Here is an 89,054-nt window from a genome sequence, read left to right as displayed (position 1 = left end):
TCAGCCCGCTCCCGAGCCTCAACCGGATCCTGCGCCAGCTTCACCCCACCGGCCTTACCCCGGCCACCCGTCTTCACCTGAGCCTTGACCACGACCTGGCCCCCGATCTTCTCGGCGGCGGCCTGTGCTTCTTCCGGATTGCTCGCCACGGCGCCGGGCAGTACCGGCACGCCGTGGGCGGCGAAGAGATCCTTCGCCTGGTACTCGTAGAGGTCCACTACTCCAGTCTCCTGACGACACACGCCACTGTGGTTTTGCAAACCGTGCTGCCGGACGCAGACGACCCTAGCGACCCGGATGGTCGCGGCGGCCCCCGCATCCGGTGAACTCGGTCACCGGCAACCCCCTGAGCTGGGATCTGTGGCGCAGATCGCGCCGTCCTTCACCCAGTCGACGACGTCATCACCGGCGTCGAGGACCGCCACCCGCGTCTCGGGCACGGCAGCGGCCACGGCGTCGGCGAGCGCCCGGCCGGTGCCGGGGGCGGGCACCAGACCGACCAGGCCGGGATCCTCCTGCTCCACGGTGGCGGCCACCGCGGCGGGGGTGTGCAGGACCCCGGCGTGGATCACTTCGGCCCCCGCGTCGCGGAGGGCCCTGGCGACGGCGATGGCCTCCGCGCACGGCCCACCGAGCTCGACGAGGACGATCCGGGCCACCGCACGGCCTCCGGTCACGACCGCGTACCCCGGAGTCTGCCCGCCACGGCGACACCCGCGGACACCAGCAGCGCCGCCACGGCCGCGAGCGCGAGCCAGAACCCGGCTCCGGCGGTGGCACCGTCGATGTACGCACCGCTGAGCGGCAGGGCCGCGGCGTGCAACCCGAGGACCGCGGCCGCGCCCACGAGCATTCCCGCGGCGGGCACCGGGCGGCTGCGCGGGGCGAGGGCGAGCGCGCCGACCACGGTCAGCGCCGTCGCCAGCAGGCCCCACGACGGCGCCCGGAAGTCCGACCACAGCCCTGCCGCGACGTAGTCGGGCGCGGCGACCACGGGCAGGCCGAGAGCGGCGACCGACAGCACGGCGGCCGCGCCCAGCGGCAGCAGCAGGTTGCCCTCGACCGCCCCGGAGCCGGCGGCGCCGCGCTGGGCGCCGTTGATGTCGCCCTCGTCCTCCCGCTCCACGACACCGGTGACCGCCGAGCAGCACGCGGTCACGACGGCCGCGCACAGCGCCAGCCACGTCCAGAGCACACCGGGACCCGCCGACAACGGGCCCTGGACGCTGGCCGCGGTGAGCGCGGTGTCGAGCACGGCCGTTCCGGCCAGCAGCACGCCGACCCAGGCCACCGACAGCACGGGCCGGACCACGACCGCGAGCCTGCGGACGAACATCGCCGCGCCGAGGATGCCGACGAGCACCCCGGCCCACAGCAGGAGGTCGCGGGCGGGGCTCTCGGGGGCGGGCCCGGAGGTGGCCGAGTCCAGCTGCGCGGTGACCGAACCGGCGACGGCGACCCCCGCGGTCAGCACCGCGAGTGCGCCGGTCGCCGCACGCAGGCGGCGCTTGCCCGGCACGGCGGCTCCGCCCGCCTCGTCGTCGGCCTGTTCGGGGGCCGGCCCGGCCAGCCGCGGGGTGCCCGCGACCGCCAGCAGTCCGGCCGCGCCGAGCACGGCCACGACCGGACCGGCACTGAGCTCCGCGACCGGCACCGTGACGCCCGCGACCAGGCTGGGCAACGCGAGGAGGAGCACCGCCACGGCGAGGCCGGCGAGGCAGCCCCTGGCGAAGTCGCCCGCGCCCGAGGTCATGGCGAGCGCCGCCGCCAGTGGGAGCGCGGCGGCGACGAGGAGGTACCCGGTGAGCGCGACGGCGGGTCCTTCGAACGCGTTACGGGCGAGCAGGTAGACGTCCGTCGACACGACGGGCGCCATGAGCAGCCCGAACGCGGCCGCCACCGCGGCCAGGACGGCGACCAGGAGCCACCGACGCCGCCAGCGCTCCGCGGCGCCCGGCTCCTCCTCCGGCCGGTCGGCGTCCGCCCTGCGGTCCCTGGCCCGCACGGCGAGCACACCGGCGGCCACCGCGGCCAGGTGCCCGCCGACGAGCAGCCACAGGCCCGCCGCGGGCGCGTGCTCCACGAGGTCGGACGGCAGGTAGAGCTCGGGCCGCACGGCCGCCGAGGGATCGGTGGCGAACTGGAGGTCCAGCACCGCGCTGCCCGGTGCGAGGGCGGCGAAGCCCGCCAGCACCCCGGCCGACGCGCCGTGCCGCCCGCGCAGCATGAGCACGCCCGCCGCGAGGAGCGGCAGCACCGCCAGCGTCACCAGCAGGGGGCCGCTCGCGAAGCCGGGCCGCCCGCCTTCCACGACGGGCAGAAGGGAGCCCGCGGCCAGGAGCGCGGACGCGAGCGCCGCGACACCGAGAGCGGCGATCAACGTGGCCGGACGCCGGTCGGCGGCCGGGGCGGCGCGGGTGCTCAACGCCGTCCTTCCTCGACGGCTGCCCCGGCCACCGGAGCTGCCGGCGCCCGCCGGGCGGGACCGTTCATCGACTCACCTCACGCCGGTCCGGATTCGATGACCGTGCCGACGCTAGCAACCGCCGCCGGGATGCCGTTCGCCGCCGCACCCCGGGCGGCGGACACCGAAACCAGGGCCGGGAGCACCTCAACCCGACGGAGTACGCCGCGTCCCGGGCCGCCAAACCCGCGGTTGCGCGAATGTAACGCAAGTCACACCGAATGGAGCAATACGCCTCCTACCTTGACTCATTCCGGCTACCGAGGCCGGCACCGGCAGCCCCGTTCGGCCGACACGCGCCCCGGATCTTGCTCGCACTGGTGCCTCTTCGTTACTGTCCCCCGGTCCCCATTACGGTCAGGTCACGAAAGGACATGGCGAGCAAACCTCCCCCAGGTCGGCAAGCCATCGAGCGGTCGCCCCCGAACCGCTCACCGGGATCCCCCGCCCGGCGTCCGAGATCTGGCTCCCCGAGTAACGGAAGGCCCCTGTCTTGGCTCGACACCGCTCCCCCGGCGGCCAAGCTCCTTCCCCGGCACTCGAAGAAGCACTGGACGGTGCGGTTGTTCGTGTCCGGGGATCACATCGGCTCCCCGCGCCTTCGTCGGCCCTCCGCGGCCGCGTCGTCGTCGCGGCGGTCGCCGCCGGTGCCTTCGCAGCAGCCGCCGCCGGTCAGACGTTGCAAGCCGCTGCCACCTCTGGCGAGCGGTCCGATGCGGACCGCGTGACTCCGCTGGCCAACGCACGGGACGCCAGCGCCTCGTTCGGCATGGGTGGTGACGCACGCACGGGCGCCCCCGAGCTGCTGCCCGTCACGCGCACCGCCGACGCGTCGGCCGAGGTGCAGAAGCTCACCGAGAGCGCGGCCGTGACCAAGGCCCGGATCCAGCGCGAGGCGGAAGCCGCTCGCCGCGCCGCCGAGGAAGCCGCCCGGCCCAAGACCGTCACCCCCGCGCAGGGCGTGTTCACCTCCGGCTTCGGTGCCCGGTGGGGAACAACCCACTACGGCATCGACATCGCGAACAGCGTCGGGACACCGATCGTCGCCGCCGCCGACGGAACCGTCATCGAGGCGGGCTCCGCCAGCGGCTTCGGCCTGTGGGTCCGCGTCCAGCTCGACGACGGCACCATCAACGTCTACGGGCACGTCAACAGCTACTCGGTGTCCGTCGGCGACCGCGTCAAGGCCGGCGAGCAGATCGCCGAGATGGGCAACCGCGGCCAGTCCACCGGCCCGCACCTCCACTTCGAGGTCTGGACCTCGGAGGACGGGCAGAAGGTCGACCCCCGCGCCTGGCTGGCCAACCGGGGCGTCTACATCTGACGCCCCGGCGGCACGCCGCTCACCGGCGCCCGCACCGGCCACGGCTCGCCACGCCCGGACACCACCCTCGGGCGGGGACCGCGCGTGGCGGGCCACCCAGGGCGCGCACCAGGGCCACGACGAACCGGCCCACCGACAGCCGCGCCGAGCTCACCGGCAGACGCATGTCGACACCTCCCCATACCTCATTCGAACTTGTGTTCGAACCGAAGAGTAACGCGGGGGTCCGACAAAACAGCGGCCTGCTCGCCGCTTCACCCGAAGGAACTACAGCTTGACCATCGGCACGCTGCCGATGAGCATCAGCCGCACCGTGCCGGACGCGCCGAAGTCGATGGTGGCCGTGGCGCGCGGTCCGCTGCCCTCGGTGGCGACGACGGTGCCCAGCCCGTACTTGTCGTGGCTGACGCGGTCACCGACGTCCAGTTTGAGTGCCACGGTGTTCTTCCAGTCGTCCTTCCAGCCTTTGAACGACGTCGTGCGCATGCCGCCTGCCGCGATCCCGGCCTGCGCGGAGTCGCCGCCGAACCCGGACCGGCGGCCCCAGGTCGTCGCCGCCCTCGGCGAGCCGCCTCCGCCACCCCCGGTGGGCTCCTCGCGGCGCCAGTCGACCAGGTCGGCGGGGATCTCGTCGAGGAAACGCGACGCCGGGTTGGCCATCGGTGACCCCCACGCCGTGCGCATCAGCGCGCGGGACACGTACAGCCGCTCGCGCGCCCGGGTGATCGCCACGTAGGCCAGCCTGCGCTCCTCGGCCAGCTCCTTCGGCTCCCCGAGCGCACGCAGGTGCGGGAAGATGCCGTCCTCCCACCCCGTGCAGAACACGACCGGGTACTCCAGGCCCTTCGCGGTGTGCACGGTCATCAGGGTGACCACGCCGGAGTCCGCCTCGCCGTCCGTGCCGTCCGCGCCGTCCGCGCCGTCGTCGTCCGGCGACGGGATCGAGTCCGCGTCGGCCACCAGCGACACCCGCTCCAGGAACGCGGCGAGCGAACCGGGCTCGGGCGTGCCGGCCGGGTCGGCCGGGTTCGCGTCCTGATCCGCCTCCGCCTCCGCCGCCAGCACGCTCTCGGCGTACTCGGCGAACTCCCGTGCCACGTTGACGAGCTCGTCCAGGTTCTCCAGGCGCGAGGCGTCCTGCGGATCGTCCGACTCCTCCAGCTCGGCGCGGTACCCGGTGCGGTCGAGGACGGCCTCGAGCACCTCCGCCACCGGCACGCCCGAGTCCGCCAGCTCGTGCAGGCCGTCCAGCAGCTCGACGAACGCGGTGATCGCCTTCTGCGAGCGGGGGTTGAGCAGGGACACCCGCCCGGCGACCGCAGCGCGCAGCGCGGCGGCGAACGAGATGCGCTCCCGCTCGGCGTGCGTGGCCACCACCGCCTCGGCGCGGTCGCCGATACCGCGCTTGGGCACGTTGAGGATCCGGCGCAGGCTCACGGTGTCCTCGGGGTTGGCGAGCACCCGCAGGTACGCCAGCGCGTCGCGGACCTCCCGCCGCTCGTAGAAGCGGACCCCGCCGACCACCCGGTACGGCAGGCCGAGGCGGATGAAGATCTCCTCGAAGACCCGCGACTGGTTGTTGGTGCGGTAGAACACCGCCACGTCGGAGTACTTCGCGTCGCCGCGGTCGGCCAGCGCGTCGATCTCCCCCGCCACGAACGCGGCCTCGTCGTGCTCGTTGTCGGCGACGTAGCCCACGATCGGCGTGCCGTTCCCGGAATCGGTCCACAACCGCTTGTCCCGCCGGTTCGGGTTGCGGGAGATCACCGCGTTGGCCGCGGACAGGATCGTCTGCGTGGACCGGTAGTTCTGCTCCAGCAGGATCGTGCGCGCGCTCGGGAAGTCGCGCTCGAACTCCTCGATGTTGCGGATCGTCGCGCCGCGGAACGCGTAGATCGACTGGTCGGCGTCGCCGACGACGCACAGCTCGGCGGGCTCCACCCCGGACTCGGCGACCTCCGTGCCGACCAGCTCCCGCACCAGCGTGTACTGCGCGTGGTTGGTGTCCTGGTACTCGTCGACGAGCACGTGCCGGAACCGCCTGCGGTAGTGCTCGGCGACGTCCGGGAACACCTGGAGCAGCTCGACCGTGCGCATGATCAGGTCGTCGAAGTCCATCGCGTTGGCCTGCGCGAGCCTGCGCTGGTACTCCGCGTACACCTCGGCGGCCCTGCGCTCGTAGTCGTTGGCCGCGCGGCCCGCCGCGGAGTCGGCGTCGAGCAGCTCGTTCTTCAGGTTCGACAGGTGCGCCGCGAGCGCCCGCGCCGGGTACCGCTTGGGATCCAGGTCCAGGTCGCGTGCCACGAGCGTGATGAGCCTGCGCGAGTCGTCGGCGTCGTAGATCGAGAAGTTCGACGACATGCCGAGCGTCTTCGCCTCCCTGCGCAGCAGCCGCACGCACATCGAGTGGAACGTCGACACCCACATGGCGTTGGCCCGGCGGCCCACCAGCTCGCTCACGCGGTCGCGCATCTCGGCGGCCGCCTTGTTGGTGAACGTGATGGCCATGATCTGGCCCGGGTGCACGTCGCGCTCCGCGAGCAGGTAGGCGATGCGCCTGGTGAGCACCCGGGTCTTGCCCGATCCGGCGCCCGCGACCACGAGCAGCGGCGTGCCGCGATGCTCCACCGCCGCACGTTGCGCGGGGTTGAGATCGTCGAGCAGATCGGCGTGCCTGCTGGATTCCGGGGGGAGGTCGAAGAGGGTGCTCATCGTGGGTTCACGCTACCTGGGGACTCCGACGTTGGTGCCGTGGCTTGCCGCGGCGTCCGCACCCGGCGGGCGTGTGCCATAATCGGGGCGTGCGCTACGACAGCTTTCGATTTTTCTACGGGATCCGGACTCCGGCTCCCGTGGTCGCGTAGCGCGCACACCGCCATCACCGCAAGCCCCGGAGTCCACGGACCCGGGGCTTTCGTCGGCTCTGGGGCCGCCACCGGACCCGATACCGACCGGAGGTCCAGATGAACGCTCAGACCCACGAGGCCGGCGAGCAGGGGGAGACCCTGCCGCAGGACATCGACGCGCTGCGCCAGGAGATCGACTGGCTGGACGCCGAGATCCTGCGGCTCGTCAAGCGCAGGGTCGAGGTGTCGAAGGCGATCGGCGCGGCCAGGATGGCCGCGGGTGGCCCGCGCATCGTCTACAACCGGGAGATGGACGTGCTCGCCCGCTACCGCGAGCTCGGGCCCGAGGGACGCCAGCTCGCCATGGCGCTGCTGAACCTGGGCCGGGGCAGGCTCGGCCGCTGAGCGCGACGCGCCGGTGCGGGGCCATCTCAGGGACATCCCCGAGCCGCCGGAGCGCCGCCACGGGCACACTGGTGTCATGGAGACGATCGTCGGGGTGATCGCGGCGGTGATCGCGATCGCGGGTCTGCTGGCGGCCCTCGGCCACGCCGGGTACCTGGCGCTGCTCGGCAGCGCCGCGAACAAGCGGGCGGGCGGTGCACCGGTCGCGGAGTACGTCCGCGGCCGGTGGCCGGTCGCGGGTGGCACGACCGCGGCCGCCCTGCTCGCGCTGCTGTTCACCACGGGCGGTCCCGTGCTGGACATCCTCGGCATCGCGCTCGCGGTCGGGGCGGGCTCGGTGGCCACGAAGGCACTGCGCTCCACCCAGGAGCGCTATCGCAGCGGCGGCTGAACGGCCGATACCACACGCACTCCTGGCCCCTCCCCATTCGGATGCGCCCAGAGGAGTGATATCCCGCCGGACTTGCCGCCCCGGAGACGCGAACGCGGCGTATGCCACCTACTCTGGTCCGGGTGAGGGCTCTCAGGTGCGGTTCGCGCGCGGCAGACCGCCGCGCACGTGCATCGTGCCGTGCAGATGCTCATGACCCCGCTGGGCCAATCGGCTTAAACCGGGCCGGAATGCCGTCAGGTGGCGCTCGGGGAGGGGTCCACCAGGCATGAGCGGCAGGGGCGACCAGACCGAGCGGTTCTCCGCGACACCCGCACGACAGCAGCCACGCCACGGCAGGCACCGCCGTGCGCAGGCGGCGGGCACCTGGACGCCCGCCGTTCCCGCCCAGCAGCGGTTGCACCGGCACACCCACGACGCCGGCCTCCCGACCGACCCGCTCGCGTCGTCGATCAGCGGGTCGCTGCCCGTCTCCCAGCCCGATCCCGCAGCCGGCGCCACCCACGGCGAGCTGCCGCTGCCACCGTCCGGCATGCCGGACCAGCCGACCCAGCCGACCGAACCCGTCGCACCGGCCTGCCCGGAACCCGCCGGGTCCGCGGGGCCCGGGCCCGGCTCCGAGCCACCGGCGGCACCCGCCGCGCTCACCGCGCTCTCGGAGCAGCCGACGGTCCGGCGCACCAAGGTCTCGCTCACCGCCCCGCCCCCCGAGGCGAGGGTCGAGTCCGACGACGACGAGGCCCGCGTGTACGTGGCGCCCCCGGCCGACGGGCTCGGCAACTTCGACCTCGGCTCCGTGCCCGCGTCGGTGACGCCGCCGCGGACGTGGCGCAAGGCGGCGTGGTTCGCCAGCCTCGCCTCCGGCGGGGTGGTGGTCTCGATGCTCGTCGCGGGTTCCATGCTGGTGAGCCAGCCGCACAACGAGGGCAGGGCCATCGAGGGCTGGACCGACCGGCACGGCGGCGCCCCGCTGCTGCCCGGCGAGTACTACGTCGAGGGCACCGCCGACCCGACGAGCGGTCCCGCCACGACGACCGCCACGACCAGCGCCTCCGCGAGCACCGAGTCGGACGAGGCCGGAGCCACCGACGGCTGGTCCTCCGGACCCCCGCAGGGCGGCGTGGCGCCCGCGCCGGGCCGCTCGACCCCGCAGGGCACCAGCACCACGCGCCCCACCCCGCCGCCCACCACGGCCGTGCCGCGGAAGCCGCCGGTCACCCCCGCGCCCACCACGACGGCGAACAAGCGTTACCTCTTCCCCCGGCACAACGCCGAGAAGATGGGCGCCCGCTCCCAGGACTTCCTCAACACCGTCACCGAGGACCCGGCGGCCGCCCACGAGCTGACCACGGGCGAACTGGCCGAGCAGGGGCCCGACGGGCTGCGCCGCAGGTACGCCGCCATCGCGTACTTCGTGGTCAAGCAGGTCTACGTAGACCAGCACGAGGGTTTCACCGTGAACACGGTCGAGGTCACCTGGAAGGACGGCCGGAAGACCGAAGAGACACGGAAACTGTACTTCGGCGACGGCGACAAGATCGAAAGCGATGGCCGGTAGGGGCTTCTCCGCGGCATTCGGACGACCCCGAACAACGCTTTCACCTGCGGATGCACAGGTAATCCGCACATTCCGTTGCACGTGCAGCGCGGCAGGCGGCGGAAAGTTGCTCTAGGTGGGTGACAACGAATGCCGCTCGTCGTATTTCCACGACAGTCCACCGACAACCACTGGTCCGCGTGCGAGCGGACGGGTTACCTATTGCGCAGAGACGAACCCGTCGTCCACAAGACGAACCAGACACGACCGCCCGCGGCCGACACGGCCGCGCCGTCCCCACCGTGAAGACGAGGACCTGCCGTGCACGACCGGCGTGACACCGGACGCGGAATCACCGTTCCCGCCGAGGACGTCGACAACGACGAGCTCCCGGCGGACGAGACGGTCGACGACGAGCACCTGCGTGCCGTCCTTCGCGAGTCGCGGAGATACCTGCCTCCGCCCACGCTGCGGCTCCGGCGCAAGGAGCCGTCGCCGCCCCACGAACCGGAACCCGCCTTCGCCCGGAGAGCCAAGCTGATCGGCCTGATCGTCGCCATCGCCCTGCTCGTCGGGTCGATCGCGGCGGCCGCCCTCCTCGCCGACGACCACGGCCGCGACCGCTCCTTCGACCCGGCCGAGCGGCCGGAGATCACCGGCGTCGCCGCGCTCGGCGGGTTCGTCCTGCCCGCACAGCGCAGGTCCGTACCGCACGTCCGGCCCGCGGCCGTCGGCGACGCCGACCCGGCCGAGCCCGCCACGACTCCCACCGGGCAGCCGGCGGACGGCGACCGCATCGCCCTGCGGGCCGCGCACGGGGAGCCCGCGCAGCCGGCGGCGCACAGCGAGCCCGAGCCGTTCGCCGACGGGATCAGCACCGTGCGGCGGTTCTACGAACTCGTCGCCGAGCGCCCGCGCGAGGCGCTGGCCCTGCTCGACCCCGCGCCGGCAGGCCGGGAGGCCGCCGAGCTCGTCCGCGCCTGGAGCGCCATGGACACCGTCCGGGTCGACGACCTCGCCGAGCATCCGGGCGGAGTGGTCCGCGCCGTGGTGACGATGGTCCCGCCGGATGGCAAGCCGCTGCGGGTCACGCAGCTGCTCACCCTCTCCGAGGGCCCGGACACGCGGATCCGCGCGGCCAGGCTGGTGGCGACGCGGGGCGAGTGACACCCGGGCGCGGCACCGGGGCAACCCGAAGAGTGCCGCCTGCGTGTGCGCAGAGTGAGCACCCTAGCCTTGTTCCGGGGGTCGGTCTCGGCAAGCCGGCGCACCGCTAATCCGCTTGTGCCGCGACGGAGCCCGAAGGAGGTCCCGTGAGCGACGAGGGTCGCCTGGTCGCCGGCCGGTACCGCATCGTGCGGCGGCTGGGTACCGGCGCCATGGGCGCCGTCTGGCAGGCACAGGACGAGGTACTGCACCGCACCGTCGCCATCAAGCAGCTGCTCCTGCAGCCGGGGCTGGACGGGAACGAAGCCGAGGACGCGCGGCAGCGCACCATGCGCGAGGGCCGCATCGCCGCCCGGCTGCATCACCCGAACGCGATCAGCGTCTTCGACGTCGTCACCGACGACAACGGGCAGCCGTGCCTGATCATGGAGTACCTCGAGTCGACGAGTCTCGCGCAGGTGCTGCAGAACCAGGGCACGCTGGACCCGATCGAGGTCGCCCGCATCGGTGCGCAGGTCGCCTCCGCGCTCAAGGAGGCGCACGCCGTCGGCATCGTCCACCGCGACATCAAGCCGGGCAACATCCTGCTGGCGCCCAACGGGCTCGTGAAGATCACCGACTTCGGCATCTCCCGCGCCAAGGACGACGTCACGGTCACCAAGACCGGGATGATCGCCGGCACCCCCGCCTACCTCGCGCCCGAGGTGGCGATCGGCGGCGACCCGGGGCCCGAGTCGGACGTCTTCTCACTCGGCTCCACCCTCTACGCCGCCACCGAGGGGCAGCCGCCGTTCGGCCTGAGCGAGAACACCCTCAGCCTGCTGCACGCCGTCGCCGCCGGGCAGATCAACCCGCCGCGGCAGTCCGGTCCGCTGGCCAGCGTGCTGGCGGTGCTGCTGCATCCCGACGTCCGGCACCGCCCCACCGCCGAACAGAGCGAGCAGCTGCTGGCCGCCGTCGCCAGGGGGGAGACGCCCCTGGGCGGCCCCGTCGAGGACGCCACCCGGTTCGCCCCCGCCGCGGGGCTGGGCGCCGCGGCGGGGGCGGGCGCCGCGCTCGCGGCGGACGACGTGCCCGCCGGCCACTCGGGCACCCTCGACCCGGGCGAGCCGTACTACGGCTCCGCGGGTGAGGACGACTACGAGACCGCCGTCGCCGGCTACCCGCCCGACGACTACGACAGCCGAGGCCCGCACGCCACCCGCGCCGTCCCGGCGGGCGCCTACGCCGACCACGGCGGCTACGAGTCCCCCGACGACTACGCGGACGGCGACTACGACGGCTACGACGGCTACGACGACGAGCCGCCGCCCGAGGAACCCGCGAAGCGCTCCGGCTGGAAGCTGCCCGCCGCCGCGGGCAGCGTCGTCGTGCTGGGCCTGGCCGCGTTCGCGATCTGGCTGTCCAACGGGCACTCGGGCGGCGACGCCGAGGAGGGCGACCCCAACCGGCAGCAGCCGGTGGGCTCGTCGTCGAGCACCCAGCTGACCACCACGACGGTGCCGTCGACCACCTCCGAGGTCGTCGACGAGCCCGTGCGGCCGGTCGACACCGAGGAGTCCAGCTCCTCGCGGTACGTCCCGCCAGCCCAGCCCGAGCCGGAACCCGAGCCGACGCAGGAACCGGAGCCGGAACCCGAGCCGGAGCCGACGAAGACGACGACATCGGAACCGGAGCCGACAACGACCACGCAGCAACAGCCGACGACGTCCGGCACCCCGACGTCGTAAGCGACTTTCCGTCCGGGGTTGATGCCGGTTTGACCGTGGCAGGGGTACAAGAGGTGGCGTGAAGGACGCTGAAGGTGCCGTCGTCGGCGGCCGGTACCGGCTGGACATGCCGATCGGCCGGGGCCACGCCGGAATCGTGTGGATGGCCCTCGACACGCTCCTGCACCGGACCGTCGCGATCAAACGCCTCTACCTCCGGCCCGGGCTGGATCCGGCGAGTGCCGAACGGGCGAGGGAGGCGGCACTGGGCGAGGGCCGCGCCGCGATGCGGGTGACGCATCCGAACGCGATCACCGTGTACGACGTCTTCCGCGACGGCCAGGACGTCTGGCTCGTCATGGAGTACGTGCCCTCCCGCAACATGACCGACTTCCTCGCCGAGCACGGCACGCTGACCCCGGAGCAGGCGGCGTTCCTCGGGCTGCAACTCGGTTCCGCACTGTCGGTGGCCCACGCGCTCGGTGTGCCGCACCGGGTGATCGAGCCGGGCAACGTGCTGCTCGCCGACGACGGCGGCGTCAAGATCACCGACATCGGCATCTCCGGCGCGGCGCCCGATCCCGCCTACCAGGCACCCGAGGTGCTGCGCGGCGAACCCGCGACCCCCGCGGCCGACGCGTACTCGCTCGGCGCGACCCTCTTCGCCGCCGTCGAGGGCATGCCGCCCCGCGGCGACGACGGCCGGGGCGACCTGGCCGTGCCGCGGCACAGCGGGGCGCTGACCGCGGCCGTGGAGAAGCTGCTCCGGGACGAGCCGGACCTGCGGCCCACCATGAACGACACGGTGTCGGCGTTGCGGGCGATCACCAAGGGCAGGCGGAACGGGTTCGTCCCGCCGACCGCGCCCGCCCTGCCGACGGTGCCGCTGCTGCCCCGGCCACCGGGGATCGTCGCCCCGCAGCTCGCACCGACACCCACCCGGACCCGGCCCCGCGTACCGCCGTGGCTGGTCGTGGCGGTGCTCGTGGTGGCCGCCACCGTCGCCGGAATCGTCCTGGCCTGACCACGCGGCCACCGGCCACCCACCCGGAAAACGGTTCGACGGTTCGGCGCAGCCCTGACAGAGTGGCACACCGTGCCGAACAGCGAGCCCGTGACCGCCGCCGACATGGAGCTCATGCAGGGCCTGGCGCAGCGGGTCACCGCCACCCGCCCGGACCTGGTCAACAGCGACGCGTCGTTCGGCGAGCTGGCCTGGAACTGGGGTAAGGGGCATGCCGCGGACGGCGCGAGCTGGCGGCGCGGGCTGTGGTTCTCCGGCGGGGAGCTGGTGGCGTGGGGCTGGGCCCGCCTTCCGCACCAGGTGCGGCGCGGCGACGGGTCGGTGCGCGACATCACCGGCGCCTACCTGGCATACCAGGTCGATCCCGGCCACGCCGGGCTGGTGGACGAGGTGATCGCCTGGTACGACGACACGGCGGGCGGCGTCGAGCGCACGGTGCGGCCGAGCGCCGCCGACGAGTTCGGCCTGCGGCGATGGGCGGCGCACGGCTACGAGACCGACCCGGCCGCGCTCGGCGACACCGGGTCCTGGACCCAGCTCAACGAGCGGGACCTCACCGACGTGGAAAGGCCGGTACTGCCGGACGGGTTCCGTTTCCGCACCGCCGACGAGGCCGGGCCGGAAGCCGCGGTCCAGGCCCATGTGGACGCCTGGGCCTCCTCGACGTACACGGCCGAGAGCTACCAGGGTGTCCGGCGGACGGCGGCGTATCGCGGCGACCTGCACGTCCTGGTGGAAGCGCCGGACGGAACGATGGCGTCCTCGGCGATCATGTGGCTCGACGAGGTGAACAAGACCGCCGAGTTCGAGCCGGTCGGGACGCACCCGGACTACCGGCGACGGGGACTGGGCAGGGCGTTGCTCCTGCACGGGATGCGGCTGGCGCGGGCGGCCGGGGCCACGCACATGACGGTCGCCTGCCTGGGTGCGCCGGGGCATCCCGAGGCACGCGGACTGTATTACAGCGTCGGGTTCCGGGAGTTGTCCCGCGACGCGCCGCTCATCAAGATCGGGACCGCGGGCTGACCGGGCGCGGCGGGTGCCCTCGGGTGCCGCCTCGCCGTGGTGACCTGTTCCGGCGCTAGCGGCGCATCGCGGCCAGCAGGCTGCGCACGGCGGGCAGCTCGCGGGCCCGCGCGGCGATCGCCGCATGGATCACGCGCACCGGCTCCGGGCGCCGGACGCGGCGCACCACCACGCCGGGGTGCGGCGAGCCCAGGGCCAGCTCGGGCAGCAGCGACACGCCCAGCCCGGCGGCCACGAAGCCCTGCGCGGTCTGGTAGTCCTCGGCCTCGACGACGAAGTTGGGTGCGAACCCGGCGGCGCCGCACGCGTTCAGCATCACGTCCCGGCACGGGCCCGGCGGCCACTCGTTGCCGACGAACGTCTCCTCCGCCAGCTCGGCGAGGTCGAGCACGCGCTTGCGGGCGAGCGGGTGGCCCTTCGGCAGCACCGCCCGGTACGGATCGTCCAGCAGGTGTACCAGCTCGACCCCGCGGGCAGGCGGCCGCGACCGGGGAAACACGACGATGGCCACGTCCGCCTCACCGGACTCCACCTCGGGCAGCGGATCGTCCGGCTCGACGAGCTTGAGATCCACCTGGATACCCGGGTACTCACGGCGCAGCGTGGCCACCGCGGGGGGCACGAGCGCGGCCCCGGCGGTCGCGAAGTACCGGACCGCCAGCCGCCCGGTGCGGCCCTCCCGCAGGTCGGACAGCGCCGCCTCCGCCTTGGCCAGCTGGGTGCTGACCGCCTCGGCGTGCTCGGAGAGCAGCATGCCCGCCGCCGTGGGGCGCACGCCGCGCCCGACACGTTCCAGCAGGACGAGGCCGGCCTCACGCTCGAGCGCGGACAGTTGCTGGCTGATGGCCGACGGGGTGTACCCCAGGTTCCGCGCCGCCGCGCTGATCGAGCCGCTGGTGACCACCGCGCGCAGCACCTGCATCCGCCGTACGTCGAGCACCCACTGACCTTACAGCGCAGCTTAACCACCCTCCAGGTTATTTCGCTTGTCCTTACAGGGGGGCCGGAGCAATCTGGGACGGTGCGCGAACTGAAAACGTTGTCGCTGCTGGGGGCGCTCGCGCTGATGTGGGGCTCCAGCTTCTTCTGGATCAAGATCGGGCTGGGCGCCTTCTCCCCCGTGCAGCTGGTGCTCGCGCGGCTGGTGCTGGGCGCGGCGATCCTGACGGCGCTGTGCTACGCCTACCGCGGCAGGCTGCCGTCCTCCCGGCGCGTGTGGCTGCACCTGACCGTCGCGGCCTTCTTCCACAACGCCATGCCGTTCCTGCTCTTCGCCATCGGCGAGCAGACCGTGGACTCCGGCACGACCGGCATCCTGAACTCGACCACCCCGCTGTGGGCGCTCGCCGTGGCGCTGCTGTGGCGCACCGAGCGGCGGCTCACCGGCGCGCGGGCCGCGGGCCTGCTGGTCGGCCTCGCGGGCACCGTGCTGATCTTCGCGCCGTGGCAGTCGTCGGACCTGCTGAGCTGGGGCGCGATCGCGATCCTCGCCGCCGCCGCGAGCTACGGCTTCGTCATGGTCTACGAGGGCAAGTACCTCTCCGGGCTGGGGATCTCCCCGATCGCGCTGGCGGCGGCCCAGATGATCACCGCGAGCGGCTTCCTGGTGCTGGCCGTGCCGGTGGCCGGGCTCAGTCCCCTCCGGCTCGACGCGGGCGCGATCGTCGCGGTGACGATCCTCGGCGTGGGCTCGACAGGCATCGCGTTCGCCCTGAACTACCGGCTGCTGGCCACCGAGGGAGCGGTGGCCACGTCGGCGGTCGGCTACCTGCTGCCCGTGGTGTCGGTGCTGCTCGGAACGGTGTTCCTCGGCGAGGAGCTGAACCCGCGCGTCATCGCGGGGATGGTCGTGGTGCTCGCGGGCGTGGCGCTGACCCGGGTACGCAGGCGCATGCCCGCGGTCGAGCCCGATACGGGTGACATACCCGTGGCGGCCCGATAACGGTTAGCCACCACAAGCAGTACTGCCCCACCCGTTCGAGTAGGTTCTGCCCGGTTTGTTCCGGCCGCACCCGCGCGGCGTACCAGGGGAGAATCACGTGCTTCCACCGAGCTTCCGGAGAGCCTGCGCGCTCGCGGCCGCGCTGGTCCTCGGTGCTGGACCGCCGGCCACCGCCGCGAGCGCGCAGGAGCCCGGGCCGCCGTCGAGCCCGCCCAGCACCACCACGACGGCCCCGGCCGCCACGTCCGCGACCGCCACCCCCGGACCGCGGGCGGAGCTGAAGGTCAGCGCCTCGGTCCCGGACGGGCCGTTCGTGCCCGGCGACGAGGTCCCGCTCACGGTCACCATCACCAACGCGGGGGGAGCCGACGCCACCGGCGTCGTCATCTACGCCTTCAACCCCGGTGACGACTTCTCCTTCTCCACGCCGCGGCAGGCCTGGGGCGAGTTCGAACCGACCGGGCCCGGCGCCACCATCCCCGCCGGGGAGAGCCGCGTGCTCGAGGCCACCGGCACGATCGGCTGGACCGGCGGTGAGCCCGCGATCAGGGTGATCGCCGAGGTGGCGGAACCGCGCGAGTCCGCCTCCACCGAGGTGCCGGTGCCGATGCTGCCGCTGGGCACGACAGGCACCGTGGGCGGGCTGGTGTTCGGCGACACCGACGGCGACGGCACCGCCGACCCGGGTGAGGGCCTGGCCGGGGTCCGGATCGACCTGTACGCACCCGACGGCACCGCGTTCGGCACCACGACCGGCGGCGACGGGCGCTTCTCCTTCACCGAGGTCCCCGCCGCGGTCTACTCGCTGTCGACGGGCGGCGTTCCGGGCGGCTGGGTCCTGGACAGGGTCCCGGACCTGCGCGTCGACGGCACCGGAAAGCACACCGGCCTGCGCGTCAGGGGTGCGCGGCCGCTGTCGGAGGCGCTGAGCGCGACGATCGAGTTCACCGAGAAGACCTACCGGCCCGGGGACGAGCCGCACCTCCGGGTGACGCTCAGCAACCACGGCGCCGGCGACGTGACCGGAGTCAAGGCGGCCTGCGACCGCCCTGGCGAAGGCCCGCACCTGCGCGGCTGGCACGATCCCGCCCGCTGGGGCGACCTCGCCGGCCCGGGGGTCACGATCGCCGCGGGCGCCACCAGGACGTGGACGGTCTCGGGCACCCTGCCCGCGAGCGCCGACGACCACGGACGGGTCTTCGTCCACTGCGACTTCGGGCCGGACCCCGGCTACGGACGTGGCTACCCCGACGCGTTCGCCCAGGCGAAGGTCCCCGGCAGGACAGGCTCGTCGTGGGGCCACGTCTACCACGACCAGGACGGCGACGAGCGGCAGGACGACGGCGAGGGCCCCGAGGGCGTGCGCGTCGGCATCGTCGACCCCGGCACCGGCGACGTGGTGGCGCGCACGACCACCGGGGAGAACGGCCGGATCGACTTCGAGGACGCGCCGGTCGGCCTCTACCGGCTGCAGACCTTCGGGCCGTGGTCCGTCGTCGACCCGGACAACGCGTTCGTCGCCATCACCACCGACGCGTACCCCCGCAGCGGCTGGGGACACCGCATCGAACCGGGGCCGGACCAGCCGGACACCGGCAACGTCGGGCCCGACCCGGTGACGGAGGCGCCGCCGCTGCCCGCGCCCGGCGACCGTGACGCCACGGGTGGCGGCGCCGAAGGGCTGGCGAGCACGGGCGTGAACGCGGTGACGATGTCGGCCGCCGGGCTGGCCGTCCTCCTGGCGGGCGCCGCCGCGCTGGTGCTCGCGCGCCGCAGGCGGCAGGCCGCGTGACCCGCGCCTCCGGCCGGCGGCCCTGGCGGGCGACCGCCTACACGAGCCGCCGGTCGGAGGCCCAGCGGGACAGCTCGTACCGGTTGGACAGCTGCGTCTTGCGCAGCACGCTGGACACGTGCGTCTCGACCGTCTTCACCGAGATGAACAGCTCGGAGGCGATCTCCTTGTAGGCGTAGCCGCGGGCGAGCAGGCGCAGCACGTCCCGCTCCCGCGGCGTGAGCAGGTCCAGCTCCGGGTCGCTGATCGGCGCCGAGCCCGGACGGTCGGCGAACGCGTCGAGCACGAAACCGGCCAGCCGCGGCGAGAACACCGCGTCGCCGTCGGCCACCCGGACGATCGCCCGCACCAGCTCGGTCGACGAGATGGTCTTGGTGACGTAGCCGCGCGCCCCCGCCCGGATGACCGCGATCACGTCCTCCGCCGCGTCGGACACCGACAGCGCGAGGAACACCACGTCCGGCAGCTCCGGCCGGACCCGGCGGAGCACCTCCGCGCCACCGCCGTCGGGCATGTGCACGTCGAGCAGCACCACCTGGGGACGCACCCGCGCGATGCCCGCGACCGCCTCCCCGACCGAGCCCGCCTCGCCGACCACCCGCACCTGGTCGGTGATGGACTCCAGCTCCGCGCGCACCCCCGCGCGGAACAGCGCGTGGTCGTCGACGAGGAAGACCTGCACCGGCTCCCGCGTCCGTTCCGTCTCCGTCACGTGGCCCCCTCTGCCGATTTGGCGCCGACCTGGCGCGGCATCTCCAGCTGTACCTCCGTGCCCTCACCGGGCGCGGTGCGCAGCCGGCAGGTGCCGCCGTTGCGCTCCATCCTGCCCCTGATCGAGTCCGCGAGGCCATGCCGGTCGCCGGGAACGCCGCCGGGGTCGAAGCCCTTGCCCCGGTCACGCACGAAGACCGTGACGGACCCGGGCTCCACCTCGGCGTACACGCTCACCTCGCGGACGTCGGCGTGCTTGGCGGCGTTGACGATCGCCTCCCGCGCGGCCTGCACCAGCGCCACCAGCGGCTCGTCGAGCTCGGCCTCGCCCACCACGACCTGCTGGACGGAGATGGCGAAGGTGTCCTCCACCTCGCCGCATGCGGTGGCGATGGCCTGGGACAGCGTGCCCGCCGTCTCGGTGACCCCTTCCGCGGGCTTGCCGTAACCGGACGGCCCGTACAGCCAGCCGCGCAGCTCCCGCTCCTGCCCGCGGGCCAGGCGCGCCACCTCCCTCGGCGACTCCGCCTGCTTCTGGATGAGCGCGAGCGTCTGCAGCACGGAGTCGTGCAGGTGCGCGGCGATCTCGGCCCGCTCCTCGGTGCGGATGCGCGCGCGCCGTTCCTCGCCGAGATCACGGACCATGCGCAGCCAGAACGGCACGGTGAGCACCGCCACGCCGACCAGCGTGGCGAGCACGGCGATCAGCGCGAACTGGATCTGGGCGAGGCTGGAGTCGCGCAGCACGATCACGCCGATGCCGGTCATCACCAGCGCCACGCCCGCGAGCACGCGGACGAACGCCGACCAGCCGCCCCCGCCGAGGACGGCTCCGGCCACGCCGGTGCGCGCGCCCTGGCGCCAGCGCCTGCGCTGCGACTCGTCGGCCTCCCGCCACACCACGGCGGCGCCGACGAGCACGATGGCGACGGGGAGCCCGAGCCAGCCGCTGAACAACCCGGTGAGCGCCCCTCCGGCCACCGTGAGGCCCATGCCGAGGACGAGCAGCCCGATCGCCTGCTGGCGTTCCCTCGGCGTCTGCACCTCGGTCGCCGACTCGCGCGACTGCTGCGGGACGAACACCCAGAGCAGGCCGTACGCGACGAGCCCGGCGCCGCCGAACGCGGCGAGCACGGCGAAGGCGGCGCGCACCCAGAGCACCTTGACCCCGAGGTGGTCGGCGAGGCCGCTGGCGACACCGGCGACGGTCCGGCCGGTGCGCCTGCGGTAGAGCTTCGGTGGGCCGGCCTCCTCCCGCGTGGCCGCGTCGCGGCCGGGCGCGGTACCGGCCAGGGCGGAGGCGGCCGGGTCGGCCGGCTCCGCCTGCCCGGGGGCGGGCACGAGGGCGGGCGAGCTCGCCGCCCGCTCCCGCGTGGACTGTTCCTGCACGTCATCCATGTTCACACGGGATCGATCCCGAATCATCAGGGAAACCCCTGAGCCGCTCCCCCACCCTGACCGCCGGTCCCCGGATTTCAGGGGTGTTCCCCGATGTGCGGACCGCTCAGGGCACCGCATCCTCGATGCCATGAGTGGTACGACCGACACCTCGCGACAGCCGAGCGGCTTCGAGGCGACCGTGCGGGACTTCTGGATCAGCAGGCCGAGGCGGCCGCTGCGGGGCCGCAAGCTGGCCGGCGTCGCCGCGGCCGTCGGCAACCGGTACGGCATCGACCCGGTGATCGTGCGGGTCGCGCTGGTGGTCATGACGATCTTCGGCGGGATCGGCCCGTCCGTGTACCTGTTCGGCTGGCTGTTCTTCCCGCAGGAGGACGACGAGGTCTCGGCGTTCGAAAGTCTCATCGGCAAGGGGCGCAGCTCGGTGTCGAAGGGTTTCGCCGTGCTGCTGTGCGTGCTGCTCGTCCCGATGTCGAGCTGGGCGTTCTCGGCCAACTGGTTCGACGGCGGCGGCTTCGTCGGGATGGCACTGGTCATCACCGCCGTGTACCTGCTGCACCGCTCGCGGGGGCACCTGAACCGGCCCGCCCCGCCGGTGCGGCCGGCGGCCTACGCCGGGACGCCCGGCACCGCGTGGTCACCGGCCGCGTGGTCGGCGGCGCCCGCGGCGCCGGCAGCGTCGGCGGACGCCGCGGACCGGACGCGGCAGCCACCCGTGTGGGACCCGCTCGGCGCCGCGCCGCTGGCCTGGGACCTGCCCGACCCGCCCGCGCCACCGGAGCCGCCCGCTCCCCGGCCGCCGCGACGGCGGTCGAAGGTGGGCGTGGCCACGGCGGGCGTGGCACTCGTGGTCGGCGGGGTCGGGGCGGCGCTGGTGGCCGAAGGCGAGCCGTGGTTCACGCCCGCCCACGTGATCGGGCTGGTGCTCGGGGTGCTCGGCATCGGCATGGTCGCCGCGTCGTTCGCCGGAGGCGGCCGCGGCCTGATCGCGCTGGCCGCGCCACTGTCCGTGGCGGGACTGCTGCTCACCGCGGCGCCGTTCGACCACTTCCCCGGCGGCGGTGTCGGCAACCTCGACCAGACACCCCGCACGGTGGCCGACGTGCGGCCCGTCTACGAGCGCTCGGCCGGCGACGTCCAGCTCGACCTGCGCAGGCTCGACGGCGACGGTGACGTGCGCACCTCGGTCCGCAACGGCCTGGGCAACACCGTCGTGATCGTGCCACCCGAGGCCGACGTCACCTACACCTGCCACAGCTCGATGGGCAACACCAGCTGCCTCGGCCGCGAGCTGTCCGGCATCGGCACGGAGCCGGTCACCGGCACCGACTTCGGCACCGACGGCGAGGGTGGCCGCAAGATCACGCTGGACGTCCGCACCGCGGTCGGGAACCTGGAGGTCAACCGTGGCTGAGCACGACAACGACACCGCCACCGTCGCCCCGCGCGGGCGCGGCACCGACCTGGTCACGCTGATCGCCGGGCTCGCCACCCTGCTGGTGTCCGCCTACATCCTCTCCGACGGGCAGACCTGGCTGCCCGGGGTGGACCTGCGCTGGATCCTCGCCGGCGGCGCGGTGCTGGTCGGCGTGCTGATGCTGGCGGCCTCGATGCGCGGCGACCGCGGCCAGGGCCGCTAGGCGCCGGTCACTCCCATTCGATGGTGCCCGGCGGCTTGCTCGTCACGTCGAGCACCACCCGGTTGACGTCGCGGACCTCGTTGGTGATGCGCGTGGAGATCCGCTCCAGCACGTCGTAGGGCAGCCGCGTCCAGTCGGCGGTCATCGCGTCCTCGCTGGACACCGGCCGCAGCACCACCGGGTGGCCGTAGGTGCGCCCGTCGCCCTGCACCCCGACGCTGCGGACGTCGGCCAGCAGCACCACGGGGCACTGCCAGATGTCGCGGTCCAGCTCGGCGGCGGTCAGCTCCTCACGGGCGATGGCGTCGGCGGCGCGCAGGGTCTCCAGCCGCCCGGCCGTCACCTCGCCGATGATGCGGATGCCGAGGCCGGGGCCGGGGAACGGCTGCCGGTGCACGATCGTCTCCGGCAGGCCCAGCTCCAGCCCGACCCGGCGCACCTCGTCCTTGAACAGCAGCCGCAGCGGCTCCACGAGGCCGAACCGCAGGTCCTCGGGGAGCCCGCCGACGTTGTGGTGGCTCTTGATGTTCGAGGTGCCGGAGCCGCCGCCGGACTCCACGACGTCCGGGTAGAGCGTGCCCTGGACGAGGAACTCGACGTCGCCCTTCGCCTTGAGGTCGCGGGCCGCCTGCTCGAACACGCGGATGAACTCGCGGCCGATGATCTTGCGCTTCTCCTCGGGGTCGGTCACCCCGGCGAGCGCGTCGAGGAACCGCTCCCGGGCGTCGACCGTCACCAGGTTCACGCCGGTCGCGGCGACGAAGTCGCGCTCCACCTGGGTGCGCTCGCCCGCGCGCAGCAGCCCGTGGTCGACGAAGACGCACGTCAGCCGGTCGCCGATGGCCTGCTGCACCAGCGCGGCCGCGACCGCGGAGTCGACGCCGCCGGACAGCCCGCAGATGGCGTGCCCCTGGCCGACCTGCTCGCGGATGGCGGCGACCTGCTCGTCCACGATGGACGCGGTGGTCCACTGCGGACGGATGCCCGCGATCTCGTGCAGGAACCGGCGCAGCACCTCCTGGCCGTGCGGCGAGTGCGCCACCTCGGGGTGGTACTGCACGCCGGCCAGCCTGCGCTCGACGTCCTCGAAGGCCGCGACCGGGGCGCCCTCGCTGCTCGCGGTGACGGCGAAGCCCTCGGGGGCCTTGGTGACGCAGTCGCCGTGGCTCATCCACACCGGGTGCCGCGCGGGCAGCTCCTCGTGCAGCGCGCCCCCCGCGACGCCCAGGTCGGTGCGGCCGAACTCGCGCGTACCGGTGTGCTCGACGGTGCCGCCGAGCACCTGCGCCATCGCCTGGAAGCCGTAGCAGATGCCGAACACCGGCACCCCGGCGTCGAACAGGGCGGGGTCGACGTTCGGCGCGCCCGCGGAGTACACGCTGGCGGGCCCGCCGGAGAGCACGATCGCGGACGGCTTGCGCTCCAGCATCTCGGCGACGGCGGTGGTGTGCGGCACGACCTCCGAGTACACCTGTGCCTCGCGAACGCGGCGGGCGATCAGCTGCGCGTACTGCGCGCCGAAGTCCACCACGAGCACGGGACCCTCTGCCACCACCGGCACCTCCTGCCTTGTCGGAACTCCCCTCCATCGTCCCAGGTGAGCTGCCCGGCGGTGCTCGCAGGTCGCCGTTACGGTGCGGGCATGGACACGATCACCCCCGAGCCGAGGCCCGCGTGGATCGCGGGCCGCGCCGAGCAGGGCGCGGACACCCTCGTCGTCAGCCATCCCTACGACGGCAGCGAGGTGGCCACGGTCGCCGTGCCGGGCGCCGACCAGGTGGAACGCGCGGTCGCGGCGGCGGCCGGGGTGGCCCGCGAGTTCCGGCGCACCCCCGCACACGCCCGCGCCGCCGCGCTGGAGCACGTGTCCCGGGGACTGGCCGGGCGCGCGGAGGAACTGGCCGAGGTGATCACCGCCGAGAGCGGGAAGCCGCTGCGCTGGGCCGAGGTCGAGGTGACCCGCGCGGTGTCCGTGTTCCGGCTGGCCGCCGAGGAGGCGCGACGTTTCGCGGGCGAGCTGCTGCGCCTCGACGGGGAGGAGGCGGGCACGGGCCGGTCGGCGCTGGTGCGCCGGGTGCCGAGGGGCCCCGTGCTCGGCATCGCACCGTTCAACTTCCCGCTGAACCTGGTCGCGCACAAGGTGGCCCCCGCGCTGGCCGTCGGCGCCCCGATCGTGGTCAAACCCGCACCGAGGACCCCGCTGTCGGCGCTGATCCTCGGCGAGCTGCTGGCCGAGGCGGGCCTGCCGGAGGGCGCGTTCTCGGTGCTGCCGCTGGGCAACGCGGACACGGAGCGGCTGGTCACCGACCCGCGCCTGCCGGTCGTCTCGTTCACCGGGTCCGCGCCGGTCGGCTGGCGGCTGGCGGACGCGGCGTCCCGCAAGCACGTGGTGCTGGAGCTCGGCGGCAACGCGGCCGCGGTCGTGCTCGCCGACTGGCCGGACCTCGACGGCGCGGCCGAGCGGATCGCGACGTTCGGCAACTACCAGGCGGGGCAGTCGTGCATCGCGGTGCAGCGGGTCGTGGTCGAGCGCGCGATCGCCGCCGAGTTCGTGCCCAGGCTGGCCGAGGCGGTGCGGGAGCAGCGGACCGGCGACCCGTACGACCTGGAGGTGTCGGTCGGCCCGGTGGTGGACGAGGCCGCGGCCGAGCGGATCGCCGCCTGGATCGCCGAGGCCACCGGGGCGGGGGCGAAGGTGCTCGCCGGGGGCGGGCGCGCGGGCACGTCGGTGGAGCCGACACTGCTCACGGACGTGCCCGCCGACGCGAAGGTGTGGACCGAGGAGGTGTTCGGCCCGGTGCTCGCGGTCTCCGTGGCCGAGGACGCGGACGCGGCGTTCGCCGCCGTCGACGACTCCGCGTACGGGCTGCAGGCGGGCGTGTTCACGCGCGACCTCGATCTGGCCTTCCGCGCGTCGGCCGAGCTGGAGGTGGGTGGCGTGATCGTGGGCGACGTGCCGTCGTTCCGGTCGGACGCGATGCCCTACGGCGGGGTGAAGGGCTCCGGCGTGGGCCGCGAGGGCGTGCTCGCCGCGATGCGCGACCTCACCGAGGAACGCGTCACCGTCCTCCCCCTCCCCTGACCCGGCGGCCGCACCGCGACGAAAGTCGAACCGCCCGCGCCGTCCGGCCGATGTGGCCGGACGGCGCGACTGGCACCGTGGCGCACCGGACGACACGAGACGACGAGTCATGGCCACTGCAGGACAGCGACCCGGCGGGGCGGGCACCGTCGGGATCCCGGACGCGGGGGAGTACCGCATCGACGCGGAGCGGTCCGCGATCTCCTTCACCACCCGGCACCTGTTCGGGCTGGCGCCGGTCCACGGCACCTTCCGGCTCCGCGAAGGCCACCTCCGGGTGGGCGACCCGGTGTCCGGCTCGGCGGCGCGGGCGACCGTGTCGGCGGCGAGCGTGGACACGGGCAACGCGCAGCGGGACGCCTCGGTGCGCTCGGCGACGTACCTGGACGCCGAGGCCCACCCGGACATCACGTTCGCCTCCACCGGCCTGGCGCGGGCCGACGGTCACTGGACCCTGCACGGCGACCTGACGGTGCGCGGCCGCACCCGGCCGGTGGCGCTGCGCATCGACTCGGCACACCCGGACGGCGGGCGGGTCCGGCTGGGCGCGACGTGCGAGGTCGACCGCTACGAGTTCGGTATCACCGCCATGCGGGGCATGACGGGCAGGCGGCTCACGCTGCGCCTCGACGTCACGGCGGAACGGACCTGACCTGCGATCAGCTGACGAGGGGCAGGCGCAGGGCGGCGGGGGCGTCGGCGGGCACGGCGGGGTGCTTGGGCGCGATCGGGTCGAGCCGCCGGTAGCCCTCGTCCTGCGCGGGCCTCGGGTCGGGCTGGCCCCGGTTCGGCCACAGCGAGAACGCCCGCTCGGCCTGCGCGGTGATGGTGAGCGACGGGTTCACGCCGAGGTTCGCGGTGATCGCGGCGCCGTCCACCACGTGCAGGTTCGGGTAGCCGAACACGCGGTGGTAGGGGTCGATCACGCCCTCACCGGCCGAGGTGGCGATGGGCGCCCCGCCGATGAAGTGCGCGGTGAGCGGGATGTCGAAGATCTCGCCCCAGGTGCCGCCCGCGGTGCCGCCGATGTGCCGGGCGGTGAGCTCGTTGGCGAGGTGCCCCGCGGGGATGAACGTCGGGTTCGGCTCGCCGTGTCCCTGCCTGGAGGTGTAGCGGCGGCGCCCGAACAGGCCCCGCCTGGTGTAGGTGGTGATGGAGTTGTCCAGGCTCTGCATCACCAGCAGGATCACGGTCCGCTCGCTCCACCGGTGGCCGTTGAGCAGCTTCAGCGTCTGCACCGGATGCTTGGCCATGAACCGCAGCGCCTGCCGCCAGCGCGGGACCTCGGAGGCGCCGTCGGTGGCGATCGTCTGCAGCAGGCTCATCGCGTTGCTGCCCTTGCCGTAGCGCACCGGCTCGATGTGCGTGGTCTCGTCGGGGTGGATCGACGAGGTGATCGCCACGCCGCGGCTGAAGTCGCGGTCGGGGTCCACGGTGGCGCGCGCGGCGCCGACGATGGCCTCGGAGTTGGTCCGGGTCAGCTCGCCGAGCCGCGGGGAAAGCCGCGGCAGCGCGCCCGTGTCCCGCATGCGGTGCAGCAGGCGCTGGGTGCCCCAGGTGCCCGCGGCGAGCACCACCTGGCCCGCCGTCAGCGTGTGCGTGAACCGGCGCGACCGGGTGCCGGTCTTGCGGAGGTCGACCTCGAAGATGCCGTCGCCGCGCTCGCGCAGCGCCGTGACGGTGGTCATCGGGATGACCTTCGCGCCACCCTGCTCCGCGAGGTACAGGTAGTTCTTGACCAGCGTGTTCTTGGCGCCGACGCGGCAGCCGGTCATGCACGAGCCGCACTCGGTGCAGCCGGTGCGCTCCGGCCCGGCGCCGCCGAAGTAGGGGTCGGCCGCCCGCTCGCCCGGCCTGCCGAAGTACACCCCGACCGGGGTGGGGTGGAAGCTGCCGGCCACGCCCATGTCGGCGGCCACCTTCCGCATGACCTCGTCGGAGGGGGTGACGGTGGGGTTGGTGACCACGCCCAGCATCCGGCTCGCCTGGTCGTAGTGCGGCGCGAGCTCGGCCTCCCAGTCGGTGATGTGCGCCCACTGGCGGTCGGTGTAGAACGGCTTGAGCGGCCGGTACAGCGTGTTGGCGTAGACGAGCGAACCGCCGCCGACCCCCGCGCCGGCGAGGATCATGACGTCCTTGAGCATGTGGATGCGCTGGATGCCGAAGCAGCCGACCTGCGGCGCCCACAGGTACCGGCGCAGGTCCCAGGACGTCTTGGCGAACTCCTCGTCGGTGAACCGGCGGCCCGCCTCGACGACCGCGACCCGGTAGCCCTTCTCCGTCAGCCGCAGGGCGGCGACGCTGCCGCCGAAGCCGGAACCGACCACGATGACGTCGTAGTCCTGACCGGTGGTGGTGTTACGCGCAGTCACACATAAAGCGTAACCGCCCGGCGAACTCCTGACCAGAGGTAAGTTACCGCCCGGTCACCCCCGGAGTCGTGGTGCGCGGGTCGCCAGGCTCGTGAGTGTTGCGCGTGGTTAGAACCACGTTCCGCACTCACGAGGCCCGCCGCGCGCCGCGTTCCGCGGGCAGAACGCGCTCAGCCGCGGACGGTCAGGCCGACCTTCTGGAACTCCTTCAGGTCCGAGTAGCCGGTCTTGGCGAGCGCGCGGCGCAGGGCGCCGAACAGGTTCACCACGCCCTCGGCGTCCGACGAGGGCCCATGCAGCAGGGTCTCCAGCTCGACGCCGTGCCCCGGCCCGGGAGCGACGCGCGAGCGCGGCAGCGACGGGTGCGCGGCGGCGGCCGTCCAGTACAGCCCCTGCCCCGGTGCCTCGGCGGCCGCGGCCAGCGGCGCCCCGAGCATCACGGCGTCGGCGCCGCACGCGATGGCCTTCGCGATGTCGCCGCTGCAGCTGATCCCGCCGTCGGCGAGCACGTGCACGTACCGTCCACCGGTCTCGTCGAGGTAGTCGCGGCGCGCGGCGGCGGCGTCGATGATCGCGGTGGCCATCGGCACCCCGATCCCGAGCACGCGGTCGGTGCTCGTCACGCCGGGGCTGTAGCCGTGCCCGACGATCACGCCCGCCGCGCCGGTGCGCATCAGGTGCATGGCCGTGCGGTAGTCGCTGACGCCGCCCGCGATGACGGGCACGTCCAGGTCGGCGATGAAGTCCTTCAGGTTCAAAGGGTCGGCCTCGGGCAGGTCGCGCGCGACGTGCTCGGCGGACACGATGGTGCCCTGCACGACGAGCACCTCCACCCCGGCGGCGAGCAGGTCCGGCGTGAGCTCGGCGGCGTGCTGCGGGCTCACCCTCGCGGCCACGGTCACGCCGGACTCGCGGACCGTGCGGACGGCCTCGGTGAGCAGGTCGGTGCGGATGGGCGCCGAGTGCAGCTCCTGCAGCAGGCCGACCAGCGCCGCGGGCTCGGCGCCGTCCTTGGCCGCCTCGGCGATCCTGGCCAGCGCGCTGGCGGCGTCGGCGTGCCGGGCCCACAGCCCCTCCGCGTTGAGCACGCCGAGGCCGCCCAGCTTGCCGATCGACACCGCGGTCGCCGGCGACACGATGGCGTCGGTGGGATGCGTGACGAGCGGCAGGTCGAACCGGTAGGCGTCGATCTGCCAGCTCGTCGAGACGACCTTCGACGACCGGGTCCGCCGCGACGGCACGATGTCGATGTCGTCGAGGTCGTACGACCGCCGCGCGGTGCGCCCCATGCCGATCTCGACCAGATCCCGCACGTGAAGTCCCTTCTCGCCGCTGTTCGCCGCTGTTCGCCGCTGCCCGGACATTGTCCTGCGCCGTCCCCCGCGGCGGCGCCCGGGGCGCGTTTAGCCCGCAGAACGCGGCACCGCGCTCAGCGCGTGGTGTAGTTCGGCGACTCGACGGTCATCGTGACGTCGTGCGGGTGGCTCTCCTTGAGCCCCGCCGCGGTGATCCGCACGAGCTGCGCCTGCTGCAGCTCCGCGATCGTGCGCGCCCCGGCGTACCCCATGCCCGAGCGCAGCCCGCCGACCAGCTGGTGCACCACGCCGGACAGCGGACCGCGGAACGGGATGCGGCCCTCGATGCCCTCCGGGACGAGCTTGTCCTCGGAGAGCACGTCGTCCTGGGCGTACCGGTCCTTGGAGTAGGACCGGTGCTCGCCACGCGACTGCATCGCGCCGAGCGAGCCCATGCCGCGGTAGGTCTTGAACTGCTTGCCGTTGACGAGCACCACGTCGCCCGGCGCCTCCGCGGTGCCCGCGAGCAGGCTGCCGAGCATCACGACGGACGCGCCCGCCGCGATGGCCTTGACGATGTCGCCGGAGTACTGGATGCCGCCGTCGCCGATCACCGGCACGCCCGCGGGGCGGCAGGCCTTGTCCGCCTCGTGGATCGCGGAGATCTGCGGCACGCCCACGCCGGCCACGACCCGCGTGGTGCAGATCGACCCGGGGCCGACCCCCACCTTCACCGCGTCGGCGCCCGCGTCGACCAGCGCCTGCGCTCCGGCGCGGGTGGCGACGTTGCCGCCGACGACGTCCACGGTGTCGCCGAGTTCCTTCTTCAGCGTGGACACCGTGTCCAGCACGGCCCGCGAGTGCCCGTGCGCGGTGTCGACCATGAGCACGTCGACGCCCGCGTCGGCGAGCGCCATCGCCCGCTGGTGCCCGTCGGGCCCCACGCCGACGGCCGCGCCGACGAGCAGCCTGCCGTCGGGATCCTTGGTGGCGTGCGGGTACTGCTCGGTCTTGACGAAGTCCTTGACGGTGATCAGCCCGCGCAGCTTGCCCGCACCGTCGACGATCGGCAGCTTCTCGATCTTGTGCCTGCGCAGCAGCCCCAGCGCGGCGTCCGCCGTGACCCCGACCTGCGCCGTCACGAGCGGCGCCTTGGTCATCACCTCGCGGACCGGCTTGCTGTGGTCCACCTCGAACCGCATGTCGCGGTTGGTGATGATGCCCACAAGACAGCCGGAGGCGTCGGTGACGGGCACGCCCGAGATCCGGAACCGCGCGCACAGGGTGTCCACCTCGGCGAGCGTGTCGTCCGGCGAGCAGGTGACCGGGTCGGTGACCATGCCGGCCTCGGACCGCTTGACCACCTCGACCGCCTGCGCCTGCTCGTCGATCGGCATGTTGCGCTGCAGCACGCCCATGCCGCCCTGCCGGGCCATCGCGATGGCCATGCGCGACTCGGTGACCGTGTCCATGGCGGCGGACAGCAGCGGGATCCTCAGCGTGACGTTCCGGGACAGCTTGCTGCTGGTGTCGACCGAGCTGGGCACCACGTCCGACTCCGCGGGCAGCAGCAGCACGTCGTCGAAGGTCAGCCCGAGCATCGCGAACTTCTCCGGGTCGGGGGTGAACTCGCTCGTCATGGCAGGCGGCTGACCTTCCTGGCAGGTTGCGGGCAGTGCGGAAAGCAGGTATGCGGACCTGTTAACGATGGTATCTGGACGGACCCGGGGGCCCGCCCGGTACCGTGCAGGCCGTGCCGCACGAAGTGTTGCCCCCAGACCCGTTCGCCGACGACCCGAACGACCCGGCCAAGGAGATCGCTGCCTTGGAAGAGCCGCAGGGCGAGCCGATCAGCCCCGAGGAGCGCACCGAGCTGCTCGCCGACCTGTCGGATCTCGCGGTGTACCAGGCGCTGCTGGAGCCGAGGGGCGTGCGTGGCATCGTCGTCGACTGCGGAGAGTGTGACCAGCCGCACTACCACGACTGGCACCTGTTGCGGGCCAGCCTGGAGCAGCTCCTCTCCGACGGCCACATGCGCCCCCACGAGCCGGCTTTCGACCCGGACCCCGCCAACTACGTGAGCTGGGACTACTGCCGCGGTTTCGCTGACGGGGTGACGGCCACCGAGAGCGCCTACTAGCGGCCCCCGGCACACACACCGCCGCGTTCGGCCCGCGGAACGCGGCGCGGCGGCCACCCGACGCAAGGGCGCGTGCTCCTCGCTGGGGCACGCGCCCTTCTCGTGGTCCGGGGGGCCGGTCAGCCCTGCGACGAGGAGGCCGGGTCGTCCACCGAGGCGCCCAGCGGGGCGCCCCCGTCCGGCTGGGTGCCGGTTCCGGTGCCGGTGGAGGTGCTGGTGGACGGCGAGGGCGTGGACGTCGTGGTGGACGGCGTCGGCGTCGACGTGGTGGTGGGGTCCGCCTGCGACGGCGGGATCTCCGGCGCGGGCTGCACGGAGGACGTCGACGGTGCCGGTGAGCCCGTCGCCGAGCTGGTGTCCGGGGTGGTGGTCGCCGACTGCTGCTGCTCCGGCTGGGCCGGCTCCAGCTGCTCCATCAGCTCCGTGTGCCGGGCCCGCAGCTGCGCGAGCTCCTCGCCCGCGGCGACCTGGGCGAGCGCGTCCTGCGCCTCCCGCAGCGCGCGTCGGGCGTCGTCGAACCGCTGCTGCGCGATGGCGAGGCTGGCTTCCTGCAGCTCGGTGCGCACCGAGGCGGCGGCCTCCACCGATCTGGCGTGGTCGGAGTAGAGCACCTTGGACAGGCCCCACAGCGTGTCGCCGGGCTGCGCGTCGCGCGCGGCGAGGGCCGTGCCGGTGAAGCCGATGGCGAGCACCGCCGCCGCGGCGGCCACGGGCACCAGCATCCGTCTGCGGCGCAGCCGCCCTCCGTTGCGCCTGGCGAGCTCGGCCGCCCTGATCGTGACGAGCGCGTTGTCGGTGTCGGTCAGCTCGGGCATCGGCTCGCTGTCGATGTCCCGGCGCCACGCCAGCAGCAGCGAGTTCAGCTCCTGGTCGCCCAGCTCGTCGGCGAGCTGCGGGTCCGAGCCGCCCAGCGCGTCGAGCAGCGCGTCGTCGGCCTGGATCGCCGAGAGGTCGGTCGTCGCCGAGACGTCCCCGGCGGCCGATGAGGCCTGCTGCTCCGCAGCGAGCCCCGGCTCGTCGATACCGGCCCCAAGCTCGCGCTCGTGGTTACCGCTGTCGCGTTCCGTCACTCAGACCACCTCCTCAGCGGCCAGCACCTTGCGCAACCGCGCAAGGGCACGATGCTGGGCGACCCGGACGGCGCCCGGGGTCGACCCGACGGCCTCGGCGGTCTCCTCCGCCGAGAGGCCGACGACCACCCGCAACACCACGATCTCCCGTTGTTTGTCCGGCAGGACCTGCAGCAACTGGGACATGCGCGCGTTGAGCTCGCCCTGCAGCGCACGCTGCTCGGGACCGACTCCGACCTCGGCCTCGTCGGGGACCTCGGCGACGGGCTCGGCCCGGTTGCGGGATGCGGCACGGTGGGCATCGGCCACCTTGTGCTGGGCGATGCCGTAGACGAAGGCCAGGAAGGGGCGCCCCTGGTCACGGTACGAGGGCAATGCCGTGAGCACCGCGAGACACACCTCCTGGGCTACGTCGTCCGCCGAGGCGAACGACCGTTCCTGCCTGCCGACCCTGGCGCGGCAGTACCGCACCACAAGGGGACGGATGGCGGCCAGTACCCGCTCCACCGCCTGAGGCTCACCCTCGACGGCGGCGGCGACTGACTCGTCCAGTCCATCCCCCACATTGGCCATCGCAGACAACAGTCCCGGTGTTACGTGTAGGCGTGCAAAGAAGACGGCGTGGTGACTTCCCATCCCTCACGCCGGTGATGCCTACCGTACCGCCCGCACCCTCCGATGCTCGCTCACGGTCACTTTGACGCGTTCCGTGTCCCACGAACTAGCGGGGAAGCCCACACTTTAACGCACTCATAGAGTTTTCAACCACACGACCCGTCAGCGATACGGCCGAAGGTCACCCATCGCATTGACGACCGCATGACGACCGCATGACAACGCGGCACGGCCCCCGGTGCCCCGGGGTGTGCCGTGCCGCGTCGGTCGCAGGGAGGTCCGGTGTGCGGTGTGCCGCGGACTCAGCGGACTCGGCGGACTCAGGAGACGAGCCCGCGGCGGAAGCCGTGCGCGACGGCCTGCGCGCGGTCGCGCACCCCCAGCTTGCGGAACAACCGCCGGGCGTGGGTCTTGACCGTGTCCTCGGACAGGTACAGCTCCCGCCCTATCTGGCCGTTGCTCTTGCCCTGGCTCATGCCGCGCAGCACCTGCAGCTCGCGCTCGGTGAGCTGGACGCCGGGGTCGGAGGGCTGGCGCGGGGCGGGCACGGAGGTGCTCGCGAGCGTGTGCGCGAGAGCGGCGACCAGTTCGGGCCGGGAGGCGTCCCAGCGGAGGTAGCCGCGGGCGCCGCCGGCGATGGCCGCCGCGATGCTGCCCGCGTCGTCGGGGGCGCCGAAGACGATCACGTTCGCCTGGGGATTGGCGGACACCAGGCGGCGCGTGGCCTCGACTCCGGTCGGCACCGCGCGCTGCGTGCCCACGAGCACGACGTCGACCGGCTGCCGGGAGTACCTGGCGAGCAACTCGTCACCGTGCGCTACACAGTCGATGCGACTGACTCCGGCAACGGCAGACATCACGCGGGTGAGCCCTTCGCGGACACTGCGTCGGTCGTCGCAGATCAAGACCGTCGTCACGGGGTTTCCTTCCTGCAGCCGGGTGACATTCCATCTCCCCTATCGGACGCTTTAGGTCCCACCTTGACACGATCCGGTGGCTTTTTTTGGAAAGGACCTCGCCCGGATGTCGGTATAGCCTGTGTGACCCAGGCAACACCGTCAAATCGGGACCCACGCCGACTGGCGCGCCAACCGCCTGCCCTCAGGGTCAGCCGCCGGTAACAGAGCGTGCAACTCGCGAGTAACCGCGGCGCGGTGCCGGCGCGCGGCAGCGCTGCCCGCGGCCGCCAGCTCGGCCGACAGCACGGCGGCGGGCCAGCCGAGCGAGCCCAGCCCGTGCGCCGCCGTGGCTGCGCGCGCGGTGGCCACCAGCCCCGCGGCACGCTCGCGGGCCCCGGGCTCGCCGGTGGCCGCCAGCGCGGCGGCGAGCACGAGGCCGGACTTCACGCTGTGCCGCGCGGCGCCGCGCTCGCGAGCGACCCTGGCCGCCTCCTCCGCGAAGGGCACGGCGTCGGCCGCGGCACCGCAGGCCAGCGCCAGCTCGGCGCCGATCCAGCCTGCCCTGACCCGCGTGCGCCACCCGGCGGGCACCTCGGCCGCGCGGGCCAGCAGCCTGCGCGCCACGCCCAGCCTGCCCAGCGCGAGATTGTCGGCGGCGAGCCCGAGCAGCGCGTCCGCGAGCGCACCGGCCGGATCGGCGCCGTCGTCGTCGGCGGGCCCTCCGGCGGCGGTGGCGCGGGCGAGGGCGGCTGCGTCCAGTGGCAGCGCGGCGGCGTGGCCGCCGAGCTGCCGCCGGTGCGATGCGAGCGTGCCCGCGGCGAGCGAGGCGTGCAGTGGATCGCGGCCCCGGATCAGCGGCTCCAGGAACGTGGTGGCGGCGGCGTACCGGCCCTGCCCGCCGAGCACGACCGCGGCCAGCCAGCGGCAGCGCGCGGTGGCGGCGCGGGCGAGCTCGCGCGCGCCGAGGGCGGGGGCGTCGCCGAAGGCCGCCCTGCGCAGGACCGCTTCCCGTGCTGGCACCGGCTCATTGTGGCCGCCCGCCCGCCACCACGTGCTCCAGCCTGCCGGCCGCGTGCCGGAGGTCACCGAGCAGCTCGACCTGCGGTGGCAGCTCGGCGGCGGACCAGCCGGGACCGCAGGCGAACAGGCGGCCGCGCTGCCTGCCCCTGGCGAGCCGGTGGAACAGGCGGGGGTCGGCGGCGCTGCGCCGGTGCGCCCACAGCACCACGGCCGCGGGCACGCAGCGGCGCCCGGTGACGGCGAGCACCTCGCCGGGCAGCGGGGCGCCGAAGGCCTGCGTGGCCAGGTCACGTTCGGCGAGGGCGGCGGCGAGCGCGTACACCGGCAGGCCGGTGGTTTCCTCGGGCGGGCGGGCCAGCAGGATCGGCCGCCGGTTGCGCGGGACACCGGGCACGGGGGCCGCGCGGACGAGGGCGGCGAGGGCGCATTCCGCGAGCAGGTGGCGCACCTCGGCGCCGCCGGCGCGACCGACCCCTGTCCCGCCGCCGAGGGCGTCGAGCACCGGCCCGAGCACGGCCTCCCAGACGTCGAGTACGCCGTGCGCGGCGAGCGCGGAGGCGAGGAGCCGCTGCACGGCCGGCGCGTCCATCGCGAGCGCGGCCGCGCTGAGCCGGCGCGCGAGGCGGGACAGTTCGGGGACGCCGCCCCGGAGCTCGGCGTGCCCGGTGGGCCTCCTGGTGTGCTCGGCACTGTCCCTGGACGGTGGGTCCGCGGCGGCCGCGCGCGGGACGGTGGGGACGGTGGCGCCCTTCGGCAGGTGGGCCAGCGCGTAGCGCGCCGCCTCGGCGGTGGAGGCGCCCCGGAGCAGTGCGCGCTGCATCAGTTCGAGCCTGCTGACGTCGTCGGGGCCGTACCGGCGGTGCCTGCCCCCGGTGTGCCTGCTCGGCCCCAGCCCGTAGCGGCGGTCCCAGGTGCGCAGGGTCGACGGTGCGACGCCCAGCCGCCGCGCGACGGAGGCCACGGGCAGCGTCGGTTCCGCAGGGCGATGCCGCGATACCGGGCCGACCACAGCCGGCACCGCACCGGCTGCGTGATCTGAGCCGGACTCGGATCGCACCCGGCCCAATATTCCGGTGCGGCCGGGTGACGGCAACCGGAGCAACGGCCAGCGCTGTGTCACAGATCACACAACCGGGGGACGTCTAACGGCTGAATTGATCCGAATTCCTTGAACAAGTATTGGCGCGCTTCTAACGTAACGCGCGTTGCACCAAATGGAGTAGTCGCAGAGTACAACTGCAGACATCCGGCTTCCGAGCCGGCTGGCGGAGGCGGTCACGATGGCAGACACGCGCAGACTCCCTGGCCCCAACGCGGATGTGTGGGACTGGCAACTGGAGGGGGCATGCCGGGGGATGGACAGTGCGTCCTTCTTCCACCCGGACGGCGAACGCGGCCCGGCGAGAGCCAGGAGAGAGGCCAGGGCGAAGGCGATCTGCCACTCGTGCCCGGTGCTGGAGATGTGCCGTGCTCACGCGCTCGCGGTGCATGAGCCGTACGGGATCTGGGGCGGCCTCTCCGAGTCCGAACGGGAGCACATCATCAAGTCCGGCAAGCGAACACTGAGCCTGACCGGGCTCTGAGACACCGCGCGGCCGGGACGGCCACACGGGAACCGGGGCGACCGCACGGCGCGGGCTCCCGTTTCCCACCCTCATCCGGCGGTGCCCGGAGCGCGGCCGGCCCACCCGTCGCCCGACCCCGCCCCTGGCGGAGTGGGACGCGACGCCGGTGTGCCGGGCGCTCCGGGCAGGTGGGCCGCGGATGACGAAAGGGGCGGCGCTCGCGTGGAGTGCCGCCCCTTTCGTGTGCGCGACGAGCGTCAGTGCGCGTGCCCGTGGCCGTGGCCACCGGCACTCTCGTCCTCTTCCTCCGGCCGCTCGACGACCGAGCCCTCGGTGGTGAGCACCAGCCGGGCGATCGACGCCGCGTTGGCGACCGCGGAACGGGTGACCTTCACCGGGTCGACGATGCCGGCCCCGAGCAGGTCGGTGACCTCGCCGGTGGCGGCGTTGAAGCCGTGCCCCCAGCTCTGCTCGGCCACCTTGGACACGGTGATCGCGCCCTCGTGGCCGGCGTTGCTGGCGATCCAGAACAGCGGGGCCCGCAGGGCCTCGCGGACGATCTTCACGCCGACCGCCTCGTCACCGTCGAGGCCGAGGCCGTCCTCGAGCTCCTTGGCGGCGTGCACGAGCGCCGAACCGCCGCCGGGCACGATGCCCTCCTCGACGGCCGCCTTGGTGGAGGCCACGGCGTCCTCGATGCGGTGCTTGCGCTCGTTGAGCTCCGTCTCGGTGGCCGCGCCGACCCTGATGACCGCGACGCCGCCGCCGAGCTTGGCCAGCCGCTCCTGCAGCTTCTCCCGGTCCCAGTCGGAGTCGGTGGTCTCGATCTCCTTGCGGATCTGGGCGATGCGCGCGTCGACGTCGGCCTTGGTGCCCGCGCCGTCGACGATCGTCGTGGTGTCCTTGGTGACCTCGATGCGCCGGGCGCGGCCCAGCACCTCGAGCCCGGACTCGGACAGCTTCCGGCCGACCTCGGCGGCGATGACCTCGGCGCCGGTGACGACGGCCAGGTCGTCCAGGAAGGCCTTGCGCCGGTCACCGAAGAACGGGGCCTTGACGGCGACCACGCTGATCGTCTTGCGCAGCGAGTTGACGACCAGGGTGGACAGTGCCTCGCCCTCGACGTCCTCGGCGATGATCAGCAGCGGCTTCTTGGTCTCGACGACCTTCTCCAGCAGCGGCAGCAGGTCGTGCAGCGCCGAGATCTTCTCCCGGTGCAGCAGCACGTAGGCGTCGTCGAGGATCGCCCGCTGCTCCTCCGCGTTGGTGGCGAAGTGGGCCGAGATGAAGCCCTTGTCGAACTGCACACCCTCGGTGATGTCCAGCTCGGTGGCCAGCGTGGAGGACTCCTCCACGGTGATCACGCCGTCCTCGCCGACCTTCTCCACGGCCTCGCCGAGCAGCGCGCCGATGTTGGCGTCGCGCGAGGTGACGGTGCCGACCTGGGCGATGTTGTCCCGGCCCTTGACCGGCGTCGCCTTTTCCTTGAGGGTGGCGACCACCTTGTCGGCGGCCACCTCGATGCCCCGGCCGAGAGCGGCCGGGTTGGCGCCCGCCGCCACGTTGCGCAGGCCGGCCTTGACCAGCCACTGGGCCAGCACGGTCGCCGTCGTGGTGCCGTCGCCGGCCACGTCGTTCGTCTTGGTGGCCACGCTCTTGGCGAGCTGGGCGCCGAGGTCCTCGAACGGGTCGTCGAGCTCGATCTCCCTGGCGACGGTGACGCCGTCGAGGGTGATGGTGGGCCCGCCGAACTTCTTGTCCAGCACGACGTGGCGCCCACGCGGACCCAGCGTCACCTTGACCGCGTCGGCGAGCTTGTTGACCCCGCGCTCCAGCGCGCGACGAGCGTCCTCGTCGAAGTGGATCTGCTTAGGCATTGAGTGCAACCTCTCTGCATGCGCGCGAACGCCCCGGTCCCCGGCTGAGCGGGACCCGGGGCGTCAACGCATACGCGGGTCGTCGTCAGTTGATGACGGCCAGCACGTCACGGGCGGACAGGATCAGGTACTCCTCGCCGTTGTACGTGACCTCGGTTCCGCCGTACTTGGAGTAGATGACGACGTCGCCTTCCTTGACATCCAGCGGGATGCGGTTGCCCTTGTCGTCGATGCGGCCCGGGCCCACGGCCAGGACCTTGCCCTCCTGGGGCTTTTCCTTCGCGGTGTCAGGGATGACGAGACCGGAAGCCGTCGTCTCCTCGGCCTCGCTCGTCTGGACAACGATCTTGTCCTCGAGCGGCTTGATGTTCACGCTCACCGGGTTGACCTCCACGGGTCGTCGAAAGCGTTGGCAGGTACCTAGTTGGTTACGGCTCCTACCACCCCGCCGTCGCGGGTGCCGGGGCGTGTGCGGTGCCGTGCGATTAGCACTCTAGCTACCGGAGTGCTAGCCGCGCAACCAGGGTATACCCCACCGCCCCGGACCGCGTTCCGCCCGCGAAACGCGACCGCGGAGCGGCGCGCGGGATCACGCGGGACCGCACCAAAGGTTCACCACCTCATCACCCTTTCGGGAAGGAATGGCCACCCTGGGCTTGCAAGCTGTGCGGGTTCCGGCTGACCTACACCCGTTGGGAGACGTTCCGTGCCCGCATCCGGTGAGAGCCCGTCGTTCACCACTTCCCGCCGTCACATCCTCGTCGGTGGCGCCGCGCTCGGCGCCGCCGCGATGGCCACCGGCCTGCCACTGACCGCGTCCGCGCAGGGCGCGGGCAGGCCGCTGCCCGGCGACCCGTTCACGCTCGGCGTCGCCTCCGGCGAGCCCGACCACCACAGCGTCGTCCTCTGGACCCGGCTCGCGCCGTCCCCGCTGGCCGAGGACGGTCTCGGCGGGATGGGCCGCAACCACGTCGAGGTGCGCTGGGAGGTGGCCCTGGACGAGCGGTTCCGCCGGATCGTCCGGCGCGGCCACGAGCGCACCGGTCCCGAGGCGGGGTACGCGGTGCACGCCGAGGTGGCCGGACTGCTGCCCGGCTGGGAGTACTTCTACCGCTTCCGCGTCGGCAGGCACGTCTCGCCGACGGGCCGCACCCGCACCACGCCGCTGCTCGGCGTCCTCGGCTCCGGGGTCGCGATGAGCTTCGCCTCCTGCTCGCAGTACGAGCACGGCTACTTCACCAACTACCGCCATCTCGCGGCCGACGAACCCGACGTGGTGCTGCACCTGGGCGACTACATGTACGAGTACAAGCCGCAGGTCTACGTCTCGCCGGACGGCAACGTGCGGGACCACGCCGGACCGGAGACCGAGACGCTGGCCCACTACCGGCAGCGCTACGCCCAGTACCGCGCCGACACCGACCTGCAGGCCGCGCACGCCGTCGCGCCGTGGCTCGTGGTGCCCGACGACCACGAGGTGGACAACAACTGGGCCGGCGACGTCCACGAGAAGCCGGAGATCCCGCAGCCGGACTTCCTCCAGCGCCGCGCCGACGCGTTTCAGGCCTACTACGAGAACATGCCGCTGCGTCGCCGCAGCAAGCCGCGCGGTGCGCACATCCGGCTGTACCGCACGGTGTCGTGGGGGTCGCTGGTGAACTTCCACATGCTCGACACCCGCCAGTACCGCGACGACCAGGCCTGCGGGGACGGCTGGAAGGTGTGCGAGGACGCCGCCGACCCGGCGCGCACGATCACCGGCGCGGAGCAGGAGGCGTGGCTGCTGGACCAGTTCCGCCGCTCGCGTGCCCGCTGGGACGTGCTCGGGCAGCAGGTGTTCTTCGCCAGGCGGGTGAGCGCGTCCGGCGCCAACAGCATGGACGCCTGGGACGGGTACCAGGGTTCGCAGGAGCGGATCTCCGCGGGCTGGGTCGAGGCCGGGGTGCGCAACCCCGTCGTGCTCACCGGGGACGTGCACACCCACTGGGCCAACGAGCTGAAGGCCGACTACGCCGACCCGGACAGCCCGGTGATCGGCGCCGAGCTGGTCACCAGCTCCATCACCTCGGGCGGCAACGGCCAGGACTCCGATCCGGCCGACGACCCGAACCTGCACCGCAACCCGCACATCAAGTTCCGCAACGCGCTGCGCGGGTACGTGCGCACCCGGATCACCCGGGACGAGCTGCGCGCGGACTTCCGGGTGGTGGACCGGGTGACCGAGCCGGGGGCCCCGGCCCGCACCCGGGCGTCGTTCGTGATCGCCGACCGCCACCGGGGTCTCACCGAGGTCCAGCCGCGCTGACGGGGTCGTGCGTGGGAAACGTCGTGAGAACGACGTTTCCCACTCACGACACGGTGACCGTGCTGACCGGCAGCGCGGGGTTGGCGGACAGGTGCAGCGGACTCGGCGCGCAGCCCGCCGCGACGACGTGCGCGCCGAGCGCCGCGATCATCGCGCCGTTGTCCGTGCACAACCGGGGCCGGGGCACGCGCAGCTCGATGCCCGCCTCGGCGCAGCGGTCGGCCGCGAGCCCGGACAGCCGCGAGTTGGCGGCGACCCCGCCGGAGATCACCAGCGTGCCGATGCCGGACTCGGTCGCCGCGCGGACGGCCTTCGCGGTGAGCACGTCGGCCACCGCCTCCTGGAACGACGCCGCCACGTCGGGCACCGGCACCTCCTCCCCGCGCGCCTGCGCGGCCTCGACCCAGCGGGCGACCGCGGTCTTGAGCCCGGAGAAGGAGAAGTCGAACTTCGCGTCGCGGGGGCCGGTCATGCCGCGCGGGAACGCGATCGCGTTCGGGTCGCCCTCGCGCGCCGCCTTGTCGATGGGCGGGCCACCCGGGTACGGCAGGTCGAGCAGACGCGCCACCTTGTCGTACGCCTCGCCCGCCGCGTCGTCCACTGTGGACCCGATCTCGGTGATCTTGCCCGCGATGTCGTCGACGCGGAGCAGCTGGGTGTGGCCGCCGGAGACGAGCAGGGCGAGGCAGGGTTCCGGCAGCGGGCCGTGCTGCAGGGTGTCGACGGCGATGTGCCCGGCGAGGTGGTTCACGCCGTAGAGCGGCACGTCCAGCGCGGCGGCGTAGGCCTTGGCCGCGGACACGCCGACCAGCAGCGCACCGGCCAGCCCCGGCCCGGCCGTGACCGCGACGGCGTCCACGGCGGACATCGACAGCCCCGCCGTGGCGAACGCCCGCCGCACGGTGGGCACCATCGCCTCCAGGTGCGCCCTGCTGGCCACCTCGGGGACCACCCCGCCGAACCGGGCGTGCTGGTCCACGCTGGAGGCCACCTCGTCGGCCAGCAGCTCCACGGTGCCGTTGGCCGCGAGCCGGACGAGGCCGACGCCGGTCTCGTCGCAGGAGCTCTCGATCCCCATGATGATCCGGGACATCAGCCGGCCACCTCCTGCGCCGCGCGGGCCTGCCGCTTCATGGTGTACGCGTCGGCGCCGGAAGGCTGGTAGTACCGCCTGCGCACGCCGACGCGGGTGAAGCCGTGCCGCTCGTACAGCCTGATCGCGTTGTCGTTGTCGGTGCGCACCTCGAGGAACACGGGTGCGCGGAGCTCGTCGGCGCGGTCCAGCACCGCCCGCAGCAGCGCGGTGCCGATGCCGCGGCCCTGGTAGGCGGGGTCGACGCCGATCGTGTGCACGCTCGTCTCCCAGTCGCCGGGCACCCCGGCGATGGCGAGCCCGGCGTACCCGGCCACCTGCTCGTCGTCGGTGAGCGCGACGAGGTAGTAGCCGCCCGCGTCCAGTTCGGCGTGGAAGGCGCCCGCGGGCCACGGGCTGTCCCCGGGGAAGAGGATGCGCTCGATCTCGACGCAGCGGCGGATGTGCTCGCGGCGCAGCGGTTCCAGTCTCACGACACGGTCACCCGTTTCCGCGCGCCCGGCTCGGCGGCGTCGGGCCGGCGCAGGTAGAGCGGGGTGAGCGGCTCGGGTTCCGCCCCGGACAGCACGGCGTCGCGCGCGGCGGTGGCGAGGCCGTGCGGGGTGGGGTGGTCGTGGTCGAGGAGCCGCCTGCCGAGGACGGCGGCGTGCTGCCGGGCACCGTGCCCCGCCACGGCCCGCAGGGGAGAGTCCAGCTCGGCGGGGACACTGACGTGGGGGCCGTCGGTGCGGGTGCCGTCCGCGGCGTAGGCGGCCCAGTACACCTCGCGGCGGCGGGCGTCGGTGACGACGAGGAAGGGCTCGTCCACGGTGACCCCGGCCGCGATCGCGTCGAGGCTGCACACGGGATACACCGGGATGCCGAGACCGTCCCCGAGCGCGGCGGCGGTGACCATGCCCGCCCGCAGCCCGGTGTAGGGCCCCGGCCCGACACCGCAGACGATGGCGCCGAGGCCGGTCAGTGCGGCACCGGCGCCGCCCACCGCCTCCAGCACGTGCGGGGTGAGCAACTCGCCGTGGGCGCGGGCGTCGAGGGTGACGCGCTCGGCGAGCACCTCGACCCGCTCCGGTTCCACGGCGACGACGCCCGCGGTGACGGCCGGGGTCGCGGTGTCGATGGCGAGGACTAGCACCCTTCGAGCGTACGACCAGCCGTTCCGGCCGATCGAGCTACCCGGGCGCCGCGGTCCGCCGGGCGACCGCGTTCTGCCCGCGAAACGCGCCCCGCCGGGCGACTTCTGCGGGCAGAACGCGACCGGCCGGGCGACTTCTGCGGGCAGAATGCGGCCGGGCCGGAGTCAGGCTGGCTCGTCGTCGGGGTTCCAGCTGAGCAGCCGGACCTTGGCGACGGTGCGCAGGTGACGGCGCATCGCCGCCGCCGCGCGCCGGGGGTCGCCACGGCTGATCGCGTCGAAGATGCTCTGGTGCTGGCTCAGCGACCGGTTCGGCCGTCCCGGCTGCCGCAGCGACTCGGTGCGGCTCTCGGTGATCTGGTCGGCGATCGAGCGCATGAACTCGGCCAGCAGCGCGCTGTGGGCCGCCGCCGTCACGGCTGCGTGGAACCGGCGGTCACCCTCCACCCCCCGCCCGCCCGCGGCGATCTCCTCCCGCATGTGGTCGAGCGCCGCCTCCAGCGCGTCGAGATCCTCCCCGGTCCGCCTCTCGGCGGCGAGCTCGGCCAGCTTCGTCTCCAGCGCCTCCCGCGCCTCCAGCACGTCGGGCAGCCTGCGCCGCCGCTCGACGAGCGCGTCCACCGGCTCCACCTCGAGGCCGTCCCGCACGAGGTAGGTGCCGCCGCCGTGCCGCGCCTCGACCGCGCCCTGCACCTCGAGCACCACGATCGCCTGCTTGACCGACGCCCGGCTCACCCCGAGCCGCTGGGCCAGCTCCCGCTCGGCGGGCAGCTTGTCCCCCGCGCGCAGCCCCGCGGTGGCGACGTACTCGCGCAGCCGCTCCAGCACCTGCTCGTAGAGCCGCTGCCGCGCCATCGGCCGCAAAGCATCGGGCGCTTCGGGCAGTTCGGACACCGCCAGTCCCCTCGACTCGTCGCTCACCTGCGTTCCGCAGCCTAACAGTCGCGGCAGAGTGGATGAGCCACTTGGCCACTTCAGTATTGACACTCGGGTCGGCCGCGGCGCAAAGTGGTTCAGCCACTCGGCCACTTGGCACCTGGTCCACGACAGCGACCCCAACGACGGGAGCACCGCATGTCCGCCGAACTCGTCTCGATCCTCGTCCTCGTCGTGATCTTCGTGATCGCCACGACCAGATCCATCAACATGGGGGCGCTCGCCTTCGCGGCCGCGTTCGGCGTCGGCACACTCGCCGGAGGCATGGACGCCGACGGCATCTTCGCGGGCTTTCCCGGCGACCTGTTCGTCGTGCTGGTCGGCGTGACCTACCTGTTCGCGATCGCCAGGGCGAACGGCACGACCGACTGGCTCGTCCACGCCGCCATCCGCGTGGTCGGCGGCAGGCTGGCCCTCATCCCGTGGGTGATGTTCGTGATCAGCGGCACGCTCACCGCGATCGGCGCCGTGAGCCCGGCCGCCGTGGCCATCGTCGCGCCCATCGCGCTGGGCTTCGCGTCCCGCTACCGGATCAGCCCGCTGCTGATGGGCGCGATGGTCGTGCACGGCGCGCAGGCGGGCGGGTTCTCCCCGATCAGCATCTACGGCACGATCGTCAACGGGATCGTGGCCCGCGAAGGCCTGCCCGGCAACGAGATCGTGCTGTTCCTCGCCAGCGTCGTGGTCAACCTCGTCATCGCCGCGATCGTGTTCGTCGTCTGCGGCGGCCTGAAACTCGCCTCGACCGCCACCGCCACCCGCGAACTCGCCACCGTCGGCGGCTCCGGCACCACCACCCCGGCGGGCGGGGACACGAGCGCCACGGGTGCCACCGGTGGCGTGGGCACGGACACCACCACCGGCCACGGCGAGGACACCTCCGGCCTCACCGCTCCCCGCATCGCGACCCTGGTGAGCCTCGCCGCGCTCGTCGTCGGCGCGCTGGTGTTCGACCTCGACGTCGGCCTCACCGCGATCACGCTCGCCGTGCTGCTCAGCATCGCGTGGCCGGAGACCAGCAGGCAGGCCGTCACGCACGTCACCTGGCCGACCGTGCTGCTCATCTGCGGCATGCTCACCTACGTCGGCGTGCTGCAGGAACTGGGCACGATCGACTACGCGGGCGACGCCGTCTCCGAGGTCGGCGTCCCCCTCGTCGCCGCGCTGCTGATCTGCTACATCGGTGCGATCGTGTCCGCCTTCGCGTCCTCGGTGGGCATCATGGGCGCGCTCATCCCGCTGGCGGTCCCGTTCCTGCTCGAAGGCACCGTCGGGCCGGTCACCATGATCGCCGCACTCGCCGTCTCGTCCACTGTGGTCGACGTCAGCCCGTTCTCCACCAACGGCGCGCTCGTGCTCGCCAGCGCGCAGGACGTGGACCGCGACCGGTTCTTCCGGCAGCTCATGGTGTACGGAGGCATCATTGTCGCGGCGGCACCCGCCGCGGTGTGGCTCGTGCTCCTGGTGCCCGGGTTCGGCTGACGGCGGGCACGCCATGACACGGCAGTTGGTTCGACACGAGGAGAAGGAGACCGGGTGACCGTCCTGTTCCCGGCGCTGCACACGGCGTCCCGCAAGCCCGCGCTGCGTTTCGGCGACCGCACGCTGGACTACGCCGAGCTCGCCCGCGTGGCCGGCGCACTGGCCCGTGAGCTGCGCGCGCTGCCCGATGCGGGACCGGTGCGGGTGGCCGTGTGGGCGACGCCCGGCATCGAGACCGCGGTCGCCGTCGTCGCCGCCCTGCTGGCCGGTGTGCCCGCCGTCCCGATCAACCCGAAGATCGGCGAGCGGGAGCTCGAACACATCGTCGCTGACAGCGAGCCCGCGCTCGTCCTCACCGGGCCGGGCGCGCGGCTGCCCGCACGGCTCGCCGCGCTCCCCCGGCACGAGGTGCGGCTCACCGGCACCGACGGCGAGCTGCCACCCGAGCCGGAGGACGAGGCGCCGGCGCTGATCGTCTACACCTCGGGTACCACCGGCCCGCCCAAGGGGGCGGTGCTGCCCCGCCGCGCCATCGCCAGCACGCTCGACGCGCTCGAGGACGCCTGGCAGTGGACGGCCGACGACGTGCTGGTGCACGCGCTGCCGCTGTTCCACGTGCACGGGCTCATCCTCGGCATCCTCGGCCCGCTCCGCCGCGGCGGCACCGTTCGCCACCTCGGCCGGTTCTCCACCGACGCGGTCGCCAGGGCACTCGGCGCCGAGGCCACCATGTTGTTCGGGGTGCCCACCATGTACCACCGGATCGCCGCCGAGGTGAACGACAGCGCGGAGCTGGCCAGGGCGCTGCGGAACGCGCGGCTGCTCGTGTCCGGGTCGGCGGCGCTGCCCGTGCACGACCACCAGCTGATCACCGCCGCGACCGGGCAGCAGGTGGTGGAGCGCTACGGCATGACCGAGACGCTGATGAACACCAGCGTCCGCGCCGGAGGGCCGCGCAGGCCGGGCACGGTCGGCGTCCCGCTGCCGGGGGTGGAGCTGCGGCTGGTCGACGAGTCGGGCGCCGTGCTCGAGACCAGCGACGGCGAGACGGTCGGCGAGATCCAGGTCCGCGGCCCGAACCTGTTCACCGGGTACCTCAACCGGCCCGACGCCACCGCCGAGGCGTTCGACGGCAGCTGGTTCCGCACGGGGGACATGGCGACCCGCGACGCCGACGGCTACCTGCGCATCGTCGGCCGGAAGGCCACCGACCTCATCAAAAGCGGCGGCTACAAGATCGGCGCGGGCGAGATCGAGAACGCCCTGCTGGAGCACGCCGGGGTCGCGGAGGCGGCCGTCACCGGGGAACCGGACGAGGACCTCGGCGAGCGCATCGTCGCCTGGGTGGTCGCCGAGGGTGAGGCGCCCGCCGAGCGGGACCTCATCGACCACGTCGCGCGGCTGCTGTCCCCGCACAAGCGGCCCCGCGTGGTCCGGTTCGTGGACTCGTTGCCACGCAACGACATGGGCAAGGTGATGAAGCGGGCCCTGCATGGCTGAGGGAGCCAGGGCGGTGCTCGCGGACGTCGCCGCCGAGTTCGCCGAGCTCCCGTTCACCGATCCCGGACAGACCACTGTGGACGGCCCGATCGGCTGGCCCGGTTACGACGACGCGCGATCCCGCGCCGCCGAGCGGACCGGTGAGGCCGAGTCCGTGGTGTGCGGCGTCGGCAAGATCGGCCGGGCCGAAGCGGTGCTCGTGGCGTTCGAGTTCGGTTTCCTCGGCGGCTCCATCGGCGAGCGCACCGGGCTGCGGGTGCAGGCCGCGTTCACCAGAGCGCGCGAGCTGGGCCTTCCCGTGGTGTCGCTCGTCGCGACCGGCGGCAGCCGGATGCAGGAGGGCATGCGGGCGCTGACGCAGCTGCACCGGCTCGCCCGGCAGTCCGCGCTGCACCGGGCGGCCGGGTTGCCGCAGGTCGCGGTGCTGCGCGACCCGGCAACCGGCGGCGGCTGGGCGACCCTCGGCGCGGGCGCCGACGTGACGCTGGCCCTGCCCGGCGCGCAGGTCGGTTTCGCCGGTTCCCGCGTCCGGCCGCCCGGCGACGACCATGCCTACACGGCGGAGAGCCAGCACGAGCACGGGCACGTCGACCAGCTCGTCGACCGGGCCGCCCTGCCGGCCCGGCTGGAGCGATGGCTGCTGCTGCTCACCTGCCGGTCGGCGGCCGCCGCCGACCCGCCCCGCGCGCTCGGCGCCGCGGAACCACCCGCCGACGGCTGGGCGGCCGTGCGGCGGGCGCGGGCGCCGGAGCGCCCCCGCGCCGACGCCTACCTCGACGCCCACTTCGACTGGCGGGAGGACCTCGGCGGCGACCGGTGCGGCGGCGTGGACCCCGGTGTGCGCTGCGGATTCGGCTGGCGGGACGGCCGGGCGGTGGCCTACGCCGCGCAGTGCGGCACGCCGACGCTGCCCGCCGGGTTCCGCACGGCGGCGCGGCTGGTGCGGCTGGCCGACCGGCTCGGCATCCCCGTGCTGACGCTCGTGGACACGCCGGGCGCGGCCAACGACGGTGCCGCCGAGCGCGCGGGGGCCGGACCGGCCATCGCGGAGCTGTTCGGGGCCGTCGCCTCGGCGAGCGTGCCGGTCACCACGCTGGTCGTCGGCGAGGGCGGCTCCGGCGGCGCGCTCGCGTTCGCGGCCCCGGACCGCACCTGGGTCACCCCGGACAGCTACTTCTCCGTGACGTCACCGGAGGCGGCGGCCTCGATCCTCAAACGGGCTGCCGCCGACGTGCCGGCCACGGCGAACGCGCTGCGGCTGCGCCCCGCCGACCTCGTGGAGCTGAGCGTCGCACGGGGCATCGTGGGACCCTGACCGCGGCCGGCTCGTGAGTGCTGCGCGTGGTTCTAACCACGTTGGTCACTCACGAGGGGTGCGCGCTCGGTCCAGGTGCCGTGCGGCTCCAGGTCGACCACGCGCACGTCGTCGGGCCGCCGGTCCATCCGCACCACCAGGTGGTCGGCGGAGAGCCGTTCGGCCACCCCCTCGCCCCACTCGACCACCACGGCCGCGTCCTCCAGCTCGGTGTCCAGGTCGAGGTCGTCGAGCTGGCCGAGGTCGCCCCCGAGCCGGTAGGCGTCCACGTGCACGAGCGGCACCCCGTCCGGTCCGGCCGGGTGGACGCGGGCGAGCACGAACGTCGGCGAGCTGACCCGCCCGGACACCCCCATGCCCTCCGCGATGCCGCGGGTCATCGTGGTCTTGCCCGCCCCGAGCGGCCCCGCGAGCAGCACGAGATCGCCCGCGCGCAGTACCCGACCGAGTGACTGTCCGAACCGGACGGTCTCGTCGGCCGTCGGCAGTTCGATGCTCATCTGCGCCACCACCAGGTTCGCCGTGCGGATCGCCTGCCATCCACACCGGAGCAGGCCTGTACGAGATCGATGATATGGCTGTTCACCAGCTCGGGTTGTTCCAGCTGCACCAGGTGCCCCGCGCCGCGCACCCGCACCAGCTCCGCGTCCGGCAGCTCGGCGGCCATCCGCTCGGCGTGCGAGAACGGCGTGAACCGGTCGGCGTCCGCGCCGACCACCAGGACGTGCGCGTGCTTGAGCCCGGCGAGTGCGGCGTAGCGGTTGTGGCTGCCGAGGGTGTCGACGAAGTCCACGAGCTGGCGCACCGGCGTGACCGCGAGCATCTCCTGCATGAAGTCCACCAGCCGGGGGCTGACGTCGCGGGAGCCGAACGCGAGCCTGCGCACGGCCTCCCGGGTGAGCTGCCCGCCTGCCGCGCGGACGAACTCGACCAGGCCGGGCTGCCAGCCCGCGAGCTCACCCACGCCGCGCGTGAGCGGGTTGTACTTCGACAGCAGCGACCGGGGCAGGCCACGCGCGCCCACCTCGCCCGCGGCGGTGGCGATGAGCGCGACCCCGCGCACCTGCTCGGCGAACACCTCGGGGCGCCGCTGCGCCAGTTCCATGATCACCATGCCGCCCATGGAGTGACCGAGCAGCACGACCGGCCCGTCCGGGGCGACGGCCCGCAGCACGGCGTCGAGGTCGAGCGCGAGCTGCTCGATGGTGCTGTTCCCGGGTCCGGCGGCGCCCGAGGAGCCGTGCCCGCGATGGTCGTAGTACACCTGCCGCACGCGCGGCAGCCGCAGGGTGGCCAGGTCGCGCCGCTGGAAATGCCAGCAGTGGCGGGACAGCGCGAAGCCGTGCACGCCGACGACGGTGAGCACCGGCTTCCCGCCGTCGGCGGGGTCGATCTCCTCCACCCACAGCGGGGTGCCGTCGTCGGCGGCGACCGTCGAAGCGCGGTCGGGTTCGAGCCGGCCGAGCGGTTCGTCGCGCAGCGGGTCGTCCGCGCCGCGGCGCTGCCGGGTGGCCACGGCCGCGACCGTCGCCGCCGTCCCCGTCAGCACGGCGCCGAGGCCGCCCACCAGGCCCAGCACGCGGGCCGAAGGGCTCACCGCTCGCCCTCACCGACGTACCGGCGGCGGACCCGGGGCCGGTACATGCCGGTGACGATCTCGTAGTCGATGGTGCCGAGCGTGTCGGCCCACTCGCGGGCGGTGGGCTCACCGCGCGTGCCGGGCCCGAACAGCACCACCTCGGAGCCGACGGCGGGCTCGTCGTCGCCGCAGTCGACGGCGAGCTGGTCCATGCACACCCGCCCGGCCACGGGCCTGCGCTTGCCGCCGAGCCACACGCTCATCCGGCCGGACAGCGTGCGGGGCACGCCGTCGGCGTAGCCCACCGGCACCAGCGCCAGCGTGGTGTCGCGCTCGGCGGTCCAGGTGTGTCCATAGGAGACGGACTCGCCCGCGTCGATCCGTTTGGTGAGCACCACGCTGGACCGCAGCGTCATGGCAGGCCGCAGGTCCTCCCGCTGCGGCACGGGATTGAGGCCGTACATGGCGATGCCCGGGCGTACGAGGTCGAAGTGCAGGTCGGGCCGGGTCAGCGTCGCCGCCGAGTTGGCGAGGTGCCGCAGGGGGTCGAGCCCGGCCGCCCTGGCGACGGCGTGAGCGTCGGCGAACCGGCGCGCCTGCTCGTCGATCGAGGGGTGCCCCGGCTCGTCGGCGCAGGCCAGGTGCGACCACACGGCCACCACCTCGACGCCGGGTTCGGCGGCGGCGCGGTGCACCAGCTCCGGCCAGGCGTAGGGCGGGCAGCCGTTGCGGGACAGCCCGGTGTCGATCTTGAGGTGGACCCGGGCCCGGCGCCCGGCCCTGCGGGCGGCGTCGGCGATCCGCGCGAGCTCGCCGGCCGAGCTGGCGGAGAGGTCGACGTCCTCGGCGATGGCGGGCGCGAAGTCGACGTCCGGGGTGTCCAGCCAGGAGAACAGCCGGGCGGTGATCCCGGCCCGGCGCAGGTCGAGCGCCTCGGCCGAGGAACACGCGCCCAGCCAGCTCGCCCCGGCGTCGACGGCGGCGGCCGCGACGCGCGCGGCACCGTGGCCGTAGCCGTCGGCCTTGACCACGGCCATGGTCTGCGCGCCGGAGCGGGCCGCGCGCGCGGCGAGGAGACCGAGGTTGTGCCGGATCGCCCCCAGGTCGATCACAACCTCGGCGCGGGCTGGCTGATCAACGCTCATGTCGACGCCGATTTTCCCACAGCCCGCGCCGAGGTCCGCCGCTGGTGGCGCGGAACACGCCTGGCTCACACGTCGTGCACCTGTCGCCGCGCCTCGGCGTGCCGCTGCCGGACCCGCGCGCCCTCCTCGGCGCCCTCGGCCGACGGTTCGTCCAGGCGGAGTGCGGTGTTGCCCTGCCACGCGGGCGGCTCGGGGGTGCCCGCGAGGGCCCACGCGGCCTGCCGGGCGGCGCCGATCGCGACGTGCTCGGCGGGCTCGGGCACGACGACGGGGACGCCGAACACGATCGGCGCGACCGCGCGCACGCTCTCCGACTGGGCGGCGCCGCCGATGAGGAGTACGCGCCGCACGTTGATGCCGTGCTCGCGCACGGCGTCCAGCCCGGCGGCGAGCCCGCAGAGCATGCCCTCGACGGCGGCCCTGGCGAGGTTCTCCGGCGTCATGTTGGTCCGGCGCAGGCCGAACAGCGAGCCCGCCGCCTCGGGCAGGTTCGGCGTGCGCTCGCCGTCGAGGTAGGGCAGCAGGGTGAGGCCGCCCGCGCCGGGGCTCGCGGCGAGCGCGAGCCGGTCGAGCTCGGCGAGTTCGACGTTGAGCATCCCGGCGGTGGCGGTGAGCACGCGGGCGGCGTTGAGCGTGCACGCCAGCGGCAGGAACCGCCCGGTGGCGTCGGCGAACCCGGCGACCGTGCCGGTGGCGTCGGCGGGCGCGGTCCCGGAGACGCCGAACACGGTGCCGCTGGTGCCGAGCGAGACCACGACGTCGCCGTCACCGATCTCGAGCGCGAGCGCGGCGGCCATGTTGTCGCCGGTGCCCGCCGAGACGAGCGTGCCGTCCGGCGTGTGGCCCGCGGCCGCGGCGGGGTCCAGCACGGTCGGCAACTCCGGGTGACGACCGCCGAACGCCCGGGTGAGGATGTCCGGCCGGTAGGAGCGTTCTGCGGGCGAAAAGTACCCGGTCCCGGACGCGTCGCCACGGTCGGTCACCGGATCGCCGCCGGTGAGGCGCCAGGTCAGCCAGTCGTGTGGCAGCAGGACGCGGGCGACGCGGTCGGCGAGTTCGGGCTCGTGCTCGGCCATCCAGCGCAGCTTGGTGACGGTGAAGCTCGCCACCGGCACCGAGCCGACGGCCTCGGCCCACGCCTTCGGCCCGCCCAGCTCCGCGGTGAGGTCGGCGGCGGCCTTCGCGGAGCGGGTGTCGTTCCACAGCAGCGCCGGCCGCACGACGTCGCCGTTGTCGTCGAGGGTCACCATGCCGTGCTGCTGGCCTGCCACGCCGATGGCGGCGACGCCGTCCAGGAGCCCGTCGGTGGCCTCCTGGAACGCGGACCACCACTTCGCCGGGTCCACCTCGGTGGTGTCGGGGTGCTCGGCGCGCCCGCTGCGCACCACCCGGCCCGTGCGGGCGTCGCAGACCATCACCTTCGTCGACTGGGTGGACGAGTCGATCCCGGCTACGAGTACGTCCTTCTCACTGTTCATGTTCCAGAGCTTCCTACGAGCTCGACCCGGGTGTCGAATGTCCGGATCACGTCGATTTCCTCCGCGGGTGCGCCCGCGTCGGCGAACACCAGGTCGTAGTCGCCCACGTCGCCGTGGGCGTAGGTCGCGGTCTTGCCGAACTTGGAGCGATCCGCCAGCAGAACGTTCCGGTTGGCGGCGGCGAGGGCGGCCCGTTTGAGGTCGGCGTAGTCGCGCACCGGGTGGTAGAGCCTGCCGCCCGCCACCGCGGTGGCGGAGACGAACCCGATGTCGGCGCGGATCCGGCCGAGCCCGGCGAGCACGTCGGGGCCGATGCACGAGTCGAACTCCGTGTACCGCCCGCCGAGCAGGATCACCTCGTTGCTGCCCGGCTCCTCGCCCACGATCCGCGCGATTTCGAGCGAGTTGGTCACCACCGCGAGGTGTTCGCGCCGCCGTAGCAGCCGGGCCAGCGGGAACAGGGTCGTCGAGTCGTCGAGGAACACGGTCTGCCCGTTCGTGACCTCACCGGCCGCGGCGGCGCACAGCGCCTCCTTCTCGGCCAGGTGCAGGCCCTCGCGAAAACGTTTCGCCGTCTCCATGGTGAGCGCGGGGTAGGCCGCGACCCGGCCGCGGAGCTTGCGCAGCAACCGCCGGTCGGCCAGGTCGTCGAGGTCGCGGTGCATGGTCATCAGGCTGACGCCGAAGCGGCCGGTGAGGTCGTCGATCCGCACCTCACCCAGCTCGATCACGGTGCGCAGGATCTCCTGCCGCCGCTGTTCGACGGCCGCGTCGGAGGGGCGGGCTCTACCCATGCGTGGCGACCTGCGGCAGGACCACGGCCTTGACGACGGTGTCGTCGCGCGCGCCGATCGTGAGCGCCTGCTCCACCTCGTCGAGCCCGAACCGGTGGGTGACGAGCCGGTCGAGGTCGACCTCGCCGCCCGCGGCCAGGTCGATCGCCGTCGGCCAGGTGTTGGCGTAGCGGAACGTGGCGGTGACCTCGATCTCGAAGCCCTGCACGTGCGCCAGGGGCAACGGGATCTCGTCCCCGCCCATGCCGACGAGCACCACGCGCCCGGCGCGGCCGACCCGGCGGATCGCCTCGCTCGCCGCCGAGGGCACGCCCGAGCACTCGAGCAGCACGTCGGGTTCGAACCCGCTGTCGGCGAGCGATTCGCGGGAAGCGTCGACGGTCCCGGTCGCGCGCATTTCGCGGGCGAAACGCAGCCGGTGCGGGTTCACGTCGGTCACCACGACCTCGGTGGCGCCGAAGGCGCGGGCGGTCTGGGCGGCGACGAGACCGATCGGGCCCGCGCCGGTGATCAGGACGCGGGAGCCCGGCTGGACCCGCGCCTTGCGGCACGCCCACACGCCCACCGAGAGCGGTTCCAGCAGCCCGGCCGCCTCGTCGCTGACCGAGTCGGGCACGGGGTGGGCGAAGTCCTCACGCAGCACGACGTACTCGCAGAACGCGCCGTCGATCGGCGGGGTGCCGAAGAAACGCATGTCCGGGCACAGGTTGTACCGGCCGGGTTTGCACTGCGCGCACCGTGAGCACGGCACGCCCGGTTCGAGCGCGACCCGCGTGCCGACGTCGTGGCGGGTCGCGCCGGGCCCGCGGGCGACGACCACGCCGCTCGGCTCGTGGCCGAGCACGAGCGGGCTCTTGACGACGAAGTCGCCGATCCGCCCGTGCTCGTAGTAGTGGACGTCCGAGCCGCAGGTGCCGACCGCCTGCACCCGGACGAGGACCTCCCCCTCGCCCGGCTCGGGCACCGGCCGCTCCTCGGTCACGATGTCGTGGATCCCGTTCAGCACGGAGACCCGCATCGCCTCGGGAATGTCACTCACCGGTCACGGCTCCCAACGTCAGTCCGGTCACCAGCCAGCGGCGGACCGCCAGCCCGGCGACGAGCATCGGCAACACCACGATCGTGCCGATCGCGGTGAGCTGCCCCCAGTCGATACCAGTCTGGGTCACCAGCTGGTCGGCGGCCATGGGCAGGGTCTGCGAGTGCGGCCCGCTGAACACGAGCGCGAACGCGTAGTCGTTCCACGAGAACACCAGGCACAGCACGAACGTCGTCACCAGGCCGGACTTGGTCAGCGGCAGCACGACGTGCCGGAACGCCTGCCAGCGCGTGCATCCGGCGACGAGCGCCGACTCCTCCAGCGCGGGCGGCACCTGCGAGAAGAACGCGCTCATCAGCCAGATCGCGAACGGCAGGTTGAACGTCAGGTAGGCCAGGATCAGGCCGGGGATCGAGTCGATCAGCCCGGCGCCGCGGAAGAGCAGGAACAGTGGCAGCACCACCACGGCGATGGGCGCCATGCGGGTGCTGATGATCCAGAACGCGACGTGCTTCTTGCCCCGCATCCGGCTGCCGGCGAGGCCGTATCCGGCGAGCGCGCCGAGGACGGTGGCGAGCACGGACGAGATCCCGGCGGCGAGCACGCTGTGCAGGATGTACGGGCCGAGGTTGTTGGCTCCGGAGAACAGGCTCGCGTAGTTCTCCAGCGTCGGCTCGAAGACGAACGTGGGTTCCGCCGAGGTGACGTCGGTGTCGGACTTGAACGACGACAGCGCCATCCACACCAGCGGCACCAGCGTCCACAACAGAGCGACGGCGAGCAGCACGGCCACCCCGGCGCGGACGCGGCGCGGGCTGCGGTCGATCGGCATGGTGGTGGTCGTGGTCATCGGGTCAGCCCCTTGGATTCGAGGATGCCCACGAACGCGCGGGCGATCGCGACGGTCACCGCGAGCATCACGAGCCCGATCACCGCCGCGTAGCCGAGGTCGAAGAAGCGGAACGCGGTCTCGTAGAGGCGGATCGGCACGACCTTCGTCGCGTCGGCCGGGCCCCCGTTCGTGGTCACGGCGATGATGTCGAAGTACCGGATGGCGTCCATGGCGCGGATGAGCAGCGCCACCAGCAGCACACCGGAGATCGAGGGCAGGATGATCGAGCGCAGCGCCTGCCAGCCGCTGGCTCCGTCGAGTGCGGCGGCCTCCCGGATGCTCTGCGGCACCGAGGTGAGGCCGGCCAGCGCGATGAGCGTGATGAGCGGCGTCCACTGCCACACGTCCATGAGGACCACGGCGGCGAACGCCGAGTAGGTGCCGCCGAGCAGGTCGCCCTCGAAACCGGCGAGGCCGAGCAGCCAGTGGTAGAGCCCGAACGTCGAGTCGGTGAGGAACCGGCCGAGCAGCCCGACGATGACGGGAGCGACGAACATCGGCAGCAGCAGCAGACCGAGCACGGCGTTGCGGCCCCGCAGGAGTTTCCACAGGCACAGGGCGAGCCCGACACCGAGGAGCATCTCCAGCCCGACGGTGAGCACGAAGAACACGAGCGTGCGCACCCACTGCAGCGCGAGGTCCACGTCGGTGAGGAAGCGGGCCCAGTTCTCGGCGCCGACGAAACCGAACGACACGCCGCCGAGGAGGCGGACCTGGGACACGCTCATCGCGATGACCGTGAACAGCGGGATGAGCGAGAGGACGGCGAGCAGCAGGATGCCGGGCGCCATCATGCGGGCGTGGAAGCCGAACCGGCTCCGGCGCGGTGCGCCGCGCCGCTGTGGCGGGGCGGCGTTCCGCGCCGGTGTGGTGGCGGTGAGGCTCATGCGGACCACCCCCGGTCGGTGATGCGGTTGATGCGTGCCGTGGTCTCGCGCATGGCGTCCGCGGGCGAGAGGTCACCGGCGAGCATCTTGGACAGTTGCGTGTAGATGGCGGTGTCGCACTCGTTCCACATCGGAATCTTCGGCCGGAGGCCGATGTTCTCGGGCTGCCAGGCCTTCCGGACGGCGGGCGCGGTGAGGATGTTCGGCAGGTCGCTCGGCCGCTGCTCGGCCGCCCGCACCTCGGGCAGGGCGTACACCGACTCACGGGTGGGTGTGCCGCCGCCGGCGTCGCTGGCGAGGTTGGCGAGCTGGGTGCGGGGAGCGGTGGCCCAGTTGACGAACAGCCACGCGGCGCGGCGCTCGTTCGGCAGGGTGTTCCCGTTGATGGCGATGCCGGTGCCGCCGTAGATGTTGGCGCTGCGGGCGGTGCCGCGGGGCAGCGGCGCGTAGCCGAACTTCCCCGGCATGGCCTGCTCGTTGCCCGCGGCGTACTCGTGCCAGTTCGGGCACATCGCGATGCGGCCCGAGGTCAGCGCGGGCGCGAGTCCGTTCCAGTCCCAGGTGCGTGACGAGGGGTCGGCGATCGAGAGCAGCCGCCGGTAGAACTGCGCGGCCTCGATGGCGGGGTCGGTGTCGAGCCTGCAGTCGCCGGGTTCGACGGTGCCGTAGCGGCCGAGCCGGTCGCCGTGGTCGAAGTAGTCCCCGCCGAAAGCCCAGAGGACGTTGGAGAAGTCGCACTGCAGGGAGTCGTGCTGCTTGGCCTGGTGACCGGTGCCGTAGGCGACGTCGTCGGTGTTGTCGTTGAACCAGCGCGCGATGCGGAAGTACTCCTCCCAGGTACGTTCGGCGCCGGGCGTGGGGTCGAAGCCGAGGTCGTCGGCCATCCGGTCGTGGTGCTTGGCGAACAGGTCGGCGCGGTACTGCCAGACCATCGTCGGGCAGTCGTAGGGCAGCGCGAAGATCTCGTCACCACCGCCGAACCGGCCCGCCGCGTCCAACTGCGTGGGGATGAAGTCGGCGAAGCCGCCCTCCAACCCGGGCAGGGAGCTGTCGGCGGCGAGTTCCCGCAGGTCGACCAGGCCCTTCGAGTAGGGCGCGAGCACCTGGTAGGGGTCGGCGTAGATCACGTGGTACTGCGACTCGCCGCCCGCGAGGTCGAGGGCGACCTTCTGGACGAGCGCGGTGAGTTCCAGCGTGACGATGTTGACGTTGATGCCGGTGAGCTCGGTGAAGGGCCGCAGGTTGGCGGCGATCGCGGCGGTCGGGGCGGTGTTCTCCGAGATGAAGTTCAGTGTCGTGCCCGCGAACTGCCGCCACCGGTCGTCGGTGGCGATCCGGACCGCGTCCTTCCTGCCGCCGCACGCCGCGCTCGCCGCGTTCAGCCCGCAGAATGCGGCGAGGCCGGCGGCGCCGCGGAGCAGCGTCCTCCGGTCGAGTACCCCGCGCTGGGTCATCGTTCCTCCGGTGGGCCTGGTGGGGAGTCATGCACCGCTGCGCATGCGGCTGCATTTTTACCAGACAATCTCACCTTTGTTAACACATAATTCGATAACTCTACCCTCCCCGCCCCGCGCCGGTCGCGTTTTGCCCGCAGAAGTCGCCCGGGACGGGCTCGTAGTCAAGTTTGTGAGTAGTCTGGTTTTTGACTATCGGGAGGTGGGGATGGCGCTCCGGCACGCGGTGCTCGCGGCACTGCTCGACGGTGAGTACAGCGGCTACCAGCTCGCTAAGGTCTTCGACGTCGGCGTGGCCAACTTCTGGTACGCCGCCCCGCAGCAGCTCTACGGCGAGCTGGCGAAGCTCGAGCGCGACGGGCTGATCACGGGCAGGCAGGTCATCCAGCGGCACCGGCCCAACAAGCGGCTGTTCACCCTCACCGGGGCGGGCGTCGCCGAGCTCGAACGGTTCGCGTCGGCCCCCGCCAAGCCGCTCGTCCTGCGCGACGACCTCGCCGTCAAGGTGCACGCCGTCGACCACGTCGACCCGGAACCCGTCCTCGCGCAGCTGGCCGAACGCGCCTCGACGGCCGCCGCCAAGCTCGCCCTCTACGAGCGCACGCTGCGCGAACTGCGGCAGGACACCGACGAGGAGACGTTCCTGCGCGACGGCGAGCGCGTCGGCCCCTACCTCACCTGCCTCGCGGGCTGCCGGCTGGAGCGGACGGTCCACGACTGGTGCGTCGACACCGCCCGCGTGCTGCGGCAGCGGGCCCGGACCGGGAGCCACCCATGACCTACACCCGCTACGTCGCCCTCGGCGACAGCCAGACCGAGGGACTCGGCGACGGTGACGCGACACGCGGCTACCGCGGCTGGGCCGACCGGCTCGCCGAGCACCTCGCCCGGCTCGAACCCGGTCTCGAGTACGCCAACCTCGCGGTCCGCGGCCGCCGCGCGGCGCAGGTCCGCGCCGAGCAACTCGGCCCCGCGCTCGCCTTGCACCCCGACCTCGCCACCGTCGTCGCCGGCATGAATGACCTGCTCCGGCGCGACTTCGACGCCACGGCCGTGGCCGCCTCGCTCGAGGAGATGTTCGCGGCCCTCACCGGCGCCGGAGCGCACGTGGTCACCGTCACCTTCCCCGACATCGGCCGGATCGCGCCGCTCGCCCGCCCCCTGCGGCACCGCGTGCTCGACCTCAACACCCGTATCCGGGCCGCCGCGGGCAGGCACCACGTCGCGGTCGTCGACACCTTCGACCAGGCCGTCACCACCGACCCCCGGCTGTGGAGCCCCGACCGGCTGCACGCCAGCCCGCTCGGCCACGAGCGCATCGCCGCCGCGGTCGCGCACGCGCTCGGGCTGCCGGACAGCGACGACGCATGGACCCGGCCACTTCCCCCACTCGAGCCGCGCAAACGCTTGCGGGTCGTTGGCGCGGAGGTCCGCTGGCTCGCCGCGTTCGCCGGCCCGTGGGTCTACCGCCGCCTGCGGGGCCGGTCGTCCGGCGACGGCCGCACGGCCAAGCGCCCCGGGCTGAGCCCGTTCACGGCTCCAGGGAGCGGGCCTGCCGGATCGCGTCCGGGATAGCGGCGAGCACGCCCGACGCGGACACCGGCACCCCGCCCGCGGCGAGCTGCCCCGCCCTGGAGTGCACGTCCGCGGCCACCCCGGCGGCGAGCCACGGATCCAGCCCGGACGCGAGCAGCGACCCGACGAGCCCGGACAGCACGTCCCCGGAACCGGCCGTCGCCAGCCACGAGCCGCGTGCCCGGTTGACCAGCACAGCACCCCCGGGGTGGCCGACGATCGTCGTGTGCCCCTTGAGCAGCACGATCGCGTCGAACCGCCGTGCGGCGTCGCGCACCGCCCGCACCCGGTCGGCGCCCGGCCGGGCGCCGGTCAGCCGTTCGAACTCGCCGTCATGCGGGGTGAGCACCAGCGGCGTGCCGGGGTCCCGGGCGTCGAGCACGTCGGGGTGGCGCGCGATGATCGTGATCGCGTCGGCGTCGGCGCACACCGGGACGCCCTGCCCCAGCGCGTGTGCCAGCACGTCCCGGCCGTCGCGGCCGGTGCCGATCCCCGGGCCGACGACCCACGACTGGACCCGGCCCGCGTCGAAGATCGACCCGGTGGCGACCACCTCCGGCCAGTGCGAGCGGACCACGTCCGCGGCGGGCCCGGCGTAGCGCACCATGCCGGAGGTCGACCGGACGGCGGCCGCGGAGGCCAGCACAGCGGCACCGGGATAGGTGGCCGAGCCCGCGGCGACCCCGGCGACACCCTGCGTGTACTTGTTGTCGGCGGGGCCGGGCAGCGGCCACGCGCCGGCCACGTCGGCGGCGTCGAGCCGCATCAAATCCGGCTCACCCAGCTCGCCGGACAGGCCGATGTCGACCAGCGTGACCTCGCCGCAGCGGTCGGGGTTCAGCACGTGCACCGGCTTGTACGCGCCGAACGTGACCGTGTGGTCCGCGCGCACGGCGGGACCGTCGACGGCCCCGGTGTCCGGTTCGACGCCGCTGGGCAGGTCGACGGCCAGCACGGGCGCGGCGACGTGCTCGACCAGCGCGGCCGCCTCCGGGCGCAGGCAGCCCTTCGCCGAGATGCCCACGATGCCGTCGATCACCAGATCCGCCCGCTCGATCCACTGTGGACCTTCGCGGGAGGTGGCGACGCGGCCACCGGCGCGCCGGAACGCGGCGAGGCCCTGCGGGTGCGCCTTCTCCGGGTTCAGCAGGACGGCCGAGACGCCGACGCCTCGCCTGCGCAGGAACGTGCCCGCCCACAGCGCGTCGCCACCGTTGTTACCGGCGCCGACAAGCAGCGTGACCCGGCTCCCGGGCACGCGCCCGGCGTGCGCGGCCAGCATCTCGGCGGCCCGCACGGCGACGCCGAAAGCGGCCCGCCGCATGAGCGCGCCCTCGGGGGTCACCGCCAGCAGGCGCTCCTCGGCCGCGCGAACGTGCTCCGTGGTCCAGATTCCGCGCACAGCGCCTGTCTACTCCACCGTCACGGACTTCGCCAGGTTGCGCGGCTTGTCCACGTCGTAGCCGCGGGTGCGGGCGATCTCGGCGGCGAGCACCTGCAGCGGAACCGTGGACACCAGCGGCTGCAGCAGCGTCGGCACGGCGGGCACCTCCACCAGCTCGTCGGCGAACGGCCGCACGGTCTCGTCGCCCTCCTCGGCGATGACGATGGTGCGGGCCCCACGCGCCTGGATCTCGCTGATGTTGGAGACGAGCTTGGCGTGCAGGACGGCTCTGCCCTTCGGCGAGGGCATCACGACCACCACCGGCAGGCCCTCCTCGATGAGCGCGATCGGGCCGTGCTTCAGCTCGCCCGCGGCGAAGCCCTCGGCGTGCATGTAGGCGAGCTCCTTGAGCTTGAGCGCGCCTTCCAGCGCCACCGGGTAACCGACGTGCCTGCCGAGGAACAGCACCGCCTTGGAGTCGGCCATGCGCTGCCCGAGCTCCCTGACCTGATCCACAGTAGACAGTACTTTCTGGACGGCGGCGGACATGGACTCGAGCTCGGCGAACTCGCGGGCCACCTCGTCCGGGTACTTGGTGCCCCTGGCCTGGGCGAGCGCGAGGCCGACGAGGTAGTTCGCGGCGATCTGGGCGAGGAACGCCTTCGTGGAGGCCACACCGATCTCCGGGCCCGCGTGCGTGTAGAGCACGGCGTCGGACTCGCGGGGGATCTGCGCGCCGTTGGTGTTGCAGACGGCGAGCACCCTGGCCTTCTGCTCGCGCGCGTGCCGGACGGCCTCGAGGGTGTCGGCGGTCTCCCCGGACTGCGACACCGCCACGACCAGCGTGTCGCGGTCGAGCACCGGGTCGCGGTAGCGGAACTCGCTCGCCAGCTCCACCTCGACGGGCAGTCGGCACCAGTGTTCGATGGCGTACTTGGCGACCAGGCCCGAGTGGTAGGCGGAGCCGCACGCCACCACGAACACCTTGTCGACCTCGCGCAGGTCCTGGTCGGACATGCGCTGCTCGTCGAGGACGATGCGGCCCGACTGGAAGTGCCCGCGCAGGGTGTTGGCGAGGGCGTCGGGCTGCTCCTCGATCTCCTTGAGCATGAAGTACTCGTGGCCGCCCTTCTCGGCGGCCGAAAGGTCCCAGTCGACGGTGAACGGCTTGGCCTGCGCCGGCTCGCCGAGGAAGTCGGTCACGTCGTAGCCGTCGCGGGTGATGACCACGACCTGGTCCTGCCCGAGCTCGACGGCGTCCCTGGTGTGCTCGATGAACGCCGCGACGTCGGAGGCGACGAAGGTCTCCCCGTCACCGACGCCGACGACGAGCGGGGAGGAGCGGCGCGCGGCCACGATGACGTCGGGCTGGTCGGCGTGGGTCACGACGAGGGTGAAGGCGCCCTCCAGCCGGCGGCACACGGCGCGCACGCTGGCGGGGAGGTCACCCGCCGTATCGCCGTCCTGGTAGGCGCGGGCGACGAGGTGGGCGACGGTCTCGGTGTCGGTGTCGCTGGTGAACTCGACCCCGCCGTCCTCCAGCTCGGTGCGCAGGACGGCGAAGTTCTCGATGATGCCGTTGTGGACCACGGCGACGCGCTGGGTGGCGTCCCGGTGGGGATGGGAGTTGCGGTCCACCGGCGGCCCGTGGGTCGCCCACCGGGTGTGTCCCATGCCCGCTGTGCCCGCGAACCGGTCCTGGCCGGTGGCGGCCAGTTCCGCCTCGAGGTTGCCGAGGCGGCCCGCCTTGCGTTCGACGGTCAGGCTGCCCGCGCCGTCCAGCACGGCCACCCCGGCCGAGTCGTAACCCCGGTACTCCATCCGGCGCAGTCCGCCGAGGACGACGTCCAGCGCCTGCCGGTGTCCGACATATCCCACGATTCCACACACAGCCTCCAGCGTAACGAGACCGGGTGACGGCCCTTCCGCGGCTCGCCCCGGGCGCGTTTTGCCCGCAGAACGCGCTCGTCGGAGGCCTCCGGGGCGACTTCTGCGGGCAGAATGCGGCGCCGTTCGTCCGGGTCTGCCGGGGAGTGGCTGGTCGGATACTCTCCAGCCATGGCCAGCAAGCCCAAGCAGATGCTCGAGGAGCTGTCGTATCCCGGGCCGCACGAGGTGCTGCGTGGCGACCTCGCCCTCGTCGGGCTCCCCGGCGTCGTGTTCACCCCGCGCGAGGGCCGCAACCTGCCCGCCGTCGCGTTCGGGCACGGCTGGCTGCAGCCTCCGGGCCGCTACCGGGAACTGCTGCGCCACCTCGCCAGCTGGGGCATCGTCGCCGCCGCGCCCGCGACCCACACCGGCCCGCTGCCGTCGCACCGGTTGTTCGCCGCCGACCTGCGCTCCACCCTCGACGTCGTGCGCGGGGTGCGGCTCGGTCCCGACGGCATCAGCGTGGACCCCGAGAAGCTCGGTGCCGCGGGCCACGGCATCGGCGGCGGCGCCGCCGTGCTGGCCGCGGCGGGCGAGGGCGAACCACACGTCCGCGCCGTCGCGACCGTCGCCGCCGCGCAGACCCTGCCGCAAGCCACGACGGCGGCCGCCACCCTCGACGTGCCCGGCCTGCACCTGGCCGCCGCGCAGGACCTCGTCGCGCCGGCCACCGGCAACGCCGAGGCCATCGCGAAGGCCTGGGCCGGTCCCTGTCGCCTGCGCACCCTCCCGAAGTCCACCCACCTGGGCGTCACGGAGGGCGCGCACTGGACGCAGCTGCTCGTGCACGGCAAGCCGCACCGGGCCACCCAGCGTGCCGTGCGCGCGCTGTTCACCGCCTTCTTCCTTGCCGAGCTCGGCGGCGCCGACCGCTACCGGCCGCTTCTGGAGGCCGACCTCAAAGCCGCGCCGCTCGACCTGGACAACCGCGTCCCCGCCTGACCCGGCGCGATCACGTCAGCCAGCTGTTGTTGGAGAAGTCGTCGTCATCGAAGTCGGGGTCCCGCTGGGCGTGGCGCCCCCGCGAGACCGGCTCGCGTGGCGGCAGCGGCGGCTGCGGCGGGGGCAGGGGCTCCGGGGAACGCGGCGCCGGCTGCGGCCCCGACGCCTCCGCCGCCGGTTCGTCGTCGCCGAACCGGTAGGTCGTCTCCCGCGTCTCGGTGCGCTGGAGCCACTGGTTCCGCGCCGCCGGGTCGTCCTTGCCGCCCTGCCGCTCCTCGGCCCGCCGGTCGAGCTCGGCGCTGTGCCGCGCGTTGGCCTCCTTGCGCTGCTCCGCGGCCTCGGTCACCGCCCGGGACTGCTCCCGCACCCGCTCGGCGATGCCCGCCGAGGTGTCCCGCACCCGGTTCTGGGTCTCGGCCAGCCGCTGAACGAGTGCGGGGTCGGCACCGGAGATCGTCATCGGTGGATCCTTTCGGTCCCGGTCACCGGCCGAACTGGACCGGCTGGTCGGTATCGTCGCCGAGCGAGCCGCTGATCCGGCTGCTGGCCTGGCTGGTCTCGAACACGCCGCCGTCGATGCGGTACGGGTTGCTGCGTTCCTGGTCACCGCCGCCGCCCGCACCGGCGCCACCCATGCCACCCATGCCGCCCATCATGCCCATGCCACCGGCACCGCCCGCGCCCTGCTGGGCGGACGCCGCGGCCATCGGCTCGGCCGTTCCACCAGGTGCGGCGCCGAGCCCCGCGCCACCGGCCGTGGTGCCGGAGCCCGATGCGGAACCGGGGTCGAGCGGCTCGCCGCCGCCCGCCGCCAGGCCACCTCCGCCGCCCATGCCGTGCCCGCCGGCGCCGCCCGCACCGGCCGTCTGCGGCTCGGTCGCCTCGGCCCCGGCGGCACCGCCGGGCGTGCCCGCCATGTCGGCCGTGCCGGCCGCCGAGCCGGAGAGGTCACCGCCGACGGGCTCGGTCATCCCTCCGGCCACCGAGGCGGAGGGCGGCGGTCCGGTCTCCCCTGCGGGGGTGAACCCGCCGTCGGCTCCGCCCGTCTGCGCGCCGCCGTCGGGCCTGCCACCGCCGTCGCCGGTGGGCACCTCCCCGCTCTCGGCCCGGGCGGTGGGCGGCTCCGCGCCGGTGCCGCCGGACGCGCCGACGGGTTCCCCGCGACCCGGCTGGGTGCCGGCACGGCTCTCGCGCGGCGGCTCCGCGGCGGCGTTGTCCTGGTCCTTCGCGCCCAGCGTGTACGTGGTCGGCTCGCCCTGGCCGTCGTCGACCGTGACCACGGTGGGACCGTCGGGTCCCTCGGGTTGCTCGGCGGTGATCGTGAGGTCGCCGTCCTCGATGTGGATCTTCCCGTCCGGTCCGGGCCGGTACACCTGCTCGCCGCCGGGCTGCCCGCCGCCCGGCGAGCCCTGGGGACCGAACCCGTCGCGTGGCGGCTCGCCCTCGGCGCCGAAGTCCAGCTGGTACTCCTTCAGCTCGCCGCCGCCGTCCTCGACGGAGATCTCCATCGCACCCTGGTCGTCGGGCTCGGTCATGGTGAGCTTGTGGTCGCCCTGCTCGACGGTGAGCGTGTCGCGGTCGTCTCCGGTGTCCTTGATCGCCTCACCGGTCTCGGGATCGATCGGGTACGGCTCACCGGTCTCCGGGTCCACCTCCAGCGGTTTGCCGGTGACCGGGTTCGTGCCCTGCGGTGTCGTCTCCTCCGGGGTGGGCACGCTGCCTCCGCCCCCGCCGGGCACGCCGCCCCCGCCGCCGGGGACACCCCCGCCGCCACCGGGGACGCCACCCCCGCCGCCGACACCACCGCCGGTGCCGGTGCCGGTGCCGCCACCGGTGTCCACGGACGCCTCCCCGCCGGGGCCACCCGTGTCGACGGAGGCGAACGGGTCGGGCTCGAGGCCCTGGTTGAGCGCCTCGATCAGGGCGGTGTAGTTGTCCTGGATACCGCTGACGTACGTGGCACCCTGCTGGTGTACCGAGCTGGCCTTCGTCTGGTAGTCGGTGCAGAACTCACCGAGCCGGCGCTCCGCCTCGGTCAGCGCAGCGCGGAACTTCTCGGTCTCCTCGCGGATGTTGTCTTTGGTGATTTCTTCGGCGAAGTTGATGCCAATGCCGACCAAGCTGATGGAGCCGATGATCCGGACAATCCCCCCGAGGATGCCGCCGAGCATGTCCGCGAACCTGTCGAACAGGTTCGCGTTCTCGATCTCCTCAATTTTGGCCTCGAGCTCCTGGATAAGCGCGGGCAGCTCTTCCTTGGCCGTGATGAAGGCGTCCACCTGCTGCGGGGTGAGGCCGGCGACGGTGCCGTCGCCGTAGAGGTCGAGCACGGCCCGCGCGAAGTTGACGACGTTCTGCTGGATCGCGTTGTCGACGGTGTGGGTGATGTTCTCGGGTGCCGTGCGCAGGGCCTGCGAGAGGTCACCCGCTCCTTGGACCAGGTGGTTGTTGAGCTGTTCGGCCGCGGCCTTGGCGTCGCCGGTCCAGTCCGCGGTGTTGCTGCTCCAGGACGACCCCATGGCGTCGGTCGCGTCGCCGACCACCTGGTGCGCGGTGCTGAGGGTTTCCGCGTCGGCGCGGAACGCGGTGAAGTCGATGCCGCGGAACTCGTCGAGGCCGTTGCGGATGCTCTGCGGGTCGAGACCGCTGTGGGGGTAGGCCGCCATGCCCGCTCCGCCCGCTCCGGCTCCGGAGGAGAAGTCGGTGGTGACGACCTGCGGCTGCTGGGTCGAGCTGTCGGAGTAGGCGGCACCGACGAGCGCGCTGGCCCGCTCGTAGCGGGGGTGGAAGTCGTCGAACAGCCGGAGCGCGACCTCGGCCTCGTCGATGATCTCGTCGGAGGTGGAGTAGGAACCCTGGCCGAGCCGGTTCTGTGCCCTTTCCACGTCGCCCTGGGTGCGGCTCGCCCGGCCCCGCCACTGGTCCTCCTCGGCTCCGGTGAGGCTGGTGCGCGCGTTCTGCATGTTCTCGCCGAAGGCCTGGCCGCCCGCGAGCACATCCATCGGGTTGGCCTTGACCTGCTCGGAGTACCGGAACACCTCCTCTGGGCTGAGCCTGCCCGCGTTCTGCAGGGCGTAGAGGAAGTTCTGCCGGTGCTCCGGCGAGACGTTCGGGTCGTCGAGCATCGACCGCATCCGGTCCAGCTCGCCGTCACTGAACACCTGGTTGGCGACCTGCTGCCGCATTGGGCCGCTCTCGAGGATGCCCACGGTGGTCAGACCCCCTTCGAGGCGATGGTCTCGCGGCTGACCTCTTCACCCTGCTCGTAGGCGCTGGCCGCGCTGGTGAGCTTGCCGCCGAGCTCGGTCGACTTCTGCCCGTAGGTGGTCACGCTGTCGCGGTACTTGCCGATCGCGTCCGCGTACGGCGCCGCCACGCCGGACCACGCCTTGCCGACCTGCCCCATGGAGACACCGGTCTCGATGCGGGACCCCGCGTTGGTGAGTTGGCCGCCTTCCTGGCTGTACGCCGAACCGGCCGCGTCCAGTTTGCCCGGGTCGACCGTCTGCCCACCGGCCATGCGCTCCCCCTTTGTTCGTGGTCCTCACGTGCCGCTCGTCGCCACTACGACGCGGGCGAGCGGCATCCGGTGCCGTCGCACATGCACAGAGAATGTACCGGTGAGGGCCGGTCGCCGGGCCGGAATCACACATTCCGGGCCGGTCAGGAGGCGGAGGCCACCACCCCGGCGAGGCGGTCGGCGGCGGCCTGGGCGGTCTCCTGGGCGGGGGCCTCCACCATGACGCGCACGAGCTGCTCGGTGCCGGAGGGCCGCAGCAGCACGCGGCCCTCACCGCCGAGCTCGGCCGTGACGGCGTCGACGGCGTCGCGGACGGCCGCGGAGGCGGCGACGGCGGCCTTGTCGGCCACGCGCACGTTGACCAGCACCTGGGGCAGCCGGCGCATCACGGACGCGAGCTCGGCCAGCGGCTTGCCGGTCTGGGCGATCCGGCTCATCAGGCGCAGCGCGGTGAGCAGGCCGTCGCCGGTGGTGGCGTAGCCGGGCAGGACGACGTGACCGGACTGCTCGCCGCCGAGGGAGAAGCCGCCCGCCCGCAGTTCCTCCAGGACGTACCGGTCGCCGACGGCGGTGGTGCGCAGGGTGACGCCGTGCTCGCGCATGGCGAGGTGCAGGCCGAGGTTGCTCATGACGGTGGCGACCAGGGTGGTGTCGGCGAGCTCACCGGCCTCGGCCATGGCGAGGGCGAGCACGGCCATGATCTGGTCACCGTCGACGACGTTGCCCTGCGCGTCCACGGCGAGGCAGCGGTCGGCGTCGCCGTCGTGGGCGATGCCCAGGTCGGCGCCGTGCTCGAGGACGGCGGCCTGGAGGGACTCGGGGTGGGTGGAGCCGCAGCCGTCGTTGATGTTCACGCCGTCGGGCTCGGCGTGCAGCGGGATGACCTCGGCGCCCGCCTTCCGGTACACCTCGGGGGCGGCGAACGACGCGGCGCCGTTGGCGCAGTCGACGACGACGCGCAGCCCGGCGAGGGACTGGGGGGTGGCGGCGACGAGGTGCGCGGCGTAGCGGTCGAGGGCGTCGGTGGCGTCGGCGACCCGGCCGATCTCGGCGCCGGTGGGGCGGGTTCCGTTGCCGGCGAGGCCCGCCTCGATCTCATCCTCGATGCCGTCGGGGAGCTTGTGCCCGCCCTCGCCGAACAGCTTGATGCCGTTGTCGGGCATCGGGTTGTGGGAGGCGGAGATCATCACGCCGAGGTCGGCGGAGAGGTCCGCGGTGAGGTGGGCGACGGCGGGGGTGGGGAGCACGCCGAGCCGCAGCACGTCCGCGCCCGCGGAGGCGAGGCCCGCGACGACGGCGGCCTCGAGCATCTCGCCGCTGGCGCGGGGGTCGCGGCCGACGACCGCGACCGGGCGGTGGGAGCGGTCGTGCGCGGCGAGCACGCGGGCCGCGCTGGCGGCGACGGTCAGGGCGAGCTCGGGGGTGAGCTCGGCGTTCGCGAGGCCGCGCACCCCGTCGGTGCCGAATAGGCGGGCCATGTCCTCTGCCTCCGTGTTCTCCGTGGGACCCCCGTATCCCACCACTGTGGTCCGTGAGCAAGCGCCCCGACAACTTAGCGACCCCCGCGCCCGTCCCCCCGACCGGTCCACTGGGAGCGCGTTCTGCCCGCAGAAGTCGCCTTCCGGGGGCGCGGCGGGCGACTTCTGCGGGCAGAACGCGCCCGGCCGGGGCGGGTGTGGCCGGACAGCACGAAGCGCCCACCCGTGAACACGGATGGGCGCTTCGGTGAGTCGGGTCAGCGCTTGCTGTACTGCGGCGCCTTGCGGGCCTTCTTCAGGCCGTACTTCTTACGCTCGGTGGAGCGGGCGTCCCGGGTGAGGAACCCTGCCTTCTTCAGCGCGGGACGGTCGTCGCCGTCGATCTCCGCCAGCGCCCTAGCGATGGCGAGACGCAGCGCGCCCGCCTGCCCGGAGGGCCCACCGCCGCGCAGGTTCGCGAAGATGTCGAACGAGTCCGGCTTCTCGACCGTGACCAGCGGCTCGCGGATGAGCTGCTGGTGGACCTTGTTCGGGAAGTACTGCTCGAGGCTCTTGCCGTTGAGCTTGAACTCGCCGGTGCCGGGCACGACACGCACCCGGACGACGGCCTCCTTGCGACGGCCCACCGTCTGCGCGGAACCCCCGGCAGCACGAGACGGCTTCGGCGCGGCGGGCGTCTCGGTGGTCACGACCGCGTCGGTTGCCGCGGCCTCGGTCTCGGTGCTGGTCACAACCTGTTCCTCACTCACTGGGTCACCTGAGCGATCTTGGTGATCTCGTGCGGCTGGGGCTTCTGCGCGGCGTGCGGGTGGTCCGGGCCTGCGTAGACCTTGAGCTTCTTCGCCTGGGCACGACCCAGCTTGTTCTTCGGCAGCATGCCCTTCACGACCTTCTCCACCAGCCGCTCGGGCCGGGTGTCGAGAAGCTCGCCGAACGACCGCTTGCGCAGGCCGCCGGGGTAGCCGCTGTGCCGGTAGGCGAACTTCTGCTCGCGCTTCTTCCCGGTCAGGGCCACCTTGTCGGCGTTGACGATGATGACGAAGTCACCAGAGTCCACGTGCGGGGCATACGTCGGCTTGTGCTTGCCGCGCAGCAGTGTGGCGACCTCGGTCGCGAGCCGGCCGAGCACGACATCCTCGGCGTCGATCACGTGCCAGGCACGGGTGACGTCGCCGGGCTTAGGGCTGTACGTGGGCAAGGGTCTACCTCGTCGTCAACATTGCTTGTGGGGTCCGTGCGGCAGCGCACCTGACGGCTCGTGCGCGCACAACAGCTTATGAAGATACCCGGTCACCGGGAGCTGGGTGCAGCCGGGGGGTCGAGCCGTCGATCCATACTAGTCTTCCCGCCAGCGCGGCGCGACAAGACTCACCGGGGGAACCACGACATGACACAGCGTAGGCGAAGGCTCACCGCCGTCGCCGCCACGGCGGCCATGATCCTCGTCGCGGGCTGCTCGGGAGGCCGTGCCGGTACCGCCGTTCCCGACGGCGACCAGGCCGCCGAGTACGTCACCGCGAAGTTCTCCGCGTCCCTGGAGCGCCTCGACGAGGACTTCTCCGCCACCGAGCCGCGGCACACCATGCACGACTCGTTCGCCCGCATCGACGACAAGAAGTCGGACTTCACGCTGACCGCCATCCAGGTCGGCGATCCGCCGTCCCGGCTGGTCAAGAACCACTCCAACCGCGACTCGTCCGACTATCGCGACTACTTCCATCCGGCGGGCAGTGACGTCGAGTACACCCTTCTCGGCCCCGAGTACGCGAGCCTCGCCCCGACGCCCTGGGTGTCCGAACCGTACGACGACGCCGGCTACGGCCCGTGCTTCTGGGCGGGCTACCTCACCGTGTGCAAGATGATCAGCGCCGTGGGCCGCTCCCTGCGGGACGGGCACGCCGCGAAGACCGCGAAGAGCCTGCCCGACGGGAGCGTCGAGCTGACCGCCGAGATCACGCTGCGCACGTTCCTGGAGGAACGGGTCGTGGTGTTCCCGGACTGGGCGCTCGAACGCATCACCGAGGAGATGCGCGACGGGGTCATCGACACCAGGATCCGGCTCGGCCCCGACGGCAAGCTCACCGAGATCGAGATGACCGGGCTGATCGAGACCGGCGGGCACGAGGTGGAGATCGACGAGCACTACCGGGTGCTCGAACCGCCGACGAAGGACGATCTGCCCGACGTGCCCGACCCGGAAGAGGTCACCGAACTGCGGACGCAGGCCGAGGTCGACGACTTCTACCGCCGCATGGACGAGATCACCAGCAGCGGCGGCTGAGCGTCCCGGCCCGCCTCCGAAGCCACGAGGAGAACCATGACACAACCACCACCAGGACAGCCCCAGGGCTGGTGGCAGCCGCAGGGCACCCCGAGCCCGCCGCACGGCCAGGCGGCGCCGGGACACCCGCCGCCCGTGTACGGCGGCGGCTTCCAGTCCCAGTACGGGGGTTTCGGAGCGTTCGGTGCGGGCGGCCCGGCCCCGGCTCCGCGGAAGTCGAGGAAACCGCTGCTGATCGCCGTCGCGGCGGTGCTGGTGCTGGCGGGCGGCGGCGTGGCGGCGTGGCTGCTGGGCGCGTTCCGCGGCGACGTGCTCGACGCCGGCTCCGTCGAGCGAGGCGTCGCGCAGGTGCTGCGCGACAGCTACGGCGAGCACGACGTGCGCGCCGTCCAGTGCCCGGACGGGCAGCCGATCGAGACGGGGCACACGTTCGACTGCTCGGTGGAGGTGGCGGGAAAGCCGAGGACCGTGTCGATCCGGGTGCTCAACGACCAGCCGGAGTTCGAGGTCGGCGCCCCGCGCTGACCCCCACAAACGAGAAATCGGGCCGCGGCGCGAGACGCGCCGGGCCCGATCCCGGTTCCACGAACGATCAGAACATCCCCTGGATGCCCTTGTCGGTGGCCTGGTAGCCGTCCGCGATCTGCGGCAGCGCGGTGGCGATCTGCGCGAGAACCTGCTTCATCTCGTCCAGCGACTGGTTCCACTCGTTCTGCACGTTCATCCAGGCCTCCATGGCCTCACCGGACCAGCTGTCGGTCAGCGGAGCCAGACGGGACTTGAGGTCCTCGAACAGCGCGTCCAGCTCGGACCCGGTGCGCTTGCAGTCCTCCGCCGCAGTGTTGATGGTGGCGTAATCGACAACGATGCCGCTCGGCATTTTTCCCTCCGTTGTGTCGTGAAGTCTTCGGTATTCGTGGTGAAACGCCGACCGCGGCTCAGAGACCGCTCAGCGTGTTGCCGATGTTGCTGATGGCGGAGTTCTGCTCCTCCTCAGCCTGCTGGTACTTCACACCGGACTGCTGGAGCAGCTCACCGATGTTGGCGAGCGCCTCGTTCAGCTTCCTGGTCTTCTCGTCGAAGGCCATCATCACGTTCTGGAAGGCCTTCGCCGCCTCGCCCTGCCAGCCGGCCTGCGTCGCCTCGATGTTGTTGCGGAGCTGGTTCAGGTTCTGGTCCATCGACGCCTTGATCGCGTCGACGTCCTGGTAGGCCTGCTGGAACTGCTCCGGTGTCCCGGTAAAACCGCCTGCCATCGGGAGTTACCCCCTTCACTCGTGGGTCGCCTGTACGTCGTTCGTTCGTACTGGCCCTACGACGGAGACATTGCCATGGTTGGTTCCGCGTTGTCGCCACCTGGGTGCAAGTAGTTGCTAGCGTGAATGCTCCACTTCGGAGCCGGCCGGAACCGGTCGTGACGCGGTGCCGGAGCGGTGCGGGAATCGCCGTGTCGCAACGATTCGCCCACCGTTTCCCGGCACGTCATCGCGTCGTGTCGCCACCGAGAACGATTCGCGCTTGCGAAAAGTCCTCGTCTTCTTCACTCGGTGGGGCGTCACCCTTTCGTTCGCGCGCGCGAACCGGTGCCCCTTCCTGGCCCCCGCCGGGCGCGTTCTGCCCGCAGAATGCGCCCGGCGGGGTCGCGGCCTCGGGCTTCACTCACCACCCGGCGGGAGCGGGGCCAGCGGGGTCCCGCGCCACCGCGAACAGCGCGGGCCTCCCCTCCGGTCGTCCGCCGCGCTCAGTTCGTGAACTCGAGCGTGCGGACGATCTGCTCACACGCGGCCCGCACCCGGGCGGGCACCTCCGCCTCCTGGCAGCCCACGCTGACCTGCGCGGTGCGGTGCGCGAGCACATACCAGTGGACGGTGGCGGTGGCCTTCGTCTCGACGTAGTGGATGACGCGCCTGCCCGCGTACGCGAAATCCGCGGAGAAGTCGCGGAACCGGTCCGGCAGGGCAGCGATCTGCCCGCGGAGTTCGTCGACGAGCCGGTCCCGTTGGACGCCGCCGTCGTAGGACAGGACGAACTCCTGCACCACCACCAGGTCGTCGTCGGTGGGCTGCTGCGCGTCGGCGGGCTTCACCACCACCTGCCGGGCGGCCACGTTGTCCCCGGTCTGGGTCCAGTCGGAGGGGGCGACGAACTTGTAGGCGTACTGGGCGAACGTCCGCCCCTCCGGCTGCTCGGAGCCACCGTTGAGCACGACCAGCAACGTGGTCACCAGCGCCGCCACCAGCACCACCGCACCGCCACCCCACCAGAACAGCTTCCGGCGCCCGCCGGTCGCGGCGGGCGCCGCGGGCTTGGCGATGGTGACCGTCTGCTGGCTCGCGGGACCGGGCGGCGGCGCCCGGTGCCCGAGGTCGGGCCGGTGCGGCCCGGGTGCGGGGCGGCCGGGATACCCGGGCCTGCCGACGACCTCCGTCCGCTGGTCCCCCGCCGGTCGCATTCTGCCCGCTAAATGCGCCGTCGGGGGCGGGCCGGGGCGGGCGGCCGGGCGGCCGGCCACCAGTTGCACCGCGCGGAGGGCCCCGCGGGCCACGACCGTTTCCGGCTGGTCGAGCGTGGTCGGCACCACCCCGGTGCGCTCGTGCACCAGCCGCGACACCATCGGGATCCGGCTCGACCCGCCCACCAGGAAGATCGCCGTCAACTGCCTCGGCCGCAGCCCGGCCGCCTCGATCGTCGCGCTCGTCAGCTCCACCGCCCGGCCCAGCGGCGCCGCGATCAGCCGTTCCAGGTCCTCCCTGGTGACGTGCGCGTCCGCGAACGGCGGCGGCATCGGCACATCCGTGTAGGCGTGCCGGGACAGCGTCTCCTTCGCCCCGCGCACGTCCTGACGCAGCACGCGCCTGCGCCGCCGGTCGGTCAGCTCCCTGCCCTGCACCAGCTGGTCCCACGCGTCCTGATCCGCCGCCGACACCAGCGACCCGACGTGCTCCAGCAGCGCCTGGTCGATGTCGGCGCCGCCGAACCCCGGGTCCCCGCGCGTGGCCAGCACCTCGAAGCCGCCCCGACGCCCCCGCTCCGCCGTGCGCCGCACGACGCTCACGTCGATCGTGCCGCCACCGAGGTCCAGCACCGCGAGCGTGTCCCCCGGCTTGCCGCTGAACTCGACCGTGCGCTCCTGGCTCACGTCCGTCGGCGCGAACGTCGCCGCATGGAACACCGCCGCCGCGACCGGCTCGGGCACCAGCGCCACCTCGCGCGCCAGCTGCCCGGCGGCCTGGCGCAGCAGCCGGGTACGCACCGCGCCCCAGTCCGCCGGATGCGTCAGCACCAGCAGGTCGACCTCCGCACCCGCCGCGAGCCTGCGCGCCTCGGCCACCGCGCGCCGCAGCACGGCGTGCACCACGTCGACCACGCGCAGCACGCTGTCGCCGAGCAGCAACTCGCCCTCGTCGATCCTGCGCTTCGGGTTCGGCTCGTAGCGCGAGGGGTCGACCGCGGCCTGCCGCTCCGCCTCCTGCCCGACGAACAGGGTGCCGTCCGGCGCCGCGTACACGGCGGACGGCAGCAGCGGCTGGCCGTCCACCACGACGACCTGAGGTTCACGACCGTTCACCGACGCGACCACACAGGTGCTCGATGTCCCGAAGTCCACCGCCACCCGTAAGGTCACCAGCCGCTCCCAGCAGTCATCGATCCACGCAGCACTGTGTCAGACCACCCCGACAGTGGAGCGGCTGGCTCACTCCGGCTGGATCCACGACACGTGCATGAGTTGCTTGCCCGCCTTGCGGCTGACGAAGACCCCGCGACCGGGTGGCATCGGCCCCGCCTTGACGTTGCCCAGCAGCTGACCTTCGTCCTTGGACCCGTTCATGACGATGCCGGGCGCGGCGATCTCCTTGAGCTTGCCGATGATCGGGTCCATGCCGGTGCGGGCGGCGCCACCGGTGCGGCGCGCGACCACCATGTGCAGGCCGACGTCCTTGGCCTGGGCCAGGTACTCCGACAGCGGCCGCAGCGGGTTGCTCGTGGACGTCGCGACCAGGTCGTAGTCGTCCACGATCATGAACAGCTCGGGGCCGTTCCACCACGAGCGGTCCTTGAGCTGCTGCGGCGTCACGTCCGGACCGGGCAGCCGTTTGGCCATGGACCCGGCGACGTCCTTGACCATGCCCTCGAGCTGGTTCGCCGAGACCGCGTAGCCCAGCAGCTGGTCACCCTCGATGAAGCCGAGCATGGTGCGCCGGTAGTCGACGAGGATGATGACCGCTTCCTTCTTGGTGTAGCGCTCGGTGATGCCGCGCGCGATCTGCCGCAGCAGGTTGGTCTTGCCCGACTCGCCGTCGGCGTAGCACAGGAAGTGCGGCTCGGCGTCGAAGTCGAGGTAGACCGGCGCCAGCTCGTCCTCGTTGACGCCGATGGGAACGAGCCTGCTGTCGCGGTGCCTGTCCAGTTCGAGCAGTTCCTCGTAGGGCAGTACGTCGGGCAGCAGCCGCACCTGGGGCGCGGGGCGGCCCTTCCAGGCCGAGGTGATGCGGGCCACCGCGTCGGCCACTCCGGCGCCGAGGTCCTCGTCGCTGCTGGAGCCGTCGATGCGCGGCAGCCCGGTGAGGAAGTGCAGCTTGTCCCTCGTCAGGCCGCGGCCGGGACGTCCAGGCGGCACGTTGACCGCGACCCTGCGGTCGATGTCGGACTCGCTGGGATCACCGAGCCGCAGCTCGAAGCGGGTACCCAGCATGTCCTTGATCGCCGGCCGGATGTCCGCCCACCGGTTCGACGAGATGATCACGTGCACGCCGTAGGTGAGGCCCTGCACGGCCAGCTTGGTGATCTGGGGTTCGAGCTCGTCGAAGTCGTCCCGCAACGCACGCCAGCCGTCCACGATGAGGAACGCGTCGCCGAACGGGTCCTGCTCGGCGGTGATCTCCCCGCGCCGCTTGCGGTTGCGGAAGTCGTTCATCGAGTCGATGCCCATCGCGCCGAACCGCGACTCCCGTTCGTTGGCCAGCGTGAGCATCTCGGCCACGATCCGGCGGGCCTTGTCGGGCTCCCGCCGCGCCACCGCGACACCGCCGACGTGCGGCAGCCCGTCGAGCGCGGCGAGCGTGCCACCGCCGAGGTCGACGCAGTAGAACTGCGCCTCCTCCGGGGTGTGGGTCAGCGCCATCGACATGATCAGTGTCCGCAGCATGGTGGACTTGCCCGACTGCGGGCCGCCGACGATCGCGCCGTGGCCCGCGCCGCCGGAGAAGTCCGCCCACAGTGGATCGCGCCGCTGCTCGTACGGCCGGTCCACGATGCCCAGTGGCACCTGCAGCCGCCCGTTGCCGAAGAAACCCACCGGCGAGAGCCCGCGCTCCTCGGTCGGGTTCAGGTTCGGCAGCAGCGTGTCGAGCGAGTTCGGCTCCCGCAGCGGCGGCAGCCACACCTCGTGCGCGGGCGGGCCCTGACCCACCAGCCGCGACACGATCACGTCGAGCTCGCTCGGCTCGACGGCCTCCTCCGACTGCGGCTGCGGCTGCTGCGGTTCCGGCTCGGGCTCGGGTTCCGGCTCCTTCGGCAGCTCGACGAAGTCGGGCACGAACAGCTGCGGTCGCTTGTCGGCCCTGACCACCGCGGCACCGGGCGCGGCCTGCTTGATACCGGCGGGGCGGTACGGGCCCGACACGTACGAGGCCTTGAACCGCACCAGGGTGGAGGTGTCGTACTTGAGATACCCGCCACCGGGTACCGAGGGCAGTTCGAAGGCGTCCGGCACGCCGATCGCCGCCCGCGACTCCGCCGCGGAGAACGTCTTCAGACCGATGCGATAGGACAGATGCGAGTCCAGGCCCCGCAGCTTGCCCTCCTCCAGACGCTGCGAGGCCAGCAGCATGTGCATCTGCAGCGAGCGGCCCAGCCGTCCGATCGCGACGAACAGGTCGATGAAGTCCGGCTTGGCCGACAGCAGCTCGGAGAACTCGTCGACCACGATGAACAGCGCGGGCAGCGGGTCGAGGTCCGCGCCGTTCTCCCTGGCCTTCTCGTACTCCCAGACGTTCTTGAAGTTGCCGCCGTTCTTCAGCGCCTCCTGCCGCCGGTTCATCTCACCGGCCAGCGCGTCCTTCATGCGGTCGACCAGCGTGACCTCGTCGGCCAGGTTGGTGATCACGGCGGACACGTGCGGGGCCTTGTCCAGGCCGAGGAACGTCGCGCCGCCCTTGAAGTCGACGAGCACGAAGTTGAGCGCGGTCGACGAGTGCGTGGCCAGCATGCCCAGCACGAGCGTGCGGAGGAACTCCGACTTGCCGGAACCGGTGGCGCCGATGCACAGCCCGTGCGGGCCCATGCCCTCCATCGCCGCTTCCTTGATGTCCAGCTCGACCGGCTGGCCGTACTCGCCGACCCCGAACGGCACCCGGTAGCGGTCGCGGATCGGCCGCGGGCGCCACGCCTGCTGCACGTCGAACGTCATCGGGTCGCCGGGGATGCCGAGCAGTTCCAGCAGCGAGGGGTTGGACAGCAGCGGCTGCTCCTCGCTGTCGTCGGCGGCCGCGGAACCGACCCGGTACGGCGCGATCTTCCGGGCCAGCGCTTCGGTCTCGACGACGCTCAGCCGGTCGGGCTTGCCGAACCACTCGACACCGCCCGCGCTGCGGGCGCCGAGCCGCTCGTCCTCGACCACGAGCCGCAGGCCGCGGCGGGCGGGCAGGTTGCCGAGCGAGTCCGAGAGGTCGATCAGGGTGACCCCGACCAGGCCCTCCTCCAGCAGGATCTGTTCCTCGCCGGTGACCTCGGCGTCGTCGATGACGATCACGACGTGCGGCTGGTCGGGCGCGGGCGTGGCGTTGCGGGAGAACCGCTGCCGGTCGCGCAGCTCGTCGTCCAGCCACGCCTCGATCTGCGCGAGCGAGCCCGCCATCATCCGCATCTGCCCGATGCCGTCGGACAGCGTGGGGTGCTGCACGTGGGGCAGCCACTTGGCCCACTCCCACTGTTCCTTCGCCCGCCCCGCGGTGGCCACGGCGACGAGCACGTCGTCGGGGCTGTGGAAGGTGACGAGCTGGGCGAGCATGGCGCGGGTCAGGCCGCGGGTGAGCTCCGGGTCACCCTGCATGCCCACGGCGGCGAACCCGCGCAGCGTGATCTGGGTGGGCAGGTCGGGCACGATGGAGTGAGCGCGCACGAAGCGGCGCAGCGCCAGGGTGGCGATGGGCTCGAGCTCGTCGACCGGGCCGGTCTGCGGCGGCACGAGGCGGGTGGCGAGCCGGTGCGAGCTGCGGCCGACGCGCAGGTGGAGGAAGTCCTGGTCACTCTGCCTGCGCTCCCACATGCGGCGGCTGGTGGCGAGCGACCACAGGCTCTGCGGGTCGGGGTGCACCCACTCGAGCGCCGCGCGCTGGTCGGCCATGGCCTCACGGGCCCGGTCGCGCATCTGGCCGAGGTACCGCAGGTAATCCTTGCGGTCCTCGTTCATCTCGGCCTTCTTCGGCCCGCCCCCTCGGCCGCCCTGGAAGAACATGCCGACCATCGACATCATCATGAACAGGGGCATCATCAGGAAGAACGGGCTGCGGCCCAGCGCACCGCCCGCCGTGAACATGAAGACGATCATGCCGATCATGGCGACGACCATGACGACCGGCAGCAGCTTCATCAGGATGTTGCCGGGGATCGTCCTCGGCACCTCGGGCGGCGGCTCGAGGTGGACCTCGCCGCCCGGAGGACGGGGAGCAGCAAGCCGTGGCAACCGCTTGAACTGCAGCGTGCTCACCGAAAGACCCCTCTTCAACTCGGCGACGGCGGCCAGTGGGTGCACGGCCGCCGCACACGGTAGCGAACCGCAGGCCGCACACGGGCGTCGCCGTGGCCGACCGCTCGACCCGGTGCATTCACCCGAAGTGACCCCACGTACTGCCCGGGTGCGCTAATACTAGGGCGGCACGACGACACTGTGGGCCGGTTCGCCGAGGTTGCCGGTCCTCGTCCGGGGATCTCACCCGAGAAGGTAAGTTCCTGCGGGCATTCTCTCCAGCTAGGGGGCGGAACAGGTGGCAACGGGCACGACGGTCTTCAGCAGGGTCACGGTCGTGGCACCGCGCACCCGCATCGATGTCGCGCTGCCGGCGGACGTGGCGGTGGCGGACCTGCTGCCGATGCTGTTGGAGATGGCCAAGGAGGTCACCCCCGACGGCGGCGCCCGCCACGGGGGCTGGGCGCTGGCCAAGCTCGGCGACGCGCCGCTCGACCCCAGCCGCACGCTCGCGTCGCTCGGGATCGTCGATGGCGAGTTGCTGCAGTTGCGCAGGCGAAACGAGAACCCACCGCCGCCGCTGTACGACGACGTGGTGGACGCCATCGCGGAGGCGGAGCCCGACAGCTTCCGGCCGTGGACGAAGGAGACCGCGCAGCGGATCGGTCACCTCGCGGGCGGGCTGGCGCTGTTCTCGGCGGCGCTGGCGCTGTTCTTCGGCGGGCCGCTGTTCGGCGGCGACGGGCTGGTCGTGGCGATCACCGCCGGTGTCGCCGCGATCGCCTGCGTGGCGCTGGGGGCGACGCTGGCGAAGGCGTACCAGGCGGAGGCCACCGGGGTGCTGATCGCGGCGGCGGGCGGGCTGCCGCTGGCGTTCGTGAGTGGCTTCCACATCGTGCCCGGCGTGTCGGTGCGCGCGAACCTCCTGCTGGCGAGCTCGCTGGTGGTGGTGGTCGCCGCCGCCTGCATCCTGCTGATCGGCGCGGGCATCACGACGTTCATCGCGGCGGCGACGGCGGGCGTGTTCGGTCTGCTGGCGTTCCTGGTGGCGACGTTGATCGCACACCCTGCCCCGGGGATCGCGGCGGGCACGGCCGCGGCCGCGCTCGCCGGCATCTCGATGCTGCCGAGGGCGACGATCTGGCTGGCGAAGCTGCCGCTGCCGAACGTGCCGGGCACGGCGGAGGAACTCAAGGAGGACTCCGGCTTCCCCGACTACGCGTCGATCGAACGGCGGACCAGCGTCGCGCACAACTACATGACGGGCCTGCTGATCGGGTGCGGCGCGGTGACGGCGGTGGCCGCGATCATCACGGCCACCGCGCCGGGCATCTTCGGCGTGCTGACCGCGGCGATCGCCACCCTGGTGCTGTTGCTGCGGGCCCGGACCTACGCCAACGGCGGCCAGGCGGTGGCGTTGCTGACCACGGGGATGGTGTCGGCGGGCGGGATCCTGCTCGGCTGGATGTGGACGGCCGGGCCGCTGGACCGCGTGATCTGGGTGTTCGGTGCGCTCGTGCTGGTCGGCGCCGGTGCGCTGGTGGTCGGTGTCATCTTCCCGAACCAGCGGTTCTCGCCACCGATGCGGCGCACGGTGGAGATCATCGAGGCGATCTGCATCGCGACGGTGCTGCCGCTCGCGCTGGCGGTCATGGGGCTGTACTCGACGCTGCGGCACCTCGACCTGTCATGAGCGGGCGCGTGGTGACCGCGAGCCCGGCGCGCAGGATCGCGGCGGGCCTGCTGGCGGGCGCCTTCGGCCTGCTCGCGCCGGGGGTGGCGCCGCTGCCGGCCGGGGCGCAGGAGGAGGACGACGGCGGCTACTACGCGACGCCGCCTCCGGTGGCGGTCGCGCCGCCGCAGGACACGGGCTCCCCGAACGAGAACTACGTCAAGCACACCGAGTGCGTGCAGCGTGATCTCAGCCGGAACATCAGCCTGCAGCAGAAGCCGTGGGGGCAGCTGTACCTCCGGCTGGACGAGGTGCACCGGTTGATGCGCAACACCACCGGCTCGGTGGGCGGCGGCATCGAGGTGGCCGTGATCGACACCGGGGTCACCGCGACGCATCCGTACTTCGAGGGCCGGGTGAGCGGTGGCGGCGACTACGTGAAGGCGACGCCGGCCGGTCCCGGTCTCGAGGACTGCGACGGCCACGGCACCGAGGTCGCGGGCATCATCGCGGCGGACACCCCGGAGCACATCGGCTTCGAGGGGGTCGCGCCGGACGCGAACATCGTGTCGATCCGGCAGTCCAGCCAGAACTACAAGCCGGACGACTCGCCGTCCGCGCCCACCGGGGGTGACCAGAGCGGCGGCGACTCGGGCGGCGACGGCAGGTCGGGCGAGAACGGTGGCGGCGACCAGCCGAACGCGCTGCGTGGCCCGTCCGGCGGGGAGACCGGGCCGGCGCAGGGCGGGGAGGGCCGGACGCAGGACCAGGAGGGTTCGGCGGGCAACCTGGACACGCTGGCGCAGGCGGTGGTGAACGCCGCGAACCGTGGCGTTCAGGTCATGAACATCTCGATCAACAACTGCAGGCAGGCGAACGGCAGCATCGGGTCCGGGGAGCAGGCGCTGCAGGCTGCCGTGCGGTACGCGGTGGAGGAGCGGGACGTCGTCGTGGTGTCGGCGGCGGGCAACACGACCGAGAGCTGCAAGCAGAACACGGGCGATCCGGACAAGCCGAACACGATCGTGACGCCGCCCTGGTTCGCCGACGACGTGCTCTCGGTGGCGGCGATCGACGCCACGGGCAGTGTCGCGGACTTCAGCGTGCACGGGCCGTGGGTGAGCGTGGCGGCGCCGGGCACGGACATCATCTCGCTCGACCCGGCGGTGGGCTCGGACCGTCTGGCCAACATGACGATCGAGAACGGCCAGCAGCAGTTCATCCAGGGCACCAGCTTCGCGGCGCCCTATGTGTCGGGTCTGGCGGCCCTGGTTAGGGCGAAGTTCCCGGAGCTTTCTGCCCGCGAAGTGATGAACCGGATCACGAGCACGGCCCAGCATCCGGCAGCGCCGGGCGGCCGGGACAACTTCGTGGGACACGGCGTGATCGACCCGATGGCGGCGCTCACGGCGACCGTCCCCGAGGAGGAGGGCATCGCCCCGGCGAGCGCGGTGGCGCTGCCGTCGGACATGCCGCCGGCGAACAACCGCGACTGGACCCCGATGATCGTGGCCCTGGCCGGTGCAGGTGGTGCGCTGGCGGCACTCGCCATCACCCTGTTCGTGGTGCACACCATCCGCCGCAACCGCACCCCCGCGTCGCGTTCTGCCCGCTGAACGCGCCCGGCTGGTCGCGTTCTGCGGGCATAATGTCGCCAGTCTGCCCGACCCCGCGCGCATTCTGCGGGCAGAACGCGGTTAGCCGACGATCACATCTCGCCGATCACCACGGTGGCCGGTCCGGCTTCCCGGGGACTTCTGCGGCTCCAGGAGGGTCTCGGCTTGCCGCTGTGTCCCTCGCCTCGGCGCCGTCCGGCCCGCCCGGCTCGCGCACATCCGGCACACAGTCCAGGCGACGCCCGATTCCTGCCGAGATGCCCCCTCCGTCCCGCCCGCACTTCGCATTCTGCGGGCAGAATGCGCCCGGCTGAGGGCGGAGGCGTTAAGTCCGAGACGACCGCCATCCCACTCCCGGGCTGGCCACACGCGCCGCGGTCCCGCCGCGACGCCCAGGACACGGGCATGCGACACGGGAGGCCCCTGGTGGGTCAGTTGCCACCCGCGGCGGCGTCGTCGGATGTATCGAACGTGCCCGCGTCAGGATCGACCGGAACGCTGTCGAACGTACGGCCGACATCCTGGGTGTTCAGCGAGGCACCGACGGGCAGCAACTTGAGGATCGACTCGGGCGCCGGATCCTGCTCACCGAGCCCGAGCGCCTGCGCGGTGGTGACATCGGGAACCCCGTACCGCATGCCGCGATCCGAGACGAGCTGGATGTTGCCACGTCCGAAGGTGTCCTCGGTTGTCGCCGACCGCACCACCGCCGCGAAACCCGGCTTCATGTAGAAGTAGTCGATCTTCCACCCGTCCGGGCTCGGCTGTCCGATCTCGACCGCCTGCACCTCGTTGGCGGCGTTCTTCGGGCCAGGAGGAACCGAACCGACGTAGACGGCGGTGCGGCTCTCCTCACTCGCTCCTTCACCACGGACCGTCCAGCCGAGGCACGACACGGGGTAACGGCCGGGATTGAGCACGGTCGGCACCGACTGGGGGTAGTGCGACACCTCGAGCGCACCCGGGTCACCCTCCGTCACCGTCGGAAGGCCCGTCACGTCGTCGGGTTCGACGACCGGCACGTCATCCCCGGTCGTCGCGGTGTTCTCGAACAGGATCATGTCGGCAACCGCTTCCGAGACCTCCTGGATCCCTGTCCTGGTGACCACGTAGAAGTCCTTGCCGTCGGCTCGCGGCGTGGAGAAGACGGTGCCGACCGGGTAGCTCTCGATCTCGTACCCCTCCGGCGGGTTTCCTTGCCCGTCGATCTCCGGAGGCACCAGCTCACCGACCGCGGGGATGGCGTTGAGCAGTCCCATCGAGATGTGCCGGGCCTGGTCCTCGTCGAGCCTCAATGCGGCACGGACGGAACCGGCGGAAAGGTCGACCTCGGCACGGACGGCGTTGGCCGTGCGGTTGGCGTCCCCGGGCTGCCGGTAGATCAGGTAGTGCTTGCCGTCGTCGGCCGAGGCCAGGATTGCCTCGTTCTGCGCCAGCTCCTCGCCGAGCTCGGACAGCCCGGCGTACACCGTGGTCTTGGTCTCGGCCTGTTCACGCGCCTCCGCGTCCGGGAGGCTTCGGTCGATCTTGAAGTTGTCGCAGACCGCCCAGTGGTCGGAGACACGCTGGTCCGCGGTCGGCAGCAACTCGGGGCCGTTCGGAATCCCCTGCAGTCGTCCGCGCGGGATGTCCTTCAGCTGCTCGTCCGGAACCACGTTGGCCTCGACGACCTCCACGGCACCGCCACCCTGTGCGGCACCTCCCTGCCCTTCCTCCCCTTGCTGTTGCTGGGCCAGGAGAATCAGGCGGGCCGAGGCGAGGTTGAAGGTCGGAATGAGCTTCTTCGGGTTCTCGGACACGACGTAGATCGAGCCGGACTGCTCGCCGATCACGATCCCCGAATCGGGTGGTGTCGGCGCAGGCTTGAAGAACCCGAAGATGATGAAGCCGAGCATCGCGATGGCGCTCAGCACAACGCCCACGATCGTCGCGCGGCTGTGCGTGCGCATCGGATCGTGCAGCATCACCGCGTCCTTGCGGACCAGCGCGGACTGCATGCGCCGCAGCACGAACTGATACGCCTGGACTTGTGACTTCGTCGTGGGTGTTGACGGCATTCTCGACCTACAGCTCTCCCAGTCGCGGTACGGTTCCGCAGGATAGCCGTACGGGGACCGCTCGGTGTTGGTTTCTACCAACTCGTACCGGCGCGGGGTATCCGGGATCGGCTGCCAGCTCAGTTGCATGATCGAGGGGAAGAACGAGCGGATGTCCGTCACCACTCCTCCACGTCGGCCGGGGCCGCCGCCGGGGTCCCAGCCGCCTCCGGGGCGGCCCCCGGGACCACCACAGCGTCCAGGTGGACCCGGCGGTTCCGGCGGCGGCCCAGGTGGACCTGGCGGGCCGGGGGGTCCCGGCGGGCCCGGTGGGCCTCGTGGTCCCGGCGGCCCCGGGGGACCCGGAGGTCCTGGGGGGCCTCCGCCCGGGCAGCCTCCTCGGCCCGGTGGTGCGACGCCGCCCGCTCGTCCGGCGGTGGTCGCTCCTCCTGCCCACCGGCGGCGGCTGGGGGCGAACCTGGGCCCGCTGCCGGTGGCGAACGTGGTGCTCCTCGAGGTGGGCCTGGCCGTCGGGCTGATCCTGCTCGCCGTGAACAGCTCGCTGGTGTACGTGGCGATCGGCATCACAGCGGTGGCTCTGGTGCTCGCGTTGCTGCGCTGGAACGGGCAGTGGTTCACCCAGTGGGCCGGGTTGACGGCGCGGTATGCCTTCCGATCACACGATCGGGTGGCGACACCGCCCGCTCCGACGAGTCTGGAGTCGATCGCGGCCGACGAGGATGGCGTCACTGGGCCGGACGACGCCCGCGTCAGCCTGCTGCGGCTCGCGGTGCCTGACCTCGTCGTCGCACACGGCAAGGACCACGAGCACCAGCGGGTCGGGCTCGCGTGGCACAACGGCACGTGGACGGCTGTCCTCCTCGTCGAGCCGGCTCCCGCACTGATCACCCAAGCCGGTGGGGCGCCGAGCCTGCCGCTGTCGGCGCTCGCGCCGTGCCTCGAGGACCGCGGCGTCGTTCTGGACTCCATCCAGATGATCTGGCACTGCTATCCGGGCAGCGCCGCGCTGCCCTCCGACTCCCCCGCGCTCAGCTCGTACATGGAGGTGCTGGGGCCGCTGCCGGCCGCCGCGCGCCGCACGACGTGGGTCGCGGTCCGGCTGGACCCGAAGCGCTGCCCGACGGCTGTACGGGAACGCGGTGGCGGTGTCGTGGGAGCGCACCGCGCACTCATCGGTGCCCTGTCGCGGGTCCGCAACGCCCTGGAGTCCCGTGGCGTGCCCACGCGCCCGCTCGACCCGGATGAACTTCTGCGGGCAGGAATCTCCGCCGCCGAGCTGACGGGGGTCGCCGGCTCGGGTGCGCGCGTGACGATGCAGGAACGGTGGACAGGCGTCACGGCGGCAGGAATCGGTCATGCCAGCTACGCGATCACGGGCTGGCCGAAGGGCAAGGTCACCAACACGCTGAACGCACTGACGAGCGTGCGGGCACTGTCCGCGACAGTGTCGATGTCGATCTCTCCCTCCACGGAGGAAGGGAAGATCGGTCTGCGGGGTGTCGTCCGGATCAGCGCGCGGAACCCGCGTGAGCTCGACGCGGCGGACCAGCGGTTGACGACGCTCTCCGAACGACTCGGCGTGGCGCTGACCCCGTTGCGCGGGCTGCAGGTCTCCGGATTCGCCGCGACCCTGCCGATGGGAGGGACGGCATGAGTTCACGCGTTCGGGACGCTAGTCAGGACGCTGGGGTGGCGCCGGAGTTCGTCGTCGATCCCGCGCTGCTGGACGCGATCAGTCCTTCGGGTGACCGTGGTGGCATCGTGCTCGGGTCGGGACTGCAGGGCGAACCGCTGACGGTGTCGGCTCTGCGCTCGGCGCCGACGAGGATCGTGCTGGTGGGCGGGCTGTATCTCGCACGTCAGGTGGCGTTGCGGGCGATGGCTGTCGGCGCATGGGTGGTGGTCGCGACCGGGCGACCCGCGGCGTGGCAGGTGCTGTCGAACGCGGCGGGTACGCAACCGAACGGGCGTCCCTCGCCGCTGGTGCAGATTCGCAGGCTGTCGCCGGTCGAGCTGCCGCGGCCGTCGGAGGACGCGCCGCTGCTCGTCGTGCACGACGGCGGCCCCACTCCGCAGGATCTGTTCCCCCCGCGTTCGCCGTGGCACACGACGGTGTACGTGCTCCCCTACCTGCATCCGCAGGCCGATGCGGTGGCGAACGCGGCTGACCTGGTGCTCATGCAGCGGCTGCCGGCGGGCCAGGCCGAGCTGGCGGCCCGGCTGTGGCGGCTGCCGCCCCAGATGATGCGGCAGCTGACGACATTGAAGGACGACCAGGTGGTGGCCCTGGGCCGCAACCTGTGGCGCCCGCTGCGGTTGGTCACGACCAGCAAGGAACAGCAGATCCTCGGCCCGGTTCGCCGCGGCGACTGACCGCGGGCCCCTGTCGCGTTTTGCCCGCTGAACGCGCCCCAGCCGGGTGCGTTCAGCGGGCAAAACGCTCTCGGGGAGAGACTTCTGCCCGCAAAATGCGACCGGGGTGCACCGAGGTGGGGAGGGTGTCAAGCCGCGAGCGCGCGTCTGTGGACAACAGGGCCGCTGTGGACAACTTCCTCCCGAATCGGCGCGAGGCACGGAAGCTGTCGGACCGGCCATCGACGCTGACGCGGTGATCAAACGAACCAAGCCACACGAACTGACCGACGTCTTCCGCGGCTCCGTCGCCCGCCGGGAGGGCTATGTCACCGCCGCTCAGCTGCGCGGACCACATTTCCGCAGGTTGTTCCAGGACGTCTACGTGCCCGCACACGTCCCCGTGACCCACGAACTCCGCTGCCGAGGCGCCGCGCTGATCGCGCCCAAGGAAGCAGTGCTCACCGGACGATCCGCCGCGACCGTCCGCGGCGTCGAACTCGCTCAGCCCTACGACCCGGTGGAGATCGTCGTCCCGGAGGAACACCGATTCGGGCCACTCAAGGGCATCCAGATTCGCCGCACCGCCGTGAAGCGCCGCGAATCGCGCCCCTGGCGCGGGATACGCATCGCACGTCCAGCACGAATCGCGCTCGACCTCATCTTCCGGCTCTCGCCCCGCACCCGCGGCTGGGTCCGCAGACTCCGCACCGCTGTCCCCGACGTGGACGCCTTCCTTCGCTCCGGCGTCGTCAGCAAGCGGCAACTCGGTCGAGCCATCTCAGGTCGCCGCAACTGGGGTATCCGCCTGGCCCGCGAGGTCTTCGTGCTGTGCGATCCGAGAGCCGAGTCACTTCCGGAGTCCGACCTGCGGGTCGTCCTGACGGTCGGTGGTTACCGAGTGACCCCTCAGTTCAGGATCCTCCGCAACGGTCGAGAGGTTGCACGGCTCGACCTCGCCATCGAAGAAACCAAGACAGCCATCGAGTACTTCGGGCGCTGGCATGCGGAATCCGACCAAACACTGCGAGACGAGGCCCGGCGAAAACGGCTCGAAGCCGAGGGCTGGCGGTTCGTCATCGTCACCGCGGAGAAGCTCGCGGGTGACTACCGGAAGATCTTGGAGGAGGTGCGCGAGGTCCAGCAGGACCGCTGACGCTCAGCCGCGGCCTGGAGTGGCAGAGCGGACGTTGCGCGTCTGCTCGGCACGCGCGGCCAGCTCGGCATCCGGAGGGTAGTCCACCCCGACAAGGGTGAGGCCATGCGCCGGGGCGACAGCGCTGTCCCTGATCTGACTGTCGAGCAGCCGTCCTGGCCAGGCGATGTCGCGCCTGCCGTCACCGACGAGCAACAGCGCTCCGACGAGGCTGCGCACCATCGAGTGACAGAACGCGTCCGCCGACACGTGGGCGTGCACCTCGTGGTCACCGACACGGGTCCATGTGAGCTGCTGAAGCTCCCGGATCGTGGTGGCGCCCTCACGCTGCTTGCAGTACGCCGCGAAGTCATGAAGGCCCAACAGGGCATCCGACGCCTCGTTCATGGCGTCCACGGACAACGGGCGTGGCCACGCGAGCGTGTCGTGTCTGCGCAGCGGGGCCACACCCCATGGCGCATCGGACACCTGGTAGCGATAGCGGCGCCGGATCGCCGAGAAGCGGGCGTCGAACCCGTCTGGTGCCACGGACGCATGCAACACGCGCACGTCCGGCGGCAGGTAGCGGTTCCACCGGTGTCGCATGCGATCCAGGTCCGGAATGCCGTTTTCGTCCACCGTCAGCCGTCCCGCCGGGCGCATTCTGCCCGCAAAAGGCGCCACGTCGACGTGGAGTACTTGGCGTTCGGCATGTACACCGGCGTCGGTGCGGCCGGCGACGACGGTCGGACTGGCGACCTCGGCGCCGGGAGGCTGCTTCGCGAGGGCGTCCTCGAGGACGCCCTGCACGGTGCGCCGGTCGGGTTGCCGGGCCCACCCGGAGAAGTCGGTGCCGTCGTAGCTGACCTCGATACGCAGACGAACGAGCCCGCCCTCCCCAGCGGGAGCAGCGGGCTCGTTCGGGTCGTTCGCTGCCGTCAGGACTCGTCCTTCTTGTCCTCGGCCGGCTTCTCGGCCTCGGCTTCGGGGTCGCCGCCCTCGGCGGGCTCGGCCGTCGCCTGGTCGGTTGCCGACACCGGAGCCTCAGCGTCCTGGTCGGCGGGTGCCTCACCGGTCTCACCGGTGGTCTCGACGGCGTCCGAGGCCTCGGCGGTCTCCTCGGCCTTGGCCTCGGCCTCGGCGGGCTTCGGCTGGTCCTTGGCGAACTTCGTCTTGCGAGCCGCCTCGGCCTCCGCGGTGGCGGTCTTCTCCGACACCAGCTCGATGACCGCCATCGGGGCGTTGTCGCCCTTGCGCGGCATCGTCTTGGTGATGCGGACGTATCCGCCGTTCCGGTCCTCGTAGAACGGACCGATCTCGGCCATCAGCTTGTGCACGACGTCCTTGTTGCGGATCGTGCGCATGATCTCACGCCGGTTGTGCAGGTCGCCCCGCTTCGCCTTCGTGATCAGCTTCTCGGCCAGCGGCCGGACACGCTTGGCCTTCGCCTCGGTGGTGGTGATCTTGCCGTGCTCGAACAGCGACGTGGCCAGGTTCGCCAGCATCAACCGCTCGTGCGACGGCGATCCGCCGAGACGGGGTCCCTTGGTGGGGGTGGGCATCGGTTCTCCTCGTTACAGCTCCTCAGCCGCAAGACCGGGCGGCCCGCAAGGGATCGCGGGCCACCGTCTCCGGTCCTACAGCTGCTCCGTCTCTGCGTAGTCCTGGCCGTCGTCGTGGCCAGTGTCCGGAGCGGTGTCGACGCTCTCGGACCAACCTTCACCTTCGTAGGTCGCGGCCGCCGTGGTGGGGTCGAACCCGGGCGGGCTGTCCTTGAGCGACAAGCCGAGGCCGACCAGCTTCATCTTGACCTCGTCGATCGACTTGGCGCCGAAGTTGCGGATGTCGAGCAGGTCCGCCTCGCTGCGCGAGACCAGCTCGCCGACCGTGTGGATCCCCTCCCGCTTGAGGCAGTTGTAGGACCGCACGGTCAGGTCGAGGTCCTCGATCGGCATCGCGTAGGCGGCGATCGTGTCCGCCTCCTGCGGCGACGGGCCGATCTCGATGCCCTCGGCGTCGACGTTCAGCTCGCGGGCCAGGCCGAACAGCTCGACCAGGGTCTTGCCCGCCGAGGCGACAGCGTCCCGCGGCGTGATCGACGGCTTGGTCTCCACGTCCAGGATCAGCTTGTCGAAGTCGGTCCGCTGCTCGACACGGGTGGCCTCGACCTTGTAGGTCACCTTGAGCACCGGCGAGTAGATCGAGTCGACCGGGATGCGGCCGATCTCGGCGCCGGCCTGCTTGTTCTGCAGGGCGGGGACGTACCCGCGGCCGCGCTCGACGACGAGCTCGATCTCGAGCTTGCCCTTCCCGTTCAGGGACGCGATGTGCAGGTCCGGGTTGTGCACGGTGACCCCGGCCGGGGGCACGATGTCCGCCGCGGTGACCTCACCGGGCCCCTGCTTGCGCAGGTACATCGTGACCGGCTCGTCCTCCTCGGAGGAGACCACGAGCTCCTTGAGGTTCAGGATGATCTCGGTGACGTCCTCCTTCACCCCCGGCACGGTGGTGAACTCGTGCAGCACGCCGTCGATGCGGATGCTCGTGACGGCGGCACCGGGGATGGACGACAGCAACGTGCGCCGCAGCGAGTTGCCGAGCGTGTACCCGAAACCAGGCTCCAGCGGCTCGATGGTGAACCGGGAGCGAGTCTCGTTGACCGTCTCCTCGCCGAGGGACGGCCGCTGGGAAATCAGCACTTTCTCTTCTTCCTTTCCTGCCGGCGCCCGCCATATGACGCCGATAGGTGTGGCGTGGCGGCGACGCACCTTGAGCGCCGCCGCCGGATCCCTCCTGGCCGGGGCCAGGCGGGGATCACTTCGAGTAGAGCTCCACGATCAGCTGTTCCTGGACCGGGATGTCGATCTGGGCACGCTCGGGCAGCTGGTGCACGAGGATGCGCAGGTTCGAGGGCACGACCTGCAGCCACGCGGGAATCGGACGGTCGCCGAAGGCTTCCTTCGCGGCGACGAACGGCAACATCTGCAGCGACTTGGGTCGCACGTCGATGATGTCGAACTTCGAAACCCGGTAGCTCGGGATGTTCACCTTCTCGCCGTTGACGAGGAAGTGACCGTGGCTGAC

General features: G+C 72.6%; 78 protein-coding genes (1 of these 78 running past the window's edge). 30 read left to right on the top strand and 48 right to left on the bottom strand.

What is annotated here, in order from left to right; all coding sequences use genetic code 11:
- The 3 genes from B0I33_RS27855 to B0I33_RS27845 all read right to left on the bottom strand — a co-directional run.
- A partial coding sequence (locus B0I33_RS27855) for an ATP-grasp domain-containing protein (protein ID WP_181193473.1) occupies positions 1-218 on the bottom strand: 218 nt, incomplete at its 3' end.
- Between the two features lie 114 nt (positions 219-332).
- The gene (locus B0I33_RS27850) at positions 333-677 is read right to left on the bottom strand and encodes a hypothetical protein (protein ID WP_146147571.1); all 345 of its coding nucleotides are present in this window, start codon (positions 675-677) and stop codon (positions 333-335) included.
- Positions 674-2,425 (bottom strand): hypothetical protein, encoded by a 1,752-nt coding sequence (locus B0I33_RS27845; protein ID WP_106182050.1) that lies wholly within the window; start codon positions 2,423-2,425, stop codon positions 674-676. The genes B0I33_RS27850 and B0I33_RS27845 overlap by 4 nt, the downstream gene beginning before the upstream one ends.
- Positions 2,426-2,957: 532 nt before the next feature.
- On the opposite strand from B0I33_RS27845, the gene B0I33_RS27840 reads away from it, so the two are divergent.
- A complete protein-coding gene (locus tag B0I33_RS27840; protein WP_106182048.1) occupies positions 2,958-3,788 on the top strand; it encodes a M23 family metallopeptidase in 831 nt (276 codons plus the stop codon).
- A gap of 267 nt (positions 3,789-4,055) precedes the next feature.
- On the opposite strand, the gene pcrA is transcribed toward B0I33_RS27840, so the two are convergent.
- Positions 4,056-6,500, bottom strand: coding sequence for a DNA helicase PcrA (pcrA, locus tag B0I33_RS27835; protein WP_106182046.1), 2,445 nt, complete (start codon positions 6,498-6,500; stop codon positions 4,056-4,058).
- Between the two features lie 251 nt (positions 6,501-6,751).
- On the opposite strand from pcrA, the gene B0I33_RS27830 reads away from it, so the two are divergent.
- From B0I33_RS27830 to B0I33_RS27800, 7 genes are all read left to right on the top strand, one after another.
- The gene (locus B0I33_RS27830; protein ID WP_106182045.1) at positions 6,752-7,039 is read left to right on the top strand and encodes a chorismate mutase; all 288 of its coding nucleotides are present in this window, start codon (positions 6,752-6,754) and stop codon (positions 7,037-7,039) included.
- 76 nt (positions 7,040-7,115) lie between these two features.
- Positions 7,116-7,430, top strand: coding sequence for a hypothetical protein (locus B0I33_RS27825; RefSeq protein ID WP_106182043.1), 315 nt, complete (start codon positions 7,116-7,118; stop codon positions 7,428-7,430).
- 268 nt (positions 7,431-7,698) lie between these two features.
- Positions 7,699-8,988: a hypothetical protein gene (locus tag B0I33_RS27820; RefSeq protein WP_181193472.1), complete on the top strand. Its 1,290-nt coding sequence runs from the start codon at positions 7,699-7,701 to the stop codon at positions 8,986-8,988.
- A gap of 300 nt (positions 8,989-9,288) precedes the next feature.
- Positions 9,289-10,134: a hypothetical protein gene (locus tag B0I33_RS27815; RefSeq protein ID WP_106182041.1), complete on the top strand. Its 846-nt coding sequence runs from the start codon at positions 9,289-9,291 to the stop codon at positions 10,132-10,134.
- A 146-nt stretch (positions 10,135-10,280) separates the two neighbouring features.
- Positions 10,281-11,864, top strand: a complete 1,584-nt coding sequence (locus tag B0I33_RS27810) for a serine/threonine-protein kinase (RefSeq protein WP_106182040.1) — start codon at positions 10,281-10,283, stop codon at positions 11,862-11,864.
- 58 nt (positions 11,865-11,922) lie between these two features.
- A complete protein-coding gene (locus B0I33_RS27805) occupies positions 11,923-12,867 on the top strand; it encodes a serine/threonine-protein kinase (RefSeq protein ID WP_106182038.1) in 945 nt (314 codons plus the stop codon).
- A 72-nt stretch (positions 12,868-12,939) separates the two neighbouring features.
- Positions 12,940-13,893, top strand: coding sequence for a GNAT family N-acetyltransferase (locus B0I33_RS27800; protein WP_181193471.1), 954 nt, complete (start codon positions 12,940-12,942; stop codon positions 13,891-13,893).
- 55 nt (positions 13,894-13,948) lie between these two features.
- Here the strand turns inward: B0I33_RS27800 and B0I33_RS27795 are convergent, their stop codons facing one another.
- Positions 13,949-14,833, bottom strand: coding sequence for a LysR family transcriptional regulator (locus B0I33_RS27795; protein WP_106182036.1), 885 nt, complete (start codon positions 14,831-14,833; stop codon positions 13,949-13,951).
- An 81-nt stretch (positions 14,834-14,914) separates the two neighbouring features.
- On the opposite strand from B0I33_RS27795, the gene B0I33_RS27790 reads away from it, so the two are divergent.
- A complete protein-coding gene (locus B0I33_RS27790; protein ID WP_106182035.1) occupies positions 14,915-15,835 on the top strand; it encodes a DMT family transporter in 921 nt (306 codons plus the stop codon).
- Between the two features lie 97 nt (positions 15,836-15,932).
- Positions 15,933-17,627, top strand: a complete 1,695-nt coding sequence (locus B0I33_RS27780) for an SdrD B-like domain-containing protein (protein ID WP_146147570.1) — start codon at positions 15,933-15,935, stop codon at positions 17,625-17,627.
- 37 nt (positions 17,628-17,664) lie between these two features.
- Here B0I33_RS27780 and B0I33_RS27775 read toward each other — a convergent pair whose 3' ends face one another.
- Entirely contained in the window at positions 17,665-18,339 is a 675-nt protein-coding gene (locus tag B0I33_RS27775) for a response regulator (RefSeq protein WP_106182030.1), read from the bottom strand.
- Complete coding sequence (locus B0I33_RS27770; protein ID WP_106182084.1) at positions 18,336-19,736, bottom strand: ATP-binding protein; 1,401 nt, start codon at positions 19,734-19,736, stop codon at positions 18,336-18,338. Before B0I33_RS27770 ends, B0I33_RS27775 begins: the two co-directional genes overlap by 4 nt.
- A gap of 130 nt (positions 19,737-19,866) precedes the next feature.
- Between B0I33_RS27770 and B0I33_RS27765 the strand changes: the two genes are divergently transcribed.
- Positions 19,867-21,150 carry a PspC domain-containing protein gene (locus B0I33_RS27765; protein ID WP_106182028.1) on the top strand — a complete coding sequence of 428 codons (1,284 nt, stop codon included), beginning with the start codon at positions 19,867-19,869 and terminating at the stop codon, positions 21,148-21,150.
- Entirely contained in the window at positions 21,143-21,376 is a 234-nt protein-coding gene (locus B0I33_RS27760; protein ID WP_106182026.1) for a hypothetical protein, read from the top strand. The genes B0I33_RS27765 and B0I33_RS27760 overlap by 8 nt, the downstream gene beginning before the upstream one ends.
- Positions 21,377-21,383: 7 nt before the next feature.
- Here the strand turns inward: B0I33_RS27760 and guaA are convergent, their stop codons facing one another.
- Positions 21,384-22,928: a glutamine-hydrolyzing GMP synthase gene (gene guaA, locus B0I33_RS27755; RefSeq protein WP_106182083.1), complete on the bottom strand. Its 1,545-nt coding sequence runs from the start codon at positions 22,926-22,928 to the stop codon at positions 21,384-21,386.
- Between the two features lie 90 nt (positions 22,929-23,018).
- Here guaA and B0I33_RS27750 point away from each other — a divergent pair, with 90 nt between their 5' ends.
- The gene (locus tag B0I33_RS27750) at positions 23,019-24,458 is read left to right on the top strand and encodes an aldehyde dehydrogenase family protein (protein ID WP_106182025.1); all 1,440 of its coding nucleotides are present in this window, start codon (positions 23,019-23,021) and stop codon (positions 24,456-24,458) included.
- Between the two features lie 109 nt (positions 24,459-24,567).
- Positions 24,568-25,110 (top strand): YceI family protein, encoded by a 543-nt coding sequence (locus tag B0I33_RS27745; RefSeq protein ID WP_106182023.1) that lies wholly within the window; start codon positions 24,568-24,570, stop codon positions 25,108-25,110.
- Between the two features lie 7 nt (positions 25,111-25,117).
- Here B0I33_RS27745 and B0I33_RS27740 read toward each other — a convergent pair whose 3' ends face one another.
- The 3 genes from B0I33_RS27740 to guaB all read right to left on the bottom strand — a co-directional run bounded on the left by B0I33_RS27740 (position 25,118) and on the right by guaB (position 29,765).
- Positions 25,118-26,830: an FAD-dependent oxidoreductase gene (locus B0I33_RS27740; protein WP_106182022.1), complete on the bottom strand. Its 1,713-nt coding sequence runs from the start codon at positions 26,828-26,830 to the stop codon at positions 25,118-25,120.
- Positions 26,831-27,000: 170 nt separating this feature from the next.
- On the bottom strand, positions 27,001-28,143 hold the full coding sequence (locus tag B0I33_RS27735) for a GuaB3 family IMP dehydrogenase-related protein (RefSeq protein WP_106182020.1): 1,143 nt from the start codon (positions 28,141-28,143) through the stop codon (positions 27,001-27,003).
- 116 nt (positions 28,144-28,259) lie between these two features.
- Positions 28,260-29,765: an IMP dehydrogenase gene (guaB, locus tag B0I33_RS27730; protein WP_106182019.1), complete on the bottom strand. Its 1,506-nt coding sequence runs from the start codon at positions 29,763-29,765 to the stop codon at positions 28,260-28,262.
- 104 nt (positions 29,766-29,869) lie between these two features.
- Between guaB and B0I33_RS27725 the strand changes: the two genes are divergently transcribed.
- On the top strand, positions 29,870-30,265 hold the full coding sequence (locus tag B0I33_RS27725; RefSeq protein ID WP_181193470.1) for a DUF5319 domain-containing protein: 396 nt from the start codon (positions 29,870-29,872) through the stop codon (positions 30,263-30,265).
- Between the two features lie 119 nt (positions 30,266-30,384).
- Here the strand turns inward: B0I33_RS27725 and B0I33_RS27720 are convergent, their stop codons facing one another.
- The 5 genes from B0I33_RS27720 to B0I33_RS27700 form a co-directional block, all read right to left on the bottom strand.
- Positions 30,385-31,335 carry an anti-sigma-D factor RsdA gene (locus tag B0I33_RS27720; protein ID WP_106182015.1) on the bottom strand — a complete coding sequence of 317 codons (951 nt, stop codon included), beginning with the start codon at positions 31,333-31,335 and terminating at the stop codon, positions 30,385-30,387.
- Positions 31,336-31,908, bottom strand: a complete 573-nt coding sequence (locus B0I33_RS27715) for a sigma-70 family RNA polymerase sigma factor (protein WP_106182014.1) — start codon at positions 31,906-31,908, stop codon at positions 31,336-31,338.
- Positions 31,909-32,270: 362 nt separating this feature from the next.
- Entirely contained in the window at positions 32,271-32,867 is a 597-nt protein-coding gene (locus tag B0I33_RS27710) for a response regulator transcription factor (RefSeq protein ID WP_106182012.1), read from the bottom strand.
- Between the two features lie 141 nt (positions 32,868-33,008).
- Entirely contained in the window at positions 33,009-33,869 is an 861-nt protein-coding gene (locus B0I33_RS27705) for a hypothetical protein (RefSeq protein WP_106182081.1), read from the bottom strand.
- A 4-nt stretch (positions 33,870-33,873) separates the two neighbouring features.
- Positions 33,874-34,830 (bottom strand): MerR family transcriptional regulator, encoded by a 957-nt coding sequence (locus B0I33_RS27700; RefSeq protein WP_106182010.1) that lies wholly within the window; start codon positions 34,828-34,830, stop codon positions 33,874-33,876.
- A gap of 319 nt (positions 34,831-35,149) precedes the next feature.
- Here B0I33_RS27700 and B0I33_RS27695 point away from each other — a divergent pair, with 319 nt between their 5' ends.
- Positions 35,150-35,452: a WhiB family transcriptional regulator gene (locus B0I33_RS27695; protein WP_181193469.1), complete on the top strand. Its 303-nt coding sequence runs from the start codon at positions 35,150-35,152 to the stop codon at positions 35,450-35,452.
- A gap of 239 nt (positions 35,453-35,691) precedes the next feature.
- Here the strand turns inward: B0I33_RS27695 and groL are convergent, their stop codons facing one another.
- Both groL and groES read right to left on the bottom strand, forming a co-directional pair.
- Positions 35,692-37,311: a chaperonin GroEL gene (gene groL, locus B0I33_RS27690; RefSeq protein ID WP_106182006.1), complete on the bottom strand. Its 1,620-nt coding sequence runs from the start codon at positions 37,309-37,311 to the stop codon at positions 35,692-35,694.
- 85 nt (positions 37,312-37,396) lie between these two features.
- Positions 37,397-37,690, bottom strand: coding sequence for a co-chaperone GroES (gene groES, locus B0I33_RS27685; RefSeq protein ID WP_106182079.1), 294 nt, complete (start codon positions 37,688-37,690; stop codon positions 37,397-37,399).
- A gap of 327 nt (positions 37,691-38,017) precedes the next feature.
- On the opposite strand from groES, the gene B0I33_RS27680 reads away from it, so the two are divergent.
- On the top strand, positions 38,018-39,616 hold the full coding sequence (locus tag B0I33_RS27680; RefSeq protein WP_106182004.1) for an alkaline phosphatase D family protein: 1,599 nt from the start codon (positions 38,018-38,020) through the stop codon (positions 39,614-39,616).
- Between the two features lie 43 nt (positions 39,617-39,659).
- On the opposite strand, the gene tsaD is transcribed toward B0I33_RS27680, so the two are convergent.
- The 4 genes from tsaD to B0I33_RS27660 all read right to left on the bottom strand — a co-directional run bounded on the left by tsaD (position 39,660) and on the right by B0I33_RS27660 (position 42,696).
- Positions 39,660-40,709 carry a tRNA (adenosine(37)-N6)-threonylcarbamoyltransferase complex transferase subunit TsaD gene (gene tsaD, locus B0I33_RS27675; protein ID WP_106182003.1) on the bottom strand — a complete coding sequence of 350 codons (1,050 nt, stop codon included), beginning with the start codon at positions 40,707-40,709 and terminating at the stop codon, positions 39,660-39,662.
- Positions 40,709-41,182 (bottom strand): ribosomal protein S18-alanine N-acetyltransferase, encoded by a 474-nt coding sequence (gene rimI / locus B0I33_RS27670; protein ID WP_106182001.1) that lies wholly within the window; start codon positions 41,180-41,182, stop codon positions 40,709-40,711. The genes tsaD and rimI overlap by 1 nt, the downstream gene beginning before the upstream one ends.
- A complete protein-coding gene (tsaB, locus tag B0I33_RS27665) occupies positions 41,179-41,841 on the bottom strand; it encodes a tRNA (adenosine(37)-N6)-threonylcarbamoyltransferase complex dimerization subunit type 1 TsaB (RefSeq protein WP_106181999.1) in 663 nt (220 codons plus the stop codon). Before tsaB ends, rimI begins: the two co-directional genes overlap by 4 nt.
- 165 nt (positions 41,842-42,006) lie before the next feature.
- Positions 42,007-42,696, bottom strand: coding sequence for a FadR/GntR family transcriptional regulator (locus B0I33_RS27660; protein WP_106182077.1), 690 nt, complete (start codon positions 42,694-42,696; stop codon positions 42,007-42,009).
- A gap of 219 nt (positions 42,697-42,915) precedes the next feature.
- Here B0I33_RS27660 and B0I33_RS27655 point away from each other — a divergent pair, with 219 nt between their 5' ends.
- From B0I33_RS27655 to B0I33_RS27645, 3 genes are read left to right on the top strand one after another with little or no spacing between them, the layout of a single operon-like run.
- Positions 42,916-44,259: an SLC13 family permease gene (locus tag B0I33_RS27655; protein WP_106181998.1), complete on the top strand. Its 1,344-nt coding sequence runs from the start codon at positions 42,916-42,918 to the stop codon at positions 44,257-44,259.
- Between the two features lie 54 nt (positions 44,260-44,313).
- Positions 44,314-45,759 (top strand): acyl-CoA synthetase, encoded by a 1,446-nt coding sequence (locus tag B0I33_RS27650; RefSeq protein WP_106181996.1) that lies wholly within the window; start codon positions 44,314-44,316, stop codon positions 45,757-45,759.
- Positions 45,752-47,074: a carboxyl transferase domain-containing protein gene (locus tag B0I33_RS27645; protein WP_106181994.1), complete on the top strand. Its 1,323-nt coding sequence runs from the start codon at positions 45,752-45,754 to the stop codon at positions 47,072-47,074. The genes B0I33_RS27650 and B0I33_RS27645 overlap by 8 nt, the downstream gene beginning before the upstream one ends.
- Positions 47,075-47,106: 32 nt before the next feature.
- On the opposite strand, the gene tsaE is transcribed toward B0I33_RS27645, so the two are convergent.
- The 9 genes from tsaE to B0I33_RS27600 form a co-directional block, all read right to left on the bottom strand.
- Positions 47,107-47,574: a tRNA (adenosine(37)-N6)-threonylcarbamoyltransferase complex ATPase subunit type 1 TsaE gene (gene tsaE, locus B0I33_RS27640; RefSeq protein ID WP_106182075.1), complete on the bottom strand. Its 468-nt coding sequence runs from the start codon at positions 47,572-47,574 to the stop codon at positions 47,107-47,109.
- Positions 47,571-48,671 (bottom strand): alpha/beta fold hydrolase, encoded by a 1,101-nt coding sequence (locus tag B0I33_RS27635; RefSeq protein WP_181193468.1) that lies wholly within the window; start codon positions 48,669-48,671, stop codon positions 47,571-47,573. The genes tsaE and B0I33_RS27635 overlap by 4 nt, the downstream gene beginning before the upstream one ends.
- On the bottom strand, positions 48,668-49,798 hold the full coding sequence (alr, locus tag B0I33_RS27630; protein ID WP_106181991.1) for an alanine racemase: 1,131 nt from the start codon (positions 49,796-49,798) through the stop codon (positions 48,668-48,670). Before alr ends, B0I33_RS27635 begins: the two co-directional genes overlap by 4 nt.
- A gap of 65 nt (positions 49,799-49,863) precedes the next feature.
- Entirely contained in the window at positions 49,864-51,276 is a 1,413-nt protein-coding gene (gene xylB / locus B0I33_RS27625) for a xylulokinase (protein ID WP_106181990.1), read from the bottom strand.
- A complete protein-coding gene (locus B0I33_RS27620) occupies positions 51,273-52,070 on the bottom strand; it encodes a DeoR/GlpR family DNA-binding transcription regulator (protein WP_106181988.1) in 798 nt (265 codons plus the stop codon). The genes xylB and B0I33_RS27620 overlap by 4 nt, the downstream gene beginning before the upstream one ends.
- A complete protein-coding gene (locus B0I33_RS27615; RefSeq protein ID WP_106182071.1) occupies positions 52,063-53,100 on the bottom strand; it encodes an NAD(P)-dependent alcohol dehydrogenase in 1,038 nt (345 codons plus the stop codon). Before B0I33_RS27615 ends, B0I33_RS27620 begins: the two co-directional genes overlap by 8 nt.
- A gap of 1 nt (position 53,101) precedes the next feature.
- Complete coding sequence (locus B0I33_RS27610; protein WP_245901133.1) at positions 53,102-53,959, bottom strand: carbohydrate ABC transporter permease; 858 nt, start codon at positions 53,957-53,959, stop codon at positions 53,102-53,104.
- On the bottom strand, positions 53,956-54,888 hold the full coding sequence (locus B0I33_RS27605; RefSeq protein ID WP_106182069.1) for a carbohydrate ABC transporter permease: 933 nt from the start codon (positions 54,886-54,888) through the stop codon (positions 53,956-53,958). Before B0I33_RS27605 ends, B0I33_RS27610 begins: the two co-directional genes overlap by 4 nt.
- Positions 54,885-56,342, bottom strand: a complete 1,458-nt coding sequence (locus B0I33_RS27600) for an extracellular solute-binding protein (protein ID WP_106181986.1) — start codon at positions 56,340-56,342, stop codon at positions 54,885-54,887. Before B0I33_RS27600 ends, B0I33_RS27605 begins: the two co-directional genes overlap by 4 nt.
- A 208-nt stretch (positions 56,343-56,550) precedes the next feature.
- Here B0I33_RS27600 and B0I33_RS27595 point away from each other — a divergent pair, with 208 nt between their 5' ends.
- Together B0I33_RS27595 and B0I33_RS27590 are read left to right on the top strand one after the other, a co-directional pair.
- A complete protein-coding gene (locus B0I33_RS27595) occupies positions 56,551-57,120 on the top strand; it encodes a PadR family transcriptional regulator (protein ID WP_106181984.1) in 570 nt (189 codons plus the stop codon).
- Positions 57,117-57,917 (top strand): SGNH/GDSL hydrolase family protein, encoded by an 801-nt coding sequence (locus B0I33_RS27590; protein WP_106181983.1) that lies wholly within the window; start codon positions 57,117-57,119, stop codon positions 57,915-57,917. Before B0I33_RS27595 ends, B0I33_RS27590 begins: the two co-directional genes overlap by 4 nt.
- Here B0I33_RS27590 and B0I33_RS27585 read toward each other — a convergent pair.
- Together B0I33_RS27585 and glmS are read right to left on the bottom strand one after the other, a co-directional pair.
- Positions 57,874-59,319 (bottom strand): NAD(P)H-hydrate dehydratase, encoded by a 1,446-nt coding sequence (locus tag B0I33_RS27585; protein WP_106181981.1) that lies wholly within the window; start codon positions 59,317-59,319, stop codon positions 57,874-57,876. The genes B0I33_RS27590 and B0I33_RS27585 overlap by 44 nt on opposite strands.
- A 9-nt stretch (positions 59,320-59,328) precedes the next feature.
- A complete protein-coding gene (glmS, locus tag B0I33_RS27580; RefSeq protein WP_106181979.1) occupies positions 59,329-61,191 on the bottom strand; it encodes a glutamine--fructose-6-phosphate transaminase (isomerizing) in 1,863 nt (620 codons plus the stop codon).
- 168 nt (positions 61,192-61,359) lie between these two features.
- Between glmS and B0I33_RS27575 the strand changes: the two genes are divergently transcribed.
- Positions 61,360-62,172 carry a poly(ethylene terephthalate) hydrolase family protein gene (locus B0I33_RS27575; RefSeq protein WP_106181978.1) on the top strand — a complete coding sequence of 271 codons (813 nt, stop codon included), beginning with the start codon at positions 61,360-61,362 and terminating at the stop codon, positions 62,170-62,172.
- A 10-nt stretch (positions 62,173-62,182) separates the two neighbouring features.
- Here B0I33_RS27575 and B0I33_RS27570 read toward each other — a convergent pair whose 3' ends face one another.
- The 6 genes from B0I33_RS27570 to rplM form a co-directional block, all read right to left on the bottom strand.
- Positions 62,183-62,632: a hypothetical protein gene (locus B0I33_RS27570; RefSeq protein WP_106181976.1), complete on the bottom strand. Its 450-nt coding sequence runs from the start codon at positions 62,630-62,632 to the stop codon at positions 62,183-62,185.
- A gap of 22 nt (positions 62,633-62,654) precedes the next feature.
- The gene (locus B0I33_RS27565; protein ID WP_106181975.1) at positions 62,655-65,357 is read right to left on the bottom strand and encodes a WXG100 family type VII secretion target; all 2,703 of its coding nucleotides are present in this window, start codon (positions 65,355-65,357) and stop codon (positions 62,655-62,657) included.
- 29 nt (positions 65,358-65,386) lie between these two features.
- On the bottom strand, positions 65,387-65,692 hold the full coding sequence (locus B0I33_RS27560; RefSeq protein WP_106181973.1) for a WXG100 family type VII secretion target: 306 nt from the start codon (positions 65,690-65,692) through the stop codon (positions 65,387-65,389).
- A gap of 143 nt (positions 65,693-65,835) precedes the next feature.
- Positions 65,836-67,170, bottom strand: a complete 1,335-nt coding sequence (gene glmM / locus B0I33_RS27555; RefSeq protein WP_106181972.1) for a phosphoglucosamine mutase — start codon at positions 67,168-67,170, stop codon at positions 65,836-65,838.
- A 257-nt stretch (positions 67,171-67,427) separates the two neighbouring features.
- Complete coding sequence (rpsI, locus tag B0I33_RS27550; RefSeq protein WP_106181970.1) at positions 67,428-67,901, bottom strand: 30S ribosomal protein S9; 474 nt, start codon at positions 67,899-67,901, stop codon at positions 67,428-67,430.
- Between the two features lie 14 nt (positions 67,902-67,915).
- Positions 67,916-68,368 (bottom strand): 50S ribosomal protein L13, encoded by a 453-nt coding sequence (gene rplM / locus B0I33_RS27545; protein ID WP_106181968.1) that lies wholly within the window; start codon positions 68,366-68,368, stop codon positions 67,916-67,918.
- A 189-nt stretch (positions 68,369-68,557) separates the two neighbouring features.
- Between rplM and B0I33_RS27540 the strand changes: the two genes are divergently transcribed.
- Both B0I33_RS27540 and B0I33_RS27535 read left to right on the top strand, forming a co-directional pair.
- The gene (locus B0I33_RS27540) at positions 68,558-69,451 is read left to right on the top strand and encodes a hypothetical protein (protein WP_106181967.1); all 894 of its coding nucleotides are present in this window, start codon (positions 68,558-68,560) and stop codon (positions 69,449-69,451) included.
- Between the two features lie 36 nt (positions 69,452-69,487).
- On the top strand, positions 69,488-69,976 hold the full coding sequence (locus tag B0I33_RS27535; protein ID WP_106181965.1) for a DUF4333 domain-containing protein: 489 nt from the start codon (positions 69,488-69,490) through the stop codon (positions 69,974-69,976).
- A gap of 67 nt (positions 69,977-70,043) precedes the next feature.
- Here the strand turns inward: B0I33_RS27535 and B0I33_RS27530 are convergent, their stop codons facing one another.
- From B0I33_RS27530 to eccCa, 4 genes are all read right to left on the bottom strand, one after another.
- Positions 70,044-70,331, bottom strand: a complete 288-nt coding sequence (locus tag B0I33_RS27530) for a WXG100 family type VII secretion target (RefSeq protein ID WP_106181963.1) — start codon at positions 70,329-70,331, stop codon at positions 70,044-70,046.
- Positions 70,332-70,389: 58 nt separating this feature from the next.
- The gene (locus B0I33_RS27525) at positions 70,390-70,707 is read right to left on the bottom strand and encodes a WXG100 family type VII secretion target (protein WP_106181962.1); all 318 of its coding nucleotides are present in this window, start codon (positions 70,705-70,707) and stop codon (positions 70,390-70,392) included.
- A gap of 485 nt (positions 70,708-71,192) precedes the next feature.
- Entirely contained in the window at positions 71,193-73,076 is a 1,884-nt protein-coding gene (locus B0I33_RS27520) for a type VII secretion-associated protein (protein WP_106181960.1), read from the bottom strand.
- Positions 73,077-73,145: 69 nt separating this feature from the next.
- Positions 73,146-77,159, bottom strand: coding sequence for a type VII secretion protein EccCa (gene eccCa, locus B0I33_RS27515; RefSeq protein ID WP_106182068.1), 4,014 nt, complete (start codon positions 77,157-77,159; stop codon positions 73,146-73,148).
- 277 nt (positions 77,160-77,436) lie between these two features.
- Between eccCa and eccD the strand changes: the two genes are divergently transcribed.
- Together eccD and mycP are read left to right on the top strand one after the other, a co-directional pair.
- Positions 77,437-78,831, top strand: a complete 1,395-nt coding sequence (gene eccD, locus B0I33_RS27510) for a type VII secretion integral membrane protein EccD (RefSeq protein WP_106181958.1) — start codon at positions 77,437-77,439, stop codon at positions 78,829-78,831.
- Positions 78,828-80,426: a type VII secretion-associated serine protease mycosin gene (gene mycP, locus B0I33_RS27505; protein WP_106181957.1), complete on the top strand. Its 1,599-nt coding sequence runs from the start codon at positions 78,828-78,830 to the stop codon at positions 80,424-80,426. The genes eccD and mycP overlap by 4 nt, the downstream gene beginning before the upstream one ends.
- A gap of 431 nt (positions 80,427-80,857) precedes the next feature.
- On the opposite strand, the gene eccB is transcribed toward mycP, so the two are convergent.
- Positions 80,858-82,483, bottom strand: coding sequence for a type VII secretion protein EccB (gene eccB / locus B0I33_RS27500; RefSeq protein ID WP_106181955.1), 1,626 nt, complete (start codon positions 82,481-82,483; stop codon positions 80,858-80,860).
- Positions 82,484-82,955: 472 nt separating this feature from the next.
- Here eccB and eccE point away from each other — a divergent pair, with 472 nt between their 5' ends.
- From eccE to B0I33_RS27485, 3 genes are all read left to right on the top strand, one after another.
- Positions 82,956-84,137, top strand: a complete 1,182-nt coding sequence (eccE, locus tag B0I33_RS27495; RefSeq protein ID WP_106182066.1) for a type VII secretion protein EccE — start codon at positions 82,956-82,958, stop codon at positions 84,135-84,137.
- The gene (locus B0I33_RS27490; protein WP_106181953.1) at positions 84,134-84,856 is read left to right on the top strand and encodes a hypothetical protein; all 723 of its coding nucleotides are present in this window, start codon (positions 84,134-84,136) and stop codon (positions 84,854-84,856) included. The genes eccE and B0I33_RS27490 overlap by 4 nt, the downstream gene beginning before the upstream one ends.
- 235 nt (positions 84,857-85,091) lie before the next feature.
- Positions 85,092-85,991, top strand: a complete 900-nt coding sequence (locus B0I33_RS27485; RefSeq protein ID WP_106181952.1) for a hypothetical protein — start codon at positions 85,092-85,094, stop codon at positions 85,989-85,991.
- Positions 85,992-85,994: 3 nt separating this feature from the next.
- Here B0I33_RS27485 and B0I33_RS27480 read toward each other — a convergent pair whose 3' ends face one another.
- The 4 genes from B0I33_RS27480 to rpsD all read right to left on the bottom strand — a co-directional run.
- Positions 85,995-86,843, bottom strand: coding sequence for a tRNA pseudouridine synthase A (locus tag B0I33_RS27480; RefSeq protein ID WP_106181950.1), 849 nt, complete (start codon positions 86,841-86,843; stop codon positions 85,995-85,997).
- Positions 86,844-86,908: 65 nt separating this feature from the next.
- Positions 86,909-87,532, bottom strand: a complete 624-nt coding sequence (rplQ, locus tag B0I33_RS27475) for a 50S ribosomal protein L17 (protein WP_106181948.1) — start codon at positions 87,530-87,532, stop codon at positions 86,909-86,911.
- Positions 87,533-87,607: 75 nt separating this feature from the next.
- Positions 87,608-88,669, bottom strand: coding sequence for a DNA-directed RNA polymerase subunit alpha (locus B0I33_RS27470; protein ID WP_106181946.1), 1,062 nt, complete (start codon positions 88,667-88,669; stop codon positions 87,608-87,610).
- Positions 88,670-88,784: 115 nt separating this feature from the next.
- Positions 88,785-89,054: the 3' portion of a 30S ribosomal protein S4 gene (gene rpsD, locus B0I33_RS27465; RefSeq protein WP_106181945.1), read on the bottom strand. It continues 336 nt past the right edge of the window; only the last 270 of its 606 coding nucleotides appear in the window; its start codon lies off the right edge, out of view; it ends in the stop codon at positions 88,785-88,787.

Source organism: Prauserella shujinwangii, from assembly GCF_003001955.1.
Classification (GTDB): Bacteria; Actinomycetota; Actinomycetes; order Mycobacteriales; family Pseudonocardiaceae; genus Qaidamihabitans; species Qaidamihabitans shujinwangii.
This window is presented reverse-complemented; position numbering and strand designations above follow the sequence as displayed.

Bases quoted from the DNA above. Each gene is read 5' to 3' on its own strand.
- B0I33_RS27695 (WP_181193469.1), top strand. From the start codon at position 35,150: ATGGCAGACACGCGCAGACTCCCTGGCCCCAACGCGGATGTGTGGGAC.
- B0I33_RS27560 (WP_106181973.1), bottom strand. From the start codon at position 65,692: ATGGCCGGTGGGCAGACGGTCGACCCGGGCAAACTGGACGCGGCCGGT.
- eccB (WP_106181955.1), bottom strand. From the start codon at position 82,483: ATGCCGTCAACACCCACGACGAAGTCACAAGTCCAGGCGTATCAGTTC.
- B0I33_RS27745 (WP_106182023.1), top strand. From the start codon at position 24,568: ATGGCCACTGCAGGACAGCGACCCGGCGGGGCGGGCACCGTCGGGATC.
- B0I33_RS27600 (WP_106181986.1), bottom strand. From the start codon at position 56,342: ATGACCCAGCGCGGGGTACTCGACCGGAGGACGCTGCTCCGCGGCGCC.
- B0I33_RS27590 (WP_106181983.1), top strand. From the start codon at position 57,117: ATGACCTACACCCGCTACGTCGCCCTCGGCGACAGCCAGACCGAGGGA.
- guaB (WP_106182019.1), bottom strand. From the start codon at position 29,765: ATGACGAGCGAGTTCACCCCCGACCCGGAGAAGTTCGCGATGCTCGGG.
- B0I33_RS27655 (WP_106181998.1), top strand. From the start codon at position 42,916: ATGTCCGCCGAACTCGTCTCGATCCTCGTCCTCGTCGTGATCTTCGTG.
- B0I33_RS27605 (WP_106182069.1), bottom strand. From the start codon at position 54,888: ATGAGCCTCACCGCCACCACACCGGCGCGGAACGCCGCCCCGCCACAG.
- mycP (WP_106181957.1), top strand. From the start codon at position 78,828: ATGAGCGGGCGCGTGGTGACCGCGAGCCCGGCGCGCAGGATCGCGGCG.
- B0I33_RS27540 (WP_106181967.1), top strand. From the start codon at position 68,558: ATGACACAGCGTAGGCGAAGGCTCACCGCCGTCGCCGCCACGGCGGCC.
- B0I33_RS27565 (WP_106181975.1), bottom strand. From the start codon at position 65,357: ATGCGGCAGCAGGTCGCCAACCAGGTGTTCAGTGACGGCGAGCTGGAC.
- B0I33_RS27750 (WP_106182025.1), top strand. From the start codon at position 23,019: ATGGACACGATCACCCCCGAGCCGAGGCCCGCGTGGATCGCGGGCCGC.
- pcrA (WP_106182046.1), bottom strand. From the start codon at position 6,500: ATGAGCACCCTCTTCGACCTCCCCCCGGAATCCAGCAGGCACGCCGAT.
- rplQ (WP_106181948.1), bottom strand. From the start codon at position 87,532: ATGCCCACCCCCACCAAGGGACCCCGTCTCGGCGGATCGCCGTCGCAC.
- B0I33_RS27765 (WP_106182028.1), top strand. From the start codon at position 19,867: ATGAGTGGTACGACCGACACCTCGCGACAGCCGAGCGGCTTCGAGGCG.
- groL (WP_106182006.1), bottom strand. From the start codon at position 37,311: ATGCCTAAGCAGATCCACTTCGACGAGGACGCTCGTCGCGCGCTGGAG.
- B0I33_RS27830 (WP_106182045.1), top strand. From the start codon at position 6,752: ATGAACGCTCAGACCCACGAGGCCGGCGAGCAGGGGGAGACCCTGCCG.
- tsaD (WP_106182003.1), bottom strand. From the start codon at position 40,709: ATGTCCCGGATCATCATGGGGATCGAGAGCTCCTGCGACGAGACCGGC.
- glmM (WP_106181972.1), bottom strand. From the start codon at position 67,170: ATGGCCCGCCTATTCGGCACCGACGGGGTGCGCGGCCTCGCGAACGCC.
- B0I33_RS27530 (WP_106181963.1), bottom strand. From the start codon at position 70,331: ATGCCGAGCGGCATCGTTGTCGATTACGCCACCATCAACACTGCGGCG.
- B0I33_RS27820 (WP_181193472.1), top strand. From the start codon at position 7,699: ATGAGCGGCAGGGGCGACCAGACCGAGCGGTTCTCCGCGACACCCGCA.
- tsaE (WP_106182075.1), bottom strand. From the start codon at position 47,574: ATGAGCATCGAACTGCCGACGGCCGACGAGACCGTCCGGTTCGGACAG.
- B0I33_RS27535 (WP_106181965.1), top strand. From the start codon at position 69,488: ATGACACAACCACCACCAGGACAGCCCCAGGGCTGGTGGCAGCCGCAG.
- alr (WP_106181991.1), bottom strand. From the start codon at position 49,798: ATGAGCGTTGATCAGCCAGCCCGCGCCGAGGTTGTGATCGACCTGGGG.
- B0I33_RS27570 (WP_106181976.1), bottom strand. From the start codon at position 62,632: ATGACGATCTCCGGTGCCGACCCCGCACTCGTTCAGCGGCTGGCCGAG.
- B0I33_RS27620 (WP_106181988.1), bottom strand. From the start codon at position 52,070: ATGGGTAGAGCCCGCCCCTCCGACGCGGCCGTCGAACAGCGGCGGCAG.
- B0I33_RS27490 (WP_106181953.1), top strand. From the start codon at position 84,134: ATGAGTTCACGCGTTCGGGACGCTAGTCAGGACGCTGGGGTGGCGCCG.
- B0I33_RS27525 (WP_106181962.1), bottom strand. From the start codon at position 70,707: ATGGCAGGCGGTTTTACCGGGACACCGGAGCAGTTCCAGCAGGCCTAC.
- B0I33_RS27595 (WP_106181984.1), top strand. From the start codon at position 56,551: ATGGCGCTCCGGCACGCGGTGCTCGCGGCACTGCTCGACGGTGAGTAC.
- B0I33_RS27660 (WP_106182077.1), bottom strand. From the start codon at position 42,696: ATGGCGCGGCAGCGGCTCTACGAGCAGGTGCTGGAGCGGCTGCGCGAG.
- B0I33_RS27825 (WP_106182043.1), top strand. From the start codon at position 7,116: ATGGAGACGATCGTCGGGGTGATCGCGGCGGTGATCGCGATCGCGGGT.
- B0I33_RS27610 (WP_245901133.1), bottom strand. From the start codon at position 53,959: ATGACCACGACCACCACCATGCCGATCGACCGCAGCCCGCGCCGCGTC.
- xylB (WP_106181990.1), bottom strand. From the start codon at position 51,276: ATGAACAGTGAGAAGGACGTACTCGTAGCCGGGATCGACTCGTCCACC.
- B0I33_RS27575 (WP_106181978.1), top strand. From the start codon at position 61,360: ATGGCCAGCAAGCCCAAGCAGATGCTCGAGGAGCTGTCGTATCCCGGG.
- B0I33_RS27645 (WP_106181994.1), top strand. From the start codon at position 45,752: ATGGCTGAGGGAGCCAGGGCGGTGCTCGCGGACGTCGCCGCCGAGTTC.
- B0I33_RS27715 (WP_106182014.1), bottom strand. From the start codon at position 31,908: ATGGCCAATGTGGGGGATGGACTGGACGAGTCAGTCGCCGCCGCCGTC.
- B0I33_RS27770 (WP_106182084.1), bottom strand. From the start codon at position 19,736: ATGGATGACGTGCAGGAACAGTCCACGCGGGAGCGGGCGGCGAGCTCG.